Annotated in this window: 106 protein-coding genes and 2 tRNA genes (2 of these 108 running past the window's edge); 51 read left to right on the top strand and 57 right to left on the bottom strand. The window is 45.8% G+C overall.

Annotated features, from left to right (window positions below):
* The 3 genes from BLU98_RS00585 to BLU98_RS00595 form a co-directional block, all read left to right on the top strand.
* Window positions 1-583, top strand: partial view of a sulfite exporter TauE/SafE family protein gene (locus BLU98_RS00585; protein ID WP_092721314.1) — the 3' portion only. It extends 191 nt beyond the left edge of the window; 583 of the gene's 774 nt are visible here — the last part of the coding sequence; its start codon lies beyond the left edge, outside the window; its stop codon occupies window positions 581-583.
* 215 nt (window positions 584-798) lie between these two features.
* Window positions 799-1,674: a hypothetical protein gene (locus BLU98_RS00590; protein WP_092721315.1), complete on the top strand. Its 876-nt coding sequence runs from the start codon at window positions 799-801 to the stop codon at window positions 1,672-1,674.
* A gap of 49 nt (window positions 1,675-1,723) precedes the next feature.
* Window positions 1,724-3,028: a bifunctional folylpolyglutamate synthase/dihydrofolate synthase gene (locus BLU98_RS00595; RefSeq protein WP_092721316.1), complete on the top strand. Its 1,305-nt coding sequence runs from the start codon at window positions 1,724-1,726 to the stop codon at window positions 3,026-3,028.
* An 86-nt stretch (window positions 3,029-3,114) separates the two neighbouring features.
* Here BLU98_RS00595 and BLU98_RS00600 read toward each other — a convergent pair whose 3' ends face one another.
* From BLU98_RS00600 to BLU98_RS00625, 6 genes are read right to left on the bottom strand one after another with little or no spacing between them, the layout of a single operon-like run.
* Entirely contained in the window at window positions 3,115-3,654 is a 540-nt protein-coding gene (locus tag BLU98_RS00600; protein WP_257574610.1) for an NUDIX hydrolase, read from the bottom strand.
* Between the two features lie 18 nt (window positions 3,655-3,672).
* The gene (locus BLU98_RS00605) at window positions 3,673-4,200 is read right to left on the bottom strand and encodes a YfiT family bacillithiol transferase (protein ID WP_026769861.1); all 528 of its coding nucleotides are present in this window, start codon (window positions 4,198-4,200) and stop codon (window positions 3,673-3,675) included.
* Window positions 4,201-4,218: 18 nt separating this feature from the next.
* Complete coding sequence (locus BLU98_RS00610; protein WP_092721318.1) at window positions 4,219-4,980, bottom strand: ABC transporter ATP-binding protein; 762 nt, start codon at window positions 4,978-4,980, stop codon at window positions 4,219-4,221.
* 3 nt (window positions 4,981-4,983) lie between these two features.
* Window positions 4,984-5,481, bottom strand: a complete 498-nt coding sequence (locus BLU98_RS00615) for a hypothetical protein (protein ID WP_105469234.1) — start codon at window positions 5,479-5,481, stop codon at window positions 4,984-4,986.
* 6 nt (window positions 5,482-5,487) lie between these two features.
* Window positions 5,488-6,504 (bottom strand): class 1 fructose-bisphosphatase, encoded by a 1,017-nt coding sequence (fbp, locus tag BLU98_RS00620; protein WP_257574611.1) that lies wholly within the window; start codon window positions 6,502-6,504, stop codon window positions 5,488-5,490.
* 57 nt (window positions 6,505-6,561) lie between these two features.
* Window positions 6,562-7,065, bottom strand: coding sequence for a CAP domain-containing protein (locus BLU98_RS00625; protein ID WP_257574612.1), 504 nt, complete (start codon window positions 7,063-7,065; stop codon window positions 6,562-6,564).
* Between the two features lie 96 nt (window positions 7,066-7,161).
* On the opposite strand from BLU98_RS00625, the gene BLU98_RS00630 reads away from it, so the two are divergent.
* On the top strand, window positions 7,162-8,448 hold the full coding sequence (locus tag BLU98_RS00630; protein WP_257574613.1) for an aspartate kinase: 1,287 nt from the start codon (window positions 7,162-7,164) through the stop codon (window positions 8,446-8,448).
* Between the two features lie 9 nt (window positions 8,449-8,457).
* On the opposite strand, the gene BLU98_RS00635 is transcribed toward BLU98_RS00630, so the two are convergent.
* The 7 genes from BLU98_RS00635 to thrS form a co-directional block, all read right to left on the bottom strand.
* Window positions 8,458-9,216, bottom strand: coding sequence for a L,D-transpeptidase family protein (locus BLU98_RS00635; RefSeq protein WP_092721320.1), 759 nt, complete (start codon window positions 9,214-9,216; stop codon window positions 8,458-8,460).
* A 118-nt stretch (window positions 9,217-9,334) separates the two neighbouring features.
* Entirely contained in the window at window positions 9,335-10,465 is a 1,131-nt protein-coding gene (hppD, locus tag BLU98_RS00640) for a 4-hydroxyphenylpyruvate dioxygenase (RefSeq protein ID WP_092721321.1), read from the bottom strand.
* A 177-nt stretch (window positions 10,466-10,642) separates the two neighbouring features.
* Window positions 10,643-12,073: a type III PLP-dependent enzyme domain-containing protein gene (locus tag BLU98_RS00645; protein WP_092721322.1), complete on the bottom strand. Its 1,431-nt coding sequence runs from the start codon at window positions 12,071-12,073 to the stop codon at window positions 10,643-10,645.
* A gap of 143 nt (window positions 12,074-12,216) precedes the next feature.
* Entirely contained in the window at window positions 12,217-12,561 is a 345-nt protein-coding gene (gene rplT, locus BLU98_RS00650; protein WP_026774797.1) for a 50S ribosomal protein L20, read from the bottom strand.
* 59 nt (window positions 12,562-12,620) lie between these two features.
* Window positions 12,621-12,821, bottom strand: a complete 201-nt coding sequence (gene rpmI, locus BLU98_RS00655) for a 50S ribosomal protein L35 (protein WP_026769852.1) — start codon at window positions 12,819-12,821, stop codon at window positions 12,621-12,623.
* Between the two features lie 225 nt (window positions 12,822-13,046).
* Window positions 13,047-13,619, bottom strand: a complete 573-nt coding sequence (infC, locus tag BLU98_RS00660) for a translation initiation factor IF-3 (RefSeq protein WP_092721323.1) — start codon at window positions 13,617-13,619, stop codon at window positions 13,047-13,049.
* A 56-nt stretch (window positions 13,620-13,675) separates the two neighbouring features.
* On the bottom strand, window positions 13,676-15,613 hold the full coding sequence (gene thrS / locus BLU98_RS00665) for a threonine--tRNA ligase (RefSeq protein WP_092721324.1): 1,938 nt from the start codon (window positions 15,611-15,613) through the stop codon (window positions 13,676-13,678).
* A gap of 89 nt (window positions 15,614-15,702) precedes the next feature.
* Between thrS and BLU98_RS00670 the strand changes: the two genes are divergently transcribed.
* Both BLU98_RS00670 and BLU98_RS00675 read left to right on the top strand, forming a co-directional pair.
* Entirely contained in the window at window positions 15,703-16,797 is a 1,095-nt protein-coding gene (locus tag BLU98_RS00670) for a hypothetical protein (RefSeq protein WP_139173798.1), read from the top strand.
* 29 nt (window positions 16,798-16,826) lie between these two features.
* Window positions 16,827-18,755 carry an ABC-F family ATP-binding cassette domain-containing protein gene (locus tag BLU98_RS00675; RefSeq protein WP_092721326.1) on the top strand — a complete coding sequence of 643 codons (1,929 nt, stop codon included), beginning with the start codon at window positions 16,827-16,829 and terminating at the stop codon, window positions 18,753-18,755.
* A 7-nt stretch (window positions 18,756-18,762) separates the two neighbouring features.
* On the opposite strand, the gene BLU98_RS00680 is transcribed toward BLU98_RS00675, so the two are convergent.
* Complete coding sequence (locus BLU98_RS00680; RefSeq protein WP_092721327.1) at window positions 18,763-19,470, bottom strand: response regulator transcription factor; 708 nt, start codon at window positions 19,468-19,470, stop codon at window positions 18,763-18,765.
* Window positions 19,471-19,472: 2 nt separating this feature from the next.
* Complete coding sequence (locus BLU98_RS00685; protein WP_092721328.1) at window positions 19,473-20,909, bottom strand: sensor histidine kinase; 1,437 nt, start codon at window positions 20,907-20,909, stop codon at window positions 19,473-19,475.
* A gap of 177 nt (window positions 20,910-21,086) precedes the next feature.
* Between BLU98_RS00685 and BLU98_RS00690 the strand changes: the two genes are divergently transcribed.
* The 6 genes from BLU98_RS00690 to BLU98_RS00715 are packed head-to-tail and all read left to right on the top strand — an operon-like array spanning window position 21,087 to window position 30,047.
* Window positions 21,087-24,029, top strand: a complete 2,943-nt coding sequence (locus tag BLU98_RS00690; protein ID WP_257574614.1) for a SusC/RagA family TonB-linked outer membrane protein — start codon at window positions 21,087-21,089, stop codon at window positions 24,027-24,029.
* Window positions 24,030-24,080: 51 nt separating this feature from the next.
* Window positions 24,081-25,718 carry a RagB/SusD family nutrient uptake outer membrane protein gene (locus BLU98_RS00695; protein WP_092721330.1) on the top strand — a complete coding sequence of 546 codons (1,638 nt, stop codon included), beginning with the start codon at window positions 24,081-24,083 and terminating at the stop codon, window positions 25,716-25,718.
* A 26-nt stretch (window positions 25,719-25,744) separates the two neighbouring features.
* Window positions 25,745-26,458, top strand: a complete 714-nt coding sequence (locus BLU98_RS00700) for a 3-keto-disaccharide hydrolase (protein ID WP_092721897.1) — start codon at window positions 25,745-25,747, stop codon at window positions 26,456-26,458.
* Window positions 26,459-26,479: 21 nt separating this feature from the next.
* Complete coding sequence (locus BLU98_RS00705; protein WP_092721331.1) at window positions 26,480-27,820, top strand: Gfo/Idh/MocA family protein; 1,341 nt, start codon at window positions 26,480-26,482, stop codon at window positions 27,818-27,820.
* 12 nt (window positions 27,821-27,832) lie between these two features.
* Window positions 27,833-29,044: a Gfo/Idh/MocA family protein gene (locus BLU98_RS00710; protein WP_092721332.1), complete on the top strand. Its 1,212-nt coding sequence runs from the start codon at window positions 27,833-27,835 to the stop codon at window positions 29,042-29,044.
* 34 nt (window positions 29,045-29,078) lie between these two features.
* Window positions 29,079-30,047, top strand: coding sequence for an FAD:protein FMN transferase (locus tag BLU98_RS00715; RefSeq protein ID WP_257574615.1), 969 nt, complete (start codon window positions 29,079-29,081; stop codon window positions 30,045-30,047).
* Between the two features lie 61 nt (window positions 30,048-30,108).
* On the opposite strand, the gene dnaK is transcribed toward BLU98_RS00715, so the two are convergent.
* On the bottom strand, window positions 30,109-32,019 hold the full coding sequence (gene dnaK / locus BLU98_RS00720) for a molecular chaperone DnaK (protein WP_092721334.1): 1,911 nt from the start codon (window positions 32,017-32,019) through the stop codon (window positions 30,109-30,111).
* 278 nt (window positions 32,020-32,297) lie between these two features.
* Here dnaK and BLU98_RS00725 point away from each other — a divergent pair, with 278 nt between their 5' ends.
* Complete coding sequence (locus BLU98_RS00725; RefSeq protein WP_257574617.1) at window positions 32,298-34,787, top strand: DUF5686 and carboxypeptidase-like regulatory domain-containing protein; 2,490 nt, start codon at window positions 32,298-32,300, stop codon at window positions 34,785-34,787.
* A 13-nt stretch (window positions 34,788-34,800) separates the two neighbouring features.
* Here the strand turns inward: BLU98_RS00725 and BLU98_RS00730 are convergent, their stop codons facing one another.
* A complete protein-coding gene (locus BLU98_RS00730) occupies window positions 34,801-35,292 on the bottom strand; it encodes a GtrA family protein (protein WP_257574618.1) in 492 nt (163 codons plus the stop codon).
* 59 nt (window positions 35,293-35,351) lie between these two features.
* Here BLU98_RS00730 and argS point away from each other — a divergent pair, with 59 nt between their 5' ends.
* Window positions 35,352-37,124, top strand: a complete 1,773-nt coding sequence (gene argS / locus BLU98_RS00735; protein ID WP_092721901.1) for an arginine--tRNA ligase — start codon at window positions 35,352-35,354, stop codon at window positions 37,122-37,124.
* A 42-nt stretch (window positions 37,125-37,166) separates the two neighbouring features.
* Window positions 37,167-37,250: transfer RNA gene (locus tag BLU98_RS00740), tRNA-Leu, on the top strand.
* Between the two features lie 51 nt (window positions 37,251-37,301).
* Here the strand turns inward: BLU98_RS00740 and BLU98_RS00745 are convergent.
* Window positions 37,302-37,868 carry an ORF6N domain-containing protein gene (locus tag BLU98_RS00745; RefSeq protein ID WP_092721336.1) on the bottom strand — a complete coding sequence of 189 codons (567 nt, stop codon included), beginning with the start codon at window positions 37,866-37,868 and terminating at the stop codon, window positions 37,302-37,304.
* Between the two features lie 152 nt (window positions 37,869-38,020).
* On the opposite strand from BLU98_RS00745, the gene BLU98_RS00750 reads away from it, so the two are divergent.
* Window positions 38,021-39,238: a DUF2130 domain-containing protein gene (locus tag BLU98_RS00750; RefSeq protein ID WP_092721337.1), complete on the top strand. Its 1,218-nt coding sequence runs from the start codon at window positions 38,021-38,023 to the stop codon at window positions 39,236-39,238.
* On the top strand, window positions 39,231-40,337 hold the full coding sequence (locus BLU98_RS00755; RefSeq protein ID WP_257574619.1) for a hypothetical protein: 1,107 nt from the start codon (window positions 39,231-39,233) through the stop codon (window positions 40,335-40,337). The genes BLU98_RS00750 and BLU98_RS00755 overlap by 8 nt, the downstream gene beginning before the upstream one ends.
* Here BLU98_RS00755 and BLU98_RS00760 read toward each other — a convergent pair.
* Window positions 40,334-40,960 carry a 4'-phosphopantetheinyl transferase family protein gene (locus BLU98_RS00760; RefSeq protein ID WP_092721338.1) on the bottom strand — a complete coding sequence of 209 codons (627 nt, stop codon included), beginning with the start codon at window positions 40,958-40,960 and terminating at the stop codon, window positions 40,334-40,336. The genes BLU98_RS00755 and BLU98_RS00760 overlap by 4 nt on opposite strands.
* Before the next feature lie 68 nt (window positions 40,961-41,028).
* Here BLU98_RS00760 and dcd point away from each other — a divergent pair, with 68 nt between their 5' ends.
* Window positions 41,029-41,565, top strand: coding sequence for a dCTP deaminase (dcd, locus tag BLU98_RS00765; RefSeq protein WP_092721906.1), 537 nt, complete (start codon window positions 41,029-41,031; stop codon window positions 41,563-41,565).
* On the opposite strand, the gene BLU98_RS00770 is transcribed toward dcd, so the two are convergent.
* Window positions 41,562-42,680, bottom strand: a complete 1,119-nt coding sequence (locus tag BLU98_RS00770; RefSeq protein ID WP_092721339.1) for a DUF3810 domain-containing protein — start codon at window positions 42,678-42,680, stop codon at window positions 41,562-41,564. The two genes, dcd and BLU98_RS00770, sit on opposite strands and share 4 nt — an antisense overlap.
* A gap of 124 nt (window positions 42,681-42,804) precedes the next feature.
* On the opposite strand from BLU98_RS00770, the gene BLU98_RS00775 reads away from it, so the two are divergent.
* From BLU98_RS00775 to smpB, 9 genes are all read left to right on the top strand, one after another.
* The gene (locus BLU98_RS00775; protein WP_092721340.1) at window positions 42,805-43,350 is read left to right on the top strand and encodes a YceD family protein; all 546 of its coding nucleotides are present in this window, start codon (window positions 42,805-42,807) and stop codon (window positions 43,348-43,350) included.
* 28 nt (window positions 43,351-43,378) lie between these two features.
* Window positions 43,379-43,573: a 50S ribosomal protein L32 gene (gene rpmF, locus BLU98_RS00780; protein ID WP_026769828.1), complete on the top strand. Its 195-nt coding sequence runs from the start codon at window positions 43,379-43,381 to the stop codon at window positions 43,571-43,573.
* A 35-nt stretch (window positions 43,574-43,608) separates the two neighbouring features.
* On the top strand, window positions 43,609-44,550 hold the full coding sequence (plsX, locus tag BLU98_RS00785) for a phosphate acyltransferase PlsX (protein ID WP_092721341.1): 942 nt from the start codon (window positions 43,609-43,611) through the stop codon (window positions 44,548-44,550).
* Between the two features lie 113 nt (window positions 44,551-44,663).
* Complete coding sequence (locus BLU98_RS00790; protein ID WP_092721342.1) at window positions 44,664-46,019, top strand: pyridoxal-phosphate dependent enzyme; 1,356 nt, start codon at window positions 44,664-44,666, stop codon at window positions 46,017-46,019.
* Window positions 46,020-46,189: 170 nt separating this feature from the next.
* Entirely contained in the window at window positions 46,190-46,990 is an 801-nt protein-coding gene (locus BLU98_RS00795; RefSeq protein WP_092721343.1) for a helical backbone metal receptor, read from the top strand.
* Between the two features lie 86 nt (window positions 46,991-47,076).
* A complete protein-coding gene (gene fbaA / locus BLU98_RS00800) occupies window positions 47,077-48,144 on the top strand; it encodes a class II fructose-bisphosphate aldolase (protein WP_092721344.1) in 1,068 nt (355 codons plus the stop codon).
* Window positions 48,145-48,306: 162 nt separating this feature from the next.
* Window positions 48,307-49,365 (top strand): class I fructose-bisphosphate aldolase, encoded by a 1,059-nt coding sequence (locus BLU98_RS00805; protein ID WP_092721345.1) that lies wholly within the window; start codon window positions 48,307-48,309, stop codon window positions 49,363-49,365.
* Window positions 49,366-49,412: 47 nt separating this feature from the next.
* The gene (gene accD / locus BLU98_RS00810; RefSeq protein WP_092721346.1) at window positions 49,413-50,330 is read left to right on the top strand and encodes an acetyl-CoA carboxylase, carboxyltransferase subunit beta; all 918 of its coding nucleotides are present in this window, start codon (window positions 49,413-49,415) and stop codon (window positions 50,328-50,330) included.
* 28 nt (window positions 50,331-50,358) lie between these two features.
* Window positions 50,359-50,799, top strand: coding sequence for an SsrA-binding protein (gene smpB, locus BLU98_RS00815; RefSeq protein ID WP_092721347.1), 441 nt, complete (start codon window positions 50,359-50,361; stop codon window positions 50,797-50,799).
* Between the two features lie 88 nt (window positions 50,800-50,887).
* On the opposite strand, the gene BLU98_RS00820 is transcribed toward smpB, so the two are convergent.
* A complete protein-coding gene (locus BLU98_RS00820; protein ID WP_092721348.1) occupies window positions 50,888-53,431 on the bottom strand; it encodes an ATP-dependent Clp protease ATP-binding subunit in 2,544 nt (847 codons plus the stop codon).
* A gap of 91 nt (window positions 53,432-53,522) precedes the next feature.
* Between BLU98_RS00820 and BLU98_RS00825 the strand changes: the two genes are divergently transcribed.
* Window positions 53,523-53,903, top strand: a complete 381-nt coding sequence (locus tag BLU98_RS00825; protein WP_092721349.1) for an STAS domain-containing protein — start codon at window positions 53,523-53,525, stop codon at window positions 53,901-53,903.
* 19 nt (window positions 53,904-53,922) lie between these two features.
* Here the strand turns inward: BLU98_RS00825 and BLU98_RS00830 are convergent, their stop codons facing one another.
* Complete coding sequence (locus BLU98_RS00830; RefSeq protein ID WP_026769816.1) at window positions 53,923-54,669, bottom strand: DeoR/GlpR family DNA-binding transcription regulator; 747 nt, start codon at window positions 54,667-54,669, stop codon at window positions 53,923-53,925.
* A gap of 57 nt (window positions 54,670-54,726) precedes the next feature.
* Here BLU98_RS00830 and dnaG point away from each other — a divergent pair, with 57 nt between their 5' ends.
* Window positions 54,727-56,664, top strand: a complete 1,938-nt coding sequence (dnaG, locus tag BLU98_RS00835) for a DNA primase (RefSeq protein ID WP_092721350.1) — start codon at window positions 54,727-54,729, stop codon at window positions 56,662-56,664.
* A 1-nt stretch (window position 56,665) separates the two neighbouring features.
* Here the strand turns inward: dnaG and BLU98_RS00840 are convergent, their stop codons facing one another.
* The 6 genes from BLU98_RS00840 to rpsO all read right to left on the bottom strand — a co-directional run bounded on the left by BLU98_RS00840 (window position 56,666) and on the right by rpsO (window position 62,578).
* Complete coding sequence (locus tag BLU98_RS00840; RefSeq protein ID WP_051348035.1) at window positions 56,666-57,331, bottom strand: YdeI/OmpD-associated family protein; 666 nt, start codon at window positions 57,329-57,331, stop codon at window positions 56,666-56,668.
* Window positions 57,332-57,471: 140 nt separating this feature from the next.
* The gene (locus BLU98_RS00845) at window positions 57,472-58,308 is read right to left on the bottom strand and encodes a M48 family metallopeptidase (protein WP_092721351.1); all 837 of its coding nucleotides are present in this window, start codon (window positions 58,306-58,308) and stop codon (window positions 57,472-57,474) included.
* A gap of 88 nt (window positions 58,309-58,396) precedes the next feature.
* A complete protein-coding gene (gene plsY / locus BLU98_RS00850) occupies window positions 58,397-59,050 on the bottom strand; it encodes a glycerol-3-phosphate 1-O-acyltransferase PlsY (RefSeq protein WP_026769808.1) in 654 nt (217 codons plus the stop codon).
* A 78-nt stretch (window positions 59,051-59,128) separates the two neighbouring features.
* Window positions 59,129-59,947 carry a 50S ribosomal protein L11 methyltransferase gene (gene prmA / locus BLU98_RS00855; RefSeq protein ID WP_092721352.1) on the bottom strand — a complete coding sequence of 273 codons (819 nt, stop codon included), beginning with the start codon at window positions 59,945-59,947 and terminating at the stop codon, window positions 59,129-59,131.
* A gap of 80 nt (window positions 59,948-60,027) precedes the next feature.
* A complete protein-coding gene (gene pnp, locus BLU98_RS00860; protein WP_092721353.1) occupies window positions 60,028-62,193 on the bottom strand; it encodes a polyribonucleotide nucleotidyltransferase in 2,166 nt (721 codons plus the stop codon).
* Between the two features lie 112 nt (window positions 62,194-62,305).
* Window positions 62,306-62,578, bottom strand: coding sequence for a 30S ribosomal protein S15 (gene rpsO, locus BLU98_RS00865; protein ID WP_092721354.1), 273 nt, complete (start codon window positions 62,576-62,578; stop codon window positions 62,306-62,308).
* 176 nt (window positions 62,579-62,754) lie between these two features.
* Here rpsO and BLU98_RS00870 point away from each other — a divergent pair, with 176 nt between their 5' ends.
* Window positions 62,755-63,657 (top strand): ribonuclease Z, encoded by a 903-nt coding sequence (locus BLU98_RS00870; protein ID WP_092721355.1) that lies wholly within the window; start codon window positions 62,755-62,757, stop codon window positions 63,655-63,657.
* A gap of 57 nt (window positions 63,658-63,714) precedes the next feature.
* Here the strand turns inward: BLU98_RS00870 and BLU98_RS00875 are convergent, their stop codons facing one another.
* The 6 genes from BLU98_RS00875 to BLU98_RS00900 form a co-directional block, all read right to left on the bottom strand.
* Window positions 63,715-64,851: an alpha/beta hydrolase gene (locus BLU98_RS00875; protein ID WP_092721356.1), complete on the bottom strand. Its 1,137-nt coding sequence runs from the start codon at window positions 64,849-64,851 to the stop codon at window positions 63,715-63,717.
* A gap of 15 nt (window positions 64,852-64,866) precedes the next feature.
* Window positions 64,867-65,496 carry an outer membrane lipoprotein periplasmic chaperone LolA1 gene (gene lolA1 / locus BLU98_RS00880; protein ID WP_092721357.1) on the bottom strand — a complete coding sequence of 210 codons (630 nt, stop codon included), beginning with the start codon at window positions 65,494-65,496 and terminating at the stop codon, window positions 64,867-64,869.
* Between the two features lie 114 nt (window positions 65,497-65,610).
* A complete protein-coding gene (locus BLU98_RS00885) occupies window positions 65,611-68,145 on the bottom strand; it encodes an FtsK/SpoIIIE family DNA translocase (protein ID WP_092721358.1) in 2,535 nt (844 codons plus the stop codon).
* Between the two features lie 74 nt (window positions 68,146-68,219).
* Window positions 68,220-68,621 (bottom strand): DUF423 domain-containing protein, encoded by a 402-nt coding sequence (locus BLU98_RS00890; RefSeq protein WP_092721359.1) that lies wholly within the window; start codon window positions 68,619-68,621, stop codon window positions 68,220-68,222.
* Window positions 68,614-69,120, bottom strand: coding sequence for a shikimate kinase (locus tag BLU98_RS00895; RefSeq protein ID WP_092721360.1), 507 nt, complete (start codon window positions 69,118-69,120; stop codon window positions 68,614-68,616). Before BLU98_RS00895 ends, BLU98_RS00890 begins: the two co-directional genes overlap by 8 nt.
* Before the next feature lie 23 nt (window positions 69,121-69,143).
* Window positions 69,144-70,328, bottom strand: a complete 1,185-nt coding sequence (locus BLU98_RS00900; protein ID WP_092721361.1) for an acyl-CoA dehydrogenase family protein — start codon at window positions 70,326-70,328, stop codon at window positions 69,144-69,146.
* Between the two features lie 59 nt (window positions 70,329-70,387).
* Here BLU98_RS00900 and BLU98_RS00905 point away from each other — a divergent pair, with 59 nt between their 5' ends.
* A complete protein-coding gene (locus BLU98_RS00905) occupies window positions 70,388-71,572 on the top strand; it encodes a cation:dicarboxylate symporter family transporter (protein WP_092721362.1) in 1,185 nt (394 codons plus the stop codon).
* A gap of 5 nt (window positions 71,573-71,577) precedes the next feature.
* Here BLU98_RS00905 and BLU98_RS00910 read toward each other — a convergent pair whose 3' ends face one another.
* A complete protein-coding gene (locus BLU98_RS00910; RefSeq protein WP_092721363.1) occupies window positions 71,578-72,750 on the bottom strand; it encodes a sialidase family protein in 1,173 nt (390 codons plus the stop codon).
* 111 nt (window positions 72,751-72,861) lie between these two features.
* Here BLU98_RS00910 and kynU point away from each other — a divergent pair, with 111 nt between their 5' ends.
* Both kynU and BLU98_RS00920 read left to right on the top strand, forming a co-directional pair.
* Complete coding sequence (kynU, locus tag BLU98_RS00915) at window positions 72,862-74,130, top strand: kynureninase (RefSeq protein ID WP_092721364.1); 1,269 nt, start codon at window positions 72,862-72,864, stop codon at window positions 74,128-74,130.
* Window positions 74,131-74,227: 97 nt separating this feature from the next.
* Window positions 74,228-74,845, top strand: coding sequence for an SGNH/GDSL hydrolase family protein (locus BLU98_RS00920; RefSeq protein ID WP_092721365.1), 618 nt, complete (start codon window positions 74,228-74,230; stop codon window positions 74,843-74,845).
* A gap of 10 nt (window positions 74,846-74,855) precedes the next feature.
* On the opposite strand, the gene BLU98_RS00925 is transcribed toward BLU98_RS00920, so the two are convergent.
* Window positions 74,856-75,245, bottom strand: coding sequence for a hypothetical protein (locus tag BLU98_RS00925; protein WP_092721366.1), 390 nt, complete (start codon window positions 75,243-75,245; stop codon window positions 74,856-74,858).
* Between the two features lie 107 nt (window positions 75,246-75,352).
* On the opposite strand from BLU98_RS00925, the gene BLU98_RS00930 reads away from it, so the two are divergent.
* Entirely contained in the window at window positions 75,353-76,408 is a 1,056-nt protein-coding gene (locus tag BLU98_RS00930; protein ID WP_092721367.1) for a ParM/StbA family protein, read from the top strand.
* Between the two features lie 3 nt (window positions 76,409-76,411).
* Complete coding sequence (locus BLU98_RS00935) at window positions 76,412-76,810, top strand: bactofilin family protein (RefSeq protein ID WP_092721368.1); 399 nt, start codon at window positions 76,412-76,414, stop codon at window positions 76,808-76,810.
* Here the strand turns inward: BLU98_RS00935 and BLU98_RS00940 are convergent.
* The 8 genes from BLU98_RS00940 to BLU98_RS00975 all read right to left on the bottom strand — a co-directional run bounded on the left by BLU98_RS00940 (window position 76,807) and on the right by BLU98_RS00975 (window position 88,564).
* Window positions 76,807-79,233 carry a bifunctional YncE family protein/alkaline phosphatase family protein gene (locus BLU98_RS00940; protein WP_092721369.1) on the bottom strand — a complete coding sequence of 809 codons (2,427 nt, stop codon included), beginning with the start codon at window positions 79,231-79,233 and terminating at the stop codon, window positions 76,807-76,809. The genes BLU98_RS00935 and BLU98_RS00940 overlap by 4 nt on opposite strands.
* A gap of 9 nt (window positions 79,234-79,242) precedes the next feature.
* A complete protein-coding gene (locus tag BLU98_RS00945; protein ID WP_092721370.1) occupies window positions 79,243-80,370 on the bottom strand; it encodes a TIGR03364 family FAD-dependent oxidoreductase in 1,128 nt (375 codons plus the stop codon).
* Window positions 80,363-81,628, bottom strand: a complete 1,266-nt coding sequence (locus tag BLU98_RS00950; protein WP_092721371.1) for a DUF5690 family protein — start codon at window positions 81,626-81,628, stop codon at window positions 80,363-80,365. Before BLU98_RS00950 ends, BLU98_RS00945 begins: the two co-directional genes overlap by 8 nt.
* A 3-nt stretch (window positions 81,629-81,631) precedes the next feature.
* Complete coding sequence (locus BLU98_RS00955; RefSeq protein ID WP_092721372.1) at window positions 81,632-82,315, bottom strand: HAD family hydrolase; 684 nt, start codon at window positions 82,313-82,315, stop codon at window positions 81,632-81,634.
* A 10-nt stretch (window positions 82,316-82,325) separates the two neighbouring features.
* Window positions 82,326-82,898 carry an HD domain-containing protein gene (locus tag BLU98_RS00960; RefSeq protein WP_092721373.1) on the bottom strand — a complete coding sequence of 191 codons (573 nt, stop codon included), beginning with the start codon at window positions 82,896-82,898 and terminating at the stop codon, window positions 82,326-82,328.
* An 85-nt stretch (window positions 82,899-82,983) separates the two neighbouring features.
* Window positions 82,984-84,561 carry a SusD/RagB family nutrient-binding outer membrane lipoprotein gene (locus BLU98_RS00965; RefSeq protein WP_092721374.1) on the bottom strand — a complete coding sequence of 526 codons (1,578 nt, stop codon included), beginning with the start codon at window positions 84,559-84,561 and terminating at the stop codon, window positions 82,984-82,986.
* Between the two features lie 17 nt (window positions 84,562-84,578).
* Window positions 84,579-87,827 carry a SusC/RagA family TonB-linked outer membrane protein gene (locus tag BLU98_RS00970; RefSeq protein ID WP_092721375.1) on the bottom strand — a complete coding sequence of 1,083 codons (3,249 nt, stop codon included), beginning with the start codon at window positions 87,825-87,827 and terminating at the stop codon, window positions 84,579-84,581.
* Window positions 87,828-87,982: 155 nt separating this feature from the next.
* A complete protein-coding gene (locus BLU98_RS00975) occupies window positions 87,983-88,564 on the bottom strand; it encodes a helix-turn-helix domain-containing protein (protein ID WP_092721376.1) in 582 nt (193 codons plus the stop codon).
* A gap of 85 nt (window positions 88,565-88,649) precedes the next feature.
* Here BLU98_RS00975 and BLU98_RS17990 point away from each other — a divergent pair, with 85 nt between their 5' ends.
* Entirely contained in the window at window positions 88,650-88,853 is a 204-nt protein-coding gene (locus tag BLU98_RS17990; RefSeq protein ID WP_092721377.1) for a cysteine-rich CWC family protein, read from the top strand.
* 179 nt (window positions 88,854-89,032) lie between these two features.
* Entirely contained in the window at window positions 89,033-89,908 is an 876-nt protein-coding gene (locus tag BLU98_RS00985; RefSeq protein WP_092721378.1) for a DUF4382 domain-containing protein, read from the top strand.
* A 455-nt stretch (window positions 89,909-90,363) separates the two neighbouring features.
* Here BLU98_RS00985 and BLU98_RS00990 read toward each other — a convergent pair whose 3' ends face one another.
* On the bottom strand, window positions 90,364-91,203 hold the full coding sequence (locus BLU98_RS00990) for an HAD-IIA family hydrolase (protein WP_092721379.1): 840 nt from the start codon (window positions 91,201-91,203) through the stop codon (window positions 90,364-90,366).
* 189 nt (window positions 91,204-91,392) lie between these two features.
* Window positions 91,393-91,463: transfer RNA gene (locus BLU98_RS00995), tRNA-Cys, on the bottom strand.
* 102 nt (window positions 91,464-91,565) lie between these two features.
* Between BLU98_RS00995 and BLU98_RS01000 the strand changes: the two genes are divergently transcribed.
* Genes BLU98_RS01000 through BLU98_RS01015 form a run of 4 tightly spaced genes read left to right on the top strand, consistent with a single transcriptional unit; the run spans window position 91,566 to window position 94,666 of the window.
* Window positions 91,566-92,441 (top strand): nucleoside phosphorylase, encoded by an 876-nt coding sequence (locus BLU98_RS01000; RefSeq protein WP_092721380.1) that lies wholly within the window; start codon window positions 91,566-91,568, stop codon window positions 92,439-92,441.
* Window positions 92,442-92,481: 40 nt separating this feature from the next.
* Window positions 92,482-93,258, top strand: coding sequence for a diaminopimelate epimerase (gene dapF / locus BLU98_RS01005; protein ID WP_092721381.1), 777 nt, complete (start codon window positions 92,482-92,484; stop codon window positions 93,256-93,258).
* A 3-nt stretch (window positions 93,259-93,261) separates the two neighbouring features.
* Window positions 93,262-94,200, top strand: a complete 939-nt coding sequence (locus BLU98_RS01010; RefSeq protein WP_092721382.1) for a magnesium transporter CorA family protein — start codon at window positions 93,262-93,264, stop codon at window positions 94,198-94,200.
* A gap of 1 nt (window position 94,201) precedes the next feature.
* Entirely contained in the window at window positions 94,202-94,666 is a 465-nt protein-coding gene (locus BLU98_RS01015; protein WP_092721383.1) for an NUDIX hydrolase, read from the top strand.
* On the opposite strand, the gene BLU98_RS01020 is transcribed toward BLU98_RS01015, so the two are convergent.
* The 3 genes from BLU98_RS01020 to BLU98_RS01030 all read right to left on the bottom strand — a co-directional run bounded on the left by BLU98_RS01020 (window position 94,663) and on the right by BLU98_RS01030 (window position 96,736).
* On the bottom strand, window positions 94,663-95,583 hold the full coding sequence (locus BLU98_RS01020) for a hypothetical protein (protein WP_139173799.1): 921 nt from the start codon (window positions 95,581-95,583) through the stop codon (window positions 94,663-94,665). The genes BLU98_RS01015 and BLU98_RS01020 overlap by 4 nt on opposite strands.
* Before the next feature lie 86 nt (window positions 95,584-95,669).
* Window positions 95,670-96,452, bottom strand: coding sequence for a queuosine precursor transporter (locus tag BLU98_RS01025; protein WP_092721385.1), 783 nt, complete (start codon window positions 96,450-96,452; stop codon window positions 95,670-95,672).
* Window positions 96,452-96,736, bottom strand: a complete 285-nt coding sequence (locus BLU98_RS01030; protein ID WP_092721386.1) for a hypothetical protein — start codon at window positions 96,734-96,736, stop codon at window positions 96,452-96,454. The genes BLU98_RS01025 and BLU98_RS01030 overlap by 1 nt, the downstream gene beginning before the upstream one ends.
* A 101-nt stretch (window positions 96,737-96,837) precedes the next feature.
* Here BLU98_RS01030 and BLU98_RS01035 point away from each other — a divergent pair, with 101 nt between their 5' ends.
* Entirely contained in the window at window positions 96,838-99,330 is a 2,493-nt protein-coding gene (locus tag BLU98_RS01035; RefSeq protein WP_092721387.1) for a YfhO family protein, read from the top strand.
* Window positions 99,327-100,256 (top strand): glycosyltransferase family 2 protein, encoded by a 930-nt coding sequence (locus BLU98_RS01040; RefSeq protein ID WP_092721388.1) that lies wholly within the window; start codon window positions 99,327-99,329, stop codon window positions 100,254-100,256. The genes BLU98_RS01035 and BLU98_RS01040 overlap by 4 nt, the downstream gene beginning before the upstream one ends.
* Here BLU98_RS01040 and BLU98_RS01045 read toward each other — a convergent pair.
* Both BLU98_RS01045 and BLU98_RS01050 read right to left on the bottom strand, forming a co-directional pair.
* A complete protein-coding gene (locus tag BLU98_RS01045) occupies window positions 100,253-101,257 on the bottom strand; it encodes a glycosyltransferase family 2 protein (RefSeq protein WP_092721389.1) in 1,005 nt (334 codons plus the stop codon). The genes BLU98_RS01040 and BLU98_RS01045 overlap by 4 nt on opposite strands.
* 12 nt (window positions 101,258-101,269) lie before the next feature.
* Window positions 101,270-102,217 carry a glycosyltransferase family 2 protein gene (locus BLU98_RS01050; RefSeq protein ID WP_092721390.1) on the bottom strand — a complete coding sequence of 316 codons (948 nt, stop codon included), beginning with the start codon at window positions 102,215-102,217 and terminating at the stop codon, window positions 101,270-101,272.
* A 14-nt stretch (window positions 102,218-102,231) separates the two neighbouring features.
* Here BLU98_RS01050 and BLU98_RS01055 point away from each other — a divergent pair, with 14 nt between their 5' ends.
* Genes BLU98_RS01055 through BLU98_RS01065 form a run of 3 tightly spaced genes read left to right on the top strand, consistent with a single transcriptional unit; the run spans window position 102,232 to window position 105,403 of the window.
* The gene (locus tag BLU98_RS01055; RefSeq protein ID WP_092721391.1) at window positions 102,232-103,062 is read left to right on the top strand and encodes an FkbM family methyltransferase; all 831 of its coding nucleotides are present in this window, start codon (window positions 102,232-102,234) and stop codon (window positions 103,060-103,062) included.
* A gap of 3 nt (window positions 103,063-103,065) precedes the next feature.
* On the top strand, window positions 103,066-103,869 hold the full coding sequence (locus tag BLU98_RS01060; protein WP_092721392.1) for a glycosyltransferase family 2 protein: 804 nt from the start codon (window positions 103,066-103,068) through the stop codon (window positions 103,867-103,869).
* A 16-nt stretch (window positions 103,870-103,885) separates the two neighbouring features.
* Window positions 103,886-105,403 (top strand): lipopolysaccharide biosynthesis protein, encoded by a 1,518-nt coding sequence (locus BLU98_RS01065; protein WP_092721393.1) that lies wholly within the window; start codon window positions 103,886-103,888, stop codon window positions 105,401-105,403.
* On the opposite strand, the gene BLU98_RS01070 is transcribed toward BLU98_RS01065, so the two are convergent.
* A complete protein-coding gene (locus tag BLU98_RS01070; protein ID WP_092721394.1) occupies window positions 105,378-106,145 on the bottom strand; it encodes a menaquinone biosynthetic enzyme MqnA/MqnD family protein in 768 nt (255 codons plus the stop codon). The two genes, BLU98_RS01065 and BLU98_RS01070, sit on opposite strands and share 26 nt — an antisense overlap.
* A gap of 64 nt (window positions 106,146-106,209) precedes the next feature.
* Between BLU98_RS01070 and purB the strand changes: the two genes are divergently transcribed.
* The 3 genes from purB (at window position 106,210) to BLU98_RS01085 (ending at window position 109,830) form a co-directional block, all read left to right on the top strand.
* Complete coding sequence (gene purB, locus BLU98_RS01075) at window positions 106,210-107,556, top strand: adenylosuccinate lyase (RefSeq protein ID WP_092721395.1); 1,347 nt, start codon at window positions 106,210-106,212, stop codon at window positions 107,554-107,556.
* A gap of 82 nt (window positions 107,557-107,638) precedes the next feature.
* Window positions 107,639-109,321 carry a S8 family peptidase gene (locus tag BLU98_RS01080; RefSeq protein ID WP_257574620.1) on the top strand — a complete coding sequence of 561 codons (1,683 nt, stop codon included), beginning with the start codon at window positions 107,639-107,641 and terminating at the stop codon, window positions 109,319-109,321.
* Window positions 109,321-109,830, top strand: a complete 510-nt coding sequence (locus BLU98_RS01085) for a DinB family protein (RefSeq protein ID WP_092721396.1) — start codon at window positions 109,321-109,323, stop codon at window positions 109,828-109,830. The genes BLU98_RS01080 and BLU98_RS01085 overlap by 1 nt, the downstream gene beginning before the upstream one ends.
* A 67-nt stretch (window positions 109,831-109,897) precedes the next feature.
* Here the strand turns inward: BLU98_RS01085 and BLU98_RS01090 are convergent, their stop codons facing one another.
* Window positions 109,898-110,467, bottom strand: a complete 570-nt coding sequence (locus BLU98_RS01090) for a YceI family protein (RefSeq protein ID WP_092721397.1) — start codon at window positions 110,465-110,467, stop codon at window positions 109,898-109,900.
* A gap of 131 nt (window positions 110,468-110,598) precedes the next feature.
* Between BLU98_RS01090 and sucC the strand changes: the two genes are divergently transcribed.
* Window positions 110,599-111,810 (top strand): ADP-forming succinate--CoA ligase subunit beta, encoded by a 1,212-nt coding sequence (gene sucC, locus BLU98_RS01095; RefSeq protein WP_092721398.1) that lies wholly within the window; start codon window positions 110,599-110,601, stop codon window positions 111,808-111,810.
* On the opposite strand, the gene BLU98_RS01100 is transcribed toward sucC, so the two are convergent.
* Genes BLU98_RS01100 through BLU98_RS01115 form a run of 4 tightly spaced genes read right to left on the bottom strand, consistent with a single transcriptional unit; the run spans window position 111,811 to window position 113,431 of the window.
* Window positions 111,811-112,440: a SprT-like domain-containing protein gene (locus BLU98_RS01100; RefSeq protein ID WP_092721399.1), complete on the bottom strand. Its 630-nt coding sequence runs from the start codon at window positions 112,438-112,440 to the stop codon at window positions 111,811-111,813.
* On the bottom strand, window positions 112,427-112,831 hold the full coding sequence (locus tag BLU98_RS01105) for a hypothetical protein (protein WP_092721400.1): 405 nt from the start codon (window positions 112,829-112,831) through the stop codon (window positions 112,427-112,429). The genes BLU98_RS01100 and BLU98_RS01105 overlap by 14 nt, the downstream gene beginning before the upstream one ends.
* Window positions 112,815-113,036, bottom strand: coding sequence for an AtpZ/AtpI family protein (locus BLU98_RS01110; protein ID WP_092721401.1), 222 nt, complete (start codon window positions 113,034-113,036; stop codon window positions 112,815-112,817). Before BLU98_RS01110 ends, BLU98_RS01105 begins: the two co-directional genes overlap by 17 nt.
* A gap of 2 nt (window positions 113,037-113,038) precedes the next feature.
* Window positions 113,039-113,431: a hypothetical protein gene (locus BLU98_RS01115; RefSeq protein ID WP_232214764.1), complete on the bottom strand. Its 393-nt coding sequence runs from the start codon at window positions 113,429-113,431 to the stop codon at window positions 113,039-113,041.
* A gap of 66 nt (window positions 113,432-113,497) precedes the next feature.
* On the opposite strand from BLU98_RS01115, the gene porW reads away from it, so the two are divergent.
* Window positions 113,498-115,343: the 5' portion of a type IX secretion system periplasmic lipoprotein PorW/SprE gene (gene porW / locus BLU98_RS01120; RefSeq protein WP_092721402.1), read on the top strand. 1,064 nt of this gene lie beyond the right edge of the window; the window shows 1,846 of its 2,910 coding nt (coding positions 1-1,846); the start codon lies at window positions 113,498-113,500; its stop codon lies beyond the right edge, outside the window.

The following is a 115,343-nucleotide window of genomic DNA, read 5'->3' on the forward strand; positions in this document are numbered from 1 at the left end:
GTATTTCAAACGTGTTGCCATGAATGGGAAACGGCTGCTGCTCATGTGCGCTGTTGCTGCTGCCGCCGCATTTGCCGGGTCTCAACTGCTTACGGTGGTCAGTAACCGCTATATGAAACCGGTCATTTTTATTGTGCTGATCATCGTTGCCATTTATACATATTTCAAAAAAGATTTTGGTCAGCATACCCACCGCGATCATTCACCCCAAACTGTTTTGTGGTACAGTCTGCTTATTAGTGTTGTCATTGGATTTTATGACGGCTTTATCGGTCCTGGTGCAGGCAGTTTCTTCATACTCGCTTTTATTTCCATACTGGGTTTTGACTTCCTGCAGGCCAGCGCCCATGCCAAAATGCTGAACCTAGCCACCAACTTTGGTTCTATCCTGCTTTTCCTTGGTAAAGGTTCCATACTCTGGCCCATCGCCATTCCCATGGCCATATGCAATGCCCTGGGAGGCTTTGCCGGCGCTAAACTGGCACTGAAGAAAGGGAACAGGTTCATCCGTATTTTTTTCATGATTATTGTTACAGCTACCCTGTTGCGATTTGGCTATAACATATTTTTCAGAAATGCCTGATCTGCTTTTATCGTCACCCCGAGCGTAGCCGAGGGGCCTCACGAAGTCTTCAGCAGCTCCTTCGACTCACTTCGTTCGCTCAGGATGACGGGTAACGGTCTTTAACGTTTCTTTATACCAAAAAGTGGATTACGGCAGCATTCTGGCAGTAATTTTCAACATCGGCGATTTACTCCAACACCCAATGTATATTTGGTATGCTTAATTCCTATCAGATGGAAATCAGTTTCGAGCGGGAAAAGAACATCAAAGCATCGGCCATTACCCTGGCTATCTGCTTTTTGCTGTTCCTGCTTTTCTTTTTCCTGCAATGGACACTGCCGCAGATACCGCAGCCCAGTTTGGGAGAAGGTATTGAAGTGAACCTGGGCAACAGCGAAACCGGTTCCGGCTCTGTGGCCCCACAAATTCCCGGCGAACCTTCTGCTACCCAGGAAGAACACAGCGCACCACCCAAATCTGTTCAGGCGCCCTCCAATCAACCCAATATCAGTGCCGATGAAAATGCAGATGCCGATGCGCCTGTGGTGAATAAGCCTTTACACAAACCCATTCCCAAAGCTGAGATACGCCCCGAAGCGCCTTTGAAAAGAACAACAGCAACAGCTACCCATACCGCTACCGCTCCTCCAAAACCCAAAGCAGTGTTCAAAGGTGGAACCAGTACCACCAGCAGTGGTAACCGTGCCGATAGTTACAATGGCGTACGTGATCAGGGCATTGCAGGCGGACATGGTGATCAGGGCAATCCCAATGGTAATCCCAATTCCGATAGCTATACCGGTAATGCATCCAGCGGTCACGGTGGCGCTGGCGGCGTGAGTATCCGGAGCGGACTCGACGGCCGTCGTATCACCAGGCTTCCTTCTTTCGAAGACGACTTCAATGAGAATGCCAAAGTAGCCGTGGATATTACCGTTGACCGCAGCGGCAATGTAACACAGGCCACGGTGAATGTAAGGGGCACCACCACCACCAACCAGAACATCCGCGACATCGCTTTGCGTAAAGCCAGGATGCTCAAACTCAACGCCGGTAATACCGACGAACAAACCGGCACACTGGTATTCAGTTTCAAACTGCGCGGTTAGAAAGAAGTCAAAAGTCAATTTGAATTTTTACTTTTGATTTTTATTTTCAATGAGCTATCAGGAAACCCTTGACTATTTATTCAACCGGCTGCCTATGTTCAGTCACATAGGAGCTGCTGCATATAAAAAAGACCTCGCCAATACCATCCGTTTATGCGAAGCACTGGGCAATCCGCAACGGCGTTTCAAAAGCATTCATGTTGCAGGCACCAATGGTAAAGGCTCTACCAGTCACATGCTGGCTGCCATATTGCAAACAGCAGGATATAAAACAGGACTCTATACCTCACCTCACCTGAAAGATTTCAGGGAGCGGATCAAAGTAAATGGTGAAATGTGTTGCGAAGCGTTTGTGACGCAGTTTACCCAGCGCATCCGTCCGTTGATAGAAGAAATAGAGCCTTCCTTTTTCGAGATCACTGTAGCCATGGCATTCGATTATTTTGCCAGTCAGCAGGTAGATGTAGCTGTTATTGAAGTAGGATTGGGAGGCCGGCTCGACAGCACCAATATCATCACACCTGAATTAAGCATCATCACCAATATCGGATGGGATCACATGAACATGCTGGGCAATACACTGGAGGCAATTGCCGGTGAAAAAGCAGGCATCATCAAACCGCATATCCCGGTAGTGATTGGTGAATCGTTGCCTGAGACCAAACCGGTTTTCGAGCGGAAAGCAGCAGGCGACAATGGTATTGCCCCTTCTCCTATTTTTTTTGCAGAAACTACCCGTTATGTAACCGACTGGAAATACGAGCAACACCAGTTGGCCGTTGAAGTAGCCGATAACAGGCACCAGGAACACCAGGTGTATCATCTCGATTTGCCCGGTATCTACCAGCTCAAAAACCTGCTCACCGTGCTGGAAGCGGTAACACAACTGCAACAGAAAGGGTGGCGCATAGATCACCAGATGGTGCAGCAGGCCCTTCGCCAGGTAAAAAAACTCACCGGCTTACACGGCCGTTGGGAAATCATTCACCTACATCCGCTGGTAGTGTTGGATGTAGGACATAACATAGATGGCATCAAACAAATAAGAGAACAACTGGAGTTATCTGCCTGCAAGCAATTGCATATTGTAATGGGGATGGTGAAAGACAAAGAGGTGGACAAAGTGCTGGCTTTATTACCTGCCTATGCAACATACTATTTCACCAAAGCACAGATACCCCGCGCACTCGATGAAAAAACCTTGCAGCAAATGGCCGCTAAACACCAATTGAAAGGATATGCATTTGAAGAAGTCAATGCGGCGCTGCACAAGGCAATAGAAAATGCTTCGAAAGAGGATATGATATTAGTCTGTGGAAGTGTATTTCTGGTGGGGGAAGTAAGAAACATATAACGTCATCCCGAGCGTAGCCGAGGGATCTCACTAAGCGTTCAGCAGATCCCTCGACTCGCTTCGCTCGCTCGGGATGACGATAAAATTTACAACCATTTCAATTTCACCAGCGCATCATAAATAGCGCCCACCTGCACGCCGTGCTGGAATTTTCCTTCACGCAACAGCTGTATCACTTCTTCTTTGCTGAAACTTACTACTTCAATGTCTTCGAATGGATCGAATTTTTGCGTACCGCCTGGCTCAGCATTCCTTGCAAGGTAGAAATAAGCTGTGTTGTCATTGATAGCTGGGTTAGGTGATACCTGGTAAAGAAATTCAATCTCATTAGAAGTATAGCCTGTCTCTTCTATCATTTCCCTTTTTACAGCTGCTTCGGGCGATTCATTTTTATCTATCACGCCGCCCGGTAATTCGATGGTGATCATATCACCGGCATAGCGGTACTGTCGTACAAACACCATCCGTTCGTCTTTGGTTACCACCACCACATTGGCCCAGTTGGGCAATTCCACTACATAATAAGGTTCAATGATGCGGCCATCCGGTAATTCACAACTGGCGGCACGCGCTTTGAACCAACGGTCGTGGTAAACATATTTTGAAGACAAGGTCTTCCACTTCATTTCCCGGGTCATATATAATTACCAACCTTTGTTTTCACGAAGTGTGGTGATGTGTGCCGTATGGTGTTTGCCATGCCAGGCATACATACCCAGCAGGAACCACAATGTCATTTGTCTTCCGTGATCCGGATGCACTACCGTACGCTGCCATTGTTCATCGGTGATATCTTTAACAGCTGCATGCCAGCGGCGATGCAGTGCGTGCAATAAAGTAATGGAAACATTCACAGGTATTGTTTCTACATCGGCCAGCAAGGCCCACTCCTTTTCTTCATAGGGCCTGATGGTGGGATTGGTTTCGGTGAGTCCCAGTTTGAAACGTGTATATGCATTCAGGTGGCTGTCGGCCACATGATGTACCAATTGTTGTACAGTCCATCCCCCATCGCGATAAGGTGTTTGCAATTGTTTTGCATCGAGATTGAGAATGGCTTTTTCCAATTCTTCCGGCAGGAACTGGATATCCGATAACCAGGCCTTTTTCTGCGCTGCTGAAAAAGCTTGCGGCTCATATTTACCAATAGGATAACGGGGATCGTTGCTCATATAAAAATATTAAAGTGATTATTGCTCGCGTAAAACATGTCCTGTAAGATGAATGAACACATCTTCCAGGTTGGCCTTTTTTACTTCTTTGGGTCTTTCAAATCCGGTGGCTACCAGTTCGTCGATCAATTTATCGGGTGTGTTCATGGCAATGATCTTTCCGCTGTCGATGATGGCTACTCTATCACACAGCACTTCCGCTTCATCCATATAATGTGTGGTGATGATCACTGTAGTGCCCTGTTTGCGGATATTGCTGATCAGGTCCCACAGGTTGCGCCGCGCTTGCGGATCGAGTCCGGTGGTAGGCTCATCGAGAAAAATGATCCTGGGTTTATTGATGAGGGTGGTAGCAATAGAAAATCTTTGTTTCTGTCCACCGCTCAACTCTTTGAATTTAGCGCCTGCTTTATCGCGCAGGTTCACCGTATCGAGCAAAGTATAAGGATCGATCACTTCATTATACAAACCGGCAAACAAACGGATCAGCTCTACCAGCTTGAGGCCAGGATAATAACCCGAAGTCTGCAACTGCACGCCAATGAGTTTCTTGATCTCGTTGGGTGAAGTATCGAGGTTCAGTCCGTCTACCCATACTTCCCCGCTGGTCTTTTCCCGCAGGGTTTCTATGATCTCCAGCGTGGTGGATTTACCGGCGCCATTCGGTCCCAGCAGACCGAATATCTCTCCTTCCTTCACATCGAAACTGATGCCCTTCACTGCTTCAAAATCGCCGTATTTTTTGTGCAGGTTCTTTACCTGGATGATGTTTTTTTGCATGACCTAAAATTTATACACTAACCCCAACTTACTGGATGATACACCAATGCCAAGACTGGCCGTATTGTGCCGGGCATTGAAAACAGTAACTGCCTGTAACAATTGTTGCTGGCTCTTAAGCAGCAGGTATCCTCCATAGGTTGCTGATACAAAGCCGCCGGTAACCAATAGCCACCCAGGTGTTTTCTGGTCATTGTTTCCACTACTGATCTCTGATACGCCCAATACAATGGCGACTGTTCCGGCTAATGTCAGTACCTGACTCATGATCTTGGAAGTCTGATGCCGTTTATACAAATGCATGAGATCCGGGTCGCCTGTTCTTTCAAACAACATCCTGAATTCCCGGCTGCCTCTGTAAACAGTATCGCGGTAAAGGATATTGTTGGTTTTGGTGTTCAGGAGATAATTCATTTTTGAAGGATCTATCCTCATTTGCGCTTCAGTGCATGCAGCAGTTCCCATCATCAACAATACAATACTCATCAATCTAACTTTCATTACCGGCTATATTTTTGCCTGAAGATACAATTCTAATTCATCCATCATCCCTTTGCTTCCAATAAACAATGGCGTTCGCTGGTGCAATTCAGTGGGTTGAATATCCAGTATTCTTTGCACTCCATCCGTTGCCGCCCCTCCTGCCACTTCTACAATGAAAGCACAGGGATTGGCTTCATACAGCAAACGCAATTTCCCTTTGGGCTTGTCAACCGTTCCGGGATACATAAAGATACCGCCTTTGATGAGGTTACGGTGCACATCGGCCACCATACTTCCGATATAACGCTGGGTATAAGGACCTCCCGTATCTTTCGTTTTACGCTGGCAGCCATCGATATACCGTCTTACTTTTTCATCGTACCGGAAAAAATTACCGTGGTTCACAGAATAAAACATGCCATATTCAGGACATTGAATATTGGGATGGCTCAACGAAAACTCACCGATTGACGGGTCGAGGGTAAACCCGTTCACACCGCGGCGCGTAGCATATACCAGCATGGTGCTGGATCCGTAGATCACATAGCCCGCAGCTACCTGGCGGTTGCCCGGCTGCAGGAAATCTTCTTTGACGCAGGGTTTGCCTTTTTCACTCACCCGCTTGTATACGCTGAAAATAGTGCCGATAGATACATTGACATCTATATTACCGCTGCCATCGAGCGGATCAAAGAGCACCACATATTTACTGTTGTTGCTCACTTCATCATTGAACACCACAAAATCGTCCAGCTCCTCGCTGCCAATGCCTGCACAGCTGATGCCGTGCTTGAGTACACCCATGAAATGATTATTGGCATACACATCGAGCTTCTTCACATCTTCGCCCTGTACGTTCACAGAACCGGCATCACCCAGTATATCTACCAGGCCGGCTTTGTTCACTTCCACATTCACCCGTTTAGCTGCCAATCCAATGTCTCTCAAAAGACTGCTCAGTTCTCCCGTGGCTTTGGGAAACTGCCGCAATTGTTGAATCGTAAATTCATCCAGTGTAAGAATATTCCTGTTTACCATCATAAAAACAAACATTCGTTCGGATAAAGGTAGGACGCAGAAATCAATCGCAGCCAAATTTTATCGCCGCAGGAATATCTGTGTAAAAAATATAATACCTCTGTTATCGGTATAAGTGCCTATGCCTGTAAGCGCATAGTTGCCTTCTATATTTTTCTTGTGTCCAGGGCTTTTCAACCATCCTTGCACCACTTCCCTTGCCGTGAGTTCGCCATAAGCTACATTCTCGGCAGAAGCACTCATCCTGCCTTCTGTTTTCGCAATGGCATTTACCCGGCCTTCAAAGCCTGTATGTCCGAATGGTGTTCTGCCCGTAGCCATATTTTTGCTGTGGTTATATGCTTGTACGGTTGCTGCATCGAACGATTGCAGTTTACTCAATCCCATCGCAGCCCGGTGCTGGTTCACATAATACAGGATATCGTCGTTCATTTTACTCCTTACTACCCGGTAGGTAGCAGGAGGCGGAGTAGCTTCGGCTACCGGTTGCGCGGGACTGCAAGACATCAAAGCGGCAACCATTATAAAAAAAGCAGGGAGTTGGATAATAGATTTCCTTGGCATAAGATTCATTTTACAATGAACAGGCAACAAATGTACCAAAGAAGCGGGGCCTGCAAATTTTAAGTTTATGAATAGGTGAAGGGTTATTTTTGTTGGATGAAAGGAATGAAAGTATTCAAATTCGGCGGCGCAAGTGTTAACAGTGTAGAAAGGATCCAGAACCTGGCAGCGATAGTACGTTCTTTCAACGACCAACCGCTTACCATCGTTATTTCCGCTATGGGTAAAACCACTAATGCGTTGGAAAAAGTGGTGGAAGCTTTTTATGCCGGTAAAAAAGAAGAAGCGTTGCAATTGTTCGGTGTGGTGAAAAATCAACACCTCACTACAGCCAAATACCTGCTGGTTACGCATTACAATCCATGCCTGGCGCGACTGAACGATTTCTTCACAGAAATAGAATGGCTGCTGCATGATAAGCCGGTCAGGGATTTCGATTATTATTACGACCAGGTGGTTTGTGTAGGTGAACTTTTGAGCACCTGCATCATCAGCTATTTCCTCAACCAGGAAGGCATTGCCAATGAGTGGCTCGATGTACGCGACCTGCTCAGGACCGACGATAATTTCCGCGATGCAACCATCGATTGGAAGGTGAGCACAGAAAGAATCCACTCCCATCTAACACCTAACAACTCCCAACTAACAACTCCCATTTACGTAACGCAAGGTTTCATCGGCGCTACAGCCGACAATGAAAGCACTACGCTGGGAAGGGAAGGAAGTGATTATACAGCCGCCGTTTTTGCCAACATGCTCGAAGCTGAAAGTGTTACGATCTGGAAAGATGTGGAAGGCGTGATGAATGCCGATCCCAAACAGTTTCCCGATGCTCAGCTGATACAAGAACTAAGTTTCCGGGAAGTGATCGAAATGGCGTACTATGGTGCGCAAGTGATCCATCCCAAGACCATTAAACCTTTGCAAAACAAAGACATTCCTTTGCTGGTCAAATGCTTCCTCGATCCCTCATTGCCCGGCACTACCATCCATAAAAAGAATGCCAAAGCGCTGCCCCCTATCATTGTGGTAAAACAACAGCAGGTATTGATGCAACTCAACAGCCAGGATTTCTCTTTTGTAGGTGAACAGCCCATGAGCCATCTCTATGCATGGATCAACCAGTCGCGCATCAAACCCAACCTGGTACAAACAGGAGCTATTGGCGTGCAATTGTGCTTCGACGACCGCGCCGACCGGCTTGAACAACTCGCCAGCAAAGCCAGCAATGAATTCGATGTGCAACTGGAGAAAAACCTCACGCTGCTTACCATCAGGCATTATACGCGGGAAAAGTTTGAAGCGCTTACCAATGGAAAAGAAATACTATTGCAGCAACAATCAAAAGAAACCGTACAGGTACTTTACCGCGAACCCCAATAAGGGAGCGCATCAAAGCATTTCATATTCACCCTTCCTGTTCACAGAAATGAGCGGTATTTTTTTGTGTGTTTCGAAATAATCGAACACATCTTTCAGGCGTGTAGTAAAAGACTGGTATTCTTTATCCTCTTTAGATATCTTTTGCAAATATTCCCTGCTCTTTTCCACGTTGAAACGAATGGGAAAAATATGCACCGGAATGAAATCCTGTCCCAGGTTACGCGCATAAGATGCCAGCAGGTACAACTCTTCTATCTGGCTGTTCTGAACAGGAATACAACCTACCGTAATGCAACTGCCATGTATGTAAATACCACTGCCAGGCTTGGCAGAATCGCTCAAAAGTTGGTCAGACATATTCGGATAATTCAGTCCCAGCGACATGTGGTAAACACTCTTGGGATTGAACTGGTTGATATAATAAAAGCCTTCGGGCACCTGGTAATCGCCTTCTATCCGCTTCGGTCCCAAAGAGCCCGACAAAGCGCAGATTTTATACGTCTTGAATAATTTGAAAGGTTCGTGCAAATTGTTACGCACCCACACTTCGAGCTGACTATCATACTTAAAACTGCGCATGTATATCTGCTTCGCAGGCCAGGTAAGATGGGCTGCCTGGAATTGTTTTTTCAGTGTATCTTCTTTTTCCCTGATGGCGTTTATCACACGGGGATAACCACGTTGATTTTCCATGAACGAAGACTGGGCTGAGAGATCTAACACCATCATACTGCCGCACAAAGCAAGAACCAGGACTTTCATTTTCATAAGGTCGAAAATAAGAAATGATGCAAATTGAGCAGGTGCATTTTTAGTTAAAAATGCACCTCCCTCATAAAACGCGTCCTGGTTGTCTAAAATTGTGTGTTCGGATAGAACAAATAAATTATAAGTTGCCCCGCATACCCTGTTCCCTTTCAATAGCTTCGAAAAGAGCTTTGAAATTACCCTTGCCAAAGCTCTTCGCCCCCTTGCGCTGGATGATTTCAAAGAAAAGCGTAGGCCTGTCTTCTACCGGTTTGGTGAATATCTGCAACAGATATCCTTCATTATCCCGATCAACAAGTATGCCCAGTTCTTTGAGCGGCGCCAGGTCTTCATCGATATGCCCTACCCTTTCCAGCAGGTCATCATAATAACTTGTGGGCACATGCAGGAATTCCACGCCCCGGTTCTGCAAATCGGTCACCGTTTTCACAATATCATGGGTGGCCAGGGCTACGTGCTGGCATCCTTCTCCATTATAAAAATCGAGGTATTCTTCTACCTGCGATTTCTTTTTGCCTTCTGCCGGTTCGTTGATGGGGAACTTCACAAAACCGTTGCCATTGCTCATCACTTTGCTCATGAGTGCAGAATATTCTGTTGAAATATCTTTATCATCAAACGAAAGAATGTTGCGGAAGCCCATGACCTCTTCGTAAAATTTCACCCAGGGGTTCATCTGGTTCCACCCCACATTGCCTACGCAATGATCAACATACTGCAGTCCTGTTTCCGCAGGATTGTAGTGGCTTTTCCATTGCTGGTAGCCCGGCATAAAAACGCCCTGGTAATTTTTTCTTTCGATGAAAAGATGAATGGTATCGCCATAAGTGTGGATGCCGCTCATCACCAGCTCACCATAAGTATCTGTGAGTTTAACGGGTTCTAGGAATGACCTGCCGCCCCGCTGCGTGGTTTGTTCCCAGGCGTCGGTAGCATTTTCTACGCGCAGCGCCAGCGCTTTCACCCCATCGCCATGTTTATATACATGATCGGCTATAGGGTTGTTGGTCCGGAGAGATGTTGTAAAAACAAAAGTGAGTTTGTTCTGCCGCACAGCATAACTGGCGCGGTCTTTCACACCCGTTTCGGGGCCTGCATAGGCAAGGCTTTGAAACCCGAAAGCGGTCTTATAAAAATGAGCTGCCTGTTTGGCATTGCCCACATAAAATTCTACATAATCGGTTCCCTGCAATGGCAGAAAATCCGCTTGCCTGTTACGCACGGTTGCGTGTTCGGTAACTGTTGACATGGATAAAAGTATTGGAATGGGAAATGGGTACAGGACCCCTGGCCACCGGCCAGGAGTCGATCCTATGACCGGTGCAACACATCCATTGCCAGCGCTTCCATGAGAAGGCAGTAGCAGAATCGCTTATCGCCGAAAACCTTATGAGGATAATCCGGGATCATGCATACAAAGTTAAGATTATCTCAGGTAACCCAGTATTTTCAACATACTCTGGGCACTCTGTTCTTTGGCATAGAGCCAGTCGATCAGTTTTCCATTCTTATCGTACTCCACGATCACGTGTTTGGGAGAAGGAATAAGACAGTGCTTGATTCCGCCATATCCACTGATCTGGTCCTGGTAAGCGCCAGTATGAAAGAACCCTACATACAATGACTCCTTATTGGCTTGATCGTCTGATGGTTCGGATGAAGTGAGTTTGGGAAGGAACACTTCATTGATATGCTCTTCGGAATCGTAATAATCATGACTATCGCAGGTAATGCCTCCCAATACCACACGCTGGTATTCGTTATCCCATTTGTTAACGGGCAGCATCAGGAATTTCTCTCCAATACCCCAGGTATCGGGCAATGTGGTAATGAAAGAAGAATCGATCATGTACCAGCACTCGCGATCGTTCTGGATTTTTTGTCCCAGTACGCTGTAAATATGCGCCATGCTTTCTCCCACCGTGTAGCTGCCAAACTCTGTATAGATATTGGGCATGGGCACTTTGGCTTTCTTACAGGCTTTCTTGATATTGCTCACGATCTCATTGATCATGAACTGGTAATCGTATTCAAAGCCCAGTGAGTGCTTGATGGGGAAACCACCGCCGATGTTGATGGAATCCAACTCCGGACATATCTTCTTCAGCTGGCAATACAGGTTGATGATCTTGTTCAGCTCCGACCAGTAATAGATATCGTCTTTGATACCTTTGTTGAGGAAAATGTGCAGCATTTTCAACTGGAACTTATCTTCATACCCTTCTATCTCATCTACATAAAATTCCAGGATGTCTTTGGGACGGATACCCAGGCGCGAGGTATAAAAAGGAAACGTAGGCTCTTCTTCTGCAGCCACACGGATACCCAGGCGGAACGGTTGTTTAACGCTTCTCTTATACGCAGTAAGCTCGTCTTTATTATCCAGGATAGGAATCACATTTTTAAAACCCGAATTGATGAGCTTGGCAATGCGCGACGTATACGATTTTTGCTTGTAGCCGTTACAGATGATAAAAGTTTCTTTGTTGATCTTCCTGCGCTCGTAAAGGCGGTTCACGATCTCGATATCGTAAGCGTAAGAAGTTTCCAGGTGTATGTTGTGTTTGAGCGCTTCCTCCACCACAAAAGAGAAATGCGAACTCTTGGTACAATAACAATAAAAATAATCACCCTCGTATTTGTGTTTCTTGAACGCGTGGGCAAACATCTGCTTGGCCTTGTTGATCTGCATACCGATCTTGGGCAGGTACGTCAGCTTCATGGGCGTGCCGTATTTTTCTATCAGCGCTTTGAGATCGAGTTCATTGAATTGCAGGTAACCATCATCACTAACATCAAATCCGTCTTGCGGGAAATGGAAGGTCTGGTTCACCAGCGAGGTGTAGCTATTGTTCATTGATGGGTAAGTAGTTAGACTGTGAACGGGATGTTGCTAATTTTAAAGTTGCACAAAAATAATAGTTTGTTCAATTTTCTGCACAAAAAAACCGGGAAGCAGCGTTAGCCTGCCTCCCGGTTTATATAGCTGTTGTTATTCGCTTATTTTACAGAGTCAACCAGTGCTTTAAAGCTGGCAGGCTCATTCATGGCCAGATCGGCCAGCACTTTGCGGTTCAACTCAATACCTTTGGTGCTGAGTTTGTTGATGAACTGGCTATAGGTCAGTCCTTCCGCCCTAACGGCTGCATTGATACGCGCGATCCATAACTGGCGATATTCGCGCTTTTTCAATTTACGGCCTACATAACTGTAGGTCATACCTTTTTCTACAATATTCTTGGCTACGGTATACACATTTTTGCGCTTACCATAGAAGCCCTTGGCCTGTTTGAGGACTCTTTTCCTCCTTGCTCTTGATGCTACTGCATTTACGGAACGTGGCATGGTGTCTTTATTTTAAGTCCGGTTATACCCGGACCGGTAATTTAAAATTAGTTTACTGATTAACCTTTCAAACGCAACAAACGTAAAACGAAGTCTTTGTTGGTATCTCCAACAACGCCTTTTTTGCGCAGGGCTCTTTTACGCTTTTTAGATTTTTTGGTAAGGATGTGACGTTTGAATGCTTTCTGGAAGGTGATCTCACCGCTACCGGTCACCTTGAAGCGCTTCTTGGCGCTGGAGTTTGTTTTTACCTTTGGCATGTTAATAATCTGCTTAGATTATACCCTGCTGGCGGTTCCGTACAGACGGAACACTTGTTGAGCCATGTGGGAAATGGGACGCAAAGGTAAGAGTAATTAGGCAATTAGCCAATTCGACAATTAGCCAATTGAGTACATTTTATAAAATATGCCAATGAAATAACTGACAATCAATCAGTTGCATCATTGGCACATTGTCAAATTGCCGAATTGGCTAATCGAAAGTTATTTCTTTTTACCTGTTTTCGGAGTAAAGATGGCAAACATACGCTTGCCTTCCAGTTTGGGCATGCTTTCCAGTGCACCGGCCTCAGCCAGCCTTTCGGCAAATTTCAGCAGCAATAACTGTCCCCTGTCCTGGAACATGATGGCGCGTCCTTTGAACTGCACATAAGCTTTTACCTTATTGCCTTCTTTGAGGAATTTTTCTGCGTGTTTGGCTTTGAAGTCGAAATCATGGTCATCGGTTCCAGGCGTGAAGCGGATTTCTTTTACCTCGCTCTGCTTGGAGTTAGCCTTCATCTCTTTTTCCTTCTTCTTCTTCTCGTAAAGGAATTTTTTATAGTCGATTACCTTACAAACCGGAGGATCTGCTGTTGGAGATATTTCAACCAGGTCAAGCTCCTGATCTTTTGCAATCCTCAATGCTTCCTGGGTTGAATAAACACCCACAGTTACATTATCTCCAACCAAACGCACCTGCGGTACCCGGATTCTCTCGTTGATACGATGTTCAGGCTCCGGTTGCCTGTTAAACCTGGGGTTGAATCTTCCGCCCCCTCTTGGTGGTAATGCCATTAAAACTTGTTTAGTGAATAATTCTGTTTTTTTGTTAAAGATATAGATATTGACGACTACTCGCCCGATTTACGTTCGCGAATTTCTGTTGATACCAGGTCTATAAAGGCCTGCACATCAAAAACACCCATATCTCCCTTACCCTGTCTGCGTACCGACAATTTCTGTTCATTGGCTTCTTTCTCTCCAACTACCAGCATATACGGCACTTTCATCAGTTCTGTATCGCGTATCTTCTTACCTATCTTTTCATTCCTGTCGTCGATCTCTACCCGTACGCCTGCTTTTCCTAATTGATTTTTAACCGAAACAGCATAGTCCATGAACTTGTCACTGATGGGCAGGAGCTTCACCTGCAAAGGCGCCAGCCATACAGGGAATTTGCCTGCATAATGTTCCAGCAGGAAGCCAATGAAACGTTCATGTGTTCCCAACGGCGCCCGGTGGATGATCAAAGGAATTTCGGGCTCGTTATTCGTATTGGTGAACGATAATTTAAAACGGCGTGGTTGTGCAAAATCCACCTGGTTGGTAGCCAGGGTAAATTCTCTTCCAATAGCGCTCCATATCTGTACATCGATCTTCGGTCCGTAGAAAGCGCCCTCACCCTTTACCTCCACATAAGGAACACCTGTTTCGATCAATACATTGCGAACCATTTCCTCGGTCTCTTTCCACAGCTCCGGCTCGTTCACATATTTCTCTCCCAGCTTTGCAGGATCGTGCAGCGAAAGCCGCATCACATATTTCTCAATACCGAATATTTTGAAATACTTCAGGTACATATCATTCACCGCCTGGAACTCCTGTTTGAACTGCTCTTTGGAACAATAGATATGTGCATCATTCATGTGCAAACAACGCACGCGCATCAGTCCGAACAATTCGCCGCTTTGTTCATAACGGTAACAGGTTCCATATTCGGCTATACGATACGGAAGATCGCGGTAGCTTTTGGGTTCGGCATCGAATATTTTGTGGTGATGCGGACAGTTCATCGCCTTGAGATAATAACGCTCTCCTTCCAGTTCCATCGGCGGATACATGCTATCTGCATAATAAGGCAGGTGTCCGCTGGTGAGGTACAAATTCTCTTTGGCAATATGCGGTGTTACCACACGCTTATAGCCGGCTTCCGATTCTGTTTCCTTCGCCAGTTTCTCCAGCTCTTCAATGATCACGGTACCATTGGGCATCCAAAGGATCAGCCCCTGGCCGATATCATCGTTCATGGTATAAATACTCAGTTCCTTGCCCAGCTTCCGGTGATCTCTTTTCTTCGCTTCTTCCAGCATCTGCAGGTATTCGTCGAGCTCTTTCTGGTTAGGGAAACTGATACCGTATACACGGGTAAGCATTTTGTTCTTTTCATCTCCCTTCCAGTAAGCGCCGGATACATTGGTAAGCTTTACTGCTTTGATGAAACCGGTGTTGGGTATATGCGGTCCGCGACAGAGATCGGTAAAATCGCCCTGTGTATAGAAAGTGATATTTCCATCTTCCAATCCTTGCAGGAGGTCGAGTTTGTATTCATCGCCTTTCTCTGTAAAATATTGAATCGCGTCTTTTTTGCTGATCTCCTTGCGGATGTACTGGCTGCTCTTTTTGGCCAGCTCATTCATTTTCTGTTCCAGCTTTGCCAGGTCCTCTTCGCCCATTTGCCTGCCACCCAGGTCCATATCATAATAGAATCCCTTATCCAGCGCCGGGCCTACCCAGAATTTCACGCCGGGGTACAAAGCTTCCACTGCTTCAGCCAGGAGGTGAGCAGAAGAATGCCAGAATGTATTTTTTCCGTCGGCATCGTCCCAGGTCAGTAATTTCAACGATGCGTCCTGGTAGATGGGGCGCGTAACATCCCATACCTGCCCGTTCACACTCGCGGCCAGCACTTTTCTGGCCAGTCCTTCACTGATCGATTTGGCGATATCCAATGCCGAAACCCCTGCCTCATACTCCCGTACAGCGCCATCCGGAAAACTGATATTTATCATAAGGAATGCAAAAGTACAGGAAAGCGGTGAGTTTTCTTTTAACGCTTTATTATCAGCTTACACTATTTTGCCTTATTAGTTTTGTAGTAATGAGATGGATCTCTACGCTTTTATTTTTCCTGGTTTCTGGCTTTTCCGCTGACGCCCAGCACCTGACCGGCATCTGGAGGGGGTATTTCACTTCTACGGGCGGTACGTTGCGTGAATTCCAGCGGAAAGAGATGTATAAATACGAGATCCAGATAGAGCAGCTTCCCAATAATGCCGTTAAAGGTGTTACCTATTCTTATAAAACATCTGTGTTCTATGCCAAAACAGGTTTGCAGGGTATTTTCACCTACCAGTCGAAATCCCTGCTCCTCAAGGAAACCAAAATACTGGAGCTGAAGATCGACCAGGGCAGCGCGCCCTGTCTCATGACCTGCTACCTCGACTACTCCAAAATAGACAAGCTGGAAGTATTACAGGGTACATTTATTTCAGAAAGCTCATCGAACAAATCAGATTGCGGCAGCGGCGAAGTGTACCTGGAGAAAGTAACCTCTTCAGATTTTACCAAAGAAGATTTTCTGCTGAAGAAAAAACCAGAAGCGCCCAAAGCGCATGTCCCGCTTGCAAAATCCAAGACCGATCCACCTCATCCACCTGCCGTTAAAAAGCCCGGCGCTACTGTGCAGCAGTCGAAACCGGCCGGTCCTAAATCACCTGCACCCATCAAGCCCATCGAACATGCCGATAACGCCATTGCGCACAGCTGGAAAGCCGATACGGCCATCCGTCACCCGCGTGAGCTCATCGCCAACAGAGCACCGGTTCCGCGTGTGTTACTCGAGCGCGAGAACAAATTGGTGAAGACATTGTATTGCGGCGATGAAGAGATCAGGATCGACCTGTACGACAATGGCACCATTGATAACGATACCATTTCTCTTTACCACAACAACAAACTGGTCGTAAGCAATGGCCGGTTAAGTTATTCGGCTATCACGTATAAAACAAAATGCAATGCCACCGATAACCACCACGAATTTGTGATCGTGGCGGAAAACCTGGGCGATATCCCTCCCAATACAGCCCTGATGGTGGTTACCATGGGCAAATCACAGAAGCGTTACGAGATATTCCTTACCTCAACCGAACAACGAAATGCAAAGGTTGTGGTGGAATACAAGCCACAGCATTAACTTTGCCCCCTCAAAATACCGTATAAACAATGCTGATAGGCTTTCAGAACCTCACTTTTGAATTTGGTGCACGCGTAATTGTAGAAGATGCTACCTGGCATATACAGCCGGGCGACCGCATTGGCCTGATCGGCTATAATGGTACGGGTAAATCTACCCTGCTCAAATTATTGGTAGGAGAATATACTCCTTCAAAAGGCAATGTAGAAAAAGGAAAAGATACCACCATCGGGTACCTGCACCAGGACCTGTTGAGTTTTGATACCAACGATTCCATCACAGAAGTGGCCCTGGGCGCTTTTGAAAGAGTGCGGCAACTGGAAAAAGAGATCGAGACATTGGGACATGAACTGGAAAAAGATCCAGAGAATGAACCACTGTTGTTGAAATATACCGACAGCCTGCACGAGATGGATGTGCTGGATGGATATAATATTCATCATAAAGCGGAAGAAGTACTGCACGGATTAGGATTCGGCAATGAAGACCTGGTAAGACCTTACAAGGAATTCAGCGGAGGATGGCGTATGCGCGTACTGCTGGCCAAGATGATCCTGCAGCAGCCCGATGTGCTCTTGCTCGATGAACCTACCAACCACCTTGACCTCCCTTCTATCGAATGGTTAGAGAAATATTTGTTGCATTACCAGGGCAGCGTGGTGATCGTGAGCCACGATAAGATTTTCCTTAACCGGATGGTGAACAAGATCGTGGAACTCTACCAGCGTCAACTGCACATTTACAGCGGCGATTATAATTTCTATGAGCAGGAGAAAACCATCCGCATAGAAATGCAGCAAAAGGCATTTGAAAACCAGCAGGACTATATCAGGCAGCAGGAACGTTTCATTGAGCGATTCAAAGCAAAAGCCAGTAAAGCCGCACAGGCACAGAGTGTGCAAAAGCGACTGGACAAGCTGGAAAAAATTGAGGACGTTCAATTGGAACGCCCCGATCTGCGCATCAATTTCCAGTTGGAAAAAGTGCCTGGCAAAATATTGGTTACCCTCAAAGATGTAAGTAAAAGTTTTGGCAAGCTGAACATTGTATCGCATACCGGCGCCGAAATAGACAGAGGCGATAAGATTGCCCTGATCGGCGCCAACGGAAAGGGTAAGTCTACTGTATTACGCATGATTGCAGGCACGGAACCATTTACCGGTGAACGTGTATGGGGACATAACGTGGAAGAAAGTTTTTATGCACAGCACCAACTGGAAGCCCTTACACTCAGCAATAATATCCTGGAAGAGTTACAGCAATGCGGCAGCCAGAAAACAGATATGGAACTGCGCAGTCTGCTCGGCGCTTTTCTTTTCGGCGGCGACGATGTAGAGAAAAAGATCAAAGTATTGAGCGGTGGTGAGAAAGCGCGTGTAGCGCTCGCTAAAACCATTGTGAGCAAAGCCAATTTCCTGATCCTCGACGAGCCTACCAACCACCTCGATATGCATTCTGTTGAATTGCTGGCAGAGGCTTTGAACAAATACGAAGGCAGTTACATACTGGTGAGTCACGACCGTTATTTTATTTCCAAAACCGCGAACAAGATCTGGGAGATCGTAGACCATGAGATCAAAGAGTTCAAAGGCGGTTACGATGAATGGGTAGCCTGGAATGAAAGGATGGCCAAGAAAAAACAAGAGCAGGAACCACCCAAAGCTGTTGAGCAACCTGTAGTGATTGCACAAGCGCCTGCCAAGCCTTCACCCGACAAAGAACAACAAAAAGAATTACAAAAACAGCAGCGAAAACTCAGTAACCTGGAATCGGCGCTGAATAAAGCCAAGGAAGACAAACAGAAATTGGAAGAAGCCCTGGGCAATCCCACCAATTATACCGACCATCAAAAGTTCCTGGCGTTGGAAACAGAATACAAAAAGATGACGGCGCATTTCGAATCGCTGAACAAAGAATACGAAGTCCTTTTTGAAAAATTACTGGATATGGAGGGATAGGCAGGTACTACCCTTTTGGCGGCATGGTATTGAATACAAAGCCTACGCCGTATATATTGGTAATGCTTACCAGGTCACTGGATACGAGGTATTTTCTCAACCTGGAAATAAATACATCCAGGCTTCTGCCCAGGAAATAATCGTTCTCACCCCAGAGTTGGGTCAGTATTTCTTCGCGCTTGATGATACGGTCGGCGTTTTTAAATAAGTAATTCAGCAATTCCGATTCGCGTTCGGTGAGGATGATCTCCTTTTCATTTCCCACCATCAGTTTCATCTGGTCTTTGAAAAACCGGGTATTCCCTATAGCAATAACAGCATGAGGCGGTGTTGTATTTCCCGGATATTTTCGTTTCAGGATATTCCTGATCCGCAACACCATTTCTTCTATATCAAATGGCTTTACGATGTAATCATCAGCGCCGATCTTGAGTCCGTGCAGCCGGTCCGATTTTTCATTCCTCGCTGTTAAAAACAGAAAGGGAATATCTTTTCTTGTATGGGTAACCAACTCTGCCAGCTTAAATCCATCCATACCGGGCAAGCCCACATCAATCAGCAACAAGTCATGGTTATCGGCTGTGGTCCTGAATAATGAATAGGCTTCGCTGCCGTTCTTACACCAATCAACATGAAAGTCCATCACTTCCAGGTATTGCTTCACCACATTACCCAGATCGGTTTCATCTTCCACTAATAATATCCTTGGCTTCATGTTCACTTGTTTGAATGAGGGATGGTAATGATGAACTGGCTGCCTTTAGACGGCTTGCTGTCTACCCGGATACTCCATCCGTGTGCGTCGATGATCTTTCTTACATAATAAAGTCCAAGTCCCAATCCCTTGCTCTGCATTTTATATTGATCCGGGGCACGGTAAAATTTTTCGAAAACGTGTTTGAGGTCCTCGCTGCTAATGCCTATCCCATTATCCTGGATCAGTACCTGGAGGTCACCGTGACGGTCTGCGCGAGTGGTAACGGCGAGCTTTTTAATTTCATTGGAATTGTACTTTACCGCATTATCAAAAATATTGAGCAGCATGGTGGTGAAATGAAATTTATCAAACCTTGCCAGGTCCTTATCAGTCTCTTTGTGAAATACCAGTTCTATATTGGTATCCATTAATTTCAACCGGTAATCGAGCAACAATTCATCCAGCAGGTCATTCAGCCGGTATTCTTTTTTGTCCAGTACGATCCTGTTGGTGGAAGCAATGTCCAGCACTTCATCGATCAAAATTTTCAGACGTTCCGATTGCCGCTGGATCACATCGGTCAGCGGCTGTATGTTTTCTTTTCTTTCCAGGATACGGCCATTCTGCAGGTTCTTGTTGGCTACAATGATCGTGGCCAGCGGAGTATGCAATTCGTGCGTAATATTATTGATGAAATCGGATTTCATTTCGGAAAGCTTTTTCTGCTTCACCCAATTGCGGAAAGTGACAAAAAACAAGGTTACCACAATTAAAATGGAGAGCAGTGAAAGCGAAAAGGTCATACTCATTTGCCTGAGAATGGCAGATTGCCGGTTATATGGTTCTACATGCAACTCAAAGTTGATACGGTAAGCATAGCCTTGTGTTCCCCTGATGGAGAAACCATTGACCTTGTTCTGTTCCGACACTTTTCTCAAACTGCCGCCAATACGTACGCCGGCTTCTTCCTGCATGGCAGAATCGATCAGTGGGTAGCGCTTACGCTTATCGTAAATAGGGATATATAAGTCATTATCGAAATTCACCGACAACGATTCTACGATCAATGCATAATCGAGCGAATCTGTTACTTTCTTTTCCTGTTTGAATTTATTCAGAAAGCGCCTGATAGATTCTTTTTGTTGCAATGCGTGAAAAATACTGTCAGCAAACACTTGCTTATAGGTTTCGAAAGCAGGATCACCGCTTTTGTATAACGCATACAAGGAGCTCAAATGCCTGCTCAGGAAACCATCAATGATCTCGGACCCTCCGGGAAACAGTTTGTCGTTTTTGATGGAACGCGAATAGCTTTCTTTCATGGCTATACGCTCGGAAAAATAAAAACGGGCATTGGTCAGTTCATAGGTATTGCGTACCAGGATGAACTGTACCGTTGCCAGTAAAAGAAAACAGATGATCGATATTCCTATATATGTTACCAGGGAGCGCTTCATAAGACCGGTACCGTTAAGAACATAAAAGAAATGAATTTTCAAGAAAAAAAGTGCCGTTTAATTTCCATTAACAATTCATTCGTTATCTGTTGACAAGTTCAAAAAATGACCGGGTCTAATTTGGGCCAACGATCACTGCTTAACCGGCTTAAACTAGTCAACCAATTACCCCGGCATATGAAAAGAAGAACTACATGCTACATCCATTTCTGCTTTCCGGCACTATTCGTGCTACTGCTGGCAGCCTTTCCGGCGCTGGCGCAGAACAAAACGGTCACCGGTAAAGTGACCGATGCAAAAGATAACAGGGCACTCGAAGCCGTTACTGTTATTGTCAAAGACTCGAAGCTCGCCACACAGACCAGGTCAGACGGCAGCTTCAGTATCAGCGTCCCTGCCAACACCAAATACCTGAACTTCTCGGCCATCGGCTATGAAACACAACAGGTGCAATTGGGGGCTTCGCTCACATTAGCTATTGCAATGGTGCAGACCGAAAAATCCATCGAAGACGTGGTGGTGATCGGTTATGGTGTAACCCGTAAAACAGACGTTACCAGCGCCATCACCAGCGTCAAAGAAAAAGATTTCAACAAAGGCGCTGTGATCTCGCCCATGTCCCTCGTACAGGGAAAGGTGCCAGGTCTGGTAATCGTTAACAGCAACGGTACCGATCCAAACGGACAATCCTCCATGCAGTTGCGTGGTGTATCTACACTGAAAGGCAGCACCTCTCCTTTCGTGGTAATCGATGGTGTACCGGGCGGTAACCTCAACAACCTTTCACCCGAAGACGTTGAATCGATCGATGTGCTCCGCGATGGTTCGGCGGCCGCCATTTATGGAACCAGGGGAAGCAATGGTGTGATCATTGTGACCACCAAACGTGCTAAAAGCGGTACTGCTTCTTTCAATTACGACAGCTATGTTTACACCGATATTCCCAAAAAGTTTCCGGCGGTGTTAACAGCCGAACAATACAGGGCTTATGCCGATGTATATAAACGCACCAACCCCACATTTGTACTGAATGATGGAGGTGCCAGCACCGACTGGTTCAAAGTATTGTCCAAGACACCGGTTAGCCAGGTGCATAATTTTTCTGTTTCTTCCGGTACCGACAAATCTACTATCCGCGCAGCCGTATCGATTCGCAACCTCGATGGTATTGCCATCAGTACCTGGCGCAAGATCGTGAATACCCGATTGAGCTTTACCCAAAAAGCGCTGGACAACAAGCTCTCTATCCAGGGTAATATCGCCACTTCTTTTCTCAATTACCTGAACAGCGATAATACCATTTATGGTGATGCGATGGACCGCAACCCAACTTTCCCCGTATTCAATCCGGATGGTTCTTATTTTGAAGATCCGCTCGACAGCAAAGGCAACCCTTACGCGCGCCGCATGCAAACCGAAGATGGTGAAAGGATCAAACACATCAACGGAAGTGTGAAAGCAACACTGGATCTCATGCCCAACCTCAAAGCTTCCGGCTTCTTTGCTTTCCAGCGCAGGGATGCTATTTCATACTATTATCAATCGCGCGACGCTTTCTTAAGCCGTATCAACGGTCAGAATGGCAATGCAAGCCGCAGCACTTCTTTCAGCTATGACCGTACTTTCGAATACACACTGGATTATAACAAACGATTGGGTAAACACAGCCTGAGCGCTCTGGCCGGTTACAGTTATCAGGATTTCATGAGTGAAGATTTCAATGCTTCCAACAGGAACTTCCTCACAGATGCATTCAGTTATAACAACCTCGGCGCAGGCCAGGCTTTTGCAGCAGGTACGGCTGGTGCCGGTCTCGGAAGCGGAAAAAGTTCCAGCACCCTCATCGCTTTCTTTGGCCGCGGGATTTACAATTACAATGAAAAATATTTGCTGACCGCTTCCTTACGAAGGGAAGGTTCCTCCAAGTTTGGCATTAACCACAAATGGGGATTGTTCCCCGCTGTAAGCCTTGGATGGCGCATCAGCAGGGAATCTTTCATGCCGGAAAAAGGATTGTTCGAAGACCTGAAATTACGCCTCGGTTATGGTGTTACCGGTAACCAGGAAGGTATCGGTGCTTATAATTCACTGGCTACGCTGAGTACAGGCGCTTCCTTTTTGTGGGACAACACCTTCGTTCCAACTTATGGCGCCAGCCGCAATCCCAATCCCGATCTGCGCTGGGAAAAGAAAACAGAATATAACCTGGGTATCGACTTCGCACTGCGCGGCGGAAAAGTGAGCGGTAGCATCGATCTCTATAGTCGCGAAACTTCCGATCTGCTCCTCGACGCTACTGCGCCCGTGCCTTCCCTCATACACCAGACCATTTTGGTAAACCTGGGTAAGATGCGAAACAGAGGTGTGGAACTGGCTTTGAACCTCAAGCTGATTGAGAATAAGAAGTTCAGCTGGACAAACAGCCTTACCTTCTCTTATAACGACAATCTCCTGCAATCGGTAACTTATGGAGCTTCCACCAGTGCGCCGGTAGATCATTACAGCCTGCCGCAAAACATGGGTTCTGCTTTCAGAAGAGAAGTGGGTCAGCCTATCGGTAATTTCTATGGCAAAGTCTTTAAAGACTTCGACGTACAAAACAACAAGTGGATATTCTATACACAGGCAGAAGACCCTGCATTGGACGCACAGAATAAAAAGATCATCGGCAACGGTATGCCCAAAATGTTCGCAGGCATGTCGAACAATCTTTCTTATGGCCGCTTTGACATGACCGTATTCCTTCGTGGCACTTTCATGTTTGACCTGCTTAACATCATGGACCTCGTATATACCAACAGGGCCCGTTATTCTAACAATTTCCTGCAGAAAGGGTTGGACATTCCTATTTCCTCTTATGCTTATTCTAACTATTTTATAGAAAAAGGAGATTTCGTAAAGCTGGATAACCTCACTATGGGCTATACCATCAACACAGGCAAGATCAAATACCTGAAAAAAGCAAGGGTATATGCATCGGGACAAAACCTGCTCACATTCACCAAGTTTTCGGGAAGAGACCCGGATATACAAGTGAATGGATTGGAACCCGGTCTGGCAATGATGAATTTCTATCCGAGAGCCACCACACTGACCCTGGGTATCAGTCTCGGTTTTTAATGTAACCAGGCTTTATGACATCAACCATTATTCAGATCACAATCGTTCATTATGAAAAAAATATTTTCCAATAAAAGAAACCGCTGCCTCATTATGGCATCGGTCTTCATAGGCTGCCTGTGCTCTTCTCTCTCCTGCACCAAGCTCGATGAAACCGTTTACAGCAGCATCACAGCAGGCTCTTTCTTCAAAACAAGAGAAGAAGTGATTGCCAATTATATCCGCCCGTTTTCGCATATCGTGGGCAGTTATGAATACCGTATCTGGCATTTGAATACCCTCACCACTGATGAAACTTCGATGCCATACAAAGACGGCACCCCTCCTGCCGACGGAGGTGATCAGATCGTAGGGCTGCACTGGCACACCTGGACCAAAGACGACAGCGAAATTAAAAATACCTTCGATGCCCTGTACAGAGGCGTGGGTTATACAAACGCTACCATTGAAAACATGGAGGGAGTGGATTTCGATAAATTGCGCGTTGGGCTGGACAAGCAATCGGTATTGGCCGAGTTGAAGATTTATCGTGCCTGGTATTATTTCATGATCATGGATATGTTCGGCAACGTTCCCATTGTGGAGAAAGTTGGCGAGCCCCTGTATCCGCCCACTTCAGAGCGCAAAGATGTCTTTGCTTATGTTGAAAAACAGATACTGGATAATATGGACAAGCTGGCAGACAAAGGTACTCCCAATACCTACGGTCATATAACCAAAGCCGCTGCCTGGGCTTTGCTGGCCAAGTTGTACCTCAATGCAGAAATTTATACAGGCAAGCTTACAGCAAACGGTTTACAGCCCGGCACTGCGCGTTGGGACGATTGCATCAAGTATTGCGATAAAGTATTGAATTATACCGGCGGCGGCGGTTACCAGCTCGATGCAAACTGGAACGATCCGTTCAAGATCAAAAATGAATTGTCAAAAGAAAATATTTTTGTGGTGGTATATGATACTACTTATGCAACGGAAATGCGCTGGAACTATAAAAACCTGCATCCCGAACACCAGAAGACTTACGGTTTTGGTTTCGCTCCTGTTAACCGCGCTATGACACATAATAATTTCTACAAATTGTTTGGCAATACCGATAAACGCCAGCAGCAGTGGCTGGTAGGTCCGCAGTTTGCAGCAGACGGCGTAACCCCATTGAAATGCCTCACCGGTGCACAAAAGGGCAAGCCCCTTGTATTGGATCCTTTATTTGTGAACGCGCCCGGCGATACGGCTACAATGCTTACCGCCAAAGAATTTCATGGCGCCCGGAATATCAAATATGAGTTGCAGAAAGGAAGCAAGATCAGCCAGATGAGCAATGATGCACCTGTATTCCGCCTGGCAGATATTTATTTGATGAAAGCAGAGGCCCTGATGCGTAAAAACGGCGGCGCAGCCAATACCGAAGCCGTGAACATGGTCAATACCATGCGCGCGCGTTGTTTTTCCACCACCGATCCGTTGGCCAAATACACCACATCTACTTTAACGCTCAATGAATTGCTCAACGAGCGTGCCCGTGAATTTGCATGGGAAGGTTGGCGCAGGAATGATTTGATCCGTTTCAATAAATTTACATCGGGAACCTGGTGGGATAAGAAACCATCCGAAGCATGGCGTATCGTATTCCCAATACCCAGTGTTTCTATCAGTATCAATCCTAACCTCAAACAAAATCCTGGTTATTAATGCAACACCATTCATATTTTATTTTTATGACAAACAAAACAAAGTTTTATTGCCTGGTATTCATTTCCTGTTTCATTACTACAACTGTGTTTGCACAGGTTCCCCGGTTAACGAAAAAAGAACAACGCCAGGGTTGGCAATTATTGTTTGATGGCACCAGTTCCAAAGGATGGCAAAAATCCAATGGACAACCCTTTCCGCAAAAAGGATGGGTAATGAATGATGGGGTATTGAGTACAGATACTACTGCCGGAAAAGGAAGAGGCGGCGATATCGTAACAGAAGAATTGTTTACTAACTTTGAATTGACCCTGGAATTTAAAATAGTGCCTGGTTCCAACAGCGGTATCAAGTACTTTTTATTACCGAAAAGTTCTTTGGGATGTGAATTCCAGATCCTGGATGATGAACGCCACCCCGATGCCAAACTAGGCATCAATGGCAATCGCAAACAGGGAGGTTTGTACGACCTGATCGCACCCGACGCAAATAAGCAAGACATGTCGGTGGGAGAATGGAACCGGGCCCGCATTATTGTAAAAGGCAATCATGTGGAGCACTGGCTCAATGGAAAGAAGACGGTGGAATACGAGCGCGGCAGTGAGGCTTTCAAAAAACTGGTGGCCGGCAGCAAGTATAAAAACATCAAAGGTTTTAGTGAACCTACCCAATCTCCCATCCTCTTACAGGATCACGGAGATATGGTATCATTCAGGAATATCAAAATCAGAAAATTATAACTATTTTAAACAACGCCATTCATGAAAAAATCGAGAAGAACATTCATCAGGGATATGGGTATGGGCTCTGCAGGCATTGCCATTGGCGGCCTGGGGCTCGGATTTACCTCTAAGAGTTATGCCAACATTGTTGGCTCTAATGAGCGGTTACGGGTAGCTGTTATAGGCACCAATGGCCGTGGCCTCGCGCATATCGGCGCCTTCGGCAAGGTGAAGAATACAGAAGTTGCCTTTTTGTGCGATGTAGACGATAAGGCCCTGAACAAAGGATTGGATTTTGCCGAAAAGAAAATAGGCAAGCGTCCGGCTACTACCAAGGATCTCCGCACGCTGTTGAGCAATAAGGACATCGACGCCCTCTCCATTGCCATGCCCGACCACTGGCACGCACCGGCCACTATTCTCTGCTGCCAGGCGGGTAAACACGTATATGTAGAAAAGCCCCTCAGCCATAACCCTCATGAAGGCGAGTTGGCCGTACAGGCAGCAAGAAAATACAAACGCGTAGTACAGATGGGCAGCCAGCGTCGCTCATGGCCTGTGCTTACCGAAGGTATCACAGCATTACACGGTGGCGTGATTGGCAAAGTACACATGGCCAAAGCCTGGTACACCAATAGCCGCGGCAGCATTGGTATCGGGAAAACAGCACCCGTACCAGCCGGACTGGATTATGAATTATGGCAAGGCCCCGCTCCCCGCGTACCTTTCCGCGATAACCTGATCCATTACAACTGGCACTGGTTCTGGCATTGGGGTACCGGTGAAGCGCTGAACAACGGTACGCATGAAATTGATGTGATCAGGTGGGGACTCGGCGTAGACTATCCCCTGCGCGTAAACTCTGTAGGCGGCAGGTATTATTTCAAAGACGACTGGGAAACACCCGATACACAGATCATTACTTTCGATTGCCCAGGCGAAACATCTGTAATATGGGAAGGACGCAGTTGCAACAGCCGCCTGGTAGAAGGCGAAGACCGCGGCGTAATTTTTTATGGCGAAGGTGGCAGCATGAGCACAGGGGGCAACAGCTACATCATATATGATAAAAAGAATAAAGTGGTGAAAGAAGTAAAATCCAACATCGAGATCGATGGACGTAATACGTTGAGTCCGAGTGAAGGCCTCGACGTGGTGCATTTTGCAAACTTTGTTGATGCTATCCGCGATAATAAATTGCCCAATGCCGATGTGGAAACCGGTTATAAGAGTACTTTATGGGTACAATTGGGTAATATTGCTCAACGGGTGGGATATACTTTGAATATCGACCAACACAATGGCCATATCTTAGACAATCCAAAAGCATCCAAACTCTGGAGAAGAGAGTATGAAAGAGGATGGGAACCCAAAATTTGATTTGTCATTGTTATGAGCCGAAGAAGTTTTATTAAAAAGACCACTGTACTTACCGGTGGTCTTTTGTTACACAACAGTATGATGAAAGCCTTTGCCCTGGATGCCGACCACCGCATCAACCTTGGTGTGATCGGTTGTGGAGACCGCGGTAAAGGCATCATGCAGATTCTGAAAGAACTGCCCACGAAATTCAATATCGTCGCCATTTGTGATGTGCTGGATTTCAGATTGAAAGAAACCGAAAAGGTATTGCCCGCCGGATCTGTACAATCAGTGAAGCAGTACAAAGATCATCACCAGTTGCTCGATGATAAAAACGTTGAAGCTGTGATCATTGCGGTGCCTTTGAACCTGCATTTCAACCTTGCCAAAGATGCATTGGAAGCAGGCAAACAAGTATACCTGGAAAAAACAATGACCTACAATATTCCCCAGGCAGCCAGCCTGATCAACATTGCAGGTAATTATCCCAAACAGGTATTACAGATAGGCCACCAATACCGCTACACCCCATTGTATTATAAAGTAAAGGAAATGATCGAGAAGGGTTACCTGGGTAAGGTAACGCAGATCGATTGCCGCTGGGACCGTAACTGGGACTGGCGCAGGCCCGTACCCGATCCTTCACTCGAAAGAAAGATCAACTGGCGCATGTATAAAGAGTTTTCAGGTGGATTGCCAGCTGAATTATTATCACACCAGATCGATTTTATCAATTGGGCATTCAATACCCACCCTACTACTATTGTGGGCACCGGTGGTATTGATTTTTACAAAGACGGAAGGGAAACCTACGATAATGTACAGGCTGTACTGCGCTATGGCAAAGAAGGCATGATCGGTAATTTCGGCGCTACCTGTGCCAATGCGAGGGAAGGTTATATTTTCAAACTGAAAGGAAACAAAGGCACCGTATCATTGCTGGTCAATGAAGGCGTATTTTATCCTGAAGCGCAGACACGCAAAGAATTACAAACTGTAGACGGTGTAACAGGTGCTACCAAGATCACCTGGAACAAAGACGGCGGCATGCCCATTCTTACCGAACCAACCAAAGATGGTACGTATTATGCGATGGTTGATTTTCACAAGTCCATCGTGCAAAAGCAAAGTCCCGCTTCCAATGTAATGACGGGCGCCAGAACGGCGGTATGTGTGCACCTGGCCAATGAAGCCATCTACACCAACACCGTACAGCAATGGAAACCGGAATATAATTTCTAAGATGTATCGTCTGTTGCTTTTTTTAATGCTTTTAATGCAGGTCTCTTTTATTCAAAAGCCTGCATTAAAAGCATTTCATTTGGAAGGATATGCACAGGGTACTACCTATCATATCACTTACTATCATACCCATGCTATCATTCGTCAAGTTGCTATCGACAGTATCCTCAATGGTATCGACAGTTCGCTTTCACTTTACAAACCTTATTCACTGATCAACCGGTTCAATCGCTCGACGGAAGGTATTTCCACCGATCATTACCTGAAAACAGTTGTTGCGAAATCTTTTGAGATCTATAAGGAAACAGGCGGCCTATTCGACGTTACCGTACAGCCGCTTGTAGAAGCCTGGGGATTTGGAGTGAAGCATCCGGACAGCCTGCCCGACTCTGCACGCATCAGCGCATTGTTGAAATGTGTAGGCACCGGCAAACTATCACTCAAAAATAATTACCTGCACAAGAGCCTGCCCTGTGTGAAGATCGACCTCAACGGAATAGCCCAGGGTTATACTGCAGATGTGCTGGCCAATTACCTGAGATCGAAAGGCATTCAAAACTTCCTGGCAGAAATTGGCGGAGAACTGGTAGTCAGTGGCCGCAGGCAGCCAGGTAGTGAAAAAATGTCGGTGGGCATTGAAGCGCCGGGCAACGATCCGTATGAACCGGCTCCCTACCAAAGGATCGTTCATTTAGATCATGGGGCACTCACTACCTCTGGTAATTACCGTAAATTCTATGAAAGTGGCGCCAAAAAAATCAATCACCTCATTGATCCGCATACGGGTTATTCTTTTCAAACAGACCTGATCAGTGTTACCGTATGGGCTAAGGATGGCATTACTGCCGATGGTTATGATAATGCGCTGATGGGCATGGGGCTGAAAAAGGCCATGGAATTTGTGGAACGTAAAAAAGATCTGGGCGCTTATTTTATTTATACCACTCCCGATGGCGTTGTGCACGATACTGCCACCCATTCTTTCTATACATTATTGCAATAAAAACTTTGCCCTGGGCTTAAGCCTAGGGCAAAGTTTTTATTGTTATCATTTCAAAGAAACATTATTTCACTTCTTCAAACTGTGCGTCTTCCACAGTATCGCTTCCGCCTGCTTGTGCGTTTGAACCGGCATTGGCTTGTGCACCTCCTTCTGCCTGTCCGCCTGCAGCCTGCTGCGCCTTGTAAATTTCTTCACTGGCGGCAGTCCATGCATTATTCATCTCTGTCATAGCTGCATCTACAGCCGCTACATCCTGGCTCTTATGCGCTTCTTTCAGCTTGGCAAGTGCTGCTTCAATTGGCGCTTTTTTATCGGCCGGAATCTTATCGCCAAACTCTTTGAATTGCTTCTCAGTTTGGAAGATCAGGCTGTCGGCCTGGTTCAGTTTTTCCACTTTATCGCGGGCTTCTTTATCAGATGCTTCATTGGCTTTTGCTTCGGCCTTCATTTTTTCAATTTCTTCTTTGCTCAAACCACTACCCGCTTCGATGCGTATCTTCTGTTCTTTGCCAGTGCCCTTGTCTTTTGCACTCACATGCAGCAAACCGTTGGCATCGATATCGAAAGTCACTTCGATCTGGGGCACGCCTCTTGGAGCCGGTGGAATACCATCGAGGTTGAATATACCCAGGCTCTTGTTCAGGTTGGCCATCGGGCGCTCTCCCTGCAATACATGGATCTGTACACCCGGTTGGTTATCGCTGGCTGTAGAGAATATTTCTGTTTTCTTGGTAGGGATGGTCGTATTAGAAGGAATCATCACTGTCATTACACCACCCATGGTTTCGATACCCAAACCAAGCGGCGTAACGTCGAGCAGCAATACATCTTTCACTTCACCTGTTAATACCGCACCCTGGATGGCAGCACCTACGGCTACTACTTCATCGGGGTTTACGCCTTTATTGGGTTTCTTACCAAAGAATTTCTCTACGATCTCCTGCACTTTAGGGATACGGGTAGAACCACCCACCAGGATCACTTCATCGATCTGTGAAGTGCTATAGCCTGCATCTTTCAATGCCGCTTCACAAGGTTTCAGGCAGCGGGCAAACAGGTTGTCTGCCAGTTGCTCGAATTTGGCACGGCTCAGCTTCAGCACCAGGTGTTTGGGAACGCCGTCCACCGCAGTGATATAAGGCAGGTTGATCTCTGTTTCTGCAGAAGAGCTTAACTCGATCTTCGCTTTTTCAGCAGCTTCTTTCAAACGCTGCAGGGCCATCGGGTCTTTGCGCAGGTCGATGGCTTCCTGGCTTTTGAACTCATCAGCCAGCCAGTCCATGATCACTTTGTCGAAGTCGTCACCACCCAGGTGCGTATCACCATTGGTTGATTTCACTTCAAAAACGCCATCACCCAGTTCCAGGATGGAGATATCGAAAGTACCACCACCCAGGTCGAACACGGCAATTTTCTGATCGGCATGTTTTTTATCGAGGCCATAAGCCAGCGCAGCCGCTGTAGGTTCATTCACAATACGACGTACATTCAGACCGGCGATCTCACCTGCTTCTTTGGTAGCCTGACGCTGTGCGTCGTTAAAATAAGCCGGAACAGTGATCACCGCTTCGGTCACTTCCTGTCCGAGATAGTCTTCTGCCGTTTTCTTCATTTTCTGAAGGATCATGGCAGATATCTCCTGGGGAGTATACAAACGGTCTTCGATAGCTACCCGAACGGTATTATTGTCACCTTTTGCCACTTTATAGCTCCAGTGACTGATTTCTTCGGTCACTTCGTCGTGCCGGCGCCCCATGAAACGCTTCACACTGGTGATGGTATGCTGGGGGTTGGTAATAGCCTGGCGCTTGGCAGGATCTCCTACTTTACGCTCGCCATTCTTCAAAAATGCCACTACGGAAGGGGTAGTCCTACGCCCTTCGTCATTGGCTATCACTACGGGCTCGTTACCTTCCATAACGGCCACACAACTATTGGTTGTTCCAAGGTCAATTCCTATTATTTTACCCATGTCTTTATGAATTTCGGATTAATAATCGCTTTATTCTGGTCAATGACCATGCCATCAAGCTTAAAATGCAAAATTGTCAGCCAGATATGCAGGGTTTTGTCACATGTGGTTTTTTCAGGAAAAAAAACCTTAATTTTAATTTGTTCTTAATTGTTAGTAGATCCTATATCCCGGTTGACCGAGATTAGATAACCCCCGTATACACCCCTGACGTGACGAAAATTGGCTTTTTCTACAAGGCAATGGCTTGCTTTTGTACTATGTTAACCTGTACCATTTTGTGGTCTCAGGACTTGCATACACCCACGCTCAGGGGGCGGGTAATGAGCAATTTCACCAAAGAAACTGTTCCATTTGCCAGTATATTCTGGAAAAAAGCCGGTTTCGGGGTTGTTAGCGATAGCGCCGGCAATTTCACCATCAAACACAGTCCCTTTCATCCGGATACCCTTGCCGTTAGTTATGTGGGGTTCGATGAGCTTCACAAGATCATCAATGACCACAGCAAAGACAGTTCGTTGTTGATATTGTCCTTGTACCAACTGAAAACCGGCAGCTCGGTGGAAGTCAAGTCCAAGTTCAACAAAGGACTTCGCTGGTGGAAAAACATCGTTGCCCATAAAGCAAAGAACAACCCTTACCAGTACCAGAGCTATGCTTATGAACTCTATAATAAAATGGAGATCGACCTTAATAATGTAGATCGCCGTTATTTCGCCGACAAAAAACTACTCAAACCTTTCGCCTTTATACTGGATAATATCGACAGTACCACGGAGACAAAGCCATTCTTGCCGATTTACCTGACAGAAGCTTTATCCGACTACTATTACAGTACCGATCCGCAGAAGATCCGGGAAGAGATCAAGGCTGCCAAGACAGATGGGATGAAAAACGAAAGTATGCTGCAGTTCGTAGGCGGCATGAACCAGAAGATCAATGTTTATTCCGATCAAACACATGCACTGGGTAAAGAGTTCATTAGTCCGCTCAGCACTTTGGGCGACAGGTATTACAACTACCGCGGCGCCGATACCCAGTACATTGGCGGCCAGCGTTATTTTCACCTCTTCTTTACCCCGAAACGCGATGGTGAAAATACGTTCAGCGGCGATTGTTGGATACACGGCAGCAACTGGGGTATCTATCGCATCAACCTGAACATTTCCGCTACTGCCAATATCAACTTTGTAAACAGACTGAGTATTGTACAGGAGTTCAGTTTGCAGTCCGACAGCAACTGGATGTTCTCGAAAGACAAACTCGTGGTTGATTTCTCTCCCCTGGGCAAAGAGAAATTATCGTTCATCGCACGTAAAACAAGCATGTACCGTAATATCCGGGTAAATGATACGAGTATTCTTGCCAAACTGAACGCCAATGCACAGAAGGAAGAAGTAGTGGTGGCTGAGAATGCGCAGGATAAGGATACTGATTTCTGGAATGAGCAAAGGCATGAAGACCTCAGTTCCAATGAACAGAATATCTATAAGATGATGGACACCATCAAAACCATCCCCGCTTTTATTCACTATACCAACACACTTACTTTCCTGCTCGATGGCCATAAAAAACTTGGGGCCGTTGAGATCGGTCCCTGGTACAAATGGGTAAGCGGTAATCAACTGGAGCGTTTCAGGGTTCGCTTTGATCTCGGTACTACAGCAAAGTTCAGCAAATATCTCCGGCTGCATGGTTATTTAGCCTATGGATTCAAGGATAACCGTTTCAAAGGCAGGATGGACGTTACTTACCGTTTGCCAGGCAATCAGGGTATCAGCTTTTTTTCATCTTACACGCACGACCTGGATAATGGCCGCACTCGCTATAACGACGAGGACATCACCACTGATAATATTTTCAGCCAGTTGATCCGTCGTCCGCACATACGTCAGAAATTCCTGGGTGTGGAAGAAACCAAACTGGCCATCACCAAAGAATGGCGTAATAAACTTTCCGCGCAGCCTTTCTTCACTTTTACCAATTATGAGACGTTCAGCCCCTTGCCTGAGAAAAGATTATTAATGAGTCGCCCTAAACAGGTAAGTATTGCAAATGCCGAATTGGGGTTAAAACTCCGTTATGCACCCGGGGAAAAAACCATTGCCCGTCACAGAAAGGAATTGAAATTGAAAAGCGACCTGCCCGTTCTGGAATTGCGCGGTGCTGTGGGTATTGCGGGTTTCCTGGGTTCGGACTATCAATACCGCCGTGTAGGAATAAACATCAGCCAGACCACCCGCATCCCACGCTGGGGCAAGGTCAATTACATGGTGTATGGCGGAAAAGTGTTCTCCAATGAACCACTCCCTTTCATGCTGCTGGAAGTGCATCCCGGAAATGAGGTTTATTATTACAACAAACAATCTTTTAACCTGATGAACAGGTTTGAATACATAAGTGATGAATTTGCAGGCGCTACTCTTGAACACAACCTGGAGAAAAAGTTTTTGAGCCTGTTGCATTTTATGCGAAAAAGCAACATGAGGCAGTTCTGGAATGTTAAAACAGTATGGGGTAATCTCTCTACGGCTAACCAGCGGCTTAATATTCATGACTTCTATTATGAATATCGCATGCGTTCGCTTAGGGGCGGCTTCTATACAGAACTGGGTACCGGCCTGGAAAACATCTTCAAACTATTGCGTATCGATTTTGTATGGCGGTATGCTCCGCTGCGCAATATTCCTGCAGGATCCAACCCGCTCCTCTATAAATCAAACGCCAATGACTTCGGTGTTTTTGGTAGTGTGCGATTACAGTTCTGATAAAACAATTGTATCAGGCCGCCTTGAAAGTAAAATGCTTCTGGGAAACATAACTGAAAGCTACTACGAAGAGCGTAGTGATCAATTTAGATGGTGTAGGATACCAGTGAAGCACATCCACAAATAATTTCAGGAACCCATAGTTCAGGAAAAGGCAACCCAGCACCACCATAAAGTATTTGCCCAATTGTTCGCGCTTGGCAACCGAAGTAGCCTGAAATACTACATACCTGCTCAGGTAAAAACCGATGGGAAATGTTACACAGAACCCGATCAGAAAAGCGGCGATATGTGCTCCGATGGTAAGGAACCCAAAATGAACCGGTTGTTTTTGCAGGATATAATTGTAAGAAATGAAGAACAGGGTAATATCGAGACAGGTATTGAAACCACCGCAAGCCGCATAACGGAAAGTTTGCAATGGCATCATCTTTTGGAACAACGGGTAGAACAGGTCCACCGTGTCGAGGATCAGTTTACGGATATGTTGGTGCAACTTTCGCATCAATGGCGGCGAAGGTAGGGCTTAATTGGTTACTTTTGCAACCCGAAATTGTTAAGCCCATGAACGTTGTTTTAAAGGTTAAGGTAGCCTCGGCACAAGCGCTAAAAGAATTGTACAATATTGATTTACAGCCTCATGACGTTCTGGTCAATGCCACCAAACCCGAGTTCGAGGGCGATTATACGGTGGTACTTTTCAGCTTTATAAAACTGTTAAAAAAAGCGCCGGATGTCCTGGGCCAGGAATTGGGCAGCCATCTGATCAACCGGCATCCTGATCTTTTCAGCGGTTTCAACATCATTAAAGGCTTCCTCAACCTGACGATAGCCGATGGATACTGGCTGCAGTTCATCCAGTCAAATGCAGCTAATCTTTCCTTTGGTGCGAGCGCCTCCACCGGAAGCAAAGTAATGGTGGAATATTCATCCCCCAATACCAATAAACCCCTTCATCTCGGGCACTTGCGGAACAATTTCCTGGGATGGAGTGTAGCAGAAATTCTTAAAACTACCGGTCATGGTATTGTAAAGACCTGTGTAGTGAACGACAGGGGCATTCATATCTGTAAGAGCATGATCGCCTGGCAGTATTTCGGCAACGGCGATACCCCTCAAAGTACGGGTATCAAAGGAGATCATTTTGTGGGGGATTATTATGTGAAGTTCAACGAGGCATACAAAAAGCAGGTAAAGGAACTCGTGGATAGCGGCATGACGGAAGAGTTGGCTGAAAAAGAAGCTCCCATTATGAAAGCCACACAGCAAATGCTGCTCGACTGGGAAGCCGGCAAACCCGAAGTGATGGAGCTCTGGCACAGGATGAATAGCTGGGTATATGAAGGATTCGACATTACTTATCAAAGGATCGGCAGCAATTTTGACAAGGTTTACTATGAGAGCAATACCTACCTGCTGGGTAAAGACCTGGTGGAAGAAGGCTTGTCCAAAGGTGTTTTTGTAAAGAAAGAAGATAACAGTGTGTGGATCGACCTCACCAACGATGGACTGGATGAAAAGCTGGTACAACGGAAAGACGGCACTTCAGTATACATCACACAGGACATAGGGCTTGCCGAACAGAAACAGAAAGAGTTCAATGTAGACCAAAGTATTTATGTGGTAGGTGATGAACAGAATTATCATTTCAAGGTATTGAAGCTGATCTGCCAGAAGCTGGGTCTCCCATCGGCTGATGGTATTTATCATCTGAGCTATGGCATGGTGGAATTGCCTTCGGGTAAGATGAAAAGCCGCGAAGGGACAGTAGTGGATGCAGACGACCTCGTGGATGAAATGGTAAACATAGCCCGGCAGAAAACAGAAGAGTTGGGAAAAGTAAAAGATTTTTCTCCTGCCGAACTTGCCGAACTCTATGACACGATTGGTTTGGGTGCATTAAAATTTTTCCTGTTACGGGTGGACCCCAGGAAAAAAATGATCTTCAATCCCGAAGAGAGCATCGATTTCCATGGGTTTACCGGGCCTTTCATTCAATATACGCATGCCCGTATCAAAAGCGTCTTACGTAAATCTATGCCAGAAGGCAGCAATATCGGCAATAGTCTCCTGCCACTGGAAAAAGCCCTGGCCATAGAATTGGAGCAATTCCCATCTGTATTGCAGGAAGCGGCAAGCGAGCATGATCCGTCTAAAGTGGCCATCTATACTTTTAACCTGGCAAAGACCTTCAGCTCATTCTATACAGAACATTCTATCGGCAATGCCGAAACCGCTGATAAAAAAGAACTGCGCTTACAACTGGCCCAGCTTACGGCGGGTGTTATTAAAAAAGGGATGGCCGTGCTGGGAATAAAAGTACCCGAACGGATGTAATTTTTAGACTGTTTTCCTTTACTTTTGCAGTCCTCAATACTTGCGGAGGTGGCGAAATTGGTAGACGCACTACTTTGAGGTGGTAGCGGGGTAACAGCCGTGGGAGTTCGAATCTCCTCTTCCGCACTATATTGTTTAAAGGAGTTACTTTTCAAGTAGCTCCTTTTTCTTTAGTGATTACGCCTGTGGCTTGAAGCCAATAGGAGTCCGTGGCTTGGGCCTCATCCTTTCTTCCATGATCTCTTTGATCAATTCAAAAATGGTTTCAATTTCTCCATCGTGCATTTTTACATCGTGCCCTATGTTGGACATTTTTTTATCCAGCTGTTCCAATTTCAATAGCATATCCTGGTTAGCTAGTAAAGCTTCTCGTAATCGAACAAAAATGTCGATAATCTTTATACTGACGGCTACCGCTCTGGCGCTTTTTAAAACATTAGCAAGCATTAATACCCCGTGTTCAGTAAAAGCATAAGGCAGTTTTCTCCTTCCTCCCCATCCTGTATCTTCATCCAATCTTGAAGTCGCAATTTGCGACATCAAGATTTCAACCTCCTGATCTGTCAGTTGGAACATGAAATTTTGTGGGAATCTTTCCTGGTTTCGCTTTACCTGTTCATTCAACCTCTTCGTTTCCACACCATAAATATCCGCCAGATCCCTATCCAGCATTACTTTCTGGCCTCGCACCAGGTATATCTTGCTGATAACATGGCTTTCACTTACTATTATTTCATTATCCATTCTTGGGCATTATTATACAGGGTACAACTTAAAGTAAAACCCATCTATTCCAATCAGGTATAAGTACCTGATTACATATGCTTTACCGATCTTTTATATAGGTCCAGGTTTTTTATTCCGCTCCTTAGACTTAATTTGTAAAAAAATAGCAGATGGCTTCATTCATAATAAATTGTCCCAATTGCCACCACCAGTTCGAACCGGGCGATTCTATCCGGGAAGAAGTGGAAAAAGAATTACGGGGCAAAGTGATCGAGTGGCAGAAGAAAAAAGACGAAGAATTCAGGCAGAAAGAGCAGGAAGCGGCCCGGCAACTGGAAACAGAAAAAAAACGCCTGCGGGATGAATTGCAGGACAGTTTGCGTAAGACCATCACTGCCGATTTTGAGAACCAGCTAAAAATGCTGCAACTGGCAGATGCCGATAAAGAAGAGAAGCTGAAAGAGGCAAGAAAAAAAGAACTGGATTTCCTGCAAAAAGAACAGGCGCTGAAAGCAAAAGAAGAAGAGCTGGAACTTTCTGTTCAACGCAGGTTACTGGAAGCAAGAGAACAGTTGAAGGAGCAACTGGTGAAAGAAGAGGCGGAAAAAATGAGTCTCAAAGAGCAGGAATACCAACTGCAATTGAAAGAGTTAGAAAAAAAACTGGAAGACCAGAAAAAGTTGGCCGAAGAAATGCGCCGCAAATCAGAACAAGGCAGCATGCAATTACAGGGTGAAGTACAGGAACTGATGTTGGAAGAACTGCTGGAGGCCGCCTTCCCTTTCGATAAAGTGGAAGAAGTGGGTAAAGGCGTTCGCGGTGCCGACTGTATCCAAACCGTACGCAACCAGTTTGGTAACGAATGTGGCCGCATTATTTATGAAAGCAAGCGCACCAAGGATTTTGCGAACGAATGGATAGAGAAACTGAAAGCAGATATGCGTAACCAGGGAGCCGATGTTGCGGTGATCGTTACCCAGGCCTTACCAAAAGATATGGACCGGTTCGGAGAAAAAGACGGTGTTTATATCTGCACGTTTGCAGAAGTGAGAAGTGTTGCTTTGCTGCTGCGTAATGCCATCCTCCGGATTGCCGATGCCAAAAAAAGCCAGGATAACAAAGGCGATAAAATGGTGATGCTCTACGATTACCTCACCAGCGGAGAATTCGGTGAACAATGGAAAGCCATCCGTGAAGGTTTTATGAGCATCAGGCAGGGCATCCAGAAAGAACGCGACGCCATGGAAAAATTGTGGAAGGCCCGTGAAAAACAACTGGAGAAAGTATTGCTCAACGCCGCACATATCCAGGGCTCTGTAGAAGGTATTGCAGGATCGGATGTAGACCTGAACTTGTTGGACGACAACGATTCTTTATTACTTGAATAGTTTTTTCGGCAATATCGCCCTGGCCGACCAGATGAGCAGGCCTTCACAGAAGAAACCCATTTTTCCTGTAGATGACGCATTGCGCAAATACCTGGTCAAATACGGACGGGAAGTGAATCTGCCGGTAACTTATCGCGACCTGCAACGGTTTACCTATACCGTTCCGCTGAAAGACAAAAAGGGCAATGATACTTCCTGGGAAAAAGTATCGTATGATATGCGCGAATGGGAATTCCTGCGCGAGAATCTGGTACGCATTTATGCGATCCTCAAAACCGAGGGCGACATGAGTTTCAGCAAACACCTCGATGTAGCCAGGATCGACTTTTGTTATTTTGGTAATAGTCAGCCTTTTCGCATACGCATCGTTAATAAATTCAACGACAACTACGATCATTATTATATCAAGCAGGCCGATGCAAGCAGGGTATACGGACTGGAACTGGAACACCTCCTCTCCCCTAACCGAATGACCTATTTCACCAACAATGCCACACTCATCGAAGAACATATACCAGGCATTCCAGGCGATATTTTCATCAACGAATACCTCAATAATTCCAATACCAACCTCATCAGGCTGGCAAAAGAATTTGTGAAATTCAATGAGCGTTGCTTTGTGCAATTATTGGGCGATATGCGTTCCTATAATTTTGTGGTGAACATCACGCCCGATATTGAAGATGTGCAATACCGCATCAGGGCTATTGATTTTGATCAGCAATCTTATGAAGGCCGTAAAAACCTTTACCTGCCGCAGTTCTTCAAAGACAACAGACCCTTTGTGGATATCGTGCAGAAGCACCTCGATCAGTCCTCTATTGCACAATACCAGACCGAAGAGCGTACCATGATGACTTTCAGGCTGGTTTCGGCGCGCTACCGTATGAAAGAGTTGTTGGATATCATGAGTGGAGACCAAATATCCAAACCGGAAAAACTGGAGCAGTTGAAACGGGAACTGGGCGAGCATTTTCAAAACCCGGCTTATTTCTCCAAGTCAAAGACCATGGGTCAGTTGGTCAAGCGCCAGTTAAAGCAAACATTGCAAAAGAACCTGTTGCTGGTGCCCAAGATGAAGAACAGGCAGGATGATTAAGAATACACCCATACCAGGCTCAGGTCGGGACGCAACTGGTAATGCAATGCCAACTCCTTCCTGAAATCATCTTTCTGAAAATGTCCATCAAACAAACCTTCGTGTTTCAGTTCAAAGCTTTTTGTACGCATCACTTCACTAAAATCCACATCCCCACGCCCCCACCATTTGAACATGGCTTCTTTTGCACTCCATAAAAGCGTTAATAACGCAACTTGTTTGTTCAAAGGGTAACTGTTTACAAATGCCAGCTCTTCGGAATGCAGGAACTTGTGTTTGATCTTGTCTACCCGCGGTGTGACCATTTCAATATCAATACCCACCCTGTACCGGCTGCTTACAATGGCCGCCGCATAATCACCACAATGCGAAATAGAAAAGTGGTATTGCTCGAAGGGCAGAAACGGTTTACGCGTGTCGGCTATTTCAATTTCTTCGTGGGGAAAGTCATGGAACAAATAAGGCAGCAGGTAACGACCGGCCAGGTGTTGCAATCTTTTATGCGGATGCGTAATACTACGTTGCAGCGGTACTTTGGCAAGGAAAAAAGATTCGGGCTCTTCAATTTTCCAGACACCCAACCGGGTGGTTTCGTTGATATCTTGTTGATAAAACAGCGGCACGCTTGAATGAATTGACTTTAGATTGCAGATTTAAGATTTATTTGCATTTCAACCATAAAAAACAGAGCATGATCCTGACAGATAAGCGCATTTTAGAGGAAATGGAGAAAGGCACCATCAAAATTGAGCCCTACCGGCGTGAAGACCTGGGCAGTAACAGTTATGATGTGCACCTGGGTAAATGGTTGGCGCGCTATGTAGACAAAGTACTGGATGCAAAAAAACACAACCTCATCGATTATTTTGAAATACCCGACGAAGGATTTGTATTGGAGCCGCATCATTTCTATTTAGGTGTAACCGAAGAGTATACCGAAACCCACGCGCACGTGCCTTTTCTGGAAGGTAAATCTTCTACCGGCCGTCTGGGCATTGACATTCACGCCACTGCCGGTAAGGGTGATGTGGGCTTCTGCGGCAACTGGACCCTCGAAATTTCCTGCAAGCAACCGGTACGCGTGTACAAGGGCATGCCCATTGGTCAGCTGATCTATTTCCCTGTGGAAGGAGAAATTGAAGTGAAATACAACCAGAAAAGCAATGCCAAATACAGCGGCCAGCCCAATAAGCCGGTGGAAAGCATGATGTGGAAGAATAAATTCTAGCTGCCCACACCTTTCTTTCGGTACGCCAATATCCAGCCGATCACTTCATCATAACTCTTCATGCCCTTTTCCTGGCTGTTCATTTTCAGGTATTGGTCGTAGAGACTGTTCATGGCGGGTGAAATGCGGTTGCTGCGCTTACGGAAGAACTCCCTGATCTCGCGCCTGTCTTTTTTCACCAGTGTATCCAACTGGTTGCGATTGTGCTGAATAGCCGCTTCAAAACCTTGGGCATCTTTATCCATTGCATATTGCGCCAGTTGCTCGCCCTGGGCATAAGAAAACAAATCAAGGTAAACGGAATAGCGGAAATAAGGATTGGCGGAATTGGCGGCAGCCAGGAACCCTACAAAATTGGCTTCACTTTCACTGGCATAACCCAACTGGTGCGCCATTTCATGACAAGCCACATAGGGCAGCAAAATACGGGGCACATCTGTTCGCAATTGCGCCTCCCCGCTGAAAGGGTTATAATAGCCCGTGAAACCTATATAATCGGCAACCGGCGTATACAGGCTGGCCTTGACCGATCGCTGGTGATAATCTAAAAAAGGATAGGCATCAGACGCTTGCAGGTATGCATGGTAGGCATCGCGGTAAATGGAATCGATTGAAGGAGCTGGTAATATGGTATCGAACCGGCGACGGTAAGTATTGGCCGAATCGATCAGGTCGCTGGTCAGTTGGTTCAACGCCTGCTGCGAATACGGGAGCTTTTCCAGTTTCAGTTGATAGGCAATGCCGAGACGGTTGTAGTTGAATCCCCATACCAGTTTGAACACAATATAAATGCCCAGCAAAAAATGAATGAAACTTAATAGGCCCTGCAACATCAACGCTTTCGAAAGCCCCTCTCTTTTCAGCCTCATCAGCCATTGAACCAGCCTGACAAATAACCAGCAAGCCAGCAACAGGTAGCCAACATCCCCAATACTGAAAGGTATCCACCTGGTCAGCAGCCGCAAGGTAGAACCGATGGCCGGATAAATACCCTGGCTGTACCAGTACTCAACAAACTGCGGGAAAAAAGAAACCACCAGCAGGCCCAGCGCCAACAAGAGGCGCAGGATGGTTGCCGGGAACAGGGAACGTGTTATCTTTGTACCGGGTTTCATATATGCAAATATGTTATTTTATAACCAATTCAGGTCTGTGAACAAATGAATACCCAGGAAAAGCCAATTTGCTTTGGCATTTCCACCATTTAGCGTTACCTTTGCAAGCCCTTAAAAAAAGGTTATGAGTCATCGGCGGGAATATGAGATAGCGTTCGTGGGTCTGAAACCGGGGATTCATGTATACGAATATAGGGTGGATGATAAGTTCTTTGCACCGTATGGCAAGCAGGATTTCAGCAACTGCGATGCCAATATTAAACTGAGCCTCGATAAAAAAAACGGGTTCATGCAATTGCGGTTTGATATTGACGGCGCCGTGGAAGCTACCTGTGACCGCTGCGGCAATCCTTTGCACTTGCAGTTATGGGATGAGTTTAACATCATTGTCAAGATGGTGGATGAACCCGATACCATGAATGAACAGGAAGACGATCCCGATGTATATTATATCAGCCGGGGTGAAAGTCACCTGTACTTGTCGGGCTGGATATATGAATTCATCAACCTGAGCATCCCACTACAAAAAATATGCGGGGAGGATGAAAAGGGTAAATCCAAATGCAATGCGGAAGTGCTGGAGAAGCTGAAGCAGATGGAAGAAGGAACAAAGAAGGATGACAAGAATACGGTGTGGAAGGGACTGGATCAATTTAAAAACCTGGAATAAACTTTTTTGATACTATAAATTTCGAGATATGCCGAATCCTAAACGCAGACATTCACAGCAGCGCAGCGCTAAAAGAAGAACGCACTATGTTGCACAGGAAGTGACGTTAAGCAAAGACACCACTACAGGTGAAGCCCATGTGCGCCATCGTGCACACGTAAGCGAAGGAAAATTGTTCTATAAAGGAAAACTGGTAGCTGAAAAAGCTCCCCTGAAAGCGTAACCTTTTAGTTCAAATTATATCCTTAGCTTGCTGGCATGAATATAGGCTTAGACATGATGGGCGGAGATTTCGCACCGCTGGAAGCAGTAAAAGGCTTGCAGCTATACCTGTCTGACCATCGCTCTGCCACAAGTTTATATTGCATCGGTGATGAAACCGTTGTTCAGCCTTTACTGGCAGAACACCAGGTTACATCACCCGATTTGCATTTGATACATGCCCCCGAGGTCATCGGGTATCACGAGCACCCTACCAAGGCCCTCAAAGAAAAACAACGTTCTTCCATCGCCATCGGTTTTCATTTACTGGCTACCGGTAAAATCGACGCCTTCATCAGCGCTGGTAATACGGGCGCCATGCTTGTGGGCGCCATGTACAGCATCAAGCCCATCGATGGTGTTCAAAGGCCTACCATTTCCACCATTGTTCCCAAACTGGATGGCAGCACCGGTTTGTTGCTCGATGTAGGACTGAATGCCGATTGCAAGCCGGAACTGTTGAACCAGTTCGCAGTATTGGGTAGTCTGTATGCCCAGCACATCCTCAATATCGAAGATCCAAAAGTAGGTTTGATGAATGTGGGAGAAGAAGAAGGCAAAGGCAACCTGCTGGCACAAGCAGCCTATCCCCTGCTCAAGGAAAACAAATTAATCCATTTCACCGGCAACATTGAAGGCCGCGACATTTTCACCGGCAAAGCCGATGTAATGGTTTGCGATGGTTTTACCGGTAACATCATCCTCAAAATGGCCGAATCCATTTACGATATCGCCCACAAACGTAAACTGGACCAGGACGAATATTTCAGCCGTTTTCATTATGAAAACTACGGCGGTACGCCCGTACTGGGCGTGGCAAAGCCTGTGATCATCGGCCACGGCATCAGCAATGCCAAAGCTTTCAAAAACATGATCGCCGTTGCAGAGAAAATGATCCAGAGTGATCTCTGCGGAAAAATGCTCGAATCATTCAAGTAATGCCTGATTTGATTTGCAGTGCAGGTTTCAGAATGTACACATCAAATCAGATATGACTACATCAGACATCAGCCATTTCCTTCTATCTTTGCACAAACAACCGTTAGTCTATCATGTGGCTGAACAATATACTGGAGACCATTGGCAATACACCGCTCATTAAACTCAACAAGATTACCAAAGACCTGCCTGCTACCGTGGTAGCCAAAGTGGATTATTTCAATCCGGGCAACTCCATCAAAGACCGCATGGCGTTGAAAATGGTGGAAGTAGCAGAACAGGAAGGTAAACTGAAGCCCGGCGGTACCATCATAGAAGGAACCAGCGGTAACACGGGTATGGGATTGGCACTGGCCGCCTGTGTGAAAGGATACAAATGCATTTTTGTTACCACCGATAAACAATCTAAAGAAAAGGCCGATATCCTCAAAGCCGTTGGCGCGGAAGTGATTGTTTGTCCCACTAACGTGTTACCCGACGACCCCAAAAGTTATTACAGCGTAGCCAAACGCCTGGCCAGGGAAATTCCCAATTCCATGTACATGAACCAGTACGATAACCTGGCGAACAGGCTGGCGCATTACGAAAGCACAGGACCCGAAATTTGGGAACAGACAGAAGGCAAGATCACGCACCTGGTTTGCACGGCTGGCACAGGAGGTACCATTACAGGAACAGCTATGTATCTCAAAGAAAAGAATCCCAACATCAAGGTATGGGCCATTGATGTGTATGGTTCTTTGCTCACTAAATATTTCAGGACCGGTGAGATTGACATGAACGAAGTGCATCCTTATATCTCTGAAGGTTTCGGTGAAGATTTTGTTCCACAGAACTATGATATGCATGTGATCGATCATTTTGAACAGGTAACCGATAAAGATGGTGCGGTGATGGCACGCAGGATTGCCAAAGAAGAAGGATTGTTCTGCGGATACAGTGCAGGCAGTTGCTTGCAGGGATTGATGCAGTTAAAAGATTCTTTGAAAGCAGGCGATGTGGTGGTTTGCATCTTCCACGATCATGGCAGCCGTTATGTGGGCAAAATTTATAACGATCAATGGATGATGGAACGCGGTTTCCTGGATGTAAAAACATTCAAAGACATCGTGAACGGCCGCGCCAATCAGAAACTGGTTACTGTAACGCCCGGACATATCGTATCTGAAGCCGTTGAACTGATGAAGAAACACGATATTGAGCAGATACCCGTAATGCAGGGTAATGAACTGGTGGGTTCATTGAGTGAAAGCGGACTTTTCCAGAAAATATTCAGTAATCCTGAAATCAAAAATGCCAAAGTATCCAGTGTGATCGAGCATGCCTACCCCGTGGTTGATTTTGTAACTCCCGTTGAAAAAATCGGCAACCTGATCAACAAAGAAAACGGTGCAGTGCTGGCAAAAGACGAAAAAGGCGAATACCATATCGTTACCAAGTACGATGTGATCCAGAGCCTGGCGAAGTAAGGTATGAGTTGATAGTTGTTAGATAAATTCAGCGAAGTAAAAAAGATCTGGGAGCAGACGGAGTTTGAAATTTCTACTATCAACGATGTTTTACAAGCCAAAGGCGATCTCAAGCTGGGCGCAAGCACCACGGTGGCTTTAGGGTTAATACTCTTCCAACTAACATCTCCATGATCTCGTTTTGTGACCAAATAGGCAGAAGCATTGAATTAAAAGAGCTTCCCAGGCGTATTATTTCATTGGTGCCTTCACAAACAGAGTTATTATTCAACCTGGGATTGGACGAAGAAGTAGTGGGCATCACGAAATTTTGTGTTCATCCGCAGCAATGGTTTAAGAGCAAAACAAGGATCGGTGGCACCAAGTCTGTTAAGCCGTCATTGATAAAAGAATTGAGGCCCGACCTGATCATTGCCAATAAAGAAGAGAATACCAAAGAACAGGTGGATGCTCTCCGCGATCTGGCGCCTGTTTATACCAGTGATATCAGTACGCTCAACGACGCACTCATTATGATACGGCAGATAGGAATCATCACGGGTAAAGAACCTGCAGCTGAAAAAATCATTCATACTATCCGGGAAGGTTTCGCCGATTTATCCCCCACCTCCGGTCATCAAAAAACTCGCACTGCCTACCTCATTTGGCGCAACCCCTATATGAGCGTTGGCGGCGATACATTTATCCATGATATGCTCACTCGTTGTGGGTTTCAAAATGTGTTTGCCGGTCAAACCCGTTACCCGGAAACCAGCATTGAGGAGTTGGCATCTAAAAACACAACATTGATCCTCTTATCCAGCGAACCTTATCCTTTCCGCGAACAGCATATTGCTGAAATCCGGCAGTCATTGCCGCAGGTATCTATCGAGTTGGTAGACGGCGAAATGTTCAGTTGGTATGGCAGCCGCCTGCAGCAGGCTCCTGCTTATTTCACCAGCCTCTTGCAAAAGCTGGCCCATCATTCCTGAAAGCTAACAACCATTTGTCCTAAGTAGCTTATCTTGCCGAAATTATAAGCAAATTGAGCATTCATCGTAAATCAAAAAACTTTAGCATGAAAAAATACAAAGCCGGGGTCTTATTTGGAGAAGAACTGGAAGCCTTATACAACGACGCAAAAGACAATCATTTCGCCCTGCCGGCAGTGAATACCATCGGAACCAATACCATCAACGCTACCCTTGAAACTGCTGCAAAAGTAAATTCACCTGTTATCATACAATTTTCCAATGGCGGTGCACAGTTCATCGCAGGAAAAGGAATGCCCAACGACAACTTCCAGGGCAATATTGCAGGCGGCATATCCGGCGCATTGCACATTCACAATGTGGCCAAATACTATGGCGTACCGGTGATACTGCATACCGATCATGCTGCCAAGAAATGGCTGCCATGGGTAAGCGGACTCATCGATGCCGGTGAGCAGTTTTACAAAGAGAAAAAGCAACCTTTGTTCAGCTCTCACATGCTGGACCTTTCTGAAGAGCCCATCGAAGAGAACATCCATACTTCTGTTGAATTTTACAAACGGATGGCCCCACTGGGTATGAGCATCGAGATTGAACTGGGTGTTACCGGCGGTGAAGAAGACGGTGTTGACAACAGCGGAGTGGAAAACGATAAACTCTATACACAACCACAGCACGTGGCTTATGCATATACCGAGCTGAGCAAAGTAGGCAAACTGTTCACCGTGGCCGCAGCCTTCGGTAATGTGCATGGTGTTTATAGTCCGGGTAATGTGGAACTCCGCCCCGAAATCCTGAAAAACAGCCAGGACCATATTGAAAAAGAACTCAAAACCGGCAAGAAGCCTGTTTACTTTGTATTCCACGGTGGTAGCGGCTCTCCCCAGCACCAGATCAGGGAAGCCATTGGTTATGGCGCCATCAAAATGAACATCGATACCGATCTCCAGTGGTCATTCTGGGAAGGTGTTCAACAATTTTATAAGAAGAATGAAGCTTATCTGCAAGGTCAGTTAGGTAATCCTGAAGGAACTGATAAGCCCAACAAAAAATATTACGATCCTCGCGTATGGTTACGCAAGGCTGAAGAGACTTTCTCCAAGCGCCTTGAAGTGGCGTTTGAAGACCTCAATTGTATCAACAGGAACGCGTAACAAATTGTAAACGTCATCCCGGGCGTAGCCGAGGGATCTGTTGGAATTGATAGCAGCTCCTTCGACTCGCTTCGCTCGCTCAGGATGACGTTTCATTTATAAGTCAACCATTTTCCCTACTTTTATTTAACTAACGACTGTTAACTTATTAAAAGTAGTATCATGCCCAATCAAAAAATCGTCGACCTGCTGGGCGATAAAGCCGCTTACCTGCTCGATCACCAATGCACTACCATTGATCAATCGAGCCTTCATCTTCCTTCACCCGATCACATAGAAAAGAGCTGGATCAACAGTAATCGCAATAACACCACCCTGCGTAATTTCCAGACACTGCTCGATCATGGCCGGCTCGGCGGCACAGGCTATTGCAGTATTTTCCCGGTAGACCAGGGCGTGGAACACAGCGGTGGATCGGCCTTCGCTCCCAACCCTATTTATTTCGATCCGGAGAATATTGTGAAGCTGGCGATTGAAGGCGGTTGTAATGGCGTAGCTTCTACATATGGTGTATTGGGTTTGATGAGTCGCAAGTACGCACACCGGATACCTTTTATTGTGAAGATCAATCACAACGAATTCCTGAGTTATCCCAACCGTTATGACCAGACTATGTTCGGTACCATCCGCAGCGCCTGGAATATGGGAGCCATTGCTGTAGGTGCTACTATCTACTGGGGAAGCGCCGAGAGTGCAAGGCAACTGAAAGAAGTAGCGGAAGCATTTGAAATGGCGCATGAGCTGGGCATGGTTACTATTCTCTGGTGTTATACACGCAACAATGCATTTAAAGTAGATGGTGTGGATTACCATACTTCAGCCGATCTTACCGGCCAGGCCAACCACCTGGGTGTAACATTGCAGGCCGATATCATCAAACAAAAATTACCCACTAATAATGGTGGCTATCTTGCCACCAAGCATGGCAAAACGAGTCCGCTCGTGTATACAAAACTCACCACCGACCACCCCATCGATCTCTGCCGTTACCAGTTACTGAACTGTTATAGTGGCCGTGTGGGACTGATCAATTCCGGTGGCGAAAGCAAGGGCGCCAGCGACCTTGCGGAAGCCGTATACACCGCAGTCATCAACAAAAGGGCCGGTGGTATGGGATTGATCCTGGGGCGTAAAGCTTTCCAGCGCCCGATGTCGGAAGGTGTTGACATGCTTCAAACCATCCAGGACGTTTACCTCGACAGAACCGTTACAATTGCCTGATATACCAATTATTGTCTATCTTCGACGCCCAACTTGAATTGTCCGATATGAAAAAAGAGCGTGAAGAAGATTTTGAAGTCAATCTGACCGGAGAAGAAATGCAAGGTGAAGAAGCCAAGCCCAGGTGGTTTAAGCGTATACGCAAGGGTATTTTGACTTCTACGGCTGATAAAAAGGAAACGCCTGAAGGGCTTTGGAGCAAATGCCCTGAATGTAATTATATCTGTACTACCACAGAACTCAAAGAAGCGCTGTATGTTTGTCCGAAATGCAATTACCATCACCGCATAGGCAGTGAGGAATATTTCGACATCCTGTTCGATAACAAATCGTACACTGTGATGTACGATAACATATTCAGCGTTGATGCGTTGCATTTTACCGATCTGAAGCCTTACCAGAAAAGGTTGGATGATATCCATTCCAAGACCAACCTGAAGGATTCCATGCGCGTGGCAACCGGCACTGTCAATGGCCAAGGATTGGTAGTTGCCTGCATGGATTTTGAATTCATCGGCGGGTCATTGGGCAGTGTGATGGGAGAAAAGTTCAGCCGTGCTGTTGATTATTGCATTGAACACAAATTACCTTACCTGGTAATCAGTAAGAGCGGTGGCGCCCGTATGATGGAGAGCGCATTCAGCCTGATGCAACTTGCCAAAACCAGTGGTAAGCTTTCTCAACTGAGCGATGCAGGACTCCCCTATATTTCCCTGCTCACCGATCCTACTTTTGGTGGCATCTCTGCCAGCTTTGGCATGCTGGGCGACCTCAATATCGCTGAACCTGGTGCCCTGATTGGGTTTGCGGGACCACGTGTGATCAAAGAAACCATCAAGAAAGATCTTCCCGAAGGTTTCCAGCGCAGCGAATTTTTACTGGAACATGGTTTCCTGGATTTTATTATTGACCGGAAAATACTCAAAAACAGGTTGGCCGAAGTGATCACCCTGTTCCGCAATTGATCATCCTTTCATTGAACAGCAGAGGCCCATGGCGAAGGAAATGAATAACAGGCAGGCCTATTTCAATTACTACATAGAAGATAAATATGTTGCAGGCATTGCTTTGCTCGGTACCGAAGTTAAATCGATTCGGGACGGCAAAGTAAGTTTCAACGACGCATTTTGTTTGTTCGATGATGGGGAGTTGTGGGTGCGCGGACTTTACATCGCCGAATATTCACACGGCACCACTAACAATCATATTGCCGTACACGACCGCAAATTATTACTCACGAAAAAGGAATTGAAAAAGATGGAAGTCAAGCTGAAAGACAAAGGCGTTACCATCGTTCCTTTACGCGTGTTCCTCAATGAAAAAAACCTGGTGAAAGTAGAGATCGGTTTTGCAAAAGGTAAGAAACTGCACGATAAACGCGAAACCATCAAGAACAGGGATGCCGACAGAGAGATCAAAAGGCACTTGAAATAATGATGGCCGTGACGGCGCTATAATAAAAACAAAAACCGCTTCAGTTTTTAATTGAAGCGGCTTGATATAACCAGTACTTACTTTCTCTTTACACATTCGCTCCTTCTTCCACGCGCTTGCGGAAATCGAATGTCAGTTTACCTGATTCTTTATCGAGATCGGCAACCAATACATCGCCCTGCTTGATGTTCAGGTTGAGTATTTCTTCTGCCAGCGGATCTTCCAGGTATTTCTGGATGGCCCTATGCAGCGGTCTGGCGCCAAACTGAGAGTCATATCCTTTATCGGCAATAAAATCCTTAGCGGCATCTGTGAGTTCCAGTGAGAAGCCCAGGTTTTGGAGGCGTTTCGAAACACCTTTCATCAGTATGTCGATAATGCTGAAGATGTGCTCCCTGGTAAGGGTATTGAATACCACCACATCGTCGATACGGTTGAGGAATTCAGGAGAGAAAGTACGCTTCAGCGCTTTTTCAATCACCGCTTTGTTATTATCCTCTGCATTCTGTATACGCGTAGCAGTAGCAAATCCTACACCGTCGCCAAATTCTTTCAGTTGACGCACACCGATATTGGAAGTCATGATGATCAATGTATTCTTGAAATCCACTTTTCTTCCCAGTCCATCGGTCAATTGTCCATCATCCAGCACTTGCAACAGGATGTTGTAGATATCGGGGTGTGCTTTTTCAATCTCATCCAGCAGGATCACACAGTAAGGTTTGCGACGCACTTTTTCAGTGAGCTGTCCGCCTTCTTCGTATCCTACATAACCGGGAGGGGCACCTATCAACCGGCTTACAGTGAACTTCTCCATGTATTCGCTCATGTCGATGCGTATAAGCAAATCTTCCGAATCGAACATATAGCGCGCCAGTGCACGTGCCAGTTCGGTTTTACCCACACCAGTTGGTCCCAGGAATATGAAAGTACCAATGGGCTTCTTCGGATCCTTGAGCCCCACACGGTTGCGTTGGATGGCTTTCACCACTTTGAGAATCGCTTCATCCTGGCCAACCACCATCGCTTTCATGTCTTCACTCATACGACGCAGTTTCTCGGTCTCGGCCTGTACCATGCGTTTCACCGGTATGCCCGTCATCATGCTCACTACTTCGGCAATGTTTTCTTCGGAGATCGGGTAACGTTTGTGTTTGCTCTCTTCCTCCCACAAAGTCTTGGCTTTTTCCAGCTCTTCTCCCAATCTTTTTTCCGTGTCACGCAAAGAAGCAGCTTCTTCAAAACGCTGGCTCTTGACTACTTTATTTTTTTCGTTCTTAACTTCTTCAATTTTTTTCTCCAGCTCAACGATGTTCTCAGGCACATTGATATTCTTGAGGTGAACGCGTGCACCCACTTCATCCAACACATCGATGGCTTTATCGGGCAGGAGCCTGTCGGTCATGTAACGGTCGCTGAGTTTTACGCACGCTTCAATGGCATCATCGGAATACGATACATTGTGGAAGTCCTCGTATTTGGCTTTGATGTTATTGAGAATGGTAATGGTATCTTCTACGCTCGGTGGTTCTACCAGCACTTTCTGGAAACGCCTGTCCAATGCGCCATCCTTTTCAATGTACATACGGTATTCATCGAGCGTGGAAGCGCCAATGCATTGGAGTTCCCCCCTGGCCAGGGCCGGTTTGAAAATATTCGACGCATCAAGCGATCCGCTGGCGCCACCTGCACCAACAATAGTATGTATCTCATCTATGAAGAGTATCACATCCCTGTTCTTCTCCAGTTCATTCATGATCGCTTTCATGCGCTCTTCAAACTGGCCACGGTATTTGGTACCGGCCACCAATGCAGCCAGGTCAAGTGAAATAACCCTTTTATCAAACAGCACACGGCTCACTTTGCGTTGCACAATGCGCAGGGCCAGTCCCTCTACGATGGCTGTCTTACCCACACCCGGCTCACCAATGAGAATAGGATTGTTCTTTTTACGGCGGCTAAGGATCTGGCTCACCCTTTCGATCTCTGCCTCACGGCCCACAATGGGATCGAGGTTACCGGCTTCTGCCAGCCTGGTGATATCCCTTCCGAAATTATCCAGTACCGGCGTTTTGCTCTTGGCATTCCCTGCCTGTTTGCCAGACCTTTGTTGCTGATATCCGGAAGCACGTTTTTCTTCGTCGAATTCGTCTTCGTTTTCGTCGGTGAACTCGCTCCGCGGGTTCGGGTTGGTAGTACCTACCATACCCAGCTCATTGCGGAAAAGATCATAGTCAACATCGAATTGGTTCAGTATCTGGGTGGCAATATTTTCTTTGTTCTTGAGGATGCTCAACATCAGGTGCTCGGTCTCTACCAGCGGGCTCTTCAGCGCTTTTGCTTCGAGAACGGTTACCCGTATCACTTTCTCGGCCTGCTTGGTTAGCGGCAGGCTGTTGATGTTGGCAATATTTTTTCCCGTCTTGTCTTTGACGGCCAATTCTACTTCTTTGCGTAATTCGTAAAGATCAATATTGAGTTGCTTCAGGACCTTGATAGCGGTATTATCTCCGTCGCGAATCAAACCCAATAATAGGTGTTCCGTTCCGATGAAGTCATTCCCCAGACGTAACGCCTCTTCCCTGCTGAAAGAAATGATCTCTTTAACCTGTGCTGAAAAATTATTATCCATAACCTAGATTGGATTTATACAATTATAACGAATATTTTTGACCGAAGTTGTGTGGCACTTATACACAACTGTTAATCTAAATTTACAATAAATGGAAGTCAAAATTGATACCAAGGAGAAATTTACCGTTGTAACGCCAATTCCGACGGAACTTACTGTCAATATAGCAGCCGCGATACGTGAAAAGTCACTCGAAAAGCTGCAAGAACCCATTAAAAATATTGTCCTAAATCTGGAAAATGTTTTCTCTATTGAGGAAGCAGCTGCTGCCGTTCTGGCAACACTCCAGCAGGAATTCTATGAAAAAAATACATCATTCGTGATTTGCTGCTTACAAAAGCCGGTAGAAGCGGCTTTTGCCGAAGCGGATATGCTGGATGTGATGAATATTACCCCTACCGAAAGCGAAGCATGGGATATTGTGCAGATGGAAGAAATAGAACGGGAATTACTTAGTGATGATGATATCTAACTCCACAAAGGTTTGTTGATCAAAGCACGATAATACCCTTGTCGTGATAAGCCCTTAAAATAGGATCTGAAGGCTCCAGTTCGGTGATGAGTACATCGATCTCTTCGGGCTTGCATACCTGGAGGCGCTGTACAGTGTTGAGTTTTTCGGCAATGGCCAGTGAAACGGTCTTATAAGAAGCTTTCACCATGGCCCTTTTTACTTCAATGATCTCCCACTCGAGGTCGGTAATACCCTGGTTGGCATCGATGCTGTTGGTGCCGAGGATGCACAGGTCGGCACGGATACCGGACAATCGCTGCACCACTTCTGCACCGACGGACATTTGTGCGTTCTTGGATATTTTATTTCCTAAAAAGATCACTTCGCTGTTGGGGTGCTCCAGGAGCGCCAGCGCAATGGGTACGCTCACCGTAATGAATGTGGCATTCAACTCAGGTGGCAGGGCTTTTACCAATTCCCGTATGGTGGTTCCACCAGAGAGCAGCACCAGCATCCCGTCGTGGATCATCTGTACCGCTTTGTAAGCAATGCTTCTTTTTTCGGGCTGGGAATAGATGGTATTGGTTTCCAGCGTAAAATGAAAAGACTTCGACAAGGCGCCGCCATGTACTTTGATCAGTTTGCCTTCCTCGGATAACTCCTGGAGATCCCGTCGCACGGTATCTTCGGAAACATTCAATTGTACACTCAGGTCAGACGACAACACCTTATTATGTATGTTGATTTGCTGAATGATGAAAGCCTGCCGTTCTTTTTTAAGCATGGATAAAAATAGGGAATAATAATTAATCAGGTACACTAACTTCGCCTTCCTGCCCCCATGATCAGCCAGCATACCATACAACAGATCACCAACCGGATAGACATCATTGATGTGGTAGGTGAATTCGTAAAACTCAAAAAGAGGGGCACCAATTATATCGGCCTCTGCCCTTTTCACAACGAGAAAGGTCCTTCTTTTACGGTATCGCCTTCCAAGGAAATCTACAAATGTTTTGGCTGCGGGAAAAGTGGTAATACCATCACTTTCCTGATGGAGCATGAAAAATACAGCTATGTGGAAGCCCTCCGCTGGCTGGCTGCCCGATACCATATAGAAGTAGAGGAAACCGAAACCAGCGCCGAGCAAAAGCAGTTCCTGCAAACGGCCGACAGCCTCTACGTGATCAATAATTTTGCGCAGAAATTCTTTACCGAGCAACTCCTGCATACCGATAATGGTAAAGCCATCGCACTTTCTTATCTCCGTGAGCGCGGGTTCCGGGATACCGTGATCGATAAATTCCAGTTGGGTTATAATCCCGATACAAAAGATACGCTTACCAAAGCTTTGCTGGCCAACCAGTTCAACGCGGAATTACTACCTAAAACCGGACTGGTCTCGGTTCGCAACAACAACGAGCTGGTAGATAATTATCGCGGCCGCATCATCTTCCCCATCCATAATATCTCCGGCAAGATCATCGGCTTCGGCGCCCGTATCATTGGTAAGAACGACCACGCACCCAAGTACATTAACACGCCGGAAAATGAGCTGTATGTAAAAAGCAAGATCCTCTACGGCTCTTATTTTGCGCGGATGGCCATCGATAAAGCCGACGAATGTTTGCTGGTGGAAGGCTATACCGATGTCATCAGCCTGCACCAGGCGGGTATTGAGAACGTAGTGGCCAGTGGCGGTACTTCGCTTACAACCGATCAACTACGGCTGATCAAAAAATACACGAACAATCTTACCATTATTTATGATGGCGATAATGCCGGTGTGAAAGCTGCATTGCGGGGGCTCGATATGGCCCTGGAAGAAGGTCTCGATGTACGCCTGGTACTGATACCGGATAATGAAGACCCCGACAGCTATGTAAATAAAGTAGGCGCAAAAGCTTTCAACGAATTCGTAGCAGCGGCTAAAAAGGACTTCATCATTTTTCAGCTCGAAGTCATGTTGCGGGAAGCGGGTGGCGATGTAACGAAGAAAAGCAATGTGGTAAACCAGGTAGCCGAAACCCTGAGCCGGATCAACCGGGTGGAAGATTTTACCAAGCAGCAGGATTATATACGCCAGTGCGCCGGCATCTTACGTATTGATGAGAATGGCCTGACCACCCTGGTAAACAAATACAAGCGCGAGCGCCTGGCCAAGGAAGAAAAACAACTGCCCTTCGAAACCAACAGGCAACAGGCATTTGAATCAACCGGTCAACAACCAGAACATGTACCCGATGAAGCACAGCTGCTCTTTTTACAAGACGAAGCACATGAGCGGAATGTTCTGCGGGTATTGCTGGAATATGGTCTTCGTTCATGGGATGAAACACGCGCTGTAGCCGAGTACATTTTTGAAGAACTGGAACAATTCCATATCGAAACACCGCAATTGGAAAAATTATACGAAACCTATAAATCGCAATATTACCAGGGACTGGAGCCCAATCCAAAAACACTGCTTTACCACGATGATGAAACCATACGACAGTTGGTAACAGGTATTACTTTGCCCCCTTACGAACTGAGCCAAAAATGGGATGAAGTGATGGAAGGCATGAACATCCTCAATCGCGACACGGCGCACCAGGATGTACTGATGAGCGTGAATTATTTCAAGCTGCGCAAGATTAAAAAAATGTTCGAAGAAAACCAGCGCGATATGGAGACAGCCGGCTTTGATGATTTCAAACGCTTACTGGAAGTGCATAAGCACCTGAAAGCAATTGAAACCGAACTGACAAAAAAAATCGGAACAGTGATTTTGAAGTAACTTATTTTTCCGAAGGGTTCTTCTTCCCTGCGAGGAGTTTTTCTAAAGCAGTCTCTAACCTTCTTTTCCGGGTTTCTTCTTTTTTAGCGCCTTCTATCCAACTCACGTATTCTTTTTGGTTGGTGAAGGAGAGTGAAGAAAAGAATTCGCGGGCATCACTGTGACGAGCGAACAATTTATCAAGCTCAACGGGCGGAACCACGAGCCTTTTTTCAAAATCGATGCCGTTGGCCGGCTCGTTTTTCATTTCGGCAAATGCGCGGCTGCGGTTGGGTATTTTATCGGTCTTCTTGAACCGGATGGCGCTCCATACATGATCGAGTGCTACCTGCCGTACCGACTCATATTCGCTTTGCGTGAGCAATTCCCAACTGCAATCGCGGTTGAGGTCACTAACGATCTTGCTGGTGGTCTTGGGATAAGCCACCCACAATTTGCTGTCATCATGCAACGCCGGGAATATATCCTTAAGCACATTATTCAACTGGCATTGGCTGAGTACAAAAAGCAGTACAAAATCTACCTTCTTGGTCTTCAATAAAGGCGTGACATTCTTGGCATAAGACAACTTGGTAAACTGTTTTTCGATGGAAGAAGGCAGACCTTGAATCAAAAGGGTCTTCTCATCTTTTAACTGCAGCTTTTCAAACAAACTCTGATTTGACATGCCTAAAATAGATTTCAGGGGAATGTAATATGGAGTGCAAAGTTAAAAAAATGTTACCGGGTATGCAAAGAAAAACGCAGCAAATTTGCCTATTTACCGCGTTTTTTAACGTATTTTCTCGGTTTTTCGCCTATTATATATTAATTTTTACTCATAGTCTTGCCAGACGGATGGTAATAATTTTTAACGGTTTCGTCCATCATAGCCTGTAATCTTTCAATTCGTGCCTCGTCGCTGGGGTGCGTACTGAGGAATTCGGGCGGCTTATTACCAGCACTGGCATCGGCCATCCGTTTCCAGAAAGGAATGGCTTCCCGGGGGTTGTAGCCGGCCAGAGCCGCAAACATCAACCCGAATTTATCGGCTTCAAATTCGTTCTTGCGGCTGAACGGCAGCATGACGCCGATATTGGTACCTACTCCGTAAGCGGTTTGGAACAAGCTTTGCGTTTCTGCAGGTTTATTTGCTGTGGCTACAGACAACGCCACGCCTCCCATTTGTTGTAACAATCCCTGGCTCATCCTTTCGTTACCGTGTTTGGCCAGTGCGTGGGTAATCTCATGCCCCATTACTATGGCCAATGCATCTTCGTTTCTGGTATAAGCGAGCAGCCCGCTGTACACCACAATTTTTCCACCGGGCATGCACCAGGCATTCACCTGTTTGTCGTTCACCAGGTTGATCTCCCAATTATAGCCGCTCAGCTCATTGCTCATTCCCTTTTCAGTATAATAGTTGGTAATGGCGCTGATCAGCCGGTTACCTACATGTTTTACCATTTCAGCATCTCTGTTGCCCGCAGGTGATATTACTTTATTGGTGGAAAGGAATTCTTTATACTGACTGAAAGCCATCGATTGCACTTCAGATTCCGGTACAAGGTTCAATTGGCTTCGGCCTGTGATCGCATTGCGTGTGCAGGAAGAAAAGGCAACGAGTACGCTTATGCCTGCCAATAATTTGATTTGTTTCTTCATAGTAATGGTTTATACAATACAAAGATAAGAACCGTGCCAAAAAATGTGTAGCAAGAAAAAGAGATAACAGGAATAAAATGGTTAACGGCTATTCAGCGTTTCTCCGTTGTTTGCGGCGATCGCGGTACTTGAGGATGGGCACTTTGCTTTCTGTTCCTTTGAGTATGCGGCCTATGTTTTTCTGGTGGGTGAGCACCACCATCAATGCCACCAATACGGCAAAAATGCGGTAAAGGGGTTCCTTTTCATTGAAGATAAAAAGAATGAACACCATGAAAGAAATACCTGCCAGTATAGAGCTGAGCGATACAAAACGTGTGAGGTATAAAACAAGAAGAAAAACACCGATACAGCAAATCGCAACCAGGGGTTGGATGGCCACAGCCATACCCAATAAAGTAGCAACTCCTTTGCCGCCTCTGAAACCAGCCCAGATAGGGAAAATATGTCCTATCACGGCAGAGAGTCCCAGTCCGATCATAAGATTGGTGCGGGCCCATTCGTCAGCCATGTAATAAGGCAATACAATATACAGGGAAGTGGCAACCACGCCTTTGATGATGTCGATGACCATTACAAAGCTGCCCCATTTGGAGCCGAGTACACGAAAGGTATTGGTGGCGCCGGCATTACCGCTGCCATAGTCGCGGATATCAATGTCGAAGAAGTACCTGCTTACCCATACGGCCGTTGGTATTGAACCAATCAAATAAGCTAATACAATGAGCAACAATTCGTTCATCAGGGGCGGTTGAAGTTTGGGGAAACAAATATAGCTTAAATGAAGATAATAATAAGTTAACAAGCCGTTAGGGGATAATTATTGCCGAAACCAGCAAGCTATCCACCCCTTACGTTCCAGGGTATTTTGATGCACCCATCCCATTTTACCGCAAGCTTCCCTTATATCAGCTTCATCTTCTTTTAACAATCCACTCAGTAATACATCTCCTCCCGGTTCCAGGTCATCCGCTAAATATGGCAGGTTATCCAGGATGATGTTTTTATTGATGTTAGCGATAACAACATCAAACTTTTGGTTTAATCTTGCATCATTAACTTTCTCTATTACAATATTTTGTGAACCATTAACTGAAGTGTTCTCCAGTGCATTTTCTATGCACCAGTCGTCGTTATCCACTGCCAGTATGGCTTTGGCTCCCAGCTTAGCCGCCAGTATCGCCAATATACCCGTGCCCGTACCAAAATCAAACACTGTTTTAGCCTCAAAACCAATGTCACGCATCAGTTGCATAACCAGGTAAGTAGTGGCATGGTGCCCGGTTCCAAAACTCATTTTGGGGGTAATAACAATTTCATGCTGCACACCTGTAAAAGGCGGGTGAAAAGCCGCCCTCACCCCTACAAAATCTTCTACCTGAACCGGCTCAAAATTGGATTCCCATACCGCATTCCAATTTTGTTTTTCAATGGTCGATTTTGAATATGTTAGATTATGCTTACCCAATATTTCATGGAGCGTATCTGCATCAAATATTTCGCCTGGTACATAAGCCTGCAGCGATCCTTCCAACTCCTCAAACCCATCATAACCTGCCGCGGCCAACTCGGCAATAATTTGCTCCCTGGCTAACTCATCTGTTACAGGAATCGAAATGCATTGGTATTGCGATGTCATGTTCCAATGAAAATGGAAAAGTCAAAAGTAGCCAGCGAACCAGCAACTTTTGACTTTCAACTTTTTAATTTTTAATTATCTTATTGTTCTCCTGCTTTGGCTTCTCCCTGGGGTTTTCCCTCGGGTCTGACTTCAGGTTTGGGCATCAGTACTTTGCGGCTGAGCTTGAATTTTCCTGTTTTAGGATCCAATCCTACCAGCTTCACTTTCACCATATCGCCTTCCTTAAACAGTCCGTCCATGCTTTCAAGGCGCTTCCAGCTGATCTCGCTGATGTGCAGCAGTCCTTGTTTGCCGGGCATGAATTCCACGAAAGCGCCGAATTCCTTGATGCCCTTTACAGGTCCTTCGTACACATCGCCTACCTCTGGTACGGCAGTGATACCTTTCACCCAGGCTACTGCTTTGTCCAGCCCGCTCTTCTCCGGAGAGAAAATGCTCACTTCACCGGTATTACCCACTTCTTCAATATTGATGGTAGTACCTGTTTCGCGCTGGATTTCCTGTATCACTTTACCACCGGGTCCGATTACAGCGCCGATGAATTCTTTATCGATAACCAGTTTCACCATACGCGGTGCGTGTGGTTTCACATCGGGTCTTGCAGCAGGAATACAATCGTACATCGCCTCAAGGATGTGAAGGCGGCCTTTGCGGGCCTGCTCCAGCGCTTCGCGCATTACTTCCATGCTCAGACCATCTACTTTGATGTCCATCTGTACGCCGCAGATACCATCGCGCGTACCGGTTACTTTGAAGTCCATATCACCCAGGTGATCTTCATCACCCAGGATATCGGTAAGGATAGCGTATTTGCCATCGTTGCGTGTGATCAATCCCATGGCTACCCCGCTCACGTGCTTGGGAACAGGTACGCCGGCATCCATCAGCGCCAGTGAACCGGCACAAACAGTAGCCATAGAGGAAGAACCATTACTTTCCAGGATATCGCTCACCACGCGTACGGTGTAAGCATAATCACCGGTAGGTATCATTTGCTTCAGCGAGCGCATGGCCAGGTTACCGTGGCCCACTTCGCGGCGGCTTTGTCCGCGCATCATTTTCACTTCCCCTGTGCTGAAGGGCGGAAAATTATAGTGCAGGTAGAACTTGGAATCTACCGATTTAGCAGCGCTTTCTACAAGCAGATCGTCCAAAGCGGTACCGAAAGTAACTGTTGTAAGTGATTGCGTTTCACCCCTTGTGAATAAAGAAGAGCCGTGCGGTGTGGGCAGCGTGTCTACTTCCATGGCCAGGGGTCGTACTTGGTCGAGCTGTCGTCCGTCGAGCCTGATGCGGTCATCGAGGATCATGTTACGAACCACTTCCCACTTCAGGTCTTCGTAATATTTCTTGGCCAGTTTCTTTTGCAGGTCGGTAACTTCCTCACCCAGGCTGGCCAGCAATTCTTCTTTCACCAGCGCATAAGCATCTGTACGCTCGTGCTTGCTGGAACCTTTGCGGGATATCTGGTATACTTTTTCTTTGGCGAAGGCGGTCACTTTTTCTTTCAAAGCCTCGTCTTCTTCGGGCTTTGTATAATCGCGCTTGGAAGTAATACCTTTTTTCGCTTTCAGTTCTTCCTGTGCTTTGATGTGTACGCGGATGGCATCGTGCGCCAGTTCCAGCGCTTTTACCAGGTCGGCCTCAGAACATTCTTTGGCTTCTCCTTCCACCATCATCAGGTTCTTTTCAGTGGCAGCGATCACAAATTCCAGGTCTGACTGCTCCAACTGACTGCGGGTGGGGTTCACAATAAATTCTCCGTTAAGGCGGCTGATACGCACTTCACTGATGATCTCTTTGATGGGAATATCTGAAACGGCTAATGCTGCTGATGCAGCCAGGCAGGCCAATGAATCGGGCATAATCTCAGGATCGCTGGACACCAGGGTCACGAGTACCTGTACATCGCAAAAATAATCTTCGGGGAAAAGCGGACGCAGCGCGCGGTCTATCAGGCGGCTGGTCAATATTTCGTAATCGTTCAGTCTGGCTTCACGTTTGAAGAAAGAGCCCGGTATACGGCCGGCTGAAGCAAATTTTTCCTGGTAATCAACACTCAGGGGGAAGAAGTCTTGCCCTTCTCTGGGCTCCTTGTTGGCTACAACAGTAGCCAGGATGATACAATTGCCCTGGCGAACGGTTACAGCACCGTCGGCCTGGCGGGCCAGTTTGCCGGTTTCGATGAGCACCTCGCGGTTGCCTCCCAGGTCGAAACGCACACTGATTGGTTGTGATAACATAATGGTGTTTTGTTAAGGAATGAAGTCTTATCAACGGGAGACCGATAAAAATAACTATTCCCAACCGCTTTAAAGACCAGTTGGGAATAGCCGATTTATCATGACTGAAAAATTATTTTCTCAGACCTAATTTCTCGATGAGCGCACGGTAACCCTGCAGGTTGTGCTTTTGCATGTATCCAAGCAACCGCTTACGCTGACCTACCATTTGCATCAGGCCACGTTGTGTGGAATGGTCTTTTTTGTTAGCTTGCAGATGATTGGAAATTTCAGTGATTCGTTCGGTCAGCAAAGCCACCTGTCCTTCAATAGAACCTGTATTGGTTGCTTTTCCACCGTACTCAGCAAAAATGCTTGCTTTTTTTTCTTTGGTTAAATAAGGCATCTCAAAATGTTTAAATAAGACTCCGAATGGTTTCTTTTCTTTTTTTATCGGCGGCAAAGTTAGGAAGAATAATGCAAAATGGAGAATTTATGGCAGTATTTTTAGATACAAAAGGAAAATTGTTTATTTGTAACCTGCTATATCATTCTATTTAATTCATTTTCAGACGATTCCTTATGTTTGGCGTTACCATATTAGGCAATAATTCGGCTCTTCCAGCCTATGAAAGGCACCCTACCGCACAGGTGGTAACATTGAACGAGCAATTGTTCCTGATTGACTGCGGCGAAGGTACCCAAATGCAGTTGGCCAGGTATAAGGTCAAGCGGGGCAAAATCAACCATATATTCATTTCGCACCTGCATGGCGACCATTATTTTGGCCTGCTCGGGCTCATCACCAGTATGGGTTTGCTGGGCAGGGAGCAGGACCTGCACATTTATGCGCCCCCTCCCCTGAAAGACATCATCCATCTGCAATTGGAAGCGGCTTCTACCGCATTGCCTTTCACGCTGCATTTTCATCCGCTGGAAAAAGAAGGAGTGCTGATCGATCATCCCAAATTTTCAGTTTCCTGTTTTGCTACCCGTCATCGTATACCTTGTTGGGGTTTTATCATACGCGAGAAAAAGAAACCGCGCAAGATCGATAAGGATAAAATAACGGCTTATCAAATTCCCGCTGCGTATTATGAAAGGCTGAAAGAAGGGCTCGATTATGAAACGAGATCAGGAGAGATCATCAAAAATGAATGGGTAACCCGGCCGGGTATTCCTCCAAAAAGTTATGCGTTCTGCGCAGATACCATTTACGATGAATCGATTGCCGATAAAACAAAAGATGTAAGCCTGCTTTACCACGAGACTACTTACCTGAAAGACCTGGAAGAAAGAGCGGCTGCACGTTACCACTCCACTACCCTGCAAGCCGCAGCCATTGCCCAAAAGGCCAATGCAAGCAAGCTGCTGATTGGTCATTTCAGCAGTAAATATGAAACCCTGGAAACGTTTTTAGAAGAAACCATACAGGCATTTCCGAATACACAGTTGGCGATTGAGGGAGTAACTTATTATGTCTGATTTCTGATTTGATCATTTCTGATTTAAGCTGAACAAATCGTACAATCAAATCTGAAATCAGAAATTCTCCTTCACGAGCCAGACGTAAAACGCCGCAAACTCTTGTCTCCAGTATTTTTCATTATGCTGTCCAAGCGGGTTCACTACATTTCGAATAACATAGCGTTGTTTTTTCTGGAGGATATCCGATGCTTTCTGCATATCGCTGACCATGGTAGCACTTTCTTTGGCACCTGCATAAAAATAGAATTTAGGCATGGTGGGTGTGCTGAAATTTTCCAGATCGCTATAGATGGCCGGAGCGGTCCATAAAGCAGGTGAGAATACGCCGGCGCCCCCAAATACCGAAGGATACTGCATCACCGCATACAGGCTGATCAATCCACCCATGCTGCTGCCAGCTATAAAATTATGTTCAGATGCTTTCTGGGTTCTGTATTTGCTGTCGATATAAGGCTTCAATGTATGCGCAAGAAAATCTACATAGCGCTTACCCTCCCCCGTTCCGAACTTATCATTGTCGTAGGGATTGTATTCGGTCATGCGTTTCGTGCCGCCATGATCAATACCTACTACAATACACTCTTTTCCTAACTGTTGCTGCAAAGTGTCGAGACATTCATCTACGCCCCATTCACCAAAAGCGGCCGTTTGTTCATTGAACAGGTTTTGTCCGTCCTGCATATAAAGCACGGGGTAAGTTTTAGCAGCAGTCGCGTAGCCTTTGGGCAGGTATACCCAAACACGTCTTTTTCTATCCAACTGCGGTATGCTGAAAGCGGTGTCGAGTATGCGCACCTGCGGACTCGCCGTGAATGGTTTGGGTCTTTCCGGGTAATCATCTTTCCATCCGGCAACGGTAATTTCCAGCGTCACATCATTATTGACCTCTACAATCCTGTCGCTGATATCGCGTCCGTCGGCTGCGCATTCTACTTTATCGAAACTGCCGCGGGTGCACTTGAATGCATAAGTACCGGCAGCAACATCTTTCATAACAATGCTCTTTCTACCACCAGCATAAGGTTTCAACTTATAGTTTTCATCCTTGGGATTCCATGCGTTGAAATTACCCGCGATATAAATATCCTCCTGCTGGCGGGTGGCAACGGTATTGACAATTAATCGAACAGTATATTGGGCGTGCACTTGAGCGCCCACAAGTGTCATGGCAAAGAACAACCATTTTTTCATCCGTAATCGTTTACTTTAGTCCAGTATCTCTACGTCTTTGGGATATTTGCCCTTATTGAAAACAAAGAGGTTATCGGCCAGGTTAGCTGAAGTGTTGATCTTGGTGAAGCTCACTTGTAAGGTATTATTACTTTTATCCAGGATCACTGCTTTTGTAATGAGGCTCTTTGCTTTGTCCACATATACGGTTACTTTCTGGAAGTTTTTCCTGGCATCGAGGGGCCGCAATTCAATAACATGAAAGTTGCCCTGAGCAGGCAGCAGTTTGTATGAAAAATCTTTATCGTAAGCGCCGGATAATATTTTCTGAGGAGTCAATGTTTGTCCGGGTTCCTCTGCTGCGGCTACTGTAACGGTCTTATTACCATCATAGTTATATGTTTTGGCGCCATCGCAGATCACTTCCATCCTTCCTTGCCTGAGCAGGTATTTTTGTCCCTTTACAGAAATTTGTCCTGTTTTGGTACCATTATCTTTTCCTTTACTGGTTAACTGGCGTATAGAAAAAGTAGTAACAATGCTTTTCAGGCTCCTCACTTTGGCGCTGACAGCATCGAGTACTTTTTTAGCGGCGGGGTCGTTCTGTGCAAATGACTGGCTGATAACAAATACCAAACTCAACAGGAAAAGACAATATTTCTTCATGCTATGCTTCAATTAATGGGCGCAAATATACAATTTCCCCATTGGAAGGATGGTTTGGGTAAAAAGAAGTTTACATCAATCGGTGAACAGTGGATGATTGTCAGTGAAAAGGGCTTATATCAATGAATCAAGGAATTCCTGCAATTCCACATCGGTTTTGAACAATACTTCGCGGGCTTTGCTTCCCTGGTTGGGGCCTACCACACCGGCGGCCTCCAACTGGTCCATGAGCCGGCCGGCCCGGTTATAGCCCAGTTTCATGCGGCGTTGTATGAGCGAAGTAGATCCTACCTGGTTTTGCACAATCAGCCGCGCTGCATCTTCGAACAGCGGGTCGCGGTCGTTGACATCAAAGTCTTTTCCTTCCAGGTCTTTTTCATCAATATATTCTGGTAACAGGAAAGCATGTGGATACCCTTTTTGTTCTCCAATGAACTCACAAATATGCTCTACCTCAGGCGTATCAACGAACGCGCATTGCAAACGTGTGATCTCTCCGTTGTAGCTGACCAGCATATCACCTTTACCAATCAATTGCTCAGCACCTCCTGCATCGAGGATCGTACGGCTATCGATTTTGCTCGATACTTTAAAAGCAATTCGCGCGGGGAAGTTGGCCTTGATAGTACCCGTAATAATATTCACGGAAGGTCTTTGCGTGGCGATGATCAGGTGTATACCTACTGCACGCGCCAACTGCGCCAGGCGAGCGATCGGCATTTCTACTTCCTTGCCAGCCGTCATGATCAGATCGGCAAACTCATCCACTACCAACACAATGAAAGGTAAATACTGATGGCCTTTTTCGGGATTAAGCCGGCGGGCCTGGAATTTATCGTTGTACTCCCTGATGTTCCGGCAGCCTGCTTCTTTTAACAGATCGTAACGGTTATCCATTTCAATGCAAAGTGCATTGAGGGTGTTGATCACTTTCTTGGTATCTGTGATAATGGATTCGTCTTCTCCGGGCAATTTGGCCAGGAAATGTTTCTCGATGGTCCTGTACAGGCTCAACTCCACTTTCTTGGGGTCTACCAGCACGAACTTCAATTGTGAAGGATGTTTCTTATAGAGCAATGAAACCAGTATGGCATTGAGACCAACCGATTTACCTTGTCCCGTTGCACCAGCCATGAGCAGGTGGGGCATACTGGCCAGGTCTACGATGAAGAGATCATTGTCGATCTTTTTACCGATGGCAATGGGCAGTGAAAATGAGCTGGACTGGAACTTATCACTGGCCAGCAATGTCTTCATGCTGACCACCGTTTTGCGAACATTGGGTACTTCAATACCGATGGTTCCTTTACCCGGTATGGGTGCGATGATGCGGATACCCAGTGCAGCAAGACTCAATGCAATGTCATCTTCCAGGTTCTTGATCCGGCTGATGCGTACGCCGGGAGCCGGAACGATCTCATACAAAGTAACGGTAGGGCCTACTGTAGCTGCTATGCGTTGGATGGCGATATCGTAATTCTTGAGTGTAGCGATGATCTGGTTCTTATTGGTTTCCAACTCTGCGGGGTCGTGTACGATCTTTTCACTGCCATGTGTTTCCAACAATTCAAGTGAAGGAAATTTATACCCTTTCAGATCAAAGGTGGCGTCGTATTTCGTGCCCAGTTTGCCCGGCGTTTCACTGATCGTCTCTCCGGATGCTTCGGGGGTTTCTTTGATCTCCAATTCTAATCCATCGTCTTCGGTTTCTTCTTCCTCTTCATAGACTTCTTCTTCCGATGCTTCCTCCTCATACTCCTCTTCCTCCATTGACACTGCCGCTTCCTCCGGCATATCTACCAAACCTTCTTTTTCCAACACTTCAAATTCGTTCATCGGATTGTGGCTTTCCTGCGGCATGATCACTACAACGCCCTTCCCTTCTGCTTTCAACCGGTTATTGCTCAATGGCGATTCTTCGCCTGTATGATCTTCTTCATCATTCCATTCTTTTAAAAACATTGCTTCACCGGCTGTTTCACCTGCATGAATATCCGGGTCCACAGTGAGGGCAGCCGGTTTGCGTTTCCATTCGGGAATACGGAAAGTTGGATTGAACCGCCAGATAAAATAGCTGAATAAGGCCAACAGCAGCAAAAAACCTGTACCTACATTACCTATCCATTTGATAAACCATTCATTCAATAGTTCTCCCACAGCGCCTCCCCAGGAGAAGCTGCTGTTTCTCGCTACAAATGCAAAGCCCATACTCAATACCAGTAAACCTGCGAGTACATATTTGAGGTTGCGTACCAGGTTGAATATTTTTTTTCCGAACAGGAGATTAACACCCAACACAAAGAAGAAAGTACAAAAGAGATAGGATGCCAGTCCGAATCCTTTGTAAAAAAGCAGGTGCGCTACATAAGCCCCTAATACACCCAAGAGGTTGCTGACGTGCACATCATCCGTAGCAAAAATTTTAATACCGAAACGGTATACTTTATCCTGGTCTTCCTGCCAGGTGAAAAGATAGGAAGTGAATGCTACGAAAAGAAAGACTGTAAGCAAGAGGCTCACCGCTCCAATGATCTTGGCAGTACGTTCATCTTTCACCACTTCGGTAACAGTTACCTGTGTTTCCTTATCTGGAGTTAGTTGCTCCGGGCTGGGCGGTGATGGCGTTTTCTTTTTTAAGCGGTTTGCCATGAAAACAAATATAAGCTAACGGCCAAAGTCCCGAAACGGATGCAGCCTTATGTGCAAAACTGGTGAACCGGTTTTCAGTTTTCCACTTTATGCGCTTTTTGAAAGCCCAGCGCCAGGAAAACCCAGGCGGCGACGAATGCGAGTCCGCCGAGAGGTGTTATCGCCCCTATCCATTTCATTCCTGTTATTCCTGCGGCATCGAGCCAGGTCATAACATACAGTGATCCGCTGAAGAGAATGATACCTGTTATGAATAAACGGCCCGCGGTATGGAAGTGAGGTTGCGGGTTTTGTTTGATACACAGCGCTGTCAGTGCCAAAGCAAAAACATGATAAAACTGGTAGCGTACACCCGTTTCATACGCATTGAGCATTTGTTCTGTTACTATTGCTTTTAACGCATGGGCGCCGAAGGCGCCTAATGCTACGGCCAGGCAACCCAGCAAAGCCGCAGTAGTAAGAAAACCTTTATGCATAGATCCTCAGTATTTGAATAAATCCTTCTTCAGATATGTCTGAACCTTGCAGGTGACCTTTTGCACGGTTATAAAAAGACCTGCGCTCGGCCAGTTTATTCTCCAGGAACCGGCTCAGTTCCTTATCAGATAAGGAAGCGATCAATGGGCGATGCGTTTTTTCCGGTAGCAATCTTTGCACCAGCACATCAACAGGCTCATCGATCCAGATGGTTATGCCCTGTTTGTTCATCCAATCCATATTATCATTGAAGCAGGGTGTTCCTCCGCCTGTAGACAATACAAAGCTTTTTTTCTCACCAAACCAGCGCAATATTTTCGATTCGGTCTTGCGGAAATGATCTTCCCCTTCTTCGGCAAACATTTCGGAAATGGTTTTCTCTTCATGTGCCTCTATCATCTGGTCAAGGTCGTAGCCACCGACTTTCAGTTTCTTCGACAATCGTTTTGTCCAGTAAGTTTTTCCTGTACCCATCAATCCTAACAAGAATATTTTCATTGGTTCATTTATTATACTCCGTATTATTTGAATGCGTTCAGTCCGGTTATATCCATACCGGTAATCAGCAAATGTACGTCGTGCGTGCCTTCATACGTGATTACACTTTCTATATTCATCATGTGCCGCATGATACTGTATTCGCCGGTAATGCCCATTCCCCCCAATACCTGCCGGGCTTCGCGGGCGATATCGGCAGCAATTTCGCAACTGTTGCGTTTGGCCATACTTACCTGCTGGGGAGTGGCTTTCCCTTCATTCATCAATACACCGAGGCGCCATACCAGTAGTTGTGCTTTGGTAATTTCGGTAATCATTTCGGCCAGTTTTTTCTGCTGTAACTGGAATCCGGCGATGGGCCTGTCGAACTGCACCCGTTCTTTGCCATAACGCAATGCGGTATCATAACAGTCCATGGCGGCTCCCAATGCTCCCCATGCAATGCCATAACGGGCTTTGGTGAGGCAACTGAGCGGTGCTTTCAATCCTTTTGCACCCGGTAATATGTTTTCTTTCGGAACCTTTACATGGTCGAACACCAATTCGCCGGTAGCGCTGGCCCGCAGGCTCCACTTGCCATGCGTGGTGGGCGTGCTGAACCCTTCCATGCCTCTTTCTACGATCACACCCTGTATTTCTCCGGCTTCGTTCCTGGCCCATACCACAGCTACCTGGGCAAAAGGCGCGTTACTGATCCACATTTTGGCGCCATTCAGTATAACGTGGTCTCCGGCCTCCTTAAAATGTGTCGTCATGCTGGAGGGGTCGCTGCCATGATTGGGTTCTGTTAACCCAAAGCAACCCAACCATTCTCCGCTGGCCAGCCTGGGCAGGTATTTTTTCTTCTGTGCCTCACTGCCATAAGCGTAGATCGGGAACATCACCAGGCTTCCCTGTACGCTGGCCGTACTCCGCACACCGCTGTCTCCGCGTTCCAGCTCCTGCATCATCAAACCATAACTGATATAGTCCAATCCGCCACCGCCATACTCCACGGGAATAGTTGGACCGAAACAGCCCAGCTCCCCCATTTGCTTTACGATCTGCAAAGGGAATTCGGCGCGCTGGGCATACTCTTCGATGATGGGAGATATTTCTTTCCTGACATAAGTGCGTACCGCTTCGCGTATGTGTTTGTGTTCATCGGTAAGCAGATCGTCTACCGCGTAATAATCGGGCGATTGGAACAGATCGGTTCTGGCAGCCATATCGTTATTGGTTTGCGTTCTGGTTGCAACCTAACAAAAATAAATTATCTTGACCGCAAATGTGGAAACAGATTACCCGACACCTGAGCTTTTATGTGCTTATTGCCATCATTGCCGGCATATTACTGGGGCATTATGCCCCTGCTACCGCAGTTAAAATGGAAATTATCGGCAAATCCTTTGTCGATATTATCAAATTGTTCATCGCACCCATTATTTTCCTTACCATTGTACAAGGCATCAGTGGTATGGGCAGCCTGAAAAAAGTAGGGCGTATCGGCATCAAATCGCTGGTGTATTTTGAAGTGGTAACTACCTTAGCCCTGGCCATCGGGATTGCAGTAGCGCTCCTGATCAAACCGGGATTGCTCGATAAAACAGGGTTGCCCCTGCAGGATGCTTCCAAATATACCGGCGCCAGATCTTCCCATTTCAGTTGGATTGGCTTTTTTCAGTCGAACATCACTTTACAAGTTCTGCTGGCAGCCATTGTTACGGGTATTGTACTCAATTATTCGCGGTACCGGCCTGCCGCTCTCCGATTGTTTCAAACCTTATCGCGATACGTTTTCGGCGCCCTCAAATATGTCATGTACCTCGCGCCACTCGGCGCTTTCGGAGGTATGGCATTTACCATTGGTAAATTTGGTTTGAGCACATTGATGCCCCTCATGAAACTGATGGCTTGTGTTTACCTGACCATGTTTTTGTTTGTAGCATTGGTATTGGGCGGCATCATGCGTTATTTTAAATTCAATATCTGGTCATTCCTTTCGTCCATCAAAGAAGAATTGTTGCTCGTGTTGGGCACTTCATCTTCCGAAGCTGCGTTGCCTTCCATCATGCGTAAACTGGAAGATATGGGATGCAGCAAGCCTGTAGTAGGATTGGTGATACCAACAGGCTATTCCTTCAACCTCGACGGCACTTCCATTTACCTGTCCATGTCTGTTATTTTTTTGGCGCAGTTGTATAATGTGCACCTCAGTACCACTGAATTAATCATGATATTATTATTGCTGATGCTGACTTCCAAAGGCGCGGCCGGCGTTACCGGCAGTGGTTTTATTGTGCTTGCATCTACCTTAACGGCTGTTCACCGGATACCATTAGAAGGGTTGGCTTTTTTATTGGGTATCGACAAGTTTATGAGCGAGGCCAGGGCCATCACCAATATCATTGGAAACGGAGTGGCTACGCTTGTGATTGCGAAAACCGAAAAGGAATTCGTTTCAATGGAATAATTTCCTTACTTCCAATTGATCACTTTGAAAACAATGCTGCGGTAATTGTTCTTCTCATACATCACCCCTACTTCATTCCTGTTGAGTTTTACCAGGTCTGAATAAGCTGTATAAGCATCATGAGGGGCATCCTCTTTTTTGTCTACCAGGAAACTTTTAGCCCAGCTATGCCCTTCGTCATAACTGATGCGCAGTAGCAGGTTATTTCTTTCTTTGGTATCAGCCGGATTGCAGAATGCCAGCACATTTTTTCCTTTATACCTGCCGATGTTGAGCAGGCTCGCTTCACAAACAGGATCGGGCAGGTTGGGATCGAAATACGTGGTATCCCAGGAAGCACCCCCATCACTGCTGACAGAAACAATCCGTTCGCGAACATCTCCTTTTTGGTTGCGGCTGTTCATCATCAATTTTCCTCCGGCCAGTTCTGCTGCCATCGATTCATTGCTGCCAGGCAACCGCAGGCTGTTACCCAATTGAAAAGTTTTGCCGTGATCATCTGTATAGTAACCGTGCGCAAAGTATTCGTTACCGTCTTTGCCTGGCGAACCCGCAGTATGATTGGCCGGGACAAAGATGCGCCCTTTGTAAGGTCCTTCTGTAAACTGCATGGCATGTCCGGGTGTATTGGCATAATAACGCCAGTCTTCTTTAAAGTGATATGCCGTATCTACATCCGGCTTGTTGGGCCTGTGCACCTGTGCAGTGATCTTCACCGGCCTTGACCAGGTAAGTCCATCATCGACCGATGTTTTATAAATGCATTGTTTGATCCCCTTGCCTTCTTTGATTTCTTTTTCACTGGCATTGCCGGTGTTCATAAAAAGAAAGACCCTGCCATTAGGATAAACCGGATCACTCATATCTACTACCGGCGCCGGGCCACCTATCTGGAAAGATCCGTTGTCTGCAATGACACTGAGTGGCGACCAGCTTTTGCCATCATCGGTGCTTCTTTTCATTACGACATCTACATTGCCGTAGTCTGCTGCGTTATTGATCCTTCCTTCGCAGAAAGCAAGCAATATTCCATCCTTCAAACGAACGATGGCCGGTATGCGAAAGCTTTTATATCCTTCGGTACCTGATTGAAAAATGGGGATTTCTGTTGATTGCGCATAAGTATCAACAGCAAAACATAACAAGGCAAAGCATATTGCCAGGTTTATTTTTCTCATAGCATTGGGGGGTTGGGGAAATTTCCGAACGATAATATTAAGTAAAAAACCAACTCCTTGTATACCCAATCCTGTCAGTAATGGTTTATTTTCGTTGAAACGCGCAATGGTATGCCCGATACTTTCGACCTCACCCCGGAATTCGCCCGCCAGGCTGACCAGCAAGATCCTTTACAACATTTCAAACAGGCATTTCATTTTCCCCGGCACCAGGACAGGGACGTGATTTATTTCTGCGGTAATTCATTGGGTTTGCAACCCAAAAATGTAGCAGCAGCTATGCAGACCGAACTGGACACCTGGCGGAAAATGGCTGTGGGCGGCTATTTCAGCGGTCCCAATCCCTGGTTGTATTACCAGCATTATGTGCAATCTTCACTGGTAAGACTGATGGGTTGTCATGAAAACGAAGTGACTGTCATGAATACACTCACTGTTAATCTGCATTTATTGATGCTGAGTTTTTACCGCCCTACTGCAAGAAGGTACAAGATCATCATGGAAGCAGGCGCTTTTCCATCCGATCAATATGCAATAGAAACATTGGTGCGTCATTTCAATCTTGATCCTACTGATGCGATCATTGAAATCAATCCGAGGGAAGGCGAAAAAACATTGCGCACTGATGATATTGTTCAGACCATCCACAACACCGGCGCCGAACTGGCGATGGTACTCTTTGGCGGCATCCATTATTATACCGGTCAGTTACTCGATCTGCCCGCCATTACCGCCGCCGCACACGCTGCCGGTGCTGTTGCGGGCTTCGACCTGGCACATGTAGCAGGCAATGTGCCTATGCAATTACACACATGGGGCGTTGATTTTGCAGCGTGGTGCAGTTATAAGTATCTCAATGCAGGTCCGGGTGCAGTAGGCGGCGCTTATATCCATGAAAAACACGCACAAAATATCCATACACCCCGTTTGGGTGGTTGGTGGGGAAATGATGAAAAGACACGCTTCAAAATGGAAAAAGGTTTCATACCCAAGCAGGATGCAGGCGGATGGAATATCAGCACGGCGCAGGTATTCAATACGGTTGCACTGAAAGCTTCGTTGGAATTGTTTGACGAAGCGGGAATGGACCGGTTACGTACCAAAAGCATCCGCCTCACTGCTTACCTCGAATACCTCCTGCATCAATTACCCCAACTGAATTTTGAGATACTCACTCCTGCAGATGTCAACAGCCGCGGAGCACAACTGTCTCTCTTTTTCAGGGAGAAGGGAAAAGAAATTCACCAGCGTATGATCGACAACGGCATTACGGTAGATTACCGCGAACCAGGCGTTATACGCGTAGCGCCTGCGCCATTGTATTGCAGCTTTGAAGACGTGTACCGCTTTTACACGATCTTAAGAGATCATTTTAATTGACTATTTTCTGCAACGTCGCTATCAGTTGGTTATCAATCTGCGCCGATCGACAAAATTCAATTTTAAGCGTATCTTTAGTTCACACAATGCTGCTGCTATGACCAAGCATCATTTCTCTTACCTGGCACTCGGCGATTCTTACACCATTGGCGAATCGGTTCCCCTGCATGAATCATTTCCTTACCAGGCAGTGCAGTTGTTGCGCAAGGCCGGCTTGCATTTCAGTGCACCTGAAATAATAGCCCAAACCGGATGGACCAGCGGAGAACTGGCCGAACACATCTTGCATACAAAGCTGCTCGAGCAATATGATTTTGTTAGCCTGCTCATAGGCGTCAATAACCAGTACCGCGGACTTCCCGCCGAAGATTTTGAAAACGACCTGGGCTTCCTGCTGAAAAAAGCGAAACACCTGACCGGCGGCCACGACGAACGTGTAATGCTGCTATCTATTCCCGATTGGGGCGTTACGCCTTTTGCATCAAACCGTGACAGGGAGCTGATCTCGACAGAGATTGATCATTTCAATGCTGTATGCACAAAAGCGGCGGCGCAATTCCATGTACAGTATATTGACATTACTGCCGGCAGCAGAAAAGCAAAAAGCGACACCAGTTTATTGGCCGCGGACCAGTTGCATTATTCAGCAAAAGAACACGCTGTTTGGGCAGAGAAAGTAGCGAATGCCATCAGGCAAGTGATACTCCATCGCTGATCATCACAACTCACTGTTGTTTTACTTCTAGCTTTGGAAAAAGAGCCATTAATTGCGTGGCAATGGCCAGCACCACCAATAAATATAATCCCGCTCTCTTTTCAGGGCACTCACCCAGCAGGCAGGTTGACAGAATAATGTAATTACGGATAGACCAGGCCAGGTTGATGGCGCAGACAAACACATTGGTTCGTTTGGCCCATAAACGGGGTATCACAAACAGGAACGCAGCGATTGCCGATATGACAATATTGAACAGTCCGGGTTTACCGAAATTGGTGCCTACAGCAGATAAACCTGTAATGGTAATTTGCCGGCTGGCTATATAAGTCCAGGGGAAAAAACACACGACGATCAATAAAACAGCAGCTACCAGCCCTGCCTGTTGCGAATACTTCATGCGCCAAACCTAACCCTTTTTCATTAATAACTTTCTATTAAGTCTATCCGGACTATGGGAAATGCAGCGAAACTTAGTAAATTGCTGGGAACCTAACTATTTTGTCCATGAACGTCGTTACACTGCACTTCCCTAGTGTTTTTGAGACCGCATTCGGTAATATGGAAAATACCGCCAAAGACCTGCTGAACGGTATCAAAGTAAAGAAAGACAATGCCTGGTATATGGTAGGCAATCTCGCCAGGCACAATGGCATTAACCCTTCGCGCGTTACGAATGCCACGCCGGCGGAAGAAGATTTCGACATTCTCTTCCGCGCTGCCCTGGTTAATCTTGCGCCACGGTTACAGCAACCCATAACGGTTACCATCGGCTTCCCGTTTTCCACCTACCATGCATTCAAGCAGATGGCCGAGCAATACCTTTCTAAAAGGCATTTCATGGTAGAGTATGATTCGCACACTTTCAACGTAAAAGGACAAGTGAAGCGGGAGGTGTTTGATATTGAGAAGTTTGAAGTCATCCCGGAGATCGTGGGCGGTATCATAGGATTGAAGCACATCGTAACCAATCCTGTTCCGCAAAATTTCATGGTACTCAGTTTTGGTTTTGGAACGTTGGAAGGTATTATGGTTTCAGATGCCAGCCTCGTCCACCGAACTGCTTTCAGTACGCATGGCTTACGTTATGCCATTCACAACCTTACGCAGGAGTTGAATAAGAAGTATTACCTCGAACTCAAAAATGAGCACCAGTTGGATGATGTGTTTATGAAAGGGTCCATCTTTGCCAACCGTAGGCGGGTTGATATTACCGAAACACGTAAAGAACTGCTGCAGCAATACTATCAAAAAGTGGTATCTCCTTCCATGCGGGCTTATTTCACCGACCGCGACCTGGAGCTCTGCGAAAAAATATACATATTGGGTGGCGGCGCTCATTACGCAGAACTGGTTCAGCTTGTTGAAGATGAATTCAAAGACCTCATGCCCATTGAAGTAGTGGCACAACCGGAACGGGTTGCCAGTGTTGGTTACCTGTATAATTCATTGCGGTTGTCGGATAATTATCCCAACCGTTGTGCAGGCATTGACCTTGGAAATGCATTTTCTGCGTTGTCTTTCTTTTCAGAAAACGTAACGAACCTCGACTTTAAAGCTTAACATGTGCTGAAGCTCCTTTCTTTGATACGTAAAAATGGGATCTGTTGTATTCCCAAAGGCGCCGTGGTGCATGGTGGCATTGATGTATCTGTTCCATTGTATGTGTATGGAACTATCTATGGCGAAGTGAAAGCCGGTGCACTGGTTTACCTGGGAAATACAGGATCCATTGTTGGAAATGTGCATGCAGCGCGACTGGTTGTGTACGGACAGATCCAGGGAGAAATTATGATCAGCGGGGAAGCGAAGATGATGAACAGTGCTAACATCATCGGCAACATCAGCGCGTCTCCGCTTGTTATTGATAAAGACGCCCGCATTGATGGGCAGGTGAATGCAATTCACCAATCTGCTGCGGATAATAATGATACCGCTCCTACTCAACCTCCCCGTTGGATCTAATCATTGTCTACCGCCCGGGGATTCGGCTTGAAGAATGAAGCCCTTCTTGGTGCCGGCACAATAGCATGTTCTCCTTTCACTGCTTTCCAGATCACTTCTGTGAACTCCCTGTCGGGCGCCCGGTCTTCTTTGGTGAAATCAAAAGTCTCGCTTTTCTTCTGCCATGCATTGACCACTTCGTTTTTTTCATTGATATCTGTCTGCAAGGGTTTTGCTGCGAAAGGTGTGAGATCGGGCGTTGCCGAGAAACAACGCCACATAGGTGTTGCGGCAGCATCGTACTGGCTCATGGGCGGAATACCTAAAATCAGTTCAATGGTGCGCAGCATCGAAGAAGTGGAATACATGGTATGATCTACAAAATGTCTTTTTACAAATCCGCCCATCACATAGGCAGTACTTCTGTGTGCATCCACATGATCGGGGCCATCTTGAGCATCGTCTTCCAGAACAAAAACGGCGGACTCTTTCCACACGGGGCTTTTGCTGAGGTACTCGATGAACATACCTATGGCCAGGTCGTTATCGGCAACATGGGCAAAAGGCGTAGGTCGTCCTTTGCTCAATCCTTCTGTATGGTCATTGATGATGCGAAGCGTGCTTAGCTGTGGCAGCGCATGGTTGGCCACCAGCGAATCGAATTCCCTTTTCCACTGACCTACCCGTGTGGTATCACGTACGCGCTGGTCCCAACTGGTATAATACGGACAGAAATGATCTTTCAACACCGGTATATTGGGCTTGTAATCATCTGCAAATTCACCGTAGGTACGATAGCTTACGCCCGCTCTTTTGCAATGATCCCAGATAAACCCTTTTTTGTTATTGGCAATGGCCCTGTTGCCTTCCGCATCGTAATCACCGCCTCTGCCGCCATAACTGGTTACCCATGTTTTTTCCAGGTAATCGGTAGCATAAGCGCCCATGCTCCAGTTATGACCATCGGCACTCACTTCACCATCAACATAAAAATTATCGAGCAATACAAATTCCCTTGACAATGCATGCAGGTTGGGCGTTACTTTTTCTCCAAACAAACAAAGACTGGTATCGCCATTGCCTTCCGGCATATCGCCCAATACCTGGTCGTAAGTCCTGTTTTCTTTGATGATGTAGAATACATATTTAATAGGCGACGCATCTCCTACTCTTCTGGGTATGGGGTTGCCTTCCACGCCTTCGCTTATCTTTTCCTTTTCTTTGGTATAAGGTGTATTGCGATATACCACCTGTGAGTAAATGCTTAACTGTTTTGCATCGGGAACCGGAATAATGCTGAGGGTTCCTTTGAAGAGCCCGCCGATGTATTGTACTTCTGCCGGTTTATTGGGATCACCTTTTTGAAAACTTAAATGCACTTTTTTGTTCACCGGGTTGGGACCATACGGATTGGCCATGGAAGTGAATCCTTTTCCGTTAGTAACCCATATATTTTTGCCAATGGTTCTTACACAGGAAGGATACCAGCCCACCGGTATAAAACCTTTTGAATGACTGCTACCGGGCGTTGATACATCGAAAACAGACAAACAGTTATTGTCTGCATTGGCGATGTACAATGTTTTTTCATCCGGACTCAACGCTACTCCATTGGTAGTAGAACCATTGGGCGCATCGGGGCATAAAGCGGCATTCAGCGTTTCCAATATTTTGTGGTTCCTGGTATCGATTACTGATACGCTGTTGTCGTTGGCGTTGGCTACATAGAGGTACTTGTCGTTTTTGGAAAGACAGATATCGTTCGGGTTACTGCCCACATTGATTGCTGCAATCAATTGACGAGAGCCGGTATGATAGGTCAGTAATTTGCCACAACCCCAGCAGGAAATATAGAGCTTGGTTTTATCGTGTGATAACAAACAGGTATAGGCTTCTCCGGGAAGCTTCAACTCTTGTATGACTTTCTTCGATTGAAGATCGATCACATACAGCGAGTTGTTATCTTTGGTTACGACATAAAGCAATTGGTCATCGATATCGATGCCGGCAGGTGATATTTTATTGGGCCATTTAGCGCCCAGGATGATACTGTCTTGCAACACCAGTTTTTGTTGGCGGATGGCATATTTCAGTATCCAGTTATCGTTACCGCCGGATGCATATAAGCATTTTTCATCAGCGCTGAATTTCAAACCCACCCACAATTTGGGTACCGTGATATTGTCCAGCACTTTACCTTGCTGCACATCGATCAACTGCAAAGTCTGGGTGCTTTGTCCGTTATTGGTTATTGCCATTAATTTTTTCGATGCGCTTACAGCGATGTTCAACGGCAGGTCGCCCACAGGCAGGCTTTTACCTGCCGGCGTAAGGCTCCATCCGTTGGGAAGCCCTACCCGCCCTGCTTCCAGGGTTTGCAATGATTGGGCCTTAATACAACTCGAAATACAAAGCACAGTCAATACCCATACTATCTTTTTCATATTACTGGTTTATAATGTTGCGATCATTTCTTCTGCGAAACCGAAAGACAAAGTCATTCCTGCACCCCCCAATCCATTCATGATATATACACCTTGCATGGGGTTCAGGAAAACATCGGTTTGTCCGTTCGTCATTTTCGGATATATGCCATTCCAGGTCTGTATCAATTTCCAATCATCGCATACTGCAAATAATTTGAGATAATGTATGATCATTTCGTTGATATGTGCCCTGTCGAACGGATCGAAGGTATGACCATATTCGTGAGAATCACCCACTGTCAATTCTCCTTTGTCGTTTTGAGAGATCATCACATGTATTCCATTTGCCACGTATTCCGACATCTCTGTCTCATACCTTTTCCTGAGCAATCCGAGTGAAGGAGCTACTTTGAAGCTGTTGTAATGGATCAGTGACAGACCTCCGCACAAAGAAGTACCCATACGCCATTGAGGGCTTCCCGGCACGAAACGCATCATCTGCAATTTGCATTTGGTAATCGGCAATGCTGAAAATGCTTCAGGGAAAAGGGTTTCAAAATCTGCGCCACTGCATATAAAAACAAGGTCTGACTCTAATATTTGCCCTTCTATATATACTTTCCCTGGGGTAATTGCATTCACCTGCTTTCCCCAAATAAATTCCACATCCAGGTATTCTTCAAGATAAGCAGGGATGGAAGCGATGGCTTCACGCGGATCTACAATGGTCTCTGTAGCACTGAACAAGCCGCCCTGTAATCCGTTCCCATTCACTCCTTTGAAACGTCGCATAATCGCATCCGTATCCAACAATTCAACCGGCCTGCCTGATGCTTTGAACGTATCATACAATTCCTGCAATACAACCCATTCATCTGCATGGTGTGCCAGGTGCAGGCTTCCGGCATCTTCATACCAGAGTCCGATACTGTCGGCCACTTCTTTCCATATTTCCCTGCTACGTACTGCCCGTTTGTATAGTGTACCCTCGGGTTGTCCCACCGGCCACAGCATTCCGAAATTGCGAATGGAAGCCCCCACAGCTTTCTGCGTTCTTTCTACTAATGTTACTTTGTATCCTTTCAATGAGAGTGCGCGTGCCGTTGCCAGTCCAACTATTCCCGCTCCCACAACAATGGCTGTCTTATTACTCATGCTCGTTCACGATGGTTTGATATTTTTTATTGAAATAAGCCAATGCCAGCAAAGTAAGTGCGATACCCATCACCGACAGTACCACTACCCCGTTGCTGTAAATGGCAGTCCATTTTAGTTTCAGGTTGAAAACTGCTTTTAACATGATCACTCCCACACTTCCCATATAACCGAATGAATCGGCCAGGTACATCAGAAAGCCTACGTTACCTGCACACTTAAAACTAGCGATCATCCGGTCAAATAAGATGCAGTTGAACGGAATATAACCTATATATAACCCAAGACCGGTCAGGGTCATCCACACGAAAGGCGAGAGATGGTTGGTAACGAACAACAGGGAGCTGGCTCCGGCCATGAAAAAGCCCAGTACCACAATCAGATGCGTAAGTACAAAAGCACGCCTGTTGTTTTGAATCAGCATCATGCAGCTGATCAATACCAATACCAATATGGTAGTAGGTACTTCTGTGGTGGTAAACACTTCGGGTTGGTTGCCGAAACCCAGTTCCTGCCACATATCGGCTGCGAAATTGTCGCGTATATCCCGGAAAATGGTAAGAAACACATAAACGATGATGAGCAGCACCAGTCCTGTTTTAAACTGGTTGAAAAACTGTTTTCGCTCTTCTTTATTCATGGGCAAACGCGCTACCCTGCTATTGGTATCATCGGCAGAAGGCGGTGGTATTTTTTCCAGCAGGAAAACCAACAGTATCATGGGTAACATAAACAACAATCCCGTTACAAAAGGTATCCAGTATTCGTTTATATTTCCATAGACCATCAGCCATTTGGCAATGGTTTTAACCAGGCCTGAAGAAAAAATAAAACTTACCGCCAGGGAAGCGCCTATGAAGTCTGTGGTTTTTCTTCCTTCCACAAAAGAAAACACAATGCCCCATATCATACCCAATGGAAATCCATTCAGGAAAAGACATACAATATTAAAAGGAGCCGGCAGCAAGGCAAACAAAAGCAAGGCCAGCCATGAAATACCAACCAGCAATAATATGGTTTTGCCCCTGCCTATTCTTTTAAGCTCTGCTATAAAGCGAATTCCATAAAACTTACTGGCCATATAACCCAGCACCTGGCAAATGACCAGGGCATCTTTATAATGCAAGCCCAGCACATTCTTTTCATGTTCAAACGTGCCTACTGTAAAAGGCTTTCTGAACGCATATACAGCAGCATAAGTGAGGAAGGTTATAACAGCTGCATACAGGGCAACCCACTTTTTTCGTTTCGTTTCCAATACCTATTGAATTTTAGCAACCAGTTCCTGCATAGAATCGATGATATAGTCGGGCTTATAAGGCATCAATGCCTCGCGTGCGTAAGCGCCGGTAGTAACAGCCACTACGAGCCCGCAGTTTGCATTCCGTCCTTCCTGGATATCCACTTCCGTATCTCCCACTTTCACTACACGTGCCGGATCGGTAATGCCCGTTTGTTGCATCAGGCTTTGAATCATATAAGGATGGGGTCTGCCTTGTGGCACTTCATCGCTGCAAATCACGGCATTTATGTGCGGATGCTTGTCCCAATTCAGTTTCTTCAATATGGTATCTGTGATGATGCGTGTGAATCCGGTATCGAGCGTTATCTTAATACCTTTTGATTGCAGCCATTCAAATGTCTCCATTACATGAGGCAATGGCTGCAGTGTGTCGTCGTTTTCATAGAAACGAACCATGTTCTGCGTAAACACATCGTGAATAGCAGCTATCAGTTCGGGCTCTGTTACTTTCCTGCCAGGTGCAAACTGGTCGAGGATAATCTCCACAGCTTCTATCTTACGATAACCCATCACTTTGTTGATGGCTGGTGCATCCACTTCAATGCCCGATGCGGCAAAAGCCATGCGGAATGCTTCGTTTATGTTTCCTTTGTCCAATACCGTTGTACCGGCGATATCAAAAACTACCAATGCTGTATTCATCTCTTGATCTCTATTGTTTTAATAAGTGTTCTTCCATTATACGTTCATAATGTTGCAGGGAAACCAATGGAACGTTTTCTCTTTTAGCTTCTTCGTCCCACCTGCGAAGGGTTACATACAGGTGAAACAGTTCTTCCTGCTCAAATGCTTCCGCTTCTTCCACTGTCATCGTACCTCCCTGCATCACCAGCGTTTCTTTACTGGCCGGTGATAATTTTGCGTAGTATTCGGGATATTTAAAAGTAAGGTATCTTTTGGATGCCACATGCGACCCTACCAGTTTGGCTACTTTTTCAGAGAACCCTTTGCTCCTGATGTATACTTCGCCCAATTTCTCGTGGTCTACAATGCCGAATCCGTTCATCTCTGCGGCAGACAACAGGTTACCGCAGAGATGCCCTATATCGTGCATGAATGCGGCCAGGATCACTTCATTGTCATAGCCCTCTTCTTCCGCCAGTTGCGCGCATTGGCACATATGCTCCAGTTGCGACACCGGCTCGCCTATGTAATCGGCATCTCCATATTGCTCATAGAGCGCAAGGATTTCTTTTACGATCTGGGTTACCTCCTGTTGCGTCATAACAATGAATGTTTAAAATAAAGGCGATGCCTTTACAGACATCACCTTTACAATCTGAAAACTATATTCTTTTAGAACAAATCATCTATTTGATCAGCCACATGGCTGCATTGATATTGTCATTACCATTGTACTGGCTCTGTACAGCCGCAGTATAATTGTCTTTATTGGTAGACAATTCAGAAGCCGGGTACTGGTATCTTATCGGAATCACCCCTCCGTTACCTACGCCTGAACCGGTAGCAAAAACCGGTACCCCTGTTCTGCGCCACTGGTAATAAGCTTCCATTCCTGAGTTACGGGCCAATGACAGGTAACGCTGGATCAGGATTTGGTTGAGCCCTGTTGCATTATTACCTGCATAACTTACTGCGGGTTGGGCAAAATAGTCGCTGTAATTAAAGGTAATATTATAATCCACATATACGCCAGGTGCTGTTGTTTTTAAGAAGCTAACAGTATTGGCTCCGTCGTTCACACCATAAAAAGCGAACATGGCTTTTACACCTTTCTGATACCAACTGTTGGCATCGCCTGTTACCCAGCCACGGTTAATGGCTTCAGCAATATTGAAACACATTTCCGGGAAGCCGATGATAAAAGTGTTCTCACCTTTGAATCCGTCGTAATACCTTTTACGGCCAATAGCGGATATCCTGAACGCTACCACATCACCACCCAGGTTACTGGTAGGCGCACCATTGCTTCCACCTACAAATGACTGGTAGGATGTATCAGAATAACCCAGACCGCGTGCAGGTTCAGCTACTTTCATCGCTCTCAAATCTTTCAGTCCGGCCAACGTATTCAACCATGTTGCTGCCACACACAACCTCAATGCATCGTTACCATAGTTGTTCTTGTTGTTGGGGTATTGGTTGAAAGCATCGTTATAAACATACTCAAGGTTATCGGTGAGATCGTTCATAATAGGATACTTGGCAGGGTTCGACAATACATCTGCGAACTTCTGCTTTACATTCAGGTCAGCGTCATCCGCTCTCTTGCTCAGTTCGATGAGCACACGGAGTTTAAATGTATTGACTACTTTCTGCCACTGCTTTAAAGCCGTCAGCGGATCCTTGGCGCCACTGATACGCTCCTGGTAGTAGAAATCACCCAATAAAGAGGTATTAGATGCTGCAATCAGACTTGCCAGTTGTGTATTGGCATCCTCAAGCAATTGCAAAGACTGTTTGAAAACGTCTTTCTGTGTATCATATTTCGGTTTGGGATTATCCAATCCCTTTAATGCATCGCTCATGGGGATGTCGCCTACTTTCAGACTCATCTTCACGAAAAAATAGGCCTTGAAAAATTTAGCCAGGGCGCTGTACGGATTATTATCTCCGGATGCCTTTGCGGCCTCTTTTTCCATGGCTATCACATTACGCAGGGTACCATAATTTAAGCTTGCACCACCACTCCAATATTCGTTAAGGCCATAATAAGTGTAAGTAGACAATGTATACTGGCAAAATTTATCAGCATCGCCTGCGGGAAATTCTACGATGTCATTTTCTACCTGCCTTAACAACAGGTAGGCAGGTACAGACACAGGCTGGTTGGGATTGACTGCATATTCTTCGAACTTCTTGGAACAACTGCTTGCTACCAGTACAATAGCTATAAGGAGCGTTCCGGTTATTGTATTCTTTTTCATGCTTGGTTATTTGTCGTTTAGAAAACAATGTTTAAGTTAAATCCGTAGCTACGCGTTGTTGGCGTTTGCAGGTTCGGTTCCCTGCTGTTGCCGGAATAGATGTTTCTGCCAGAGTACTGGTCCACATCCATGTCTTTAAAACGGGAAGGGAAGAAATACAGCAGATTACGGCCAACCAGCGACACATCGATTTTGGTAATGAAGGATTTCTTGCCCAGGAATCGCTGGGGAAGAGAATAGGTCAGCACTACTTCTCTCAATTTTGCGTAGGTTTTGGCTACAGAAGTGTGTTCGAAATCATTGAAATAACTGCTCACATAGTCCTGGATATAATTCACCACCGATTTATTGGGTGCAAATTGCAGGTCTTTATAGTTGGTGATCACGCCTGTAACCGGATCGTACTTGGGTGTACCGCTGATGATCTGTACTCCCTCACCTACATAAGTACCTTTGAATCCCGGATCTGTATAATGGTGGAACTCGTACTCCCTGGCTGCACCTACTGCACCTTGTACGGTTTCGATATTACTTCCGCCTTCGATGCCTTTTCTCAATACCCTGTCCTGTACCTTTCCACCTACTTTACCATCAAACTGGAAAGCAAGGCTGAAGGTTTTATAAGTGAATTTGTTGTAAACAGCCCAGCTCCAATCCACATCCCCATTTCCTACATACTGAGCTTTCGGCAAATAAACAGGATAGCCTGATGCGTCATTGATCACTTGTCCATCGGGAGTTTTGGCTGTCACACTTGCGTATAACTTATCTACCCTGTCGCCCTGCTGGAACTGGTAGTTCGAAAGGTTAGCAGGCAGTTCTTTATAAGTTTCGCGGAAAGTAGACCAGTTCAACAACACATCCCATGACAGGCCTTTCCTGTTTTGGATGGGTGAACCAGTCAGCGACAGTTCAGCACCTTTGATCTCTGTTTTGATCGCATTGGTAATGATACCGGTTAAGCCGGATGTTTCTGAAAGCGCTGAAGTAACGATGCCTGGACCCTTGATATTGTCGTAATAAGTAGCACTCAAGCCCAGTCTGTTTTTCAGGAATTTGATATCCAGACCGTACTCTGCACTGGTAGAAACGGAAGACTTGATATTGGGATCTACTTTATTACCCGGTGCATAAGCGCCTGTCTGGTTATTGTACACAGTTCCAATACCATAAGCAGGGTCAGACAATGAATAAGAAGGTCCGCCATATACCGTTGTATAAGGAGTTCCATAACCCAACGGGTAACCGGCCGGCCCGAGATAAGGGCTGGTACTGGGCGCTTTTGCCGTAGCATAGCTTCCCCTGATTTTCAGGAAGCTGATGACACGAGGCAAGTCTATATAATCTGAAATAACAGATGCTACTGAAACCGAAGGATAGAAATAAGTGTTATTGTTCAAACGGAGTGTAGAGTTTTTATCTACCCTGCCTGTAGTGGTTACTGAAAGGTATTTTTTATAATCTACACTGAGAGAGTAATAAGCACTCAATACCAGCATTTTCGAATTAAAATTGTAAGCTTTCAGCGGGTTCAGGGTATTGGCGAAAGAATAAAGCCCCGGAACGTTCAGGTAGTCCGTTTTCACAAAGCTGGAGTTATAGCTGAAATTGCGGGCATTGACACCACCAAGGCCGTCAATGGTAAACCCACCCCTGATCTTACCGGTGTATTTCACCAAGCCTTCTACGTTGTTGTCGAACATTGAGCGCCTGTCTTCAGAATAATCGCCACGGTTCAGTTCCCTGCCGTATGGGTGCGCCGAATAAGGCAGTTTCTCATTACGCATTATATCGAAAGTGCTCACGTTCGTCCTCAGAATGGCTTCGATATGCGAATTGGGTTTATAGGTTAACGCAGCAGTTCCGTACACATCTGTTTTATAATGACCGCGCAACCATTCGTAACTCATGAACCAGGGATTGTGGTAACGCTGATATTCAGCAAATATGGATTGAACACCTTCCTTGCCAGGCTGCCAGTAATTACGCAGTTGATTCACATCGTAATCGGCACCAGTCCAGATGGTCAGGTTATAGATCACGCTGTTAGGACCGTACACAACATCAGGAAAGTTGGGAGAGAATTGACGATTATAGTTCAGGCTACCCTCAATCTTCAATTTATCACTCAGGTTGTACCCAGTATTGATGTTGAAATTAACCGTATTCAATTTGGTATTGGGTACAATGCCCTGCTGGTAAGTATGAGACAGCGACATCCTGATATTGGATCTGTCGTTGGCAGATGAAAAGCTGAGGTTATTGGTGGTTAACAGACCGGCCTGGATGAATTTTTTCAGGTTATCCACACCACGGGCAATATAAGGCGTTCCCTTTCTAACTCCGGTTACCGGGTCGATAGGACTGTCGTACTGGGGAACCAATTGTCCTTCAAATTTAGGTCCCCATACATCGTAGTCTCCATCATTGATACCACCACCTTTACCATCTCCAAACGCATACTGCGAATAATCACCTCCGCCATAGAGCGCCTGGGTTTTCGGAACGGCTATAAAACCTTTGTCAAGCTGGGTAGATGAATTGAATTCTATGGTATAGCCTTTATCATTTTTCTTAGCCTTTTTGGTAGTAATAAGGATAGCGCCATCCTGGGCACGGCTACCATAGATAGCAGTAGCGGCGAGGCCTTTCAGGACAGTATAAGATTCGATGTCATCCGGACTGAGGTTCCAGGTATCGGATGTGATGGGTATACCATCTACTACATATAAAGAGATATTATAACCGCGGAGAGATACGGCTGGTGCAGCCAGCATTTCTCTGCTGATGGCCACATCCAGGCCCGCAACTTTGCCCACCAGGCCATTGACGGGATTAGGCTCCCGGGCTTTTACAAGGTCGGCACCTTTTACTTCCTGAACAGCGTAACCCAGTTTTTTGGTTTCCTTTTTCACACCCAGGGCGGTTACCACCACTTCGTCCAGTTGTTTTGACGAAGGGTCAATAAGAATATCCAAAAATTGGCTGGTTGCATTCACTTGTTTTTGTGCATATCCAACATAATTGATCAACAACTGACTATTTGCAGGAGCAACATGCAGTTCAAATTCACCATTTGCATTGGTAGTAGTGCCAATATTGGTATGCTTAACAGTAACACTAACCCCTTCCACGGGGCGCTTGGTAGCGGCATCTGTTACTTTTCCTTTTACGGAAACGGATTGTGCAGACAAATGTGCGCACATCACAAGGGTCGTAAGCGACAGTAACAAAGCCTTGAAATAGCGAATCAACTGATGCTTCATAAACAAGGGTTTTGATGTTTTAGAAGGCAAAAGTATCAGCGCAGTGTTATGAAATAGTTTAGTTAAAGTTAACTAAAAGTAAAGTATTTGTAAACAAATACAGTCTTTAAAAGGTCTTACGTTTATAAATACTAAACACAAAATATACCCTGGTCTTATACCGATCTGTTTTTGAAAAAATAGATGACCAGCAGCAGGGCGTCTTCCTGGCTGGTGTTGCGGGGGTTGTGGAGGTCTCCGGCGTCGAAAAAGAGAGAGTCGCCCTCCTCCATGAGGTAAGTTTCTTCGCCAATGGTATATTCAACTTTACCCTTCAGCAGGTATTTGAACTCGAAGGCATCCGTACTCACCATTTGGCGTTCGGCATTGCTTTCCAATCGAAGGAGCACGAAATCTACATGGTAATCGTGTACGGTAGTGGAGAACAGCCGCTGGTAATAAAAACCATGGGCGTTTTCTTTTTCAAAAGGCTGATACTGTTCTTTTTTCCGGTAGATCACTTTGTGATCGGAGGAGAGCAGGTTGATGTCTTTAAAAAATTCATTAAAATCTATCTGCAAAGATTTGATCAGGTTGAGCAACACTGTTAAAGAGGGGATGCTTCGGTTATTCTCCACCTGGCTGAGCATTCCCTTGGAAACGCCTGCTGCATCAGCCAGTTCCTGCAATGTGATGTTCTTGTCCTTCCTGAGTTCCCGTAAACGGTTGCTGATCTGGTTAATGATATCCTCTTGCATACATGCGTTCATTTAATATTCTGCAAATTAAATGTAGGGCATATACGGTATTGCTACTCCATTAATAATATTAATTTAGCATCCCATGCAAAAGACCTGTTCAAAATGCGGAGCCACGTTTGGCTGCAAGAATGAAGCGCCGGGCTGCTGGTGCGAATCGGTCTGTGTTGATGCCCCCACCCTCGCTTTATTGAGGGAACAATTTGATAATTGTCTTTGCCCCGTTTGCCTGCAATCGTACAGCAATTTGCAGGCGCCACAACAAGAGGTAATTAACAATAATGCATAAGTATTTAGTTTCAAGTCAAGTATCTTCTTTTGAAGTTATTTTTACCTTTTTTGGGCTTCCCACTAGGACCTTCTTTCCGCTCCATTGTCTTTTTATAAAACACAGTTGCACAACAGGCTGGCATACTTGTTGCGATTAGCCTGACAGATAGCTGATACCCTTATCAAAAACCCAGATGTATGAAAAAAATTACTTTGAACCGCTTCGGCATGATGATGGCAATGGTATTGCCGGTTTTCTTATTATTCTTTGCAATCGCCTGTAACAAATCGGCGAGCACTCCGCAAAACAAATTCCTGACAGTGCATTTAACAGATGACCCTGCACTTTTCAACGATGTCTTTATTGACGTTAAAACAGTGGAAGTTAAAATCGACCCTGATTTGAATCACGACAGTCATTTCGACGATGCTGATAAAGACAGCGATAATGACGGGACAGACCATGACCAGTTTGGTAAATGGGATACCCTGCACATCAGACCCGGTGTGTATGATATCATGAAACTCAGGAATGGATTGGACACTGTATTGGCTACTGGTAATATTCCTGTGGGCAGGATCGAGAAGATCCGGATTACCGTGGGTAGCAACAATTCAGTGGTGTTAGCCAACAAAGTATCACAACCGCTGATTCTGGCTCCAGGCCAGAACAACTATCTCTATGTAAAGATTGACGAAAAAGAGATCGATGATGCAGGTGGCCAGGTGAGTCTTTGGATTGACTTTGATCTTTCAGAATCCATCCGTGAGTACAATGGTCAGTTTTACCTGAAACCGGTATTAAAAGCATTCAGCATGGAACAATCCGGCAGCATTGAAGGCAAGGTATTACCGCTCGATGCACATGCAATAGTGAAAGCTTATTCCGGAACAGATACTGCAACAGCGATCCCAGAAACAGGTAATGGAGAATTCAAGATTCGTGGATTAAAGACTGGCACTTACAGTGTATCGTTCAAATCAAGTAACGGATACCGGGACACTACGATCACTAATGTACAGGTAATGAAAGGAAATAATACAGAGCTTCCTACTGTTACACTGCACAAGTAAATAAGGCTTAGGATTCCCGTACCTGCGGGTTTGGTTTTAAATACAGGATAGACAGAGCGGCTGATTCTTCAGCCGCTTTCTTTTTATACAGGCTCAGGCTTATTCTCTTACATCTATCATCAATAGATACGATGAAACTCAAGCTGTGCCTGGCTCAAACAGATTGGCACGCTTGTTGACTTACACTGGAGGGCTAAACCAATTCATTAACTAAACCCAATAGGCATGAAGAAAAAAACAATCCCCGATAAACTCGGTATGATCTTGGCATTGGTGTTACCGGCTATAGTGGCCACACTGATACTTTTCGCGATCGTTACTTTTATTTCTTAAAACAAATCCGGCCGATGTAAAAAGTTTACTATTATCCATGAGTTTAGGTACCCGTTTCTTACGGGTTGGTTTTGAATACAGGATAGACAAAGCGGCTGATTCCTCAGCCGCTCTCTTTTTATTTAATGCACAACCATCGTGTGACCATCATATGAAAATTGTTCATGTTGTTTGGACAGTACTTTTGTAAACAAAGCTTCATCCAGCAAACTCTTCACAGAGGGTATGATGAAATCAGGTGTGTATCCGTAATGATCCAGGTCCTCTTCTTTCGTTACGCCCGATAAAGTAAGTACAGTGGTGAACCCCATGGAACCGGCGCCCAAGATATCGGTGCCCATGGTATCCCCGATCATGATGGTCTCCGCAGTAGACAATCCCAATATCTTCCTGGCCATACGCATCATCACCGGGCTGGGCTTACCCACACTGAATGCCTGTTTGCCTGTAGCAAATTCCAGCATGGCAACAAAGGCGCCACAGCCTGCACGGTATTTTCCATTACCTACCGGGCAATTCGGATCCAGGTTGGTGGCAATCAGTTTGGCCCCGCCCATGATCATGTTGATGGCTTTGTCAACCGATTCCAACATAATCGTTCTTCCCTCACCGATGATCACATAATCGGGATGATCATCTACAATGGAATAACCAATATTGTGTAATTCCGTGAGCAGTCCCCCTTCCCCAATCACATAAGCCGTACCTTGTTCTTTTCTCGAAGCCAGGTACCGGGCTGTAGCCATTGCACAGGTAAAAATGTCCTCATCATTCACATGAAAGCCCATTTTGCGCAGTTTATAACAGACATCCCTAGACGTACGCTGGCTGTTATTGGTCAGGAACAGAAAGGAAAACCCTTTCTCACGCAGGCCATTGATGAATGCTACTGCACCGGGGATTGGTTCGTTGCCTTTATATACCACCCCGTCCATGTCGATAAGAAAACCTTTCTTTTTCATAGTATGTCGGTTTTGTTCATTTAGAAAAACAGATACAGTTCGCAGGCAAGAAACGCAGGCGGCAGGCTTCGAAAAATATGTGCAAGAAACGAACGCGTGCAACAGGTCACGCAAGAGATACGGTCAACCGAACCGAAGAAAGAGCATGTAGAATACTGTACGAATATACGAATTTATGAGGAAAAAAAGAGGTCCCGACCAGATTCGAACTGGTGTAGAAGCTTTTGCAGAGCTCTGCCTAGCCACTCGGCCACAGGACCTTTCCTGAATCAGGCTGCGAAAATAAAGCAAACCGTTGAATTTCAAAATTCTAAATTCTTTGCCCGAATACACGAGATTTGTACACGAACAATGTATGGACCATGAATCGCATAGCAGAAAGTGAGCTGATCATCAATAACCGCGGCGCTGTTTACCACCTGAACCTCAGGCCGGAAGAGCTGGCTAATACCATTATTACAGTAGGCGATCCTGACCGGGTACAAGAAGTGAGCAAGCATTTCGATAACATTGAAGGGAAATACCAACATCGGGAATTTGTAACACATACAGGCCGTATTGGGCAAAAAAGGATTTCAGTAGTTTCTACCGGCATTGGAACCGACAACATTGATATTGTATTGAATGAACTGGATGCATTGGTGAACATAGACTTTACCAGCAGAACGGTCAAAAAGGAACTGAGTAAGTTAACCATTGTGCGCATAGGCACTTCCGGCTCCTTGCAGGCCGATATTCCGGTGGACAGTTTTGTGGCCAGCACACATGGGTTAGGGGTGGATAATCTGCTTAATTTTTACCGCCAGGAAAACAACGATGAAGACCTGCACATACTTAAAGCATTTACCGCCCATACCCAATTAACAGGTGGTATGGCTGCTCCATATATTGCCGGTGCAGGCGCCGCAGTATTGAAGCATTTTGTAGAAGGATTCCACCACGGTATCACCGTTACCTGCCCGGGGTTTTATGGTCCACAGGGAAGGGTACTGCGACTGGGCCTTATAAACCCCGATTTTATAGACTTGCTTACAGCATTTCGCTTTGGAAACCATCGTATCACTAATTTTGAAATGGAGACCAGCGGCATCTATGGCATCGGAAAATTGTTAGGTCATCACTGTTTGAGCCTGAGCGCTATTGTGGCCAACAGGGTAAAAAAAGAATTCAGCAAAGATAGTGCAGCCGCAATAGAACAATTGATCGTAAAAACGCTGGGAATACTGGCGATGAATTAAACAGCAATAATATTAGTTTTGGCTTTTGAATCTGAACAACATGCAACTTACTTTTTACAAATACCAGGGCACCGGAAATGATTTTGTGATCCTCGATAACAGGGATGGCTCCATTTCACTCAATACCCAGCAAGTGAAATTTTTGTGCGACAGGCGTTTCGGCATTGGGGCAGATGGCCTGATGCTCCTCAACAAGCTGGATGGCTATGATTTTGAAATGGCTTATTACAATGCCGATGGACGTGAAAGCAGTATGTGCGGCAATGGAGGCCGTTGCCTGACCCGCTTTGCATTCGACAGGGGTATCCACAAAGCAAACTATTTATTCCGAGCAGTAGACGGCGATCACCAGGCAGAGCTTGACGAAAACGGATGGATCAGGCTTAAAATGCAGGATGTAAACGAAGTAAAAGAATACCATGGCGACCTCCTGCTCGATACCGGTTCTCCGCATTATGTCAAGAACGTTCACCATGTGATGGACCTCGATGTTTTCAAAGCCGGCAGGGAGATCCGTTATAGCAAGGACTTTGAAGCCGAAGGCATTAACGTGAATTTTGTAGAGAACGATGATAAAAAAATCATTGTGCGTACTTATGAACGTGGTGTGGAAGATGAAACTTTCAGTTGCGGAACGGGTGTTACTGCATCTGCACTGGTTTCTGCTCATAACGACAAAGGATTTAACCAGGTGGAAGTGCAAACCCTGGGCGGGCATCTCGCAGTTGAATTCGACAAGACAGGGGAACACAGTTTTGAGAATATCTGGTTATGCGGACCAGCGACATTTGTGTTCAAAGGGGAGATAGAGATATAGCCAATGATACAATACTTTAAGAACCAAGACGGCCAAACGATTGAAATCAATAAACCGGAAGCAGGCATTTGGGTGAACCTTGTTCCTCCTTTCAAGGAAGAAGAATTCATTGAACTGGGAGAAAAACTGGAAATACCCATCGCCTTTCTGCGCGATTCACTGGATATAGACGAGCGGCCACGCTATGAACTGGAAGACAATGTGCGGTTCATTGTTATCAAAACGCCCACCGAAAACAATTCTTTCAACGACAGTGATGCTTACTATATTACTATTCCCATCTGCATTATCCTCACGCACAACCAGATTGTTACGGTAAACTCATTCGACAACGGAGCCATCAAAAAATTCCTCAACTCTTTTCAGAAACGTCATCCCGACAAAAAGAATATGATGATCCTGAAAGTGTTTGAAAAAGTGGTGCAGAATTTTATGGAATTCCTCAAAGAGATCAATCACCGCCGTAACCAGTACGAAACAAGTTTGTACGAAAGCAACAGCAACGAAGACTTGCTCAACCTCATGCGGATACAAAAAAGCCTGGTGTATTTTGTTACCGCCCTGCGCGGCAATGAGATGTTGATGATGAAACTGGAGAGAAGCAATTTCCTGGGACTGAACGAAGAAGAACGAGAATTTCTGAACGACCTGATCGTGGATACCAGCCAGGCCCTTGAAATGGCCAATACTTACACAAATATCCTCACCAGTACACTCGATGCTTTTGCCAGCATTATCAGCAATAACCTGAATAGTGTGATGAAGCGCCTGACTTCTATTATCATTATAATTTCATTCCCCGCGTTAGTGGCCGGTATATATAGCATGAACATAGGCATACCCTATGTGCATTCTCCATATGCATTCTATGTCTCAATCGTACTTTCGTTAATCGCATCGGTGATCATCAGTTGGTATTTCATGAAAAAGAAATGGTTCTGATATGGCAAAAATAAACGTTAGGGTATATGGCATCCTGCTCGACAGTCGCCAACGTTTACTCGTAAGCGATGAATTCATTCGCGGCGGGTATTTTACCAAACTGCCGGGAGGAGGATTGGAATTCGGCGAAGGCACGAGGGATTGTCTCAAACGTGAGTTCATGGAAGAAACCGGTCTTTCTGTAACCATCGGCGACCATATTTATACCACTGATTATTACCAGCCTTCCGCTTTTCATCCGGGCGACCAGATCATCTCCATTTATTATTACGTGCATACAACAGAACCCATTCAACTCGAAACAAAAGATCGTCCTTTCGATTTTGCCCCCCACCAGGTAGCAGATCCGCAGGGAGAAAGTGAGGTCTTTCGTTGGATTGCATGGGAGCAGGTACATGAAGATATCATGACCCTGCCCATTGATAAGATCGTTGTTCAGAAAGTGCTGGCGCAACGCACTGTTTAAAATCTATATTCAAACATCAATTGCCAGAAAGCAGTAGTGCTGTTCCCAGATGCTGCATTTCCTACAGGAATAAACAGGCTTACTGTGGGGCGAATAGACAAATTGTTGATGTCAATAGCTGATTCAAGATCCAGTTGCACATTGGTTATACCAAAACCCTGTGCAGAAGAAGTTGTAGTGGTGGTTCCTCCACCTGTGCCTGTGCCAGTACCAGCACGCCTGCCCCCTCTTCTGGCAGTACTTCCGCTGCCTTTTTTCACATAGCTGACAGACTTTGAGTTATGACCTATATACCTGGTGGTATTAAGAAAGGAAAAATAATCGTTCGTGCCGGCATTCAGTCCCACCGAAGGGATCATTGAAAATCCAACATCTCCACTCTCCCATTCGAATGAATGGCTGAAGCCTGCAGTCAATCCAATATCACTTACAGAAGAAGCAGGTCTTGCCGAAGTGTCCTTGCCAAACCCGATTCCCACAGCGATATAGGGCATCAACCAGGTTTTTTTATAGGTCAGGTCGCCATATATTTCATTGCTCATAGGCGAATAGGGAACGCTCTTGTTACCGGTAAAAAAATAATGCCCATAAGTAATGGCATAATCAAAAACAGGCAGGTCGTAACGGGAAAAACCCATACTCACTGCATGCATATACAATCCTTTATTGGTACCACCCATTACAAACCGCGGCGAATAGCTGATGGCAAAACCACTGTTGTTACCGAATGAAAGGGTTGGACCAAAGGAAAGTGAGTTGTTAAAACCCGTATCGGTGCCAACGATGTTATACGTTGAAACGGTTATCAGGTTGATTCCGGCTGAAAAACGCCATTGGGAGGCATGACTGCTATCCTGCGCAGTTAATTGGGTCAGGGCGCAAAAAGACAAGCATGCAAGGACAAATAATCGTTTCATGGGGTTTATTAAAAATCGCTGCAAAGTTGCTTACAACTCTGCCAGCATCAAAAAAAGAGGTTCATTTTAAGTTGCATTTAAACGGTTCACTCTTCCGATTTGCCCATCGCCGCCAGCTTCATCTTGTGGGCCGTTTCATGTCCCACATACCGTTCTATCCTTCCTTCGATCAGGTAAATCAGCGGCGTAAGCACAACCGCCATAGTAAATTTATATAAATAATTCACTACACAAATGGCCAGCACCAATTGCCAGCTCCAGCCATTACCTATTTTAAATGCGATAAAAAGAACCACGAAGCTGTCTACCAGTTGTGACACAACCGTAGAACCGGTTGCCCTCAACCAGACCCATTTGTGGCCGGTAACTTTTTTAATGCGATGAAATACGGTAACATCCACAATCTGGCTTACGAGGAATGCGGTAAGGCTACCCAGGATAATCCACATGCCTTGTCCGAATATTCCGCTAAATGCCTGCTGCATATTTGGAATACCATCGGCCTGTTTGGAAGCGATCCAGAAATTGGCCGGCGCTATTTGCATGGCCAGGTAAAACATCAGGAAGGCATAACCGATCAGTGCTACCGCAGTATAACTGATTCTTCGCACGGCTTTTGGTCCGTAATATTCATTGACCACATCGGTGATCACAAATTCAAGCGGCCATAACAACACACCACAGGTAAGATTGAACGACATGCCTGACTGTCCGAACAAGTTGAATTGAACCGGGTTCAACCCGAAAACTTTTTCCAGCGAAAAAATCTTTCCGCCAATGCATTCCGCAATGAGTGCGTTGGCCACAAAAAAAGCGCTGATCCCTAAAAACAATTTGGTGGGTTTGTCTTTCAGTATGCTGTGTATCATCAGGGGAGTATGAAAAAAATGAAGAATTGTAAAAACAATACCGACAAATTAACGATGATGAGCCATTTGGGCAATAAAACGGGTTCTTTTTTTATCAACCTGATCCCGTACCAACTGTGTACCAACAAATTCAGGAAGGGTGCTATGAACCAGCCCAATATGATAATCGTATGACTCACTTCTGCCCTGCCAATGAAATCATGGGTTCGCTGGATGATGAGGCAAACGATGAACAGCAGGTTACAAATAAGGGCCAACCGGGAAAGGAAAGCGAGACTCTTCATATTCCCCACAAATTACAGTCAAGCTGTATATAAATAACCATCTGTGCTATAAAAATCAAATATTTTTCCTGTAGGTTTGCCAACATCGTAAAAAAGGAATCATGAAGAATTTCCAGTGGAAAGCATTATTACCCCACGCTATTGCGGTAGTTGTATTTGTTCTTGTGGCAGTGATCTACTGCAAACCTGCGCTGGAAGGTAAAGTACTCGCACAATCCGATGTGATACATTGGCAGGGAATGGCACAGGATATGGTGAATTATAAGGAAAAGCACAACAACCACTGGCCTTTGTGGAACAACAACCTTTTTGGTGGAATGCCCGGTTATCAGATAGTCATGGAACCAGGTAATATATTCTCTCCTATTTATTTCCATTACCTCTTCATGCTGTTTCTGCCCAAGCCTGCGGGATTCTTTTTCTTACTCTGCATCAGCTTTTATTTTTTATCACAAGTATTGCGTATCAAACCCTGGTTGGGTATCCTGGGAGGCCTTGCGTATGCTTATGCTACTTATAGTCCCATTATAGCCGTAGTGGGACACGATACCAAAATGCAGGCCATGGGTTACCTGCCAGCTTTGTTGGGTGCTGTCTGGCTCATCTTTCAGAAAAAATACTGGTGGGGTGCGGCGTTGACCGCTTTGTTCACCAGCCTGCTCATTGGCATGAATCACTTGCAGGTATCTTATTATTTCATTATGATGGCCGGGTTCATGAGCATTGCCTATGCCGTTGAATGGATCAAGAACAGGGAATACAAACGCCTCGTATTATCACTGGCGGTCACTTTTGCTGCCGCGGGTGTAGGTATAGTAGCCAATATGGTAAGTCTTGCCACTACTGCCGAGTATGCCAAAGCCACCATGCGCGGAGGCAGTGCGCTTAGTCTGGATACCACTGCTTCGGGCAAAAAAAGCACTGGCCTGACTGTAGATTATGCTTTCACTTATGGCAGTTATGGCAAAGCTGAAAGCCTCACCTTCCTGGTACCATCAATTTACGGGGGCGGATACCTTTCCTCTTTAGATGCCGGCTCTCATTTTACCAAGCTTGCGCTCGAAAAAGGTCTCTCTGAAGATCAGGCTGCACAATTCACTCAAATCGTTTCCGGGTCTACCTATTGGGGCGAGCAACCTGGCAATGCAGGACCTGTGTACCTCGGGGCTATTATTTGCTTTCTTTTCATCTTCGGCATGGTTTACCTCAAAACATGGCACAAGTGGTGGGTACTTGCCATTTGCCTGGTAGCCCTTCTAATGAGCTGGGGCAAGAATCTGCCCACTATCAATACTTTCCTTTTTCATTACTTGCCTTTATACAACAAGTTTAGGGCGCCGAGCATCATACTGATCATTCCCCAATTGTTGTTTCCGCTGATTGGCATCATGGCCTTGCAACAATTTTTCTTTGAAGAAACCGATAAGGCAGCAGCGTTGAAAAAACTGAAAACAGCTGTTTACATCACTGGTGCTTTTCTGTTGATAGCACTGGGTTGTTATCTTTCTTTCGACTATAGAGCCAGCGGTGACGAGAACCTGAAAGCATATATGGCTCAATTATTGGGCGGCAAGCAGGAAGACGCACGTGCCTTCTACAATGCACTAAAAGAAGACCGCAAAGCCTTATTCGGCGCCGACCTGCTCCGTAGCATCTTACTGGTTGCTGCGGCTGTCACTTTACTCTGGCTCACTTTGAAAGACAAACTCAAACCCATGCATGCCATCATTGCATTGCTGATATTGAGTTCTTTCGATCTTTTCCTGGTTGACAAAAGATATTTGAACGATGCGCATTTCCAGGAACAGGAAACCATCAGCGACAATAATTTCAAAGCCACCCCTGTTGACCTTGAAATATTGAAAGACACTACCCGTCCGCGCGTATTCAACCTCACGGGTGCCCCCTTTTCAGATGCCACTACTTCTTATCACCATCGTTCTATTGGCGGTTACCATCCTGCCAAGCTGAGCATTTATGATGACCTGATCAGCTCCCAGTTGCGTAAGCAACCCATGAACATACCAGTATTGAATATGCTCAATACCAAATATTTCATTTTCCCGAACCAGCAGAATGGTCAGCCGATGTTGCAAGTGAACCCGGATGCATTGGGGCAGACATGGTTTGTAAAGCACATCCAATATACGAATGGCCCGGCTGCAGCCATGAAAGCCCTGGATCATTTCAACCCGAAAGATACTGCCATTGTAGAAGAGTCGTACAAAAAAGACATCGCATTTGAACCCATAGCCGATAGTACTGCACACATAAAACAGGTGTACAACGACAACGATGAGATCAAATACCAGTCGAGCAGTAAAACCAACCAGTTCGCCGTATTCAGCGAGATATTTTATGATCGTGGCTGGAAAGCTACCATCGATGGGAAGGAAGCGCCGATTGTGAAGACCAACTATGTACTTCGCGGGTTGGCCATTCCTGCTGGAGAACACACGATCCTGTTCAAATTCAGGCCGGCTTCTTATTACAACAGTGTTAAAGCGGCTGTAAGTGCATCGTTCTTAATTTGGGTGTTGTTAGTAGCTGCTATAGTAGCGGGGCTGCGCAAGCGCAGAAAAGAGACTGCATGAGTACGATGCCAAAGATATCTGTAGTGGTGTGCACCTATAACCGGGCCGATTATATTGTGGATGCTATGGAAAGTTTGTACAGGCAAAGCCTTGACAAGCAATATTATGAGGTGATCATCGTCAACAACAATTCATCCGATAATACTACCAGTATTTGTGATGCTTATATCGCCGCACATCCCGATGCTTCTTTTCAATTTCTTAACGAACCGAAACAGGGCGCTTCCTTCGCGAGGAACACCGGCGCTGCTTTAAGCAAGTCTCCTCTCTTGTGTTTCATGGACGATGACGCCATTGCAGCACCCGATTACCTGGAGCGTATCGTATCTTTTTTCGATCAGCATGCCGATGCGATCGGATTAGGCGGAAGAATCATACCCAGGTATATTCCTTCAGAGCCTGCATGGATGAGTTATTATGTATCCTCTCTTGTTGGCAATTTCGATTATGCGCAGGAAGTCACATTATTTAAGCCAGGTAAATACCCGTTAGAATCAAACATGATCGTACGAAAAGCCTATTTCATAAGAGTCAACGGATTCAATACGGCTTTGCCAGGTGTGGCGGGCACTTTGCGTATCGGTGGCGAGGGGAAGGAATTCTTCTTCAAATTACAGGCATTGGGTGGCAATATTTACTACAACCCCTCTATCTGCGTGGAACATGTAGTAGAGGTCAAGAAGCTGACACCCGAATACATGTACCGCATTGCCAGTGGCATTGGAAGAGGTGAACAGGTAAGAGTCAAAGCCATTGGCAGGATGGCTTACTACAAAAAGATCATTGAATATTTTTTCAAGTTGGGTGCTTCTGTAGTATTGGGCATTCTGTACACATTACAAGGGAATCCGGCAAAAGCAAAGCCAGTTATACAATTCAGGATAGATGCACTAAAAGGATTGTTCGACAGCCGCACCACTGTTTAAAGCATTTTATAAAAATGCGGTTTGTTCCTCACAATCACTGGCAATAATGACCACACTACTGCAACATTTTTTGTTAGCCCCCCTATCTTTTTCCATTCACCAACCGGAGACTTCCCGCGTATCAATGGCCATATGGTGCCACATATTGCGAATACCAACACCCCCCAGGTATAATTCAACAACTGAAATACGAACCAACCGATCCCATATTGTTTCCTGATACGCACATGATTGGACACGATCAGTTGCAATCCTTTTTTATCAAACAGGTTATCATAAGTTTTATCTTTTGTTTGTGTAGCGTCTTTGATTGATTCCCCCATCAAGTGGACGATGCGAATATTCCCGTACAATACCAATGCTCCTGTCTTTTTCAACCGGCTGCACCATTCCACTTCTTCCCCATACAGGAAGAAATCTTCGTCCATCAGTCCGGCTACTGCTATCGCTTTTTTTTTCACCATCAGGAAGGCTCCGCTGATCCAGTCCACTTTTACTTCATCAGCTACCTGCTCTACTCCCGGTTTGCGCGTATGCAATTGAAAAGCCAACCATCGCAAAAACCGACCCCAGTAAGGGATGGAGAGCAGGTGATTGATACCACCCTTCATAAAATAGCTTCCCGATATCTGAGACGCACCGTTCTCATACAGAAGTTGTACACCACAAGCTGCATAAGAGCTTTGAACAAATGACAGGTAACATTGCTGAATTGCATCATTCAAAATAAGGGTATCCGGGTTCAGCAACAACAATACATCGCCTGTAGCCTGCCTGATGCCGGCATTGTTGGCTCTTGCGAAGCCGGCATTGTATCCCATATCCACCCATTGCACAAAAGAAAATTGTTGCAGTATCTTTTCCCTACTGTCATCGCCCGATGCATTGTCCACTACTATCCATTCAAAACTGCTTACACTTTCGAATGCAGTGGCAGAGCGAATACAGTCAATGATATAAGCGGCAGAACGGTAATTGACTAAGATGACAGATAGTTTCATGCTATCGACTGGTTAAGCTGTTGGACTCACAAGATAATTCAGGAACATGAATGTTTTGGAAACAACGCCCATACGCAACAAGCGCAGCGGAACCTTTTGCTGCCATTTCAACATATGACGCAATACAGGTAAAATCTCTACAGGCTCCACCCCGCTGTTCACCATCACAGCTTCGGTACGCACTTCATGGTTGCGGAGCAACCGCCAGTAATAATCATATATTTTAAGATCACGGAAAGCAGTTGTTCCGATCTTTTGTGCAAACAGGATGTTCTCTTTGAGGATGATCTCATCGTTCTCCCTGCAGAACACTGTAGTTTGGTCTTCGTGCAACCCGATGCTCACCAGGTGTTCATCGAGGTAAACATAAGTGTAGCCTTTCTGCAAAACATGTACATAATAATCCACATCCACCAGCCAAATGAAACGTTCTTCATATTGCACTTCTTTTTTAACAGCCGCTTTCAACATGGTATTGCTGGGCGGGCCAATCACATTGGCCAGCAATAGATGCAAGGGGCGTTTATTCAATTCAGGTAGCAGGGAGGGGATGTATTGTAAAACCATACTGTTCCCTTGCTCGGATATGGCAGTGTTCTTGCAAAACACGAAGCCAGCCAAAGGATTTTTTTCGAAAGCAGCTACATATTTGGCAAGGGCATGCTCATCATTGAACCAATCGTCCTGGTGCAGCAACATAAAATAATCACCTGTTGCTTTCTCAATAGCCCTATTCCAGTTTTTAGGGCTTCCCAGTGCCGGAGTATTTTGATAATATTGGATGCGTAATTCCGTTTTATAGGGCTCGATAGCTATTTTTACACCATCGTCGGGCGAATCATCCGAGAGGATCACTTCTACCTGCTTATAACTTTGCCGGAGCACTGCATCCAGCAAACGGACCACAAATTCAGGTTTCTTATAGGCAGGAACACAAATGCTGATCAGCGGATTCGACATATAAGCTAAAAATTATGAGCAATTTTCTGGCAAATATAATCAAAGGTATCGTTGGAAGGCTGAAACCTCCTACTCACCAGGGTCGTTTCAAATCCATCGGCTGGCTACAGGAAAAAATACTGAAGCACGAGGATGACCAGCAAGAAAAAAGCAAAACGTTGAATGGAATGCCGGTGTATTACCAGCGCCCTTATGAACTATTGCACACTTATGATGAACTATTCGTCGGGGAAATGTACCGTTTTCAGGCGGTGACCGACCAGCCTGTGATACTGGACTGTGGCGCTAATATTGGCTTAAGTGTGTTGTATTTTAAACAACTGTACCCCCATGCCAACATATGGGCTTTTGAACCGGATGAAAATAATTTCCGCCTGCTGGAGAAAAACATTGCCGTCAACCATTTGTCCCATGTGCAAGCCGTGCCCAAAGCAGTATGGGTAGAAGATGGATATGTTTCTTTCCTGGCTAATGGTACAGAAGCAAGTCGCATAACCGATGAATCCCTGGCAGCAAATGGGCAACAGGTGCCCTGCGTCAGGCTGGCCGGTGTATTGCGCAACTTTGATCAGGTCGATTTTCTGAAAATGGATATTGAAGGCGGTGAACACAAAGTCATTCCCGATTGTGCCGATGAATTGCATCGTGTGCGCAACCTTTTCCTGGAATACCACGGCCGCACATCCGACAATATCCAACTGACCAATTTGCTCAGCATTGTTCAACAACAGGGTTTCATGGTATACATCCGAAATGCTGCCGACAGCCTAGTTCATCCTTTCACAGAAAAACAGGGCACGGCACAATACGATGTCCAGTTAAATATTTTCTGCTATAAAAAATAGTGCATGACATCCACACCTTTAATCTCCGTGGTTATCCCCTGTTACAATGATGGCGCTTACCTGCCCGAAACGATTGACCGCCTGCAACAGCAGACCTATTCGCATTTCGAGATCATTGTAGTGAACGATGGTTCCACTGATGCACATACATTACAGGTATTGGAAGAGCTTTCGCAAAAAGGCATCAAAGTGTTGCACAAAGAAAACGGCCGCATGTCTTCTGCCCGGAACCACGGTGTACAATATGCAAGTGGCAGCCTTATTGCTGCACTGGATGCCGATGATTATTTCCATCCCAGCTTTTTTACCAAAGCTATTGCCATCCTGGAGAAGAAAACAGAAGTGGCTGTGGTAACCAGTCATATCCAGTTATTCGGCGACTACAAACAAACCGCCCGGCCCCGCGGGGGCAATGCTTATAATTTTCTTTTCTCGAGTGAATGCCCCGCCTGTGCCATGGTCAGAAAAAGCTGCTGGGATGCTGTAGGAGGATATGATGAACAAATGACCATGGGCTATGAAGATTGGGAGTTTTATATACGCATTACCAAACAGGGATGGAAAGTAGAAGTGATCCCCGAGAAATTATTGTTTTACCGGCAAACACCGGGGTCTACGCTTAAAAATGATACTACGCCACGTCGTCAGGAGATCATCAACTACATCATCAGTAAGCATGGCGATTGGTACCTGCAATGCCTCAAAGAGCTGGTGAACAACAAACAGGTATTGTTTACTGAAAGCAGAATCGCCTACCTTACTATATGGCGCATGATCATAAACAGGCTTCGCAAGAAATATTCATAACTTAGGCGATTGCATTATGGGAATCATACAAAAACAAAGTTTCAAGTCTTCCATCTATATATTCATCGGCTTTGTCATTGGCGCTGTGAATATCCTGGTGTTGTTCCCCCGTTTTTTCTCACAGGGAGAAATAGGCCTCACCAGGGCCATGATCGATATATCACTTACCTTGTCGATATTGTGTACCCTAGGCTCCCTGCCAGTGATCTACAAGTTCTTCCCTTTTTACAACGATTATACAGGACCCGATAAAAACGATCTACCCATGATCACCGCCATTGCTTGCGCTATGGGCTTTCTGTTCACCTGCCTGGTCGGATTTTTTTTCAGGGATTTCATCATACGCAAACTTGGTAAGTCTCCTGAATTTGCACATTACTTTTATACCATCTATCCTTATACTTTTTGCCTCCTGCTCTTCTCCTGGCTCGAAGCATTTGGTTGGTGTTTGAAAAAAACCGCTCTTACTAATTTTCTACGGGAAACGGGAATTCGTTTACTTACCACCCTGTTGATCCTCTTTTATGCATTTCATTGGATCAACCTGAAACAATTCATTCATTCTTTTAGTGCACTATACCTAGTGCCAGCCTTAGTGTTGCTGGTGGTATTGATTCGTTCTGGTAAATGGCAACTGCACATACTGCCCATCAGCAATGTTACCAGGCGATTAAAAAAGAAAATGATTGCTTTCAGCCTGTTCATTTTTGGCGCGCAGTTTCTGAATGTACTTGCCAAGACCAACGATACAATACTGGTAATCAGTTTACGCGGGTTAGCCGATACAGGCATCTTTGCCATCGCTACTTACGTCAGCGCTGCGCTGGAAATACCGCAGCGTAGCATCACATCCATCAGCATACCTGTTTTATCTGAATCTTGGAAGAATAAGCAAATGGATAACATCAGGAATATTTACACTAAAAGTGTTTCCAATTTATTAGTGATCGGACTGGGCCTTTTCGGGCTCATCTGGCTGAATATACACAACCTGATACTCTTCCTTAATAAACTTTCATCGGGCAGCAAAGGCAATTACGAAATCATCGGCCCAGTGGTATTGGTAATGGGATTAGCCAAAGTACTGGACCTTGCTACAGGTGTGAATGGACAGATCATCGGCACATCCAATTATTGGCGTTTCGACTTCTTCACCAATGTGTTTTATACTATCCTTTCCATTCCTATGAATTTCATACTTATCAAATCATTCGGATTGATGGGCCTTGCTTATTCAAACCTCATAGCGTTAACTATTTACAACGGAGTACGATATGTATTTCTGTGGAGAAAATTTGGATTGCAGCCATACACGATTACACATTTATATATCCTGGCTGGAACTATATTGCTTTATGGGTGCATCTACTATATCCCGCAAAGCAATAATCTTTACATGGATATACTGGTAAGATCTATCGCATTCCTTGCACTGTTTATGCCAATTATCCACTATACACGTGTTGCACCGGATTTAAGCGACTTCATCACTGCTAAATTGAAGGCACTCATACCTGGGAAGAAGAGATACTAGCGGACTGCTGTATTTTCTCCAGGAACAAAGCCAGCCCTTTTCTTTTTTCCGCATCAAGCCGGTAGCTTATGTTTTTTGTGTAATAGGTTTTCATGTCGTACCAGTTACAGTCAATATCCGCCACAACCTCATCAATGTGGTGCAACCCGTATCCATTTGCACGATTGAATGCATCTTCAAAATCTTCTCCCAGTGGTTTATTGGACACCCAGGCTGCAAAAACAAAAGGCAGCCCGGTATATTTCTTCCAGGCAAGTCCCAGGTCATAAATATAAGCCGATTGGGTTCGCTGTTCCAAGGCCCTGTCGCCTATTACTACGCCGGCTGCAGTCCCCTTGATATGAGAACGGAAATCCTCACCCGCATCTTCAAATACCACCTCTTTTTTCCAGTACTCTTTCAGAAGCACTTTTGCCAGGTTAACGGAAGTGCGACTCTGATAATCAAGCAATACCGTGGTGATCTGTTCCATGGGTACTTCACTGAAGATAGCTACGGAAGCTACTTCCGCATCGGCACCAATGCAATGATCGGTAACGATATATGACTCTTTCAACTGGGGAATGATGGCTACCGGAACCAATCCCACATCTATTTCATCATTCAGCAACATGCCGGCAATATGGGCGGGGTAACCTTCTACCAGATCAATCTTATCCATCAGCCCCGAACGCCTGATCCCATATAACAAAGGCCTGGTATTTAAATAACTAACAACGCCAACACGTATTCTCTTGTCCAATTAGGTTACTTTTGCATGCAAAGAACGGTTATTTAACCAAAACCCAAAACAAGTACCCTAAACCATGGAATTGCTCCCACTCACCGCTATTTCCCCTGTAGACGGGCGTTACCGCAAGCAAGTACATCACCTCGATGAATATTTTTCTGAATACGGACTGATCAAATACAGGGTATTGGTGGAGATCGAGTATTTCTTTTTCCTGGCCAACAAAAAATTCTTCAAACTGCCCGCCAAAGCGAGGCTTCACTTGAAGAAAGTGGCCGATGATTTCAGCATTGCCGATGCACAGCAGATCAAACAGATTGAGTCCATCACGAACCATGATGTAAAAGCGGTGGAATATTTTCTTAAAGAGCAACTCGATAAAGCCGGTATACCTGAACTGAAAGAGTGGATCCATTTCGGACTCACTTCACAGGACATCAACAATACTTCTATTCCCCTGAGCTGGAAACATTGCATGGAGCATGAATACATGCCTTCCATCATCAACCTGCAAAACAACCTTTACCAGTTGGCGACACAATGGAAAGATATTTCATTGCTGGCGCGCACACACGGACAACCTGCTTCGCCCACCCGCCTGGGTAAAGAGATCATGGTTTTTGTAGAAAGACTGCACAACCAGGTAGAGTTGTTTTCCAGCATACCATATGCCGCCAAGTTCGGGGGCGCCACCGGTAATTTCAACGCCCATCATATTGCTTTCCCTAAAAAGAACTGGATCGCACTGGGCAATGAATTTGTAGACCAGGTGTTGGGTCTGCAACGCATGCAGTACACATCGCAAATTGAACATTACGATAATCTCGCAGCACATTTTGATGCCATGAAGCGGATCAACAATATCCTCATAGACCTTTGCCGCGACTGCTGGACCTATATCAGCATGGATTATTTCAAACAAAAAACAAAAAAAGGAGAAGTTGGTTCCTCTGCCATGCCCCATAAGGTAAACCCCATCGATTTTGAAAACGCCGAAGGCAACCTGGGAGTAGCCAATGCCATTCTGGAACATTTATCGGCCAAACTGCCCATCAGCCGGCTCCAGCGCGACCTTACCGATTCTACCGTTTTACGGAACCTGGGCGTTCCGGTAGCGCATGTGATCATTGCACTTAAATCGCTGGAAAAAGGACTGAGCAAGCTGGTGCTGAATGAGGCCAAAATCAAAGAAGACCTGGAGAACAACTGGGCCGTTGTGGCGGAAGCCATACAAACCATCCTGCGTCGCGAAAATTACCCCAACCCTTATGAGGCGCTGAAAGACCTTACCAGGGGCAATAATACCATCGACAAAAAAGCCATCCACCAGTTCATCAGTACATTGAAAATCAGCAGTGCACTGAAAAAAGAATTAAAATCCATCACCCCCTCCAATTATGTGGGTGTAAACCCGGTTTTCTGATAAGATTTTCCTAAAACTGACCCGGGTGCGTTATATTATCATTATCATTCTGCAAATTTGCGGGGATAAGTAATTTACACTGATGATGCATCGTGGGATTGTTTTAAGTGTTGTGGCATTGCCACTCTTCTTCGTTTGCGGCCAGGCCCAGAATAGTATACCGAAGAACTGGTACCAGATGGACCATTCGCAGGATTCTTTTTACGGTATCAGCCTGAACAGGGCCTATGATTTCCTGAAAGACAAAAAGAGGAAGTCCACTCCTGTTGTGGTTGCCGTGCTGGATTCCGGCGTGGATACCACACATGAGGATTTGAAAAACATGCTGTGGCATAACCCGAAAGAAATTCCGGGCAACGGTATCGACGACGATGGCAACGGTTATGTAGATGATGTGTACGGATGGAATTTTCTCGGCGGTAAAGATGGCCGCAACCTCAAACGTGCGCCCGATGAACGCGCCCGTATCTTCCACAAATGGAAAAGCCGGTTCGAAGGCAAACCCGATACCAGCGCATTTTCTCCAGTCGATAAAGACCATTACCAGGCTTGGACCAAGGCGGTGAATGAATTGAACTTCTCTCCCGACGAACAGATGGAGCTGATGATCCTCGACATCACCTGCAAAGCCCTGAAACGGCACGATAAAGTATTGCGCCATGAAATGGGTTGCGATGAATATACCTGCGACAAACTTGAAAAGTTCGAACCCGTTTCCAGGCTGGGCAAAGAAGCCAAACTGGCTTATCTCACCAGCATGAAAATGATTGGTATACCGGATGAAGAAAGGAACAGCGAAACCAATGTGAGCATATTGGGCCAGTTGGAGGAATATGTAGAAGGCAAAAAAGCAGCTTTTGATTCGAAAGAATCAGTAAAAGACAACCGGGCAGAGATTGTGCAGGATAATTACAACAGTCTTACCGATCGCTTCTATGGCAACAATGATGTGATGGGCCCATCGCCTATGCATGGCACCCATGTATGCGGACTCATCGGCGCCCAACGCGGCAACCATATTGGCATCGATGGCGTAGCAGATAATGTGAAACTGATGATGATAAGGGTGGTGCCGGATGGGGATGAATACGATAAAGACGTAGCGCTCGCTATCCGTTATGCAGTAGATAATGGCGCTAAGGTCATCAACATGAGTTTTGGCAAATATTATTCGCCCGAGAAAATGTGGGTAGACAGCGCTGTGCATTATGCAGAAATGAAAGATGTACTCATCGTGCACTCATCGGGTAATGAATCTTATAACCTCGATACAACCGTAGGCTATCCCAATCCATGGCTCAAAGAATGGAATACCAATGCCGGAAATTTTATTACGGTAGGCGCCAGCAGTGATCCCAGGATCAATGGCAGCATTGCCGCGGACTTCAGTAATTATGGCAAAACACATGTAGACGTGTTTGCACCGGGTGTAAAAATGTATTCTACCCTCCCCGGTACTCATACCTATGGCAACCAGCAGGGCACCAGTATGTCTGCACCTGTTGTTTCCGGCCTCGCCGCGCTGATCCGCTCTTATTATCCTGAACTCAGCGCCGTACAAGTGAAAAAGATCATCGAGCAATCGGTATTGATACCCGATGCATCGGTACCCAGTTTTAAGCCGGGTGATAAAAAATCTGTTGTATCTTTCAGTGATCTTTCCAAAAGCGGCGGTATCGTCAACGCATACAATGCAGTGAAGCTGGCTGAACAATACAAAGTCACGACCGATATTAAAAAAAATACCACCAAAGCCAATAGATAATGCCACGTCCACTTGCAAATGATTATGGCCCTTATTTTGAAACCTATATCAGTAAAGTAAAGAGCAACGATGTAAAGACCATCCTTGAACAGGAAGCTGCTCCCATCGAAACTTTTTACCTGAACCTTCCCGAAGCAAAAGCCGATTACCGGTATGCAGAAGGCAAATGGACGCTGAAGGATCTCCTGCAACACCTGATAGATACAGAAAGAGTCATGGTCTATCGCTTGCTGCGTGCTGCCCGTAAAGATGCTACACCCAACGCTTCCTTTGATGAAAACAGTTTTGCCGCCAATGCTATGGCCGATAAAAGAAGTTTCCATTCACTGAAAGAAGAATTTCTGGCCCTGCGGAAGTCCACCAACCTGCTTCTGCAATCTTTAACGGAAGAGCAACTCTCTTCTGCCGGCATCTCCAGCAATCACCGCACAACAGCCAACGCACTTGCCTTCATTATCTTCGGCCACCTGAAGCACCATCAAAATATTGTTGAAGAACGGTATCTCTGATCCATAAAAAAGCCCCACGCAATGCATGGGGTTTTTCTCATGTTGTATCAATAGCCGGCAGTAAAACTTATTTGCTGGCAAAAAGGTGAACAGCTAACTGCACATCTTTGGCAGGTCCGTTGAAATTGATACCTATAGTGGTCCTGTCCAGACTGAAGAAAGCCTGTGCAAAGAAATTCTTCTCATCTACACCGCGGATATTAGCCGTTAGTTTAATAGGGAAGCTGGCTCCTTTCAAAGTAAGTGTGCCATTGATATCTGCCGTATTATCCGATGTATAATTTACTCCTGTGATCTCGTAAGTGGCTTCTCCAAATTTGGCCACATCAAAGAAGTCAGGGGTTTTCAAATGTCCTGTGAGCCTGTCACCACCACCGGCATCGGTCACTTTCAGGTTGGCCAGATCAATCACGAATTTGCCGCCCTTCAGTTTATTGTCATCGAGCTGTACTTCCCCGCTTTTCAAAGGAAAAAAACCTGTATGATAGGCGGTTTTTTTAGCCGCCACCCAGTCGATACGGCTTTTCTCAGTGCTTACGCTGTACGTAGCTACCTCTTTTTTAGCGGTATGAGGGATGAAAGAATAGATACCTGCTAACAAAGCAGTACCCAGCAATGCAAAGATTGTTTTTTTCATATACGTTCTCACGGTTTGGTTTATAAAGGGGTTACTCCTAAAAATAAGGCAATTAAAGTTAGAACGATAAATAATTAATACGAACGGTATGAATGCCCGATTCGCTTATCTTCGCGAAAATTTTCCCACACATGAACCTCCACGAATATCAGGCCAAGGAATTACTGAAAAAGTACAATGTACCTGTGCAGGAAGGCATTGCGGTTGATACAGTAATGGCTGCAGAAGAAGCTTACCGTCAGATCAAAACCCAAACAGGCAACAACTTTGCCGTTATCAAAGCGCAGATACATGCCGGAGGCCGTGGTAAGGGTAAGGTTGCCGGTACCGAGCAACGTGGAGTAGCTGTTGCCAAAACCGTGGAAGACGTAGCCACTATTGCCAAAAATATTTTAGGGGGTACCCTGGTAACCATCCAGACTGGTCCCGCCGGTAAAAAAGTAAGTAAAATATTGGTAGCCCAGGATGTATATTATCCCGGTCCTCAGCCTGTTAAAGAATTCTACCTGTCTATCCTGCTCGATCGTGCCAAAGGCATGAACGTGATCATGTACAGCACCGAAGGCGGTATGGACATTGAAGAAGTAGCGCACAATACGCCAGACAAAATTTTCAAAGAATGGGTATATCCCGGCGGCGGACTGCAGGGATTCCAGGCACGTAAAATTGCGTTCAACCTGGGTCTGAGCGGCGAAGCTTTCAAGAGCTGCGTGAAGTTCGTTACCAATTTATACAATGCTTATGTGGGACTCGACTGCGGCATGCTCGAGATCAACCCGCTCTTCAAAACCAGCGACGACAAGATTATTGCAGTGGATTGTAAAATGAACATTGATGATAATGCCCTGATGCGTCATCCCGATACAGCTGCCCTGAGAGACATCACGGAAGAAGATCCTACCGAGGTGGAAGCAGGTCAGTACAACCTCAACTTTGTAAAGCTCGACGGAAACGTAGGTTGTATGGTAAACGGCGCCGGTCTGGCCATGGCCACCATGGATATGATCAAGCTCAGCGGCGGTGAACCAGCCAACTTCCTCGATGTAGGCGGTACCGCTAACGCACAAACCGTTGAAGCCGGCTTCCGCATCATCATGAAAGACCCCAATGTAAAAGCCATTCTCATCAATATATTCGGAGGTATCGTGCGTTGCGACCGGGTAGCTGCCGGCGTAATTGAAGCATACAAAAAACTGGGTAATATTACAATCCCCATCATTGTACGCTTGCAGGGAACCAATGCAGTGGAAGCGAAAAAACTGATCGATGAAAGCGGACTCAAAGTGCAGTCAGCCATCGAACTCAGTGAAGCTGCATCGCTCGTGAAAAAGGCAGTGGCTTAATTACCCTTCTTTCATCATTTTAACTTCTATAACCGGACTCACAGAATAGTGCAGCCCGGTTTTTATTTCTTCGCAATCAAATCTTTTGCGACGGATGAGTCCCTTCCGGAATATTTTACCGTTATCCATCATGAACAATGCTCCTTCCGGCAGATCTGCCAGGTGCACATGATCTTCTTTTTGTACAGGGTTGTATTTCCTGAGCACCAGCAACAACGCCGTTTCCCCATTGGCAGTAGCAGCGGGATTGAGCACAGAAGCCTGCAAGGCTTTTTCTATATCGGCAGGAAATATTTTATGTTGTATGAAGGTCACGAGCAGGTGGCTGTACAAATGCTTCCATTCCCTCCCGTGCGACTCTACCTTGTTGCCATACTGCTCAAATGTAAGCAGGTGTGCCAGTTCGTGCAATAAAGTAATGAGGAATTCGAATTTGTTAAGGTTGCCGTTGATACTGATACGATGGTTGCGCCCCATTCCCGCGTGACGATAATCGCCCAGCACTGATTTCCGTTGTTTGGTAACGGTGAGGTGTACTTTGTAATGATGCAGGTATTCCACCACTTGTTCAAAACTCCCTTCCGGCAAATAGGCTGCCAACGCCTGCATGGGATGCTCAGTTACCGGCATTGGATTTTTTATTCAATTTCAGACTGGTGCGGACTTCTATCCAGGTATACAAAACATATAACCCCATAGATATGAAAATGGCGTATTTATTCTTGTGAACACCTGCTTTTGTCATATAGACAACCACAGCAATCCCTAATACGATCAATTTGATAAAAGTAGATACCATCACCATCCGTATCCATGCATTGGGGTTATTACTGCGTAAAGAACGTTCCTGCAGGATAATACTGAACAACCCTATCACAAACAATAAAAGGTTAGAAACTATAACCACCTTACTATCAATTCCCCAATCATCCATATTTGATCTTAAAAACACTGCAACCCCACTAACGAAGAAAAATGTTGCCAGCAGGGGCCAAAATCTCATTTTATTTTCTTTTTCCATTCTTATCTGTTGAAGTATCCCGAATCAATTTTATCAACAACACCATCAATACCAACAAAGGTAACAGCCAAAGCCAAACAGGTTTTACAAGATCCATTTTTTTATCCAGCCATCCGCCCAGGTACACGCCAATAACCAGTCCGGCTATCAATTCAGTTGCCAATCCTGCATAACGCACCAGGATGTCAGCTTTTTTTTGCCCCATATTTATTCGTTGGTGGTCTCGGTCCTGGGAATCACAGCCGGTATGGTATCGAGTTGGGAAGGTGTATTACCTGTGAGCACTTTCTTTACACCATCGATGTACTGCTCTTTGTATTGAAGCGCCTGTTCCAGCGAATCGGTGCGTATCTTCAAAGCCTGCAACGCACTCCGGCTTTCACGGGTGCCGTAACCGGGTATATAATATTTGAGCGGGGAAAATGAGATCAGGGCAATGGTTAGCCCCACCAGCAAAACAAAAGCGGTACTCAACCCTACATACACGCTCAGGCGCGACAGCCTGAACGTTACCACTTCTTCATAGGTATCGTCGTTCATCACTACCAGGCGGTAACTGTTGCGCAGGCGCTTGAGACTATTGTTATTTTCCGGTTTCACGATGCTGTTAAATCAGGATAAAGGTATTCATAAATAGCTGTACTTTTAGACAGTTTTATGTATCCGATGTCGAAATTCCCAAAGTGGGTCACATTTGTTGGTTTTGTATTGGCGATATGCTATTCAGCCCAGGTAGTGCATGCACAACCCAATACCACTATTGAACTCACAAAACCAAAGCCGTACACCGAAAGAAGCCTGCCCGCCGAAAAAACGGGCAACAGGAAATTCACCATTCCCCGGCGCATCTTTACCAATGCCACCAGCCGGTTCAATTATTATTTCAATGCCAACAACCTGGTCAATGATATCATCAACAGGGCAAGGCAACAGCACAAAGACGATTACGGGCAACTGCTGTCATTCTATGATTACAGCCTGGATGTAACAGCCAAAGACCTGATCGATACCGTTATTTATAAATGCAATGCAGGCATACTGCTGCATGACCTGCGGAGCGACTGGGTAGATAACTTGTATGTGCTGATGGGAAAAGCTTACCTGCTCCGCAAAAATTTTGATTCAGCCACTGCCGTCTTCCAATACATCAATTATGTGTACGCTCCCAAAGATGACGGTTATGACATTCCCCTGGGAAGCAATGCCAGCAATACCGGGGGCGTATTCACCGTTGCCACCGACGAAAAAAGAACCCTGCTGAAAAAAATCTTCACCACACTGCCCAGCAGAAATGAAGCATTGACATGGCAGGTACGCACTTATCTCGAGCAACAGAAAATGGGCGACGCAGCAGGTTTACTCGAGATTCTGCGGCAGGACCCGCATTTTCCTTCAAGGCTCCAACCATCTTTACATGAACTCAGCGCTTATTGGTTTTACAAGCAGGAAATGTACGACAGCGCTGCATCCCAGCTTTCCAAATCCCTGCCTGCTTCAGGCGCTGTGCGGGCAAGAGGAGAATACCTCGCCGGCCAACTTTATCAATTGGCCAAAAAAGATAATCAGGCAATGGAAATGTTCCAGCGTTCCATCCGCCACGCAATTGATCCTGTGATGGAAGTATATGCCCGTTTGAATATTGCCTCCCTGGCAAGCGGGAAAAAAGACAATGCATTGCAAGAAAACCTGAATGAACTGTTGAAAATGGCGCGTCGCGACAAGTACATCATCTATCGTGACATTATTTATCACACAGCCGCTCAACTGGAACTGCAACGCCATCGCGATTCGGCCGCACAACAACTGCTGCTGAAAAGCATTCAATACAATACCGGCAATGCCGCACTAAAACAACAAAGCTTTCTGCTGCTCGGAGACCTCAACTATAACCGTAAAGCCTATGCCAATGCATACAGGTTTTACGATAGTGTGGAGACTTCATTAGTAGACGAAGCGGCAAAGCAAAAGATCGCCAATCTCAAACCTGCCCTGCAACTCATTGCAGCAAATGAGTCTGTTGTCCGTCACCAGGATAGCCTGCAAAGCCTGGCAACGTTGCCGGCCGGCGAAAGGCTCACTGCCGCAAAAAAAATGATCCGCCGGTTGCGAAAAGAAAAAGGATTGAAAGAAACTGAAACAACAGAAACAGGCGGAGCTTCCGGTAACACAGCTACCATAGATTTATTCAATAACAATACCGCCGGCTTCTATTTCCAGAATGCATCGTTGAAAACAAGAGGCGCGGCTGAATTCAAAACCCGCTGGGGTAACAGGCCCAACGTTGATAACTGGCGCAGGCAGGCTGCGGTAGACAAATCTTTCAGTACCGCCAATTCCCAGGCAGTCAACACACAGAAAACACAGTCCGAAACGAGCCCGGCACCAAAAGAAAAAGAGCTCAGTCTCGAAACTTTGCTCGCAGAAATCCCACTTACCGAAGCGCAGTTGGATGCATCCAATAAATTGATCAGTCAATCATTGCTTTCGAGTGCGCTTACCTTCCAAAATCAAT

It is taken from the genome of Hydrobacter penzbergensis, assembly GCF_900106985.1.
Classification (GTDB): Bacteria; Bacteroidota; Bacteroidia; order Chitinophagales; family Chitinophagaceae; genus Sediminibacterium; species Sediminibacterium magnilacihabitans.

Excerpts from the sequence above, each read along its gene's own strand:
- BLU98_RS00590 (WP_092721315.1), top strand. The coding sequence starts at position 799 with ATGGAAATCAGTTTCGAGCGGGAAAAGAACATCAAAGCATCGGCCATT.
- BLU98_RS00595 (WP_092721316.1), top strand. The coding sequence starts at position 1,724 with ATGAGCTATCAGGAAACCCTTGACTATTTATTCAACCGGCTGCCTATG.
- BLU98_RS00600 (WP_257574610.1), bottom strand. The coding sequence starts at position 3,654 with ATGAAGTGGAAGACCTTGTCTTCAAAATATGTTTACCACGACCGTTGG.
- BLU98_RS00605 (WP_026769861.1), bottom strand. The coding sequence starts at position 4,200 with ATGAGCAACGATCCCCGTTATCCTATTGGTAAATATGAGCCGCAAGCT.
- BLU98_RS00610 (WP_092721318.1), bottom strand. The coding sequence starts at position 4,980 with ATGCAAAAAAACATCATCCAGGTAAAGAACCTGCACAAAAAATACGGC.
- BLU98_RS00615 (WP_105469234.1), bottom strand. The coding sequence starts at position 5,481 with ATGAAAGTTAGATTGATGAGTATTGTATTGTTGATGATGGGAACTGCT.
- fbp (WP_257574611.1), bottom strand. The coding sequence starts at position 6,504 with ATGATGGTAAACAGGAATATTCTTACACTGGATGAATTTACGATTCAA.
- BLU98_RS00625 (WP_257574612.1), bottom strand. The coding sequence starts at position 7,065 with ATGCCAAGGAAATCTATTATCCAACTCCCTGCTTTTTTTATAATGGTT.
- BLU98_RS00630 (WP_257574613.1), top strand. The coding sequence starts at position 7,162 with ATGAAAGGAATGAAAGTATTCAAATTCGGCGGCGCAAGTGTTAACAGT.
- BLU98_RS00635 (WP_092721320.1), bottom strand. The coding sequence starts at position 9,216 with ATGAAAATGAAAGTCCTGGTTCTTGCTTTGTGCGGCAGTATGATGGTG.
- hppD (WP_092721321.1), bottom strand. The coding sequence starts at position 10,465 with ATGTCAACAGTTACCGAACACGCAACCGTGCGTAACAGGCAAGCGGAT.
- BLU98_RS00645 (WP_092721322.1), bottom strand. The coding sequence starts at position 12,073 with ATGAACAATAGCTACACCTCGCTGGTGAACCAGACCTTCCATTTCCCG.
- rplT (WP_026774797.1), bottom strand. The coding sequence starts at position 12,561 with ATGCCACGTTCCGTAAATGCAGTAGCATCAAGAGCAAGGAGGAAAAGA.
- rpmI (WP_026769852.1), bottom strand. The coding sequence starts at position 12,821 with ATGCCAAAGGTAAAAACAAACTCCAGCGCCAAGAAGCGCTTCAAGGTG.
- infC (WP_092721323.1), bottom strand. The coding sequence starts at position 13,619 with ATGGCATTACCACCAAGAGGGGGCGGAAGATTCAACCCCAGGTTTAAC.
- thrS (WP_092721324.1), bottom strand. The coding sequence starts at position 15,613 with ATGATAAATATCAGTTTTCCGGATGGCGCTGTACGGGAGTATGAGGCA.
- BLU98_RS00670 (WP_139173798.1), top strand. The coding sequence starts at position 15,703 with ATGAGATGGATCTCTACGCTTTTATTTTTCCTGGTTTCTGGCTTTTCC.
- BLU98_RS00675 (WP_092721326.1), top strand. The coding sequence starts at position 16,827 with ATGCTGATAGGCTTTCAGAACCTCACTTTTGAATTTGGTGCACGCGTA.
- BLU98_RS00680 (WP_092721327.1), bottom strand. The coding sequence starts at position 19,470 with ATGAAGCCAAGGATATTATTAGTGGAAGATGAAACCGATCTGGGTAAT.
- BLU98_RS00685 (WP_092721328.1), bottom strand. The coding sequence starts at position 20,909 with ATGAAGCGCTCCCTGGTAACATATATAGGAATATCGATCATCTGTTTT.
- BLU98_RS00690 (WP_257574614.1), top strand. The coding sequence starts at position 21,087 with ATGAAAAGAAGAACTACATGCTACATCCATTTCTGCTTTCCGGCACTA.
- BLU98_RS00695 (WP_092721330.1), top strand. The coding sequence starts at position 24,081 with ATGAAAAAAATATTTTCCAATAAAAGAAACCGCTGCCTCATTATGGCA.
- BLU98_RS00700 (WP_092721897.1), top strand. The coding sequence starts at position 25,745 with ATGACAAACAAAACAAAGTTTTATTGCCTGGTATTCATTTCCTGTTTC.
- BLU98_RS00705 (WP_092721331.1), top strand. The coding sequence starts at position 26,480 with ATGAAAAAATCGAGAAGAACATTCATCAGGGATATGGGTATGGGCTCT.
- BLU98_RS00710 (WP_092721332.1), top strand. The coding sequence starts at position 27,833 with ATGAGCCGAAGAAGTTTTATTAAAAAGACCACTGTACTTACCGGTGGT.
- BLU98_RS00715 (WP_257574615.1), top strand. The coding sequence starts at position 29,079 with ATGCAGGTCTCTTTTATTCAAAAGCCTGCATTAAAAGCATTTCATTTG.
- dnaK (WP_092721334.1), bottom strand. The coding sequence starts at position 32,019 with ATGGGTAAAATAATAGGAATTGACCTTGGAACAACCAATAGTTGTGTG.
- BLU98_RS00730 (WP_257574618.1), bottom strand. The coding sequence starts at position 35,292 with ATGCGAAAGTTGCACCAACATATCCGTAAACTGATCCTCGACACGGTG.
- argS (WP_092721901.1), top strand. The coding sequence starts at position 35,352 with ATGAACGTTGTTTTAAAGGTTAAGGTAGCCTCGGCACAAGCGCTAAAA.
- BLU98_RS00745 (WP_092721336.1), bottom strand. The coding sequence starts at position 37,868 with ATGGATAATGAAATAATAGTAAGTGAAAGCCATGTTATCAGCAAGATA.
- BLU98_RS00750 (WP_092721337.1), top strand. The coding sequence starts at position 38,021 with ATGGCTTCATTCATAATAAATTGTCCCAATTGCCACCACCAGTTCGAA.
- dcd (WP_092721906.1), top strand. The coding sequence starts at position 41,029 with ATGATCCTGACAGATAAGCGCATTTTAGAGGAAATGGAGAAAGGCACC.
- BLU98_RS00770 (WP_092721339.1), bottom strand. The coding sequence starts at position 42,680 with ATGAAACCCGGTACAAAGATAACACGTTCCCTGTTCCCGGCAACCATC.
- BLU98_RS00775 (WP_092721340.1), top strand. The coding sequence starts at position 42,805 with ATGAGTCATCGGCGGGAATATGAGATAGCGTTCGTGGGTCTGAAACCG.
- rpmF (WP_026769828.1), top strand. The coding sequence starts at position 43,379 with ATGCCGAATCCTAAACGCAGACATTCACAGCAGCGCAGCGCTAAAAGA.
- plsX (WP_092721341.1), top strand. The coding sequence starts at position 43,609 with ATGAATATAGGCTTAGACATGATGGGCGGAGATTTCGCACCGCTGGAA.
- BLU98_RS00790 (WP_092721342.1), top strand. The coding sequence starts at position 44,664 with ATGTGGCTGAACAATATACTGGAGACCATTGGCAATACACCGCTCATT.
- BLU98_RS00795 (WP_092721343.1), top strand. The coding sequence starts at position 46,190 with ATGATCTCGTTTTGTGACCAAATAGGCAGAAGCATTGAATTAAAAGAG.
- fbaA (WP_092721344.1), top strand. The coding sequence starts at position 47,077 with ATGAAAAAATACAAAGCCGGGGTCTTATTTGGAGAAGAACTGGAAGCC.
- BLU98_RS00805 (WP_092721345.1), top strand. The coding sequence starts at position 48,307 with ATGCCCAATCAAAAAATCGTCGACCTGCTGGGCGATAAAGCCGCTTAC.
- accD (WP_092721346.1), top strand. The coding sequence starts at position 49,413 with ATGAAAAAAGAGCGTGAAGAAGATTTTGAAGTCAATCTGACCGGAGAA.
- smpB (WP_092721347.1), top strand. The coding sequence starts at position 50,359 with ATGGCGAAGGAAATGAATAACAGGCAGGCCTATTTCAATTACTACATA.
- BLU98_RS00820 (WP_092721348.1), bottom strand. The coding sequence starts at position 53,431 with ATGGATAATAATTTTTCAGCACAGGTTAAAGAGATCATTTCTTTCAGC.
- BLU98_RS00825 (WP_092721349.1), top strand. The coding sequence starts at position 53,523 with ATGGAAGTCAAAATTGATACCAAGGAGAAATTTACCGTTGTAACGCCA.
- BLU98_RS00830 (WP_026769816.1), bottom strand. The coding sequence starts at position 54,669 with ATGCTTAAAAAAGAACGGCAGGCTTTCATCATTCAGCAAATCAACATA.
- dnaG (WP_092721350.1), top strand. The coding sequence starts at position 54,727 with ATGATCAGCCAGCATACCATACAACAGATCACCAACCGGATAGACATC.
- BLU98_RS00840 (WP_051348035.1), bottom strand. The coding sequence starts at position 57,331 with ATGTCAAATCAGAGTTTGTTTGAAAAGCTGCAGTTAAAAGATGAGAAG.
- BLU98_RS00845 (WP_092721351.1), bottom strand. The coding sequence starts at position 58,308 with ATGAAGAAACAAATCAAATTATTGGCAGGCATAAGCGTACTCGTTGCC.
- plsY (WP_026769808.1), bottom strand. The coding sequence starts at position 59,050 with ATGAACGAATTGTTGCTCATTGTATTAGCTTATTTGATTGGTTCAATA.
- prmA (WP_092721352.1), bottom strand. The coding sequence starts at position 59,947 with ATGACATCGCAATACCAATGCATTTCGATTCCTGTAACAGATGAGTTA.
- pnp (WP_092721353.1), bottom strand. The coding sequence starts at position 62,193 with ATGTTATCACAACCAATCAGTGTGCGTTTCGACCTGGGAGGCAACCGC.
- rpsO (WP_092721354.1), bottom strand. The coding sequence starts at position 62,578 with ATGCCTTATTTAACCAAAGAAAAAAAAGCAAGCATTTTTGCTGAGTAC.
- BLU98_RS00870 (WP_092721355.1), top strand. The coding sequence starts at position 62,755 with ATGTTTGGCGTTACCATATTAGGCAATAATTCGGCTCTTCCAGCCTAT.
- BLU98_RS00875 (WP_092721356.1), bottom strand. The coding sequence starts at position 64,851 with ATGAAAAAATGGTTGTTCTTTGCCATGACACTTGTGGGCGCTCAAGTG.
- lolA1 (WP_092721357.1), bottom strand. The coding sequence starts at position 65,496 with ATGAAGAAATATTGTCTTTTCCTGTTGAGTTTGGTATTTGTTATCAGC.
- BLU98_RS00885 (WP_092721358.1), bottom strand. The coding sequence starts at position 68,145 with ATGGCAAACCGCTTAAAAAAGAAAACGCCATCACCGCCCAGCCCGGAG.
- BLU98_RS00890 (WP_092721359.1), bottom strand. The coding sequence starts at position 68,621 with ATGCATAAAGGTTTTCTTACTACTGCGGCTTTGCTGGGTTGCCTGGCC.
- BLU98_RS00895 (WP_092721360.1), bottom strand. The coding sequence starts at position 69,120 with ATGAAAATATTCTTGTTAGGATTGATGGGTACAGGAAAAACTTACTGG.
- BLU98_RS00900 (WP_092721361.1), bottom strand. The coding sequence starts at position 70,328 with ATGGCTGCCAGAACCGATCTGTTCCAATCGCCCGATTATTACGCGGTA.
- BLU98_RS00905 (WP_092721362.1), top strand. The coding sequence starts at position 70,388 with ATGTGGAAACAGATTACCCGACACCTGAGCTTTTATGTGCTTATTGCC.
- BLU98_RS00910 (WP_092721363.1), bottom strand. The coding sequence starts at position 72,750 with ATGAGAAAAATAAACCTGGCAATATGCTTTGCCTTGTTATGTTTTGCT.
- kynU (WP_092721364.1), top strand. The coding sequence starts at position 72,862 with ATGCCCGATACTTTCGACCTCACCCCGGAATTCGCCCGCCAGGCTGAC.
- BLU98_RS00920 (WP_092721365.1), top strand. The coding sequence starts at position 74,228 with ATGACCAAGCATCATTTCTCTTACCTGGCACTCGGCGATTCTTACACC.
- BLU98_RS00925 (WP_092721366.1), bottom strand. The coding sequence starts at position 75,245 with ATGAAGTATTCGCAACAGGCAGGGCTGGTAGCTGCTGTTTTATTGATC.
- BLU98_RS00930 (WP_092721367.1), top strand. The coding sequence starts at position 75,353 with ATGAACGTCGTTACACTGCACTTCCCTAGTGTTTTTGAGACCGCATTC.
- BLU98_RS00940 (WP_092721369.1), bottom strand. The coding sequence starts at position 79,233 with ATGAAAAAGATAGTATGGGTATTGACTGTGCTTTGTATTTCGAGTTGT.
- BLU98_RS00945 (WP_092721370.1), bottom strand. The coding sequence starts at position 80,370 with ATGAGTAATAAGACAGCCATTGTTGTGGGAGCGGGAATAGTTGGACTG.
- BLU98_RS00955 (WP_092721372.1), bottom strand. The coding sequence starts at position 82,315 with ATGAATACAGCATTGGTAGTTTTTGATATCGCCGGTACAACGGTATTG.
- BLU98_RS00960 (WP_092721373.1), bottom strand. The coding sequence starts at position 82,898 with ATGACGCAACAGGAGGTAACCCAGATCGTAAAAGAAATCCTTGCGCTC.
- BLU98_RS00965 (WP_092721374.1), bottom strand. The coding sequence starts at position 84,561 with ATGAAAAAGAATACAATAACCGGAACGCTCCTTATAGCTATTGTACTG.
- BLU98_RS00970 (WP_092721375.1), bottom strand. The coding sequence starts at position 87,827 with ATGAAGCATCAGTTGATTCGCTATTTCAAGGCTTTGTTACTGTCGCTT.
- BLU98_RS00975 (WP_092721376.1), bottom strand. The coding sequence starts at position 88,564 with ATGCAAGAGGATATCATTAACCAGATCAGCAACCGTTTACGGGAACTC.
- BLU98_RS17990 (WP_092721377.1), top strand. The coding sequence starts at position 88,650 with ATGCAAAAGACCTGTTCAAAATGCGGAGCCACGTTTGGCTGCAAGAAT.
- BLU98_RS00985 (WP_092721378.1), top strand. The coding sequence starts at position 89,033 with ATGAAAAAAATTACTTTGAACCGCTTCGGCATGATGATGGCAATGGTA.
- BLU98_RS00990 (WP_092721379.1), bottom strand. The coding sequence starts at position 91,203 with ATGAAAAAGAAAGGTTTTCTTATCGACATGGACGGGGTGGTATATAAA.
- BLU98_RS01000 (WP_092721380.1), top strand. The coding sequence starts at position 91,566 with ATGAATCGCATAGCAGAAAGTGAGCTGATCATCAATAACCGCGGCGCT.
- dapF (WP_092721381.1), top strand. The coding sequence starts at position 92,482 with ATGCAACTTACTTTTTACAAATACCAGGGCACCGGAAATGATTTTGTG.
- BLU98_RS01010 (WP_092721382.1), top strand. The coding sequence starts at position 93,262 with ATGATACAATACTTTAAGAACCAAGACGGCCAAACGATTGAAATCAAT.
- BLU98_RS01015 (WP_092721383.1), top strand. The coding sequence starts at position 94,202 with ATGGCAAAAATAAACGTTAGGGTATATGGCATCCTGCTCGACAGTCGC.
- BLU98_RS01020 (WP_139173799.1), bottom strand. The coding sequence starts at position 95,583 with ATGAAACGATTATTTGTCCTTGCATGCTTGTCTTTTTGCGCCCTGACC.
- BLU98_RS01025 (WP_092721385.1), bottom strand. The coding sequence starts at position 96,452 with ATGATACACAGCATACTGAAAGACAAACCCACCAAATTGTTTTTAGGG.
- BLU98_RS01030 (WP_092721386.1), bottom strand. The coding sequence starts at position 96,736 with ATGAAGAGTCTCGCTTTCCTTTCCCGGTTGGCCCTTATTTGTAACCTG.
- BLU98_RS01035 (WP_092721387.1), top strand. The coding sequence starts at position 96,838 with ATGAAGAATTTCCAGTGGAAAGCATTATTACCCCACGCTATTGCGGTA.
- BLU98_RS01040 (WP_092721388.1), top strand. The coding sequence starts at position 99,327 with ATGAGTACGATGCCAAAGATATCTGTAGTGGTGTGCACCTATAACCGG.
- BLU98_RS01045 (WP_092721389.1), bottom strand. The coding sequence starts at position 101,257 with ATGAAACTATCTGTCATCTTAGTCAATTACCGTTCTGCCGCTTATATC.
- BLU98_RS01050 (WP_092721390.1), bottom strand. The coding sequence starts at position 102,217 with ATGTCGAATCCGCTGATCAGCATTTGTGTTCCTGCCTATAAGAAACCT.
- BLU98_RS01055 (WP_092721391.1), top strand. The coding sequence starts at position 102,232 with ATGAGCAATTTTCTGGCAAATATAATCAAAGGTATCGTTGGAAGGCTG.
- BLU98_RS01060 (WP_092721392.1), top strand. The coding sequence starts at position 103,066 with ATGACATCCACACCTTTAATCTCCGTGGTTATCCCCTGTTACAATGAT.
- BLU98_RS01065 (WP_092721393.1), top strand. The coding sequence starts at position 103,886 with ATGGGAATCATACAAAAACAAAGTTTCAAGTCTTCCATCTATATATTC.
- purB (WP_092721395.1), top strand. The coding sequence starts at position 106,210 with ATGGAATTGCTCCCACTCACCGCTATTTCCCCTGTAGACGGGCGTTAC.
- BLU98_RS01080 (WP_257574620.1), top strand. The coding sequence starts at position 107,639 with ATGATGCATCGTGGGATTGTTTTAAGTGTTGTGGCATTGCCACTCTTC.
- BLU98_RS01085 (WP_092721396.1), top strand. The coding sequence starts at position 109,321 with ATGCCACGTCCACTTGCAAATGATTATGGCCCTTATTTTGAAACCTAT.
- BLU98_RS01090 (WP_092721397.1), bottom strand. The coding sequence starts at position 110,467 with ATGAAAAAAACAATCTTTGCATTGCTGGGTACTGCTTTGTTAGCAGGT.
- sucC (WP_092721398.1), top strand. The coding sequence starts at position 110,599 with ATGAACCTCCACGAATATCAGGCCAAGGAATTACTGAAAAAGTACAAT.
- BLU98_RS01100 (WP_092721399.1), bottom strand. The coding sequence starts at position 112,440 with ATGCCGGTAACTGAGCATCCCATGCAGGCGTTGGCAGCCTATTTGCCG.
- BLU98_RS01105 (WP_092721400.1), bottom strand. The coding sequence starts at position 112,831 with ATGGAAAAAGAAAATAAAATGAGATTTTGGCCCCTGCTGGCAACATTT.
- BLU98_RS01110 (WP_092721401.1), bottom strand. The coding sequence starts at position 113,036 with ATGGGGCAAAAAAAAGCTGACATCCTGGTGCGTTATGCAGGATTGGCA.